This is a genomic window from Pseudomonas sp. SORT22 (genome assembly GCF_018417635.1).
Lineage (GTDB): Bacteria > Pseudomonadota > Gammaproteobacteria > Pseudomonadales > Pseudomonadaceae > Aquipseudomonas.
Genome location: NZ_CP071007.1, coordinates 3,835,002 through 3,948,824, shown reverse-complemented (window position 1 = coordinate 3,948,824; position 113,823 = coordinate 3,835,002). Strand labels below are relative to the sequence as shown.

99 protein-coding genes and 2 pseudogenes (2 of these 101 running past the window's edge) are annotated in these 113,823 nt (G+C 62.2%); 43 read left to right on the top strand and 58 right to left on the bottom strand.

Features of this window, described 5'->3' with window-relative positions; genetic code table 11:
• A protein-coding gene (locus JYG36_RS18055; RefSeq protein WP_045201345.1) for a Na+/H+ antiporter family protein crosses the window boundary here: on the top strand, positions 1-12 show its final stretch. Its footprint begins 1,308 nt before the window's first position; 12 of the gene's 1,320 nt are visible here — the last part of the coding sequence; its start codon lies beyond the left edge, outside the window; its stop codon occupies positions 10-12.
• A 26-nt stretch (positions 13-38) separates the two neighbouring features.
• Here JYG36_RS18055 and JYG36_RS18050 read toward each other — a convergent pair whose 3' ends face one another.
• The 3 genes from JYG36_RS18050 to JYG36_RS18040 all read right to left on the bottom strand — a co-directional run bounded on the left by JYG36_RS18050 (position 39) and on the right by JYG36_RS18040 (position 4,650).
• A complete protein-coding gene (locus tag JYG36_RS18050) occupies positions 39-1,043 on the bottom strand; it encodes a FecR family protein (protein ID WP_045201346.1) in 1,005 nt (334 codons plus the stop codon).
• Positions 1,044-1,233: 190 nt separating this feature from the next.
• The gene (locus JYG36_RS18045; protein ID WP_213601926.1) at positions 1,234-3,003 is read right to left on the bottom strand and encodes an acyl-CoA dehydrogenase C-terminal domain-containing protein; all 1,770 of its coding nucleotides are present in this window, start codon (positions 3,001-3,003) and stop codon (positions 1,234-1,236) included.
• A gap of 24 nt (positions 3,004-3,027) precedes the next feature.
• Positions 3,028-4,650: an acyl-CoA synthetase gene (locus JYG36_RS18040; RefSeq protein ID WP_045201348.1), complete on the bottom strand. Its 1,623-nt coding sequence runs from the start codon at positions 4,648-4,650 to the stop codon at positions 3,028-3,030.
• Positions 4,651-4,843: 193 nt separating this feature from the next.
• Between JYG36_RS18040 and JYG36_RS18035 the strand changes: the two genes are divergently transcribed.
• Complete coding sequence (locus JYG36_RS18035) at positions 4,844-6,643, top strand: PAS domain-containing sensor histidine kinase (RefSeq protein ID WP_283817137.1); 1,800 nt, start codon at positions 4,844-4,846, stop codon at positions 6,641-6,643.
• A 1-nt stretch (position 6,644) separates the two neighbouring features.
• Positions 6,645-7,259 (top strand): response regulator transcription factor, encoded by a 615-nt coding sequence (locus JYG36_RS18030; RefSeq protein ID WP_093385032.1) that lies wholly within the window; start codon positions 6,645-6,647, stop codon positions 7,257-7,259.
• A gap of 54 nt (positions 7,260-7,313) precedes the next feature.
• Here JYG36_RS18030 and JYG36_RS18025 read toward each other — a convergent pair whose 3' ends face one another.
• Positions 7,314-7,634, bottom strand: a complete 321-nt coding sequence (locus JYG36_RS18025) for an ElaB/YgaM/YqjD family protein (protein ID WP_045201351.1) — start codon at positions 7,632-7,634, stop codon at positions 7,314-7,316.
• Positions 7,635-7,765: 131 nt separating this feature from the next.
• Here JYG36_RS18025 and JYG36_RS18020 point away from each other — a divergent pair, with 131 nt between their 5' ends.
• Positions 7,766-8,020 (top strand): hypothetical protein, encoded by a 255-nt coding sequence (locus JYG36_RS18020; protein ID WP_213601922.1) that lies wholly within the window; start codon positions 7,766-7,768, stop codon positions 8,018-8,020.
• Positions 8,021-8,041: 21 nt separating this feature from the next.
• Here JYG36_RS18020 and JYG36_RS18015 read toward each other — a convergent pair whose 3' ends face one another.
• On the bottom strand, positions 8,042-8,518 hold the full coding sequence (locus JYG36_RS18015; RefSeq protein ID WP_195883486.1) for an LEA/WHy family protein: 477 nt from the start codon (positions 8,516-8,518) through the stop codon (positions 8,042-8,044).
• Positions 8,519-8,651: 133 nt separating this feature from the next.
• Here JYG36_RS18015 and JYG36_RS18010 point away from each other — a divergent pair.
• The 3 genes and pseudogenes from JYG36_RS18010 to JYG36_RS18000 all read left to right on the top strand — a co-directional run.
• Positions 8,652-9,155: pseudogene (locus JYG36_RS18010) on the top strand (RNA polymerase sigma factor); the annotation flags it as partial.
• A gap of 7 nt (positions 9,156-9,162) precedes the next feature.
• Positions 9,163-10,041, top strand: coding sequence for a FecR family protein (locus JYG36_RS18005; protein ID WP_230090831.1), 879 nt, complete (start codon positions 9,163-9,165; stop codon positions 10,039-10,041).
• 119 nt (positions 10,042-10,160) lie between these two features.
• Positions 10,161-12,596: a TonB-dependent receptor gene (locus JYG36_RS18000; RefSeq protein ID WP_213601920.1), complete on the top strand. Its 2,436-nt coding sequence runs from the start codon at positions 10,161-10,163 to the stop codon at positions 12,594-12,596.
• 1 nt (position 12,597) lies between these two features.
• Here JYG36_RS18000 and JYG36_RS17995 read toward each other — a convergent pair whose 3' ends face one another.
• Positions 12,598-13,488 carry a LysR family transcriptional regulator gene (locus JYG36_RS17995; RefSeq protein WP_213601918.1) on the bottom strand — a complete coding sequence of 297 codons (891 nt, stop codon included), beginning with the start codon at positions 13,486-13,488 and terminating at the stop codon, positions 12,598-12,600.
• A gap of 100 nt (positions 13,489-13,588) precedes the next feature.
• On the opposite strand from JYG36_RS17995, the gene JYG36_RS17990 reads away from it, so the two are divergent.
• The 6 genes from JYG36_RS17990 (at position 13,589) to JYG36_RS17965 (ending at position 19,165) form a co-directional block, all read left to right on the top strand.
• Positions 13,589-14,668, top strand: coding sequence for an extracellular solute-binding protein (locus tag JYG36_RS17990; RefSeq protein WP_213601916.1), 1,080 nt, complete (start codon positions 13,589-13,591; stop codon positions 14,666-14,668).
• 21 nt (positions 14,669-14,689) lie between these two features.
• On the top strand, positions 14,690-15,649 hold the full coding sequence (gene speB, locus JYG36_RS17985; RefSeq protein ID WP_195883489.1) for an agmatinase: 960 nt from the start codon (positions 14,690-14,692) through the stop codon (positions 15,647-15,649).
• Positions 15,650-15,801: 152 nt separating this feature from the next.
• Positions 15,802-16,089 carry a hypothetical protein gene (locus JYG36_RS17980; RefSeq protein WP_371128683.1) on the top strand — a complete coding sequence of 96 codons (288 nt, stop codon included), beginning with the start codon at positions 15,802-15,804 and terminating at the stop codon, positions 16,087-16,089.
• Positions 16,090-16,119: 30 nt separating this feature from the next.
• The gene (locus JYG36_RS17975; RefSeq protein WP_093384986.1) at positions 16,120-17,268 is read left to right on the top strand and encodes a PQQ-dependent sugar dehydrogenase; all 1,149 of its coding nucleotides are present in this window, start codon (positions 16,120-16,122) and stop codon (positions 17,266-17,268) included.
• Positions 17,269-17,451: 183 nt separating this feature from the next.
• On the top strand, positions 17,452-18,570 hold the full coding sequence (gene zapE / locus JYG36_RS17970; RefSeq protein WP_213601914.1) for a cell division protein ZapE: 1,119 nt from the start codon (positions 17,452-17,454) through the stop codon (positions 18,568-18,570).
• Between the two features lie 10 nt (positions 18,571-18,580).
• The gene (locus JYG36_RS17965; protein ID WP_213601912.1) at positions 18,581-19,165 is read left to right on the top strand and encodes a DinB family protein; all 585 of its coding nucleotides are present in this window, start codon (positions 18,581-18,583) and stop codon (positions 19,163-19,165) included.
• On the opposite strand, the gene JYG36_RS17960 is transcribed toward JYG36_RS17965, so the two are convergent.
• From JYG36_RS17960 to JYG36_RS17945, 4 genes are read right to left on the bottom strand one after another with little or no spacing between them, the layout of a single operon-like run.
• Positions 19,162-19,596, bottom strand: a complete 435-nt coding sequence (locus tag JYG36_RS17960; protein ID WP_093384974.1) for a YqaA family protein — start codon at positions 19,594-19,596, stop codon at positions 19,162-19,164. The two genes, JYG36_RS17965 and JYG36_RS17960, sit on opposite strands and share 4 nt — an antisense overlap.
• A gap of 10 nt (positions 19,597-19,606) precedes the next feature.
• Positions 19,607-20,035: a DUF411 domain-containing protein gene (locus tag JYG36_RS17955; RefSeq protein WP_045201363.1), complete on the bottom strand. Its 429-nt coding sequence runs from the start codon at positions 20,033-20,035 to the stop codon at positions 19,607-19,609.
• 14 nt (positions 20,036-20,049) lie between these two features.
• Complete coding sequence (locus JYG36_RS17950; protein WP_213601910.1) at positions 20,050-20,916, bottom strand: copper resistance protein B; 867 nt, start codon at positions 20,914-20,916, stop codon at positions 20,050-20,052.
• Positions 20,909-22,618, bottom strand: a complete 1,710-nt coding sequence (locus tag JYG36_RS17945; RefSeq protein ID WP_213601908.1) for a copper resistance system multicopper oxidase — start codon at positions 22,616-22,618, stop codon at positions 20,909-20,911. Before JYG36_RS17945 ends, JYG36_RS17950 begins: the two co-directional genes overlap by 8 nt.
• Positions 22,619-22,774: 156 nt before the next feature.
• Between JYG36_RS17945 and JYG36_RS17940 the strand changes: the two genes are divergently transcribed.
• Complete coding sequence (locus JYG36_RS17940; RefSeq protein ID WP_249744365.1) at positions 22,775-23,950, top strand: sterol desaturase family protein; 1,176 nt, start codon at positions 22,775-22,777, stop codon at positions 23,948-23,950.
• 71 nt (positions 23,951-24,021) lie between these two features.
• Entirely contained in the window at positions 24,022-24,768 is a 747-nt protein-coding gene (locus tag JYG36_RS17935) for an SDR family oxidoreductase (RefSeq protein WP_045201367.1), read from the top strand.
• Here the strand turns inward: JYG36_RS17935 and JYG36_RS17930 are convergent, their stop codons facing one another.
• The 5 genes from JYG36_RS17930 to JYG36_RS17910 form a co-directional block, all read right to left on the bottom strand.
• A complete protein-coding gene (locus JYG36_RS17930) occupies positions 24,769-26,862 on the bottom strand; it encodes an ATP-binding protein (RefSeq protein ID WP_213601906.1) in 2,094 nt (697 codons plus the stop codon).
• An 82-nt stretch (positions 26,863-26,944) separates the two neighbouring features.
• Positions 26,945-28,885 (bottom strand): PoNe immunity protein domain-containing protein, encoded by a 1,941-nt coding sequence (locus tag JYG36_RS17925; RefSeq protein ID WP_249744364.1) that lies wholly within the window; start codon positions 28,883-28,885, stop codon positions 26,945-26,947.
• Between the two features lie 66 nt (positions 28,886-28,951).
• Positions 28,952-30,361, bottom strand: coding sequence for a GntR family transcriptional regulator MpaR (gene mapR / locus JYG36_RS17920; RefSeq protein ID WP_045201498.1), 1,410 nt, complete (start codon positions 30,359-30,361; stop codon positions 28,952-28,954).
• A gap of 41 nt (positions 30,362-30,402) precedes the next feature.
• Positions 30,403-31,815: a cytochrome c oxidase accessory protein CcoG gene (ccoG, locus tag JYG36_RS17915; protein WP_045201369.1), complete on the bottom strand. Its 1,413-nt coding sequence runs from the start codon at positions 31,813-31,815 to the stop codon at positions 30,403-30,405.
• A gap of 121 nt (positions 31,816-31,936) precedes the next feature.
• Entirely contained in the window at positions 31,937-32,176 is a 240-nt protein-coding gene (locus JYG36_RS17910; protein WP_045201370.1) for a DUF3203 family protein, read from the bottom strand.
• Positions 32,177-32,318: 142 nt separating this feature from the next.
• Here JYG36_RS17910 and JYG36_RS17905 point away from each other — a divergent pair, with 142 nt between their 5' ends.
• The gene (locus JYG36_RS17905) at positions 32,319-32,843 is read left to right on the top strand and encodes an MgtC/SapB family protein (protein ID WP_093384956.1); all 525 of its coding nucleotides are present in this window, start codon (positions 32,319-32,321) and stop codon (positions 32,841-32,843) included.
• A 537-nt stretch (positions 32,844-33,380) separates the two neighbouring features.
• On the opposite strand, the gene JYG36_RS17900 is transcribed toward JYG36_RS17905, so the two are convergent.
• From JYG36_RS17900 to JYG36_RS17890, 3 genes are all read right to left on the bottom strand, one after another.
• The gene (locus tag JYG36_RS17900; protein WP_045201372.1) at positions 33,381-34,280 is read right to left on the bottom strand and encodes a hydroxymethylglutaryl-CoA lyase; all 900 of its coding nucleotides are present in this window, start codon (positions 34,278-34,280) and stop codon (positions 33,381-33,383) included.
• Between the two features lie 19 nt (positions 34,281-34,299).
• Positions 34,300-34,701, bottom strand: a complete 402-nt coding sequence (locus JYG36_RS17895) for a MerR family transcriptional regulator (protein WP_010226535.1) — start codon at positions 34,699-34,701, stop codon at positions 34,300-34,302.
• A gap of 94 nt (positions 34,702-34,795) precedes the next feature.
• Positions 34,796-35,725, bottom strand: a complete 930-nt coding sequence (locus JYG36_RS17890; RefSeq protein WP_213601902.1) for a LysR family transcriptional regulator — start codon at positions 35,723-35,725, stop codon at positions 34,796-34,798.
• Between the two features lie 138 nt (positions 35,726-35,863).
• Here JYG36_RS17890 and JYG36_RS17885 point away from each other — a divergent pair, with 138 nt between their 5' ends.
• Positions 35,864-37,093, top strand: a complete 1,230-nt coding sequence (locus JYG36_RS17885; RefSeq protein WP_093384950.1) for an acyl-CoA dehydrogenase — start codon at positions 35,864-35,866, stop codon at positions 37,091-37,093.
• On the opposite strand, the gene JYG36_RS17880 is transcribed toward JYG36_RS17885, so the two are convergent.
• The 3 genes from JYG36_RS17880 to xthA all read right to left on the bottom strand — a co-directional run bounded on the left by JYG36_RS17880 (position 37,087) and on the right by xthA (position 40,569).
• Positions 37,087-38,109 (bottom strand): TerC family protein, encoded by a 1,023-nt coding sequence (locus tag JYG36_RS17880; RefSeq protein ID WP_213601900.1) that lies wholly within the window; start codon positions 38,107-38,109, stop codon positions 37,087-37,089. The genes JYG36_RS17885 and JYG36_RS17880 overlap by 7 nt on opposite strands.
• A 165-nt stretch (positions 38,110-38,274) precedes the next feature.
• The gene (locus tag JYG36_RS17875) at positions 38,275-39,591 is read right to left on the bottom strand and encodes a substrate-binding domain-containing protein (RefSeq protein ID WP_093384943.1); all 1,317 of its coding nucleotides are present in this window, start codon (positions 39,589-39,591) and stop codon (positions 38,275-38,277) included.
• 165 nt (positions 39,592-39,756) lie between these two features.
• A complete protein-coding gene (gene xthA / locus JYG36_RS17870; protein ID WP_123567403.1) occupies positions 39,757-40,569 on the bottom strand; it encodes an exodeoxyribonuclease III in 813 nt (270 codons plus the stop codon).
• 162 nt (positions 40,570-40,731) lie between these two features.
• On the opposite strand from xthA, the gene JYG36_RS17865 reads away from it, so the two are divergent.
• The 3 genes from JYG36_RS17865 to JYG36_RS17855 all read left to right on the top strand — a co-directional run bounded on the left by JYG36_RS17865 (position 40,732) and on the right by JYG36_RS17855 (position 46,862).
• Positions 40,732-41,382 (top strand): GNAT family N-acetyltransferase, encoded by a 651-nt coding sequence (locus tag JYG36_RS17865; RefSeq protein ID WP_213601898.1) that lies wholly within the window; start codon positions 40,732-40,734, stop codon positions 41,380-41,382.
• Between the two features lie 66 nt (positions 41,383-41,448).
• A complete protein-coding gene (locus JYG36_RS17860; RefSeq protein ID WP_213601896.1) occupies positions 41,449-43,191 on the top strand; it encodes an autotransporter assembly complex protein TamA in 1,743 nt (580 codons plus the stop codon).
• Positions 43,188-46,862 (top strand): translocation/assembly module TamB family protein, encoded by a 3,675-nt coding sequence (locus JYG36_RS17855; protein WP_213601894.1) that lies wholly within the window; start codon positions 43,188-43,190, stop codon positions 46,860-46,862. The genes JYG36_RS17860 and JYG36_RS17855 overlap by 4 nt, the downstream gene beginning before the upstream one ends.
• 12 nt (positions 46,863-46,874) lie before the next feature.
• On the opposite strand, the gene JYG36_RS17850 is transcribed toward JYG36_RS17855, so the two are convergent.
• From JYG36_RS17850 to JYG36_RS17835, 4 genes are all read right to left on the bottom strand, one after another.
• Positions 46,875-47,408, bottom strand: a complete 534-nt coding sequence (locus tag JYG36_RS17850) for a DUF2589 domain-containing protein (protein WP_093387610.1) — start codon at positions 47,406-47,408, stop codon at positions 46,875-46,877.
• Between the two features lie 104 nt (positions 47,409-47,512).
• Entirely contained in the window at positions 47,513-48,166 is a 654-nt protein-coding gene (locus JYG36_RS17845; protein ID WP_045201381.1) for a DUF2589 domain-containing protein, read from the bottom strand.
• Positions 48,167-48,247: 81 nt separating this feature from the next.
• Complete coding sequence (locus tag JYG36_RS17840; RefSeq protein ID WP_045201382.1) at positions 48,248-48,628, bottom strand: Mor transcription activator family protein; 381 nt, start codon at positions 48,626-48,628, stop codon at positions 48,248-48,250.
• 299 nt (positions 48,629-48,927) lie between these two features.
• Positions 48,928-49,389 (bottom strand): hypothetical protein, encoded by a 462-nt coding sequence (locus tag JYG36_RS17835; protein ID WP_230090834.1) that lies wholly within the window; start codon positions 49,387-49,389, stop codon positions 48,928-48,930.
• A 158-nt stretch (positions 49,390-49,547) separates the two neighbouring features.
• Here JYG36_RS17835 and JYG36_RS17830 point away from each other — a divergent pair, with 158 nt between their 5' ends.
• The gene (locus JYG36_RS17830; RefSeq protein ID WP_213601892.1) at positions 49,548-49,736 is read left to right on the top strand and encodes a hypothetical protein; all 189 of its coding nucleotides are present in this window, start codon (positions 49,548-49,550) and stop codon (positions 49,734-49,736) included.
• A 37-nt stretch (positions 49,737-49,773) separates the two neighbouring features.
• On the opposite strand, the gene JYG36_RS17825 is transcribed toward JYG36_RS17830, so the two are convergent.
• Entirely contained in the window at positions 49,774-50,160 is a 387-nt protein-coding gene (locus JYG36_RS17825; protein ID WP_045201383.1) for a fe2+ zn2+ uptake regulation protein, read from the bottom strand.
• Positions 50,161-50,403: 243 nt separating this feature from the next.
• Here JYG36_RS17825 and pvdQ point away from each other — a divergent pair, with 243 nt between their 5' ends.
• Positions 50,404-52,695 carry a bifunctional acylase PvdQ gene (pvdQ, locus tag JYG36_RS17820; RefSeq protein ID WP_213601890.1) on the top strand — a complete coding sequence of 764 codons (2,292 nt, stop codon included), beginning with the start codon at positions 50,404-50,406 and terminating at the stop codon, positions 52,693-52,695.
• A 1-nt stretch (position 52,696) separates the two neighbouring features.
• Here pvdQ and trhP read toward each other — a convergent pair whose 3' ends face one another.
• Complete coding sequence (gene trhP / locus JYG36_RS17815) at positions 52,697-54,016, bottom strand: prephenate-dependent tRNA uridine(34) hydroxylase TrhP (RefSeq protein WP_213601888.1); 1,320 nt, start codon at positions 54,014-54,016, stop codon at positions 52,697-52,699.
• 122 nt (positions 54,017-54,138) lie between these two features.
• Here trhP and JYG36_RS17810 point away from each other — a divergent pair, with 122 nt between their 5' ends.
• A complete protein-coding gene (locus JYG36_RS17810) occupies positions 54,139-55,203 on the top strand; it encodes an AI-2E family transporter (RefSeq protein ID WP_093384922.1) in 1,065 nt (354 codons plus the stop codon).
• Here JYG36_RS17810 and JYG36_RS17805 read toward each other — a convergent pair.
• The 16 genes and pseudogenes from JYG36_RS17805 to JYG36_RS17730 all read right to left on the bottom strand — a co-directional run.
• The gene (locus JYG36_RS17805) at positions 55,200-57,254 is read right to left on the bottom strand and encodes a TonB-dependent receptor family protein (protein ID WP_213601886.1); all 2,055 of its coding nucleotides are present in this window, start codon (positions 57,252-57,254) and stop codon (positions 55,200-55,202) included. The genes JYG36_RS17810 and JYG36_RS17805 overlap by 4 nt on opposite strands.
• Before the next feature lie 203 nt (positions 57,255-57,457).
• Positions 57,458-58,927, bottom strand: coding sequence for an NADH-quinone oxidoreductase subunit NuoN (gene nuoN / locus JYG36_RS17800; RefSeq protein ID WP_045201388.1), 1,470 nt, complete (start codon positions 58,925-58,927; stop codon positions 57,458-57,460).
• Between the two features lie 7 nt (positions 58,928-58,934).
• Positions 58,935-60,467, bottom strand: coding sequence for an NADH-quinone oxidoreductase subunit M (gene nuoM, locus JYG36_RS17795; protein WP_045201389.1), 1,533 nt, complete (start codon positions 60,465-60,467; stop codon positions 58,935-58,937).
• A gap of 39 nt (positions 60,468-60,506) precedes the next feature.
• Positions 60,507-62,360 carry an NADH-quinone oxidoreductase subunit L gene (gene nuoL / locus JYG36_RS17790; protein WP_038996051.1) on the bottom strand — a complete coding sequence of 618 codons (1,854 nt, stop codon included), beginning with the start codon at positions 62,358-62,360 and terminating at the stop codon, positions 60,507-60,509.
• Entirely contained in the window at positions 62,357-62,665 is a 309-nt protein-coding gene (nuoK, locus tag JYG36_RS17785) for an NADH-quinone oxidoreductase subunit NuoK (RefSeq protein WP_028944232.1), read from the bottom strand. Before nuoK ends, nuoL begins: the two co-directional genes overlap by 4 nt.
• Before the next feature lie 4 nt (positions 62,666-62,669).
• Complete coding sequence (nuoJ, locus tag JYG36_RS17780) at positions 62,670-63,170, bottom strand: NADH-quinone oxidoreductase subunit J (protein ID WP_038996050.1); 501 nt, start codon at positions 63,168-63,170, stop codon at positions 62,670-62,672.
• A gap of 9 nt (positions 63,171-63,179) precedes the next feature.
• Positions 63,180-63,728, bottom strand: a complete 549-nt coding sequence (nuoI, locus tag JYG36_RS17775) for an NADH-quinone oxidoreductase subunit NuoI (protein ID WP_009400993.1) — start codon at positions 63,726-63,728, stop codon at positions 63,180-63,182.
• A gap of 11 nt (positions 63,729-63,739) precedes the next feature.
• Positions 63,740-64,747, bottom strand: coding sequence for an NADH-quinone oxidoreductase subunit NuoH (gene nuoH / locus JYG36_RS17770; RefSeq protein WP_038996049.1), 1,008 nt, complete (start codon positions 64,745-64,747; stop codon positions 63,740-63,742).
• The gene (nuoG, locus tag JYG36_RS17765; RefSeq protein ID WP_045201390.1) at positions 64,744-67,458 is read right to left on the bottom strand and encodes an NADH-quinone oxidoreductase subunit NuoG; all 2,715 of its coding nucleotides are present in this window, start codon (positions 67,456-67,458) and stop codon (positions 64,744-64,746) included. Before nuoG ends, nuoH begins: the two co-directional genes overlap by 4 nt.
• Before the next feature lie 133 nt (positions 67,459-67,591).
• On the bottom strand, positions 67,592-68,965 hold the full coding sequence (gene nuoF / locus JYG36_RS17760; protein ID WP_045201391.1) for an NADH-quinone oxidoreductase subunit NuoF: 1,374 nt from the start codon (positions 68,963-68,965) through the stop codon (positions 67,592-67,594).
• Positions 68,962-69,459: an NADH-quinone oxidoreductase subunit NuoE gene (gene nuoE, locus JYG36_RS17755; RefSeq protein ID WP_012313767.1), complete on the bottom strand. Its 498-nt coding sequence runs from the start codon at positions 69,457-69,459 to the stop codon at positions 68,962-68,964. The genes nuoF and nuoE overlap by 4 nt, the downstream gene beginning before the upstream one ends.
• Before the next feature lie 2 nt (positions 69,460-69,461).
• Positions 69,462-71,243 (bottom strand): NADH-quinone oxidoreductase subunit C/D, encoded by a 1,782-nt coding sequence (gene nuoC, locus JYG36_RS17750; protein ID WP_093384915.1) that lies wholly within the window; start codon positions 71,241-71,243, stop codon positions 69,462-69,464.
• 78 nt (positions 71,244-71,321) lie between these two features.
• Entirely contained in the window at positions 71,322-71,999 is a 678-nt protein-coding gene (locus tag JYG36_RS17745; RefSeq protein WP_010220398.1) for an NADH-quinone oxidoreductase subunit B, read from the bottom strand.
• 10 nt (positions 72,000-72,009) lie between these two features.
• A complete protein-coding gene (locus JYG36_RS17740; protein WP_010220397.1) occupies positions 72,010-72,423 on the bottom strand; it encodes an NADH-quinone oxidoreductase subunit A in 414 nt (137 codons plus the stop codon).
• A gap of 358 nt (positions 72,424-72,781) precedes the next feature.
• A complete protein-coding gene (locus JYG36_RS17735) occupies positions 72,782-73,444 on the bottom strand; it encodes a lysoplasmalogenase (protein ID WP_213601884.1) in 663 nt (220 codons plus the stop codon).
• A 184-nt stretch (positions 73,445-73,628) separates the two neighbouring features.
• Positions 73,629-74,165, bottom strand: a pseudogene (locus JYG36_RS17730) (beta/alpha barrel domain-containing protein); the annotation flags it as partial.
• 516 nt (positions 74,166-74,681) lie between these two features.
• On the opposite strand from JYG36_RS17730, the gene JYG36_RS17725 reads away from it, so the two are divergent.
• The 11 genes from JYG36_RS17725 (at position 74,682) to leuS (ending at position 86,729) form a co-directional block, all read left to right on the top strand.
• Positions 74,682-75,923, top strand: a complete 1,242-nt coding sequence (locus JYG36_RS17725) for an aminotransferase class I/II-fold pyridoxal phosphate-dependent enzyme (protein ID WP_213601882.1) — start codon at positions 74,682-74,684, stop codon at positions 75,921-75,923.
• On the top strand, positions 75,920-76,747 hold the full coding sequence (locus JYG36_RS17720) for an HpcH/HpaI aldolase/citrate lyase family protein (RefSeq protein ID WP_213601880.1): 828 nt from the start codon (positions 75,920-75,922) through the stop codon (positions 76,745-76,747). Before JYG36_RS17725 ends, JYG36_RS17720 begins: the two co-directional genes overlap by 4 nt.
• 10 nt (positions 76,748-76,757) lie before the next feature.
• Entirely contained in the window at positions 76,758-77,282 is a 525-nt protein-coding gene (locus tag JYG36_RS17715; RefSeq protein ID WP_213601878.1) for a MaoC family dehydratase, read from the top strand.
• A 49-nt stretch (positions 77,283-77,331) separates the two neighbouring features.
• Positions 77,332-78,072: an SDR family NAD(P)-dependent oxidoreductase gene (locus JYG36_RS17710; RefSeq protein WP_213601876.1), complete on the top strand. Its 741-nt coding sequence runs from the start codon at positions 77,332-77,334 to the stop codon at positions 78,070-78,072.
• 59 nt (positions 78,073-78,131) lie between these two features.
• Positions 78,132-79,121 carry an ornithine cyclodeaminase family protein gene (locus JYG36_RS17705; RefSeq protein ID WP_213601875.1) on the top strand — a complete coding sequence of 330 codons (990 nt, stop codon included), beginning with the start codon at positions 78,132-78,134 and terminating at the stop codon, positions 79,119-79,121.
• Positions 79,122-79,181: 60 nt separating this feature from the next.
• Positions 79,182-80,159, top strand: coding sequence for an NAD(P)-dependent oxidoreductase (locus tag JYG36_RS17700; RefSeq protein WP_213601874.1), 978 nt, complete (start codon positions 79,182-79,184; stop codon positions 80,157-80,159).
• Positions 80,152-80,895 (top strand): class II aldolase/adducin family protein, encoded by a 744-nt coding sequence (locus tag JYG36_RS17695; RefSeq protein ID WP_213601873.1) that lies wholly within the window; start codon positions 80,152-80,154, stop codon positions 80,893-80,895. Before JYG36_RS17700 ends, JYG36_RS17695 begins: the two co-directional genes overlap by 8 nt.
• Complete coding sequence (locus JYG36_RS17690) at positions 80,892-81,995, top strand: pyridoxal phosphate-dependent aminotransferase (RefSeq protein WP_213601872.1); 1,104 nt, start codon at positions 80,892-80,894, stop codon at positions 81,993-81,995. The genes JYG36_RS17695 and JYG36_RS17690 overlap by 4 nt, the downstream gene beginning before the upstream one ends.
• 200 nt (positions 81,996-82,195) lie before the next feature.
• Positions 82,196-82,351: a hypothetical protein gene (locus JYG36_RS17685; protein ID WP_213601871.1), complete on the top strand. Its 156-nt coding sequence runs from the start codon at positions 82,196-82,198 to the stop codon at positions 82,349-82,351.
• A complete protein-coding gene (locus JYG36_RS17680; protein WP_249744363.1) occupies positions 82,348-83,553 on the top strand; it encodes an MFS transporter in 1,206 nt (401 codons plus the stop codon). Before JYG36_RS17685 ends, JYG36_RS17680 begins: the two co-directional genes overlap by 4 nt.
• Before the next feature lie 584 nt (positions 83,554-84,137).
• A complete protein-coding gene (leuS, locus tag JYG36_RS17675; RefSeq protein ID WP_213601869.1) occupies positions 84,138-86,729 on the top strand; it encodes a leucine--tRNA ligase in 2,592 nt (863 codons plus the stop codon).
• 91 nt (positions 86,730-86,820) lie between these two features.
• Here leuS and aceA read toward each other — a convergent pair whose 3' ends face one another.
• The 9 genes from aceA to JYG36_RS17630 form a co-directional block, all read right to left on the bottom strand.
• Complete coding sequence (gene aceA / locus JYG36_RS17670) at positions 86,821-88,146, bottom strand: isocitrate lyase (protein ID WP_038996041.1); 1,326 nt, start codon at positions 88,144-88,146, stop codon at positions 86,821-86,823.
• Between the two features lie 488 nt (positions 88,147-88,634).
• Positions 88,635-89,369 carry a secretin N-terminal domain-containing protein gene (locus tag JYG36_RS17665; RefSeq protein WP_045201505.1) on the bottom strand — a complete coding sequence of 245 codons (735 nt, stop codon included), beginning with the start codon at positions 89,367-89,369 and terminating at the stop codon, positions 88,635-88,637.
• 115 nt (positions 89,370-89,484) lie between these two features.
• Positions 89,485-89,919: a GNAT family N-acetyltransferase gene (locus JYG36_RS17660; RefSeq protein ID WP_038996039.1), complete on the bottom strand. Its 435-nt coding sequence runs from the start codon at positions 89,917-89,919 to the stop codon at positions 89,485-89,487.
• Positions 89,912-91,078, bottom strand: a complete 1,167-nt coding sequence (locus tag JYG36_RS17655; protein WP_123567418.1) for a ribosomal protein uL16 3-hydroxylase — start codon at positions 91,076-91,078, stop codon at positions 89,912-89,914. The genes JYG36_RS17660 and JYG36_RS17655 overlap by 8 nt, the downstream gene beginning before the upstream one ends.
• An 82-nt stretch (positions 91,079-91,160) precedes the next feature.
• The gene (purB, locus tag JYG36_RS17650) at positions 91,161-92,531 is read right to left on the bottom strand and encodes an adenylosuccinate lyase (protein ID WP_010226761.1); all 1,371 of its coding nucleotides are present in this window, start codon (positions 92,529-92,531) and stop codon (positions 91,161-91,163) included.
• 179 nt (positions 92,532-92,710) lie between these two features.
• Complete coding sequence (gene hflD / locus JYG36_RS17645; RefSeq protein ID WP_045201395.1) at positions 92,711-93,331, bottom strand: high frequency lysogenization protein HflD; 621 nt, start codon at positions 93,329-93,331, stop codon at positions 92,711-92,713.
• Entirely contained in the window at positions 93,328-94,452 is a 1,125-nt protein-coding gene (gene mnmA, locus JYG36_RS17640; RefSeq protein WP_045201396.1) for a tRNA 2-thiouridine(34) synthase MnmA, read from the bottom strand. The genes hflD and mnmA overlap by 4 nt, the downstream gene beginning before the upstream one ends.
• 70 nt (positions 94,453-94,522) lie before the next feature.
• A complete protein-coding gene (locus JYG36_RS17635) occupies positions 94,523-94,903 on the bottom strand; it encodes an NUDIX hydrolase (protein WP_045201507.1) in 381 nt (126 codons plus the stop codon).
• A gap of 201 nt (positions 94,904-95,104) precedes the next feature.
• Positions 95,105-97,330: an NADP-dependent isocitrate dehydrogenase gene (locus JYG36_RS17630; RefSeq protein WP_213601867.1), complete on the bottom strand. Its 2,226-nt coding sequence runs from the start codon at positions 97,328-97,330 to the stop codon at positions 95,105-95,107.
• 414 nt (positions 97,331-97,744) lie between these two features.
• On the opposite strand from JYG36_RS17630, the gene icd reads away from it, so the two are divergent.
• Complete coding sequence (gene icd / locus JYG36_RS17625; RefSeq protein ID WP_045201398.1) at positions 97,745-99,001, top strand: NADP-dependent isocitrate dehydrogenase; 1,257 nt, start codon at positions 97,745-97,747, stop codon at positions 98,999-99,001.
• A gap of 63 nt (positions 99,002-99,064) precedes the next feature.
• Here icd and cspD read toward each other — a convergent pair whose 3' ends face one another.
• Positions 99,065-99,319 (bottom strand): cold shock domain-containing protein CspD, encoded by a 255-nt coding sequence (cspD, locus tag JYG36_RS17620; RefSeq protein WP_093384904.1) that lies wholly within the window; start codon positions 99,317-99,319, stop codon positions 99,065-99,067.
• A 225-nt stretch (positions 99,320-99,544) separates the two neighbouring features.
• Here cspD and clpS point away from each other — a divergent pair, with 225 nt between their 5' ends.
• Together clpS and clpA are read left to right on the top strand one after the other, a co-directional pair.
• Positions 99,545-99,907, top strand: coding sequence for an ATP-dependent Clp protease adapter ClpS (gene clpS, locus JYG36_RS17615; RefSeq protein ID WP_009400967.1), 363 nt, complete (start codon positions 99,545-99,547; stop codon positions 99,905-99,907).
• A gap of 30 nt (positions 99,908-99,937) precedes the next feature.
• Complete coding sequence (gene clpA, locus JYG36_RS17610) at positions 99,938-102,208, top strand: ATP-dependent Clp protease ATP-binding subunit ClpA (RefSeq protein ID WP_093384901.1); 2,271 nt, start codon at positions 99,938-99,940, stop codon at positions 102,206-102,208.
• Positions 102,209-102,353: 145 nt separating this feature from the next.
• Here clpA and infA read toward each other — a convergent pair whose 3' ends face one another.
• From infA to aat, 3 genes are all read right to left on the bottom strand, one after another.
• Entirely contained in the window at positions 102,354-102,572 is a 219-nt protein-coding gene (gene infA / locus JYG36_RS17605; protein ID WP_002553999.1) for a translation initiation factor IF-1, read from the bottom strand.
• A gap of 104 nt (positions 102,573-102,676) precedes the next feature.
• A complete protein-coding gene (locus JYG36_RS17600; protein ID WP_045201401.1) occupies positions 102,677-103,384 on the bottom strand; it encodes an arginyltransferase in 708 nt (235 codons plus the stop codon).
• Between the two features lie 57 nt (positions 103,385-103,441).
• Positions 103,442-104,122 (bottom strand): leucyl/phenylalanyl-tRNA--protein transferase, encoded by a 681-nt coding sequence (gene aat / locus JYG36_RS17595; RefSeq protein ID WP_093384897.1) that lies wholly within the window; start codon positions 104,120-104,122, stop codon positions 103,442-103,444.
• A 325-nt stretch (positions 104,123-104,447) separates the two neighbouring features.
• Here aat and ftsK point away from each other — a divergent pair, with 325 nt between their 5' ends.
• From ftsK to cysG, 6 genes are all read left to right on the top strand, one after another.
• The gene (ftsK, locus tag JYG36_RS17590; RefSeq protein ID WP_213601865.1) at positions 104,448-106,859 is read left to right on the top strand and encodes a DNA translocase FtsK; all 2,412 of its coding nucleotides are present in this window, start codon (positions 104,448-104,450) and stop codon (positions 106,857-106,859) included.
• Positions 106,860-106,922: 63 nt separating this feature from the next.
• Positions 106,923-107,546: an outer membrane lipoprotein periplasmic chaperone LolA gene (lolA, locus tag JYG36_RS17585; protein WP_045201404.1), complete on the top strand. Its 624-nt coding sequence runs from the start codon at positions 106,923-106,925 to the stop codon at positions 107,544-107,546.
• Positions 107,547-107,564: 18 nt separating this feature from the next.
• Positions 107,565-108,890, top strand: coding sequence for a replication-associated recombination protein A (locus JYG36_RS17580; protein ID WP_045201405.1), 1,326 nt, complete (start codon positions 107,565-107,567; stop codon positions 108,888-108,890).
• Positions 108,887-109,261 (top strand): fluoride efflux transporter CrcB, encoded by a 375-nt coding sequence (gene crcB / locus JYG36_RS17575; RefSeq protein ID WP_093384894.1) that lies wholly within the window; start codon positions 108,887-108,889, stop codon positions 109,259-109,261. The genes JYG36_RS17580 and crcB overlap by 4 nt, the downstream gene beginning before the upstream one ends.
• A gap of 17 nt (positions 109,262-109,278) precedes the next feature.
• Complete coding sequence (serS, locus tag JYG36_RS17570; protein ID WP_045201407.1) at positions 109,279-110,559, top strand: serine--tRNA ligase; 1,281 nt, start codon at positions 109,279-109,281, stop codon at positions 110,557-110,559.
• Positions 110,560-111,948 carry a siroheme synthase CysG gene (gene cysG / locus JYG36_RS17565; protein ID WP_093384891.1) on the top strand — a complete coding sequence of 463 codons (1,389 nt, stop codon included), beginning with the start codon at positions 110,560-110,562 and terminating at the stop codon, positions 111,946-111,948. It begins immediately after the preceding gene.
• 69 nt (positions 111,949-112,017) lie between these two features.
• Here the strand turns inward: cysG and JYG36_RS17560 are convergent, their stop codons facing one another.
• A complete protein-coding gene (locus JYG36_RS17560; RefSeq protein WP_213601863.1) occupies positions 112,018-112,986 on the bottom strand; it encodes a glutathione S-transferase family protein in 969 nt (322 codons plus the stop codon).
• A gap of 101 nt (positions 112,987-113,087) precedes the next feature.
• Positions 113,088-113,823, bottom strand: partial view of a glycosyl transferase family protein gene (locus JYG36_RS17555; protein WP_176794334.1) — the 3' portion only. 239 nt of this gene lie beyond the right edge of the window; 736 of the gene's 975 nt are visible here — the last part of the coding sequence; its start codon lies off the right edge, out of view — the gene reads right to left on this strand; the stop codon is at positions 113,088-113,090.

Here is a 113,823-nt window from a genome sequence, read left to right as displayed (position 1 = left end):
ATGATGCTCTAGGGCAGGGCGAGGGCTGAGCGCAAGGCTCAGCCTTTGGCGGGCGGCGGCGAGATGCGGTTGAGCACCATGTTGCCGTTCTTGTTCTGGGTCAGGTACACCGGCAGCACCTTGGGCAGGGTGCTGACCAGGCGCTTGATCTCGCTGGTGTTGTAGATGCCGCTGATGCGGATGCTGCCGGTACCGGTATCGGCCAGCAGCAGCGGTTTTTCCAGGTAGCGGTTGATCATCGGCAGGGCCTGGGCCAGGCTCTGGTTGTCGAGGATCAGCTTGCCCGTACGCCAGGCCAGGCTGTTGTCCTGGTTGGCGGTCTGGTCCAGACGTGGCTCATAGTCGCCGGCCTTGTAGCTGGCCTGCATGCCCGGGCCAAGACGATAGCTGCTGTCGCTGGCGTTGCCGTCACTGCTGACCAGCACCGAGCCTTCGACCAGGGTGACTTTGACCTGGTCATCATACTTCCACACGTTGAACTGGGTGCCGGTGACCCGCGTCCAGCCATTGGCCGCGTGCACCACGAACGGGTGCTGGCTGTCGTGACGGACCTTGAAGAACGCCTCGCCCCTGACCAGGGTTACCCGGCGCTCATCCTTGTAGTTGGTGAAGCGCAGTTCGGTATTGAGGTTGAGTTCGACTTCACTGCCATCACTGAGCACTACGCGATTGACCCGCTCGCCGGTCTCCAGGGACTGGTAGCTATTGGGCAGCCAGCCTTGTTCCCAACCGATCCAGGCGCCGGCTGGCAGGGCGACCAGGGCGATGGCTGCGGCGCTGGCCAACCGTTGCCATTGGCTGCGCTGCGGTCGAGGCAGCGCTACGACGTTGTCCGGGAAACTGCGTGGCAAGTGATCGGCGGTTTGCCAGATCTCGACCATCGCCTGATATTCCTGCAGGTGCAGCGGGTGGGCTTTCAGCCATTGCTCGAACGCGCGTCGCTCGGCGGCGGTACAGTCTTCAGCTTGCAGGCGCAGGCACCACTGTGCGGCGGCATCGGTGATGGCATCGTGTTCGGCGTCGCTGAGACTGGTGTGGTTCATTGAAACTCCCGGTTTTGTCCATTCTACCTTGCAGGGTAGGCGGGCGAGAACCGAGATAATGGCGAATGACTATCAGTTGTAAGATTTTTTACCGTCAAAACCCCGTAAAACCGCGGATCTGACAATGATTACCTACAAAATCACAGACGAAAGGTAGGCCTGCGCCACTGAGCAGCGGCGCAGGTTGTTTTCAGAACTGCGCGGCATCCAGCTCGAACAATGAAGCACTGCCGGCGCGAATGCTCGCGTGCAGCGACAGGGTGCGTGGCAGCAGGCGTTCGAAAAAGAACCCGGCGCTGGCCAACTTGGCACCGTAGAAGGCAGGGTCCTGAACCAGCGCATCGCGGGCGACCGCAGCCATGCGTGACCACATGTAGGCGTAGGCAACGTAGCCGAACAGCTGCAGGTACTCCACAGAGGCCGCGCCGATGGCATTCGGGTCGTGGCGCGCTTGCTCGCACAGCCACTGGCTGATGTTTTCAAGCCGGGCCAGGGCCTCGAGCAATGGTTGACGAAACGGCGGTTCGCTTTCGCTGAACTGGCGAATCTGCGCGGCAAAGGCCGCCAGCGCCTGGCCGCCATCGGCCACCACCTTGCGCCCGAGCAGGTCCAGGGCCTGGATACCGTTGGTGCCTTCGTAGATCTGCGCGATGCGCACATCCCGCACCAGTTGCTCCTGGCCCCATTCGCGAATGTAGCCGTGGCCGCCGAACACCTGCTGGCCGAGCACGCAGCTTTCCAGGCCGTTGTCGGTGAAAAAGGCCTTGGCCACCGGCGTCAGCAAGGCCACCTGGCGTTGCGCCGCGTTGCGTTCATCGGCGTCTTCGGCGTACTTGGCGATATCCAGTTGCTGGCCGACATAGGTGGCGAAGGCGCGCCCGCCTTCGGTGAGGGCGCGCATGGTCAGCAACATGCGCCGCACATCCGGGTGGACGATGATCGGGTCGGCAATCTGCTGCTTGTTCTGGGCGCCGCTGGCCGCGCGGCTTTGCAGGCGCTCACAGGCATAGCGGGCGGCGTTCTGGTACGAGGCCTCGGCGCAGCCAATGCCCTGGATGCCAATCGACAGGCGCTCGTAATTCATCATCGTGAACATCGCCGCCAGGCCGCGATTGGGTTCACCGATCAGGTAGCCGCTGGCGCCGTCGAAGTTCATCACGCAGGTGGCCGAGGCCTTGATGCCCATTTTGTGCTCGAGCGAACCGCAGCTCACCGCGTTGCTGGCGCCCAGGCTGCCGTCGGCATTGACCAGGCGCTTGGGCACCAGGAACAGCGAGATGCCCTTGGGCCCGGCCGGCGCATCCGGCAGCTTGGCCAGCACCAGGTGGATGATGTTCTCGGTCAGGTCCTGGTCGCCGCCGGTGATGAAAATTTTGGTGCCGCTGACCTTGTAGCTGCCATCGGCCTGGGGCTCGGCCTTGCTGCGAATGATCCCCAGGTCAGTGCCGGCATGGGGCTCGGTCAGGCACATGGTGCCGGCCCATTGGCCGCTGTACAGCGCCGGCAGGTAACTGGCCTTGAGTGCTTCACTGGCGTGGGCGTCGATCGCCAGGCAGCAGCCAGCGCTCAGGGCCGAGTACAGGCTGAAGCTGCAGTTGGCGGCATAGAGCATTTCTTCGAACTGCACCGCGAGCATCTTCGGCATGCCCAGGCCGCCAAACTCAGGATTACCGGCCAGGCCCACCCAGCCACCGTCGCGGTAGGTTTGCCAGGCCTGGCGAAAGCCGTCCGGGGTGCGCACGCCACCGGCCTCGAAGGCCACGCCCTGTTCATCGCCGCTGCGGTTGAGCGGGGCAATCAGCTGGCTGGTGATTTTTGCCGCCTCTTCGAGGATGGCATCGGCGGTGTCGGCATCGACCCGCTCGGCCAGGGTCGGCAGGCGCGCCCACAGCGCCGGGCCATGGAACACTTCATGAAGGACAAAGCGCATGTCGCGCAGGGGAGCATTGAATTCAGGCATGGCAGTTCTCGCTGTCAAAGGGGGTCAGAGCGCCTTGGCCCAGTCGCGCAACAGGTACTTCTGGATCTTGCCGGTGGAGGTCTTCGGCAACTCGCTGAATACCACGGTTTTCGGTAGCTTGAAGCCGGCCAGGTGCTCGCGGCAAAAGGCGATGATCTCGGCTTCGCGGGTGGCCTCGCAGCCGGCCTTGAGGGTGATGTAGGCGCAAGGGGTTTCACCCCACTTTTCATCCGGGCGGGCGACCACGGCGGCTTCGAGGACTGCCGGGTGTTTGTACAGGGTGTCTTCGACTTCAATGGTAGAGATGTTCTCGCCACCGGAAATGATGATGTCCTTGAGCCGGTCCTTGATCTCGACGTAACCGTCGGCATGCCAAACGGCCAGGTCGCCGGTGTGGAACCAGCCACCCCGGAAGGCCTCGCTGGTGGCTTCGGGGTTTTTCAGGTAGCCCTTCATTACCGTGTTGCCACGCATGAAGATCTCGCCCAGGGTGTTGCCGTCGCGTTGCACCGGCTCCAGGGTTTGCGGGTCGGCGACCATCAGGCCTTCGAGGGTCGGGTAACGCACGCCCTGGCGCGATTTGATCCGCGCCCGTTCAGCCAGCGGTTGCTCATCCCACTCGGCGTGCCAGGCGCAGACGGTCACCGGGCCATAGACTTCGGTCAGGCCATAGACGTGGGTGACTTTGATGCCCATTTCTTCCACCGCACCAATGACCTTGGCCGGTGGCGCCGCACCGGCAACCATGGCATTGACCGGGTGATCGATCGCTGCCTTGGCCGACTCGGGCATGTTGATCAGCGCATTGAGCACGATCGGCGCGCCGCACAGGTGGCTGACCTGGTGCTCGCGGATCAGGGTAAGAATCTTCTGCGGGTCGACCCGGCGCAGGAACACATGAGTGCCGGCCAGGGCGGTGACGGTCCAGGGGTAGCACCAGCCGTTGCAGTGGAACATCGGCAACGTCCACAGGTACACCGGATGGTTGCCCATGGCCCAGGTCATCTGGTTGCCCAAGGCATTGAGGTAAGCGCCTCGGTGGTGGTAGACCACGCCCTTGGGATTGCCGGTGGTACCGGAGGTGTAGTTCAGCGAGATCGCCTGCCATTCGTCCTCGGGCCAGTGCCAGGCGAACTCGGGGTCGCCTTCAGCCAGAAACGCCTCGTAGTCGAGGTCGCTGACCGCCTGGCCTTCGCCGTATTCCGGGTCATCGACATCGATCACCAGCGGCGGGTATTTCATCAGCGCCAGGGCCGCTTCGATGACCTTGTGAAATTCGCGATCAGTGATCAGCACCTTGGCTTCGCCATGCTCGAGCATGAAGGCAATCGCTTCGGCATCCAGGCGCACGTTGAGGGCGTTGAGCACGGCGCCGATCATCGGCACGCCAAAGTGCGCTTCAAGCATGGCCGGAATGTTCGGCAGCATCACCGCCACCGTATCGCCCTGGCCGATACCGCGCCCGGCCAGGGCGCTGGCCAGGCGGCGCGAACGTTCATAGGTCTGTTGCCAGTTACGGCGGATCGCGCCATGAATCACTGCCGGGTACTGGCCATAGACGGCGGCGGTACGCTCGATGAAACTCAAGGGGCTCAAGGCAACATGATTGACAGGGGCGGGCGCCAGGCCCTGGGAGAAAATCGACATGAGGTCGTCCTGTGCAGGAGGCAGCCGCCCATTGGCGAACTGAAACCCCCGATGGCTGATTGTTAGCTCTGTTCAGGTGTCGTGAAGGGCAGGCCCTTCCGCTGTCGCAAGTTTTACGCGAATGGCTATGGTAACTGGAAGATAGACTATAGCAATATGGTATAAATACTATAAAAGCCCAGAGGCACCGTTTTTGGATACGTCGTTTTCCCTGCTGCTGGCCAAGGACCCGCAACCGAGCCTGTTGCTGGATGCCGAGGCTCGTCTGCTGACCAGCAATCCAGCCTTGCAGGCCTTGATGGGCCCCGAGCGTGACGTCGAGCGCTGGCTACCGAGCAACTACCGGGCCCTGGTACGCGCTTGCCTGGAGCAGGGGCGGGCGATCAGCGAGGTCGAGGCGCAGGTGGCCGGGCAGATTCTGCTCTGGACCTTCATCCCCGATGACGCCGGCCAGCAAGTGCTGGCGCGTTGCCGCGACGCCACCCCGGAGCGCCAGGGCGAGCGCGACGCCAGCCAGGCCCGGCGCCTGTACCGGTTGATCACCGAGAACACCACCGACCTGATTTCCCGGCACACGCCCGATGGCCGCTTTATCGATGCTTCGCCTGCCGCCTTGCGCCTGCTCGGTTACTGGCCAGAGGAGCTGCGCGGGGTGCCGGTGCAGTCGCTGTTTCACCCGCAGGATCGCCGGCAAGCGCTGTTGCAGGCGTCCCAGGCGCTGGAGCAGGACGGCTACCAGACCATGACCTGGCGAGTGCGCCACCGTGATGGCCGTTACCTGTGGTTCGAGATCGCCAGCCGCGCCATCCGCGAAACCTACACTGGCGCGGTGGTGGAAATTGTCAGCGTCTCGCGCGACATCAGCGTGCGCATCGAGGCCCAGGAAAACCGCCGGCGCCTGGCCGAGGTGGTCGAAGCCAACACTGACCTGGTGCTGTTCAGCGACCGCGACGGCCGCCTCAGCTACCTCAACCGTTCGGCGCGCCGGGCCCTGGGGCTGCAGGAGGTCGAGCCGCTGCCCGGCTTGCAGGCCTTGCTCGACCCAGCGCTGCAGCAACGCCTGCACAGCGAAGGCTGGCAGCGCGCCGAGCAGCAGGGCGTGTGGCAGGCCGAGGCGCGGCTGGTGCCGCATCAGGGCGGCGCGGCGTTCCCGGTATCGCTGGTGCTGCTGGCCCATCGCGCTGCCGGTGGCGAGCGCTACTACTCGCTGGTGGCCCGCGACATGACCGAGCGGGAACTGCGCGAAAACCAGCAGCGCCGCCATCAGGACGAACTGGCCCACAGCGCCCGGTTGATCACCCTCGGTGAACTGGCCTCGGGGATCGCCCATGAAATCAACCAGCCGCTGGCGGCGGTGGTCAATTACGCCAGCGCCAGCCTGCGCTACCTGCAAGCTGTTGAGCGCGACCCACAGGCGGCGCAACGGGTCGCCCAGGGCTTGCAGCGCATCAACGAACAGGCGACCCATGCCGCCGAGGTGATCAAGCGCTTGCGCGCCTTCCTGCGCAAGGAACCGCGGCGCTTGCAGGCCCTGGCGATTGCCGATGTCGTGGCCGAAGCGGTGCGCCTGTGCGACTGGGAAGCCAGCCGCGACCAGGTGAGCATCGAGCAGCGCGTGGTCGCCGGGCTGCCCGCGGTGTACGCCGACCGGGTGCTGCTCGAACAGGTACTGCTCAACCTGTTGCGCAACGCCATCGATGCCAATCGCGAACAGCACAACGGCCGGGCCTCGGGTATCCTGCTCAGCGCCAAGCTTGAGGCCGGTTGGCTGGCGATCCGCGTCAGCGACCAGGGCCCGGGGGTGGCGGCCGAGCGCCTGGACGGTATCTTCACGCCGTTCAACACCAGCAAGGCGGACGGCCTGGGGCTGGGCTTGAGCATGAGCCGCAGTATCATCGAAGGTTTTGGTGGCACCTTGCAGGCCCAGCCTGGTGAGGCGGGCGGATTGATCTTGTGCTGCCGGCTGGCGCCGGTGGCCAACAGTGGGGAGTGATATGCAGGAACCGCGGGTGTATGTGGTCGACGATGACCAGGGCATGCTCGATTCGACCCTGTGGTTGCTCGAGTCGGTGGGCTTGCAGGCGCTGCCGTTCACCAGTGGCCAGGCCTTTCTTGACGCTTGCGACAGCCATCGGCCGGCGTGCGTGCTGCTGGATGTGCGCATGCCGGGCATGGGCGGTTTGAGCGTGCAGGAAGCGCTGCGCGCCCGCGGAATCGATTTGCCGGTAATCTTCGTCAGCGGCCATGCCGATGTGCCGATCGTGGTGCGCGCCTTCAAGGCCGGGGCCTGCGATTTCATCGAGAAACCCTACAACGACCAGCTACTGCTCGACAGCGTTCAGGCCGCCCTTGGCCAGGCGCGTCATGCCGGGCCGCTGGAAGCGGTGCAGGCGCGCATCGACAGCCTCACGCCCCGTGAGCGCGATGTGTTCCTGCCGTTGGTGCGGGGTTTTACCAATCGGGAAATTGCCGAGCAGTTGCAGGTCAGCGTGAAGACCGTCGACCTCTATCGCTCGCGGGTCATGAAGCGCATGCAGGCCGAGCATTTGCCGGCGCTGGTGGGCATGGCGATTGCTTGTGGGCTGGTGCAGCCGTTGAGTTTGCGTTGAGTTCATCGCAGGTCCTGCCTGCTCTTACAGGAGCGAGCAGGACCTGCGATGCGTTTATGGCCTGCGCCCCAGCAGCAAACCGACCACCAGGCCAAAGCCTGCCGAAATCGCCACCGTCTGCCACGGATGGCCGCCGATGTAGTCCTGGGTGGCCTCGACCACCGGCTGCGCCTTGCTGCGCACGCCAGTGACCGCGTCGCGGGCCTGTTTCAGTTTCAGTCCGACCTGGGCGCGCAGGGTTTCGGCTTCTTCGCCAACCAGCGCGGCGCTTTCGCTGAGCAGTTTTTCCGACTCCTCGATCAACGCCTGCAGCTCACTGAACGCCTGGTCCTTGATTTGCTCGGCATCGCTTTGCACGGTGGTTTTCCTGGCCATGGGTGCTTCCTCGTCAGTTGATGGGCATTGAACAGTGGATGCCGGCGGGCGCTGAAAGTTGCAGCGGTTTGCCGGGCATCGGCGGCTACAGTGTAAGATAGCGCCTATTTTCTAGCGGCAGGACACCCCTCATGAGTTTCAATCTGGCCAACAAGAGCTTCGCCGAACGGGCGCAGATCGAGGACGAGAAAGCACGCCTGTTCGAGCTCTGGCAGACCAACCTGGGCAAGGCCAAGGCCGATGCGGCGCGGATCATCGCCGAAAAGCCGCGGCGCAAGGGCAAGTGGGCCGAATGGGTGCGGACGGAGCTGGACGGCATGTCGCCGCCCGAGTACGCCAACATGGTCCGCAGTGAAGTCAACAAGTTGATGGCCGCAGCCAAGTAAGCCCCCGGGCCCATCACGCCATCACCAGGTGGCGTTGGCTGGCTGTGGCAGGTTGAGCCGGCCGCTGTCACTGAAGCGCCGGGTCCCGAAGGCGCCTCCAGCCAGTTTGCCGCGCACCGTGTACGGCAGGCCATCGAGGCTGCGCACCTGGCTCAGGCCCACGGCCTGGCGCAGCACCGAGAACGCGGTGATGCTCACCGGCACTACCAGTACCTGCTCGCTGAAACGCCCGATGCTGCCACTGCGATCGCTGACACCGGCCGCCAGCGGCTGGCCGTTGACCTCAAGGTTGAGGGCGATGCCGTTGTAGTCGATTGCGGTTTCGTTGGGGTTCTGCACACGGATCTTCACCGCCATGCGCAGTTCCAGGTCCTGGCCGGGCAGGGGCTCGATGCCGATCACGCTGATGTTCACCGGGTCGCGGGGCTGCAACAGGGCGCAGGCGTTCAAACCGCCGATCAACAGCAGGGCCAGGCACAGGCGTAAGTATCGGGTCACGGCATAGCTCCAGCGCAGGAAAACAGCCCCGAGTGTGGCAAATGCACAGCGGCGTTGAAAGTGCTGTACGTTATGAAAGATACTTGTTCTCATTAACGTCCGCTAATTCTTCCCACTGGCCATCGAATCCTTCATGTTGACGTCTCCCGTGTCCGGGCTGCTTGCAAGCTTCCAGGAACATTACGATGACCTGCTGCAGTTCCTGACCCGGCGCATGAGCGACCGCCAGCGGGCCGCCGACGTCGCCCAGGAAACCTACCTGAAACTGGTGAAGATCGAGCAGCAGGACCTGCCGGTGCTGCATGCACGCAGCTTCATCTTTCGCGTGGCCGGCAACCTGGCCATCGATACCTTGCGCCGCGAACAACGCATGAGCAGTAGCCTCGACGACAGCGAAGCGGCGCGTCAGGTGCCATGCCCGGCGCCGGCACCGGAAGCTGCGTTGCTCGCCAGTGAGCGCCTGGAGCTGCTCGATGAAGCCTTGCTGCAACTGTCGGCCAACGCCCGTCAGGCCTTGCTGCTCAACCGCGTCGAAGGCCTGACCCAGGCGCAGATTGCACAACGGCTGGGCGTTTCCGAGAGCATGGTGGCAAAATACATCGGCCAGGCCCTGCGCCATTGCCGCGACTGGCTCAAACACAACCATGACTGACGCCTACGCCATGCCTGCGCCGCAACCGATCAGCGATTTGTCCGATGATGCCCTCGACTGGCAGGTGCTGCTGCATTCGGGCAACGCCAGCGCCGCTGACCGCCAACGCTACCAGCGCTGGTGCGCGCTGAGCCCGGCGCATGCCGAGGCCGCGGGCGAAGCCGAGGCATTGTGGGCTGACCTGGGGCAGACCCGGGCGGCGGCAGAAGTAGCCGCGCCGGCGCCACGTTGGCGGCGCTGGGGCTCGGCCGTGGCCGCCTCGCTGGTGTTGGCGCTGGTCGGCTATGGCGGTGTGCAGCAGGCGCCGGCCCTGCTTGCCGACTACCACACCGGGGTGGGCCAGCAGCAGCGCATCACCCTTGCCGATGGCTCGCAGGTCACCCTCAACAGTGGCAGTGCGCTGTCGGTGGAATTCAGCAGTGGTGAGCGCCGCGTGCTGCTCAAGGCCGGCGAGGCCTTGTTCGAGCCTGCTGCCGACCCGCGGCCGTTCGTGGTCGATGCCGGCGCCGAACCGGTGCAGGGCAGCGCTGCGGTGTTCAGCGTGCGCCGTGATGGCGTGCGCAATCGCGTGGTGGTAGCCCAGGGCCAGGCGCAGGTAGGCGGGCAGGTGCTGGAAACCTCGCCCGACGCCCGCGCGCAAACCGCCTGGCAGCGCGGCAAGCTGATCTTCAACGGCAAGCCGCTGCGCGAAGTGCTGGCCGAGCTTGAGCGCTATCAGCACGGGCGCATCGTGCTGTCGGATCAGCAACTGGCGGCGCTGCAGGTCAGCGGGGTGTTTGACCTGAACGACCCTGAAGGCTTGTTGCGCACCCTTGAACAGCGCTATGCGCTGAAGGTTACCTACTTGCCGTGGCTGGCTGTGGTGTACTGACCTGCAGTACTGAAAAAATATTTTCGAATTCCCACTGCAAGTTCTTCTTCGCCCAATCGTCGTAGTGAGACTGATCAGCAATCCATTCTCATTTACAACCATTTGCCTGGAAGAAAACAGTGAAGGGTCCGCTCAAGCCAATCGCCCGTTCCACCGGTTATTTCAAACACGTCCTGCTGGCCTCGACCGCCGTCGCCGCGTTGCTCGGCACCCTGCAGGTGCACGCCGCCGACCCGGTAAAAGGCGCCAGCACCCAGCAGGAGCGTGAAGTATCCCTGGACTTGCCTGCGCAGAACCTCGACCAGGCACTGACCGCCTTCGCCGACCAGGCCGGCCTGCACCTGCTGTTCACCAGCCAGGATGTGGCGGGCCGGCAAAGCCCGGCGCTCCAGGGCCGCTACAGCATTGCCCAGGCCTTGCAGAGCCTGCTGGCCGGCAGCGGCATGAGCTGGCAGTTCAGCGCGCAGAATACGGTGATCCTGCGCAAGAGCGCGGCGGCGCAAAGCGTCAGCCTCAAGCCCATCGAAGTCAGCGTCGCCTCGCGTACCAGCACTTCGATCAGCGAAATCCCCGGTACTGTCTGGGTGGTCGACCAGCAGCAACTGCGTGAGCAGATCGACAGCGGCGTCAGCCTCAAGGAAGCTATCGGCAAGCTGGTCCCGGGTCTGGACCTGGCGCCGGAAGGGCGTACCAACTACGGGCAGAACATGCGCGGGCGCAATGTCCTGGTGATGATCGACGGCGTCAGCCAGAACAGCTCGCGGGGTTTGTCGCGCCAGTTTGACAGCATCTCGCCGTTCAACGTCGAGCGCGTCGAAGTGCTCTCCGGGGCCAGTGCCATCTACGGCGGCGGCGCCACCGGCGGCATCATCAATATCGTCACCAAGAAGGGCGAAGCAGGCCCGGCGCGCTTTGAAACCCAGCTGGGTGCCAGCAGCGGCTTCAACAACAGCGACGACCTGTCGACCCGCATCGCCCAGTCGATCAGCGGCGGCAACGAGCGCATCAATGCGCGCCTGGGTGTGTCTGCCGAGCAGAACGAAGCCTTCTACGACGGCGCCGGCGAGCAGATCTTCATCGACAACACCCAGACCGACCTGCAGTACAACCGCACCATCGACGTGCTTGGCAGCCTGGGCCTGAAGTTCAACGACGAGCAGAGCCTCGACCTGCTGGCCCAGTACTACGACTCGGGCAACCACGGCAGCACCGGTATCTACTTTCCCAACCTGAACTACAACGGCCCGTCGGATCTGGAAGACGCCGAACTGCGCGGCGGCTACTCCACCGATCTTGAGCCGCGCACCAAGCGCCTGTTGCTCAACGCCAACTACCACCACAGCGATGTGCTCGGCCAGGACTTCTACCTGCAGGCCTCGTACCGCAAGGAAGACGACAACTTCTACCCGTTCCCGTACTACAACACCGGCAAACCGGCGGGCTCCAAAGGCGTGTACTTTGCCGCCTCGCAGCAGAACTTCGAAGTCAGCAGCCTCAAGGCGCTGTTCGCCAAGCAGTGGGACAGCCTCAAGCTGACCTACGGTGTGGACCTGGACCGCGAGCGTTTCAACGCCGACCAGACCACCTTCAATGCCCTGACGTCGTCCGAAAGCGGTGGCCTGGACCTGGATGAAGCCAGCAAGGCAGCACGCTACCCCAGCTACCGGGTCGACGGCATCTCGGCCTACGCCCAGCTGGACTGGAAGGCCACCGATAACCTGACCTTTTCCGGTGGCGCCCGGCGCCAGCAGATGGACGTCGATGTCGGCGACTTCAAGAACGTGCCCGGCGGCAACAACGACTACCAGGTCAACCTGTTCAACTTCGGCGCCATCTACGACTTCAAGAACGGTCACCAGGTCTGGAGCAACTACGGCGAAGGCTTCGACCTGCCGGACCCGGCCAAGTACTACGGCAAGCCGGGCCTGAGCGTCGAGGACAACCCGCTGGCCGGGATCAAGAGCCGTCAGGTGGAGCTGGGCTGGCGCTACGCCGACCTCGACTGGGACGCCCAGGCCGCGGTGTACTACATCTGGTCGGACAAGATCATCACCACCGACATGGCCACTTTGACCATCAATGTCGAAGAGCAAAAAAGCCGCGATTTCGGCTTTGAAGGCGCGTTGACCCGTCACTTAGAAAGCGGCTGGGAAGCCGGTAGCACCCTGCACCTGGTGCGCTCGCAAGAGCAAGACAAGGACGGCGAATGGATCAAGCGCGATGCCCGCTATGCGTCGCTGTCCAAGTCCACCGCTTTCGTCGGCTGGAAGGGCGATGGCCGCAGCGCCCGTTTGCAGGCAAACCACGCCTTCACCCTCAAGGACGATGCCGATCACACGATCAGCGGCTACACCACCTTCGACCTGCTGGGTAGCCAGGACACCGGTTTCGGCACCGTCAGCGCCGGTATCCAGAACCTGCTCGACAAGCAGTACAGCACCGTCTGGGGCCAGCGCGCGACGCTGTTCTATTCGCCGACCTATGGCCCGGCCTATCTCTATGACTACCAGGGCCGTGGCCGCACCTACACCCTGACCTGGTCGCTGGCCTACTGAGTCAGGCGAAGGCGGCCAGCAGGTCGGCTGCGAAGGCCTGCTCGGCATCACTGGCCACCTGGGCGCGGTGGCGCACCAGCACGAACGGCACGGCAAAATCCAGCGCCGGGTCCAGAGCCTGCAACAGGCCGCGCGCGACCCAGGGCTCGGCGTAGTGGCAGGGCAGATAACCGATGTGCCGGCCGGAGAGGATGAAGGCCAGCGCGCCTTCGACCTGCTCGGAACGGGCCGCGCCGCTGGTGCCGTCAAAGGGTTCCTGGCGGCTCTGGAAGCGGTAGGGGTGTTCGACCTGGTCGGCCTGTTGCAAGGCCGCCAGGTTGACCTCGGTTTGCCCGGCCAGCGGATGATGGCTGGCGCAGTACAGGCGCTGGTTTTCTTCGAACAACGGCGTGTAATCGAACGCTGCCTGCTTGCCGGAAAAATAGCCGATGGCCAGGTCCAGACGCTGCTGCAACAGCTGGCGCTCAAGGTCGGCTGGCATGGCGCTGACCAACTCCAGGCGCACCGCCTCGTCACGCTGGCGAAAACGCTCGATGGCCCGCGCCAGGCGCAAGGTCACGGTACTTTCCTGGGCCTCGGAAATGCCGATGCGCACCTCGCCGAGCAAGCGTCCGGCGACGCCGTTGGCCTGATGCCGAAACGCCTCGATCTGCACCAGCAGTTCGCGGGTGGCCTTGAGCAGCACTTCACCCTTTGCGGTCAGGCCAAAGCCGCCCTTGCCGCGGCGGCACAGGCGATAGCCCAGGCGGGTTTCCAGGCGCGCCATCTGCTGGCTGATGCTCGGCTGGCTCAAACCCAGCACGCCCTGGGCGGCGCTGAAGCCGCCGGCCTCGACTACAGTGACGAACAGCCGCAGCAGGTGCAGGTCGAGGTCGTGCAGTTGTCCCAGCATCAAACATTGCTCCTGATGAATGTCAGGTTAACTGACTTGCCATTTTAGTAATGTAACCCGGCAGGCATGCTGGCGGCATCCACTGACAAAGGTGCCCGACATGCGTACATCCCTGTGGTTGTTGTCCCTGGCCCTGGCCTTGCCGGTGCAGGCCGAGGAAAAAGTCCTCAACCTGTACAGCTGGGCCGACTACGTCGCGCCCGAGACCTTGCAGCGCTTCGAGCAAGAAACCGGCTACAAGGTGCGCTACGACACCTTCGACACCACCGAAGTGCTGGAAACCAAGTTGCTCACCGGTGGCAGTGGCTATGACGTGGTGGTGCCATCTTCTAGCCTTTTGGCCCGCGCCCTGGCTGCCGGCGCCTTGCAACCGCTGCAGGCCCAGGCCATGCCCGGCTACGCCAACCTCGATCCGGACCTGCTGGCCAAGCTGGCCGAGGTCGACCCTGGCAACCAGTACGCCGTGCCCTACACCTGGGGCACCCTCGGCCTGGGCATGAACCTTGAGGCGGTGCGCCAACGCCTGGGTGATGTGCCGCTGGACAGCCTCGACCTGTTGTTCAAGCCCGAGTACGCCAGCAAGCTCAAGGATTGCGGGATTGCCATGTCCGACTCGCCTCAGGAGGTGATCGGCGTCGCCCTGCATTACCTTGGCAAGGATCCCTACAGCCGTGACAAGGACGACCTGGCGGCCGCCCAGGCGCTGCTCAAGCAACTGCAGCCGTCAATCAGCTATGTCGCCAACGGCCGGCAGATCAACGACCTGGCCAACGGCAGTGTGTGCCTGGCGCTGACCTACAACGGTGATGCAGCCATGGCCGCCGACCAGGCGCACAAGGCCGGCAAGCCGTACCAGGTGATCTACCGCATCCCCCGCGAAGGCACGCTGATCTGGCAGGACAACCTGGTCATGCCCAAGGACGCGCCGCACCCAGAAGCGGCCCGCGCCTTCATCGCCTTCATGTTGCGCCCGGACTCGGTGGCGCCACTGACCAACACGCTGTTCTTCGCCAATGCCAACCAGGCCGCCACGCCTCTGGTGGATGAAGCGGTGCGCGGCGACCCGGACATCTACCCCTCGGCCGAAATACGCGCGCGGCTGTTTGCCGACCGCAGCATGAGCCTCGCCGACATGCGCCAGCGCACCCGCCTGTGGACCACCTTCCGTAGCCGCCAATAACAACAAACCAGGAGCCCGACCATGGACCTCGCCCCCGACAACGACCAGGCCATTACCCGCGAAAGCCTCTACGGCACCATCGCCGAAAACACCTTTGCCGGTATCACCAGTTTTTCGCGCCGGCGCTACAGCCGCGATTTGCGCGGCGTCGATGTGGTGGTCAGCGGCGTGCCGTTCGACACCGCCACCAGTAACCGCCCGGGTGCGCGCTTCGGCCCGCGGGCGATTCGTGCCGCCTCGGTGCAGCAGGCCTGGGCCCGGCACTGGCCGTGGGAGTTCGACCCCTTCGAGCACCTGGCGGTAATCGACTACGGCGACTGCAACTTCGACTACGGCAGCCCGCACACCGTGCCCGAAAGCATCCAGGCCCATGCCGAGCAGATTCTCGAAGCCGGCTGCGCCATGCTCACCCTGGGCGGCGACCACTTCATCAGCTACCCGCTGCTCAAGGCCCATGCACGCAAACACGGTCCGCTGGCGCTGATTCATTTTGATGCCCACAGCGACACCTGGCCGGACGAGGAGGGCCAGCGTGTCGATCACGGCACCATGTTCTGGCACGCGGCCCGCGAAGGCCTGGTAGACCCGGCGCGCTCGGTGCAGATCGGCCTGCGCACCACCAATGACGATACCCAGGGCTTTGCTGTGCTCGATGCCCGCCAGGTGCATCAACGTGGTACCCAGGCAATCATCGAAGCGATTCGCCAGCGGGTTGGCGAGCAACCGGTGTACCTGACTTTCGACATCGACTGCCTGGACCCGGCCTACGCGCCCGGCACCGGCACCCCGGTGTGTGGCGGCCTGACCACGGTGCAGGCGCTGGAAATCCTCGGTGGGCTGCGCGGCATCAACCTGGTGGGCATGGACCTGGTGGAAGTCGCGCCGGCCTATGACCATGCCGATATCACCGCCCTGGCTGGGGCCACCCTGGCCATGGAGATGCTCTGCCTGTACGCCGCGAAGCATAAGGTCGATGGCTGATCCGGTAACAAAATGAATCACCTGCGGGGCAAATCGAGGTTTCCCGGCGAACCTGTCGCGCCTTAGGCTATCCAACGCTTGGGCGCGCTGGTTTTCGGCGCCGTGTGTTGCCGGAGGTGAATACCGTGAACCGATCACTGACGGGCCTGGCCATGGCCCTGCTCCTGAGCTCGCCGCTGCAGGCGGCGCCTGTTGCCGCGCCGTTGCAGCTGGCGGCCAGCAACAACAACCCCTACAACAGCCCGATCATGCGCGCCAACCCCAACAGCCGCCAGGGCAGCGTGCCGGCCACGCCGCCGGTGCGCGGCCCGTCGACCCAGCCCAACCCGCGCCCGCCGACCCTCGAGAACCGTGGTATCGGCAATGGCGAAAACATCCGCCGCGAACAGACCACCCCGCGCCTGGAACCCAGCCGGCCGCCGCGCGCGCCCGCACCCTGAATAACAGGCCCTCCCTGGAAGGAATCGCTGATGTCCCCACGCACCTGGCTACCCACCCTGATGACCGCGGCGCTGCTGCCGCTGCTGGCCCATGCCGCGCCCGAGCGTGACTTCAAGAGCGAGGAGGGCAGCGTCAAGGTCAGCACCCTCGCCGAAGGCCTGCGCAATCCCTGGGCCCTGGCGTTCTTGCCGGACGGCCAGGGCATCCTGGTGACCGAGCGCGCCGGCAACCTGCGCATTGTCAGCCCCGAAGGCAAGGTCGGGCCGCCGCTGGGCGGCGTCCCCGAAGTCTGGGCCAAGGGCCAGGGCGGTTTGCTCGACGTGGTGTTGTCACCGACCTTCAAGCAGGACCGGATGGTCTACCTGTCGTATGCCGAAGGCGGTGGGGAGGGCGGCACGGCCGGTACCGCGGTGGGCCGCGGGCGCTTGTCGGCCGACAGTGCCAAGCTTGAAGACTTCAATGTGATCTTCCGCCAGCAGCCCAAGCTCTCCAGCGGCAACCATTTTGGCTCGCGCCTGGTGTTCGACCGCGACGGCTACCTGTTCATCGCCCTGGGCGAGAACAACCAGCGCCCGACCGCCCAGGACCTCGACAAGCTGCAGGGCAAGGTGGTGCGCATCCTCCCGGATGGCACGGTGCCCAAGGACAACCCGTTCGTCGGCCAGGCCAACGTGCGCCCGGAAATCTGGTCGTTTGGCCACCGCAACCAGCAGGGCGCGGCGCTCAACCCCTGGACCGGCGAGTTGTGGACCAACGAGCATGGGCCCCGTGGTGGCGATGAGATCAATATCCCCAAACCCGGCAAGAACTATGGCTGGCCGATCGCTACCCACGGCATCAACTATTCGCTGATGCCGATCCCGGAGGCCAAGGGCGAGCATGTCGAGGGCATGCTCGACCCGCACCATGTCTGGGAGAAGTCCCCGGCCATCAGCGGCATGGCGTTCTACGACAACCCGCGCTTCAAACCCTGGGATCACAGCCTGTTCATCGGCGCCCTGGCGGCGCAGGAACTGATTCGCCTGGAGCTCAAGGGCGACAAGGTGGTGCATGAAGAGCGCCTGCTCGGCGAGCTCAAGGCGCGGATTCGCGACGTGCGGGTAGGGCCGGATGGGTATCTGTACGTGCTTACCGATGAGACGGATGGGGCGCTGCTCAAAGTCGGGCTGGATCTGTAGAGACCTTGTGGGAGCGGGCCTTGCCCCGCGATCGAGCGCGCAGCGGTGGAATCTCAGACAACATCCGATGTGCTGACTGTACTGGCCTCATCGCGGGGCAAGCTCGCTCCTACCAATGGCGGTACCACTTGCCCCGCGATGCCCCCCGCCGCAGAATGCCCCCTTTTGCGACGGACGCCGCGCATGTCCTGCTTCACCGAACAGTCCCCGCTGACCCGCTACCAGCAGGCCATTGCCAGCCAGGGGTTTGTCAGCGATCCGGCCCAGTTGCAGGCCGCCACCGCCCTGCAAACCTGCTTCGAGGCCCTGCAACGCGGCGAAACCCCGCAGGGCGTGTACCTCTGGGGGCCGGTTGGGCGCGGCAAGACCTGGCTCATGGACCAGTTCCACGCCTGCCTGCAGGTTCCGGCCCGGCGCCAGCATTTTCATCACTTCATGCGCTGGGTGCATCAGCGCCTGTTCCAGCTCAATGGCACCGCCGAGCCCTTGCAGGCCCTGGCCTTGTCCCTGGCCGAAGAAATCCGCGTGCTGTGCTTTGACGAGTTGTTCGTCAACGACATCGGCGATGCGATCATTCTCGGCGGGTTGTTCCAGGTGCTGTTCGAGGCCGGGGTGGTGATCGTGGCCACCTCCAACCAGCCGCCCGGGCAGCTCTACAGCGACGGTTTCAACCGCGAGCGCTTCCTGCCGGCGATTGCCGCCATCGAGCAGCATATGCAGGTGGTGGCAGTGGCGGGTGAGCAAGACCATCGCCTGCATCCGGGCGCGCGGATACAGCGTTACTGGATTACCGAGAAAGGCCAGCCCGCAGCCCTGGCGCAGGTCTTCGAGCAACTGCGCGGTGAGCAAGCGGCGACCGAACAACCCTTGCTGATCGGCTCACGCCAGCTCAGCGTGGTGCAACGCTGCGAGACGGTGCTCTGGTGCCGCTACGCCGACCTCTGTGAGCAACCCTTCGCCGCCATGGATTTCATGGCCCTGTGCGACCGCTTCCAGGCCATCCTGCTCGGCGAGGTACCGGCGCTCGGCGCCCGCCAGCGCCCGGCGAAGATTGCCCGCGGCACCGAGGACGGCGCCCGGCGGGTGGTCGCCGGCGACCGCGAGCTGCCGCAACTGTCGGTGCATGACGACAGCGTGCGGCGCTTCATCGCCCTGGTCGATGAATGCTACGACCGGCGGATCGCCCTGTACCTGGAAGCCGAGGTCGCCCTGGAAGCGCTCTACACTGAAGGGTATCTGGAGTTCCCGTTCCGGCGTACGCTCAGCCGCTTGCGGGAGATGCAACTGCAACGCTTCTGCTGAGGAATCGATCATGGCCGAGCCTCTTTCGCACCACCTGCTGACCATGGCCTACCAGAACGGCTGGGCCAACCACCGGGTGTACAAGGCCTGCAGGCAACTGAGCCAGGATGAGTTCGTCGCCCCGCGGGCGAGCTTTTTCCCGTCGATCAAGGCGACCCTCAACCACATCCTCACCGTCGACTGGTTCTACCTGCAGGCCCTTGAGTGTGAGCAGCGCGGCGAAGCGCCAGACCCGGACAGCGAGCGTTTTTTCCAGCCCGAGGAGCCTTTTGCCACCTGCCTGGAACTGCACGCCGAACAGTTGCAGGCCGATCACCGCCTGATCGCTTACTGCAGCCAGTTACGTGACGACCAGTTGCAGCGCTATGTGAACATCGTGCGCCCCGACTGGGTGCAGCGCGAACAACGCCTGCGCCTGCTCTCGCACCTGTTCGAGCACCAGATCCACCACCGTGGCCAGGTGCACGCGATGCTCAGCGACACCGCGGTGCGCCCACCGCAACTGGATGAATTCTTTTGTGAGGATGAAGCGCACCTGCGCGCCCAGGACTTTGCCGAACTGGGCTGGACCGAGGCGCAGATCTGGGGGCGCTAGTGCTGCATCCAGCCCAGCGTCAGCAGCGCCAGCACCAGGTAACGCCCGGCTTTGGCGAGGGTGACCAGCACTAAAAAGCGCCAGAACGGCTCGCGCATGATCCCGGCAATCAGCGTCAACGGGTCGCCGATCACCGGCATCCAGCTCAGCAGCAGCGACCACTGGCCATAGCGCTGGTAGCGTTGCTGGGCCTTTGCCAGTTGCTCGGGCTTGAACGGGAACCAGCGCTTGTCGCGCAGGTTCTCGATGCCGCGGCCCAGCAGCCAGTTGACGATCGAACCGAGCACGTTGCCGGCGGTGGCGATCAGCAACAGGCTGACCAGCGCCTCAGGTTCGCGCAGCAGCAGGCCGACCAGCACCGCTTCCGATTGCAGCGGCAGCAAGGTGGCTGCGCCGAAGGCGCTGAGAAACAGCGCCCAATAGCTGAGCATCAAGGCCTGATCAGTAGTTGGCGACCACTTCGTCCTTGCCCTCAAGGGTCAGGCCGATGACCTGGTAGGCGTCCTTGTGGTCGCCCATTTCCATGCCCGGCGAGCCCATGGGCATGCCCGGTACGGCCAGGCCCTTGAGGTCGGGACGCTTGCTCAGCAGCTTGATCTGCTCGGCCGGCACATGGCCTTCGACGAACTTGCCGTCGATCACCCCGGTATGGCACGAGGCCAGGCGCGGCTCGACGCCCAGGCGCTGCTTGAGCGCGCTCATGTTCGGCTCGACATGGTCGTTGACCGTGTAGCCGTTGTCGTGCAGGTGCTTGATCCAGTCCTTGCAGCAGCCGCAGTTGGGGTCACGGTAGACATCGATGGTCGGCCCGGCCTGGGCCAGGGTGCTCAGGGCCAGCAGGCCGAAGGCGACGATTTTCTTGCTCAGCATGTACTTCTCCACTTCTAGAAACGCAGGCGAACTCCAGCGACCAGGCGGGTCTGGCCGATGTCGCCGTGCTCATCACGGATTTGCTCGGCGTTGTTGCCGTAGGCCCGGTTGACGCTGATGCCCAGGTACGGGGCAAAGCCACGGGTGATTTCGTAGCGCAGGCGCAGGCCGATCTCGCTGTCGGCAAGGCCACTGCCCTGGTCCCGGGTGGCGTCGTTGCGGCCATAGAAATTGGCCTCCAGCGACGGTTCGAGGATCCAGCGATTGCTCAGCAGGATAGCGTAACTGCTCTCCAGGCGCAGCGCGGTTTGCTGACGTTCGCCGGCATACAGGGTGGCTTGCAGCTCCAGCCCGTACAGCGGCGTGCCCTGGATGCCGAAGGCGGCCCAGGTCTGGCCAGTGGCCGGCTTGAAGTCCTGGCGCAGGCCACCGACCAGCTCCCACCAGGGGCTGATGGCATGGCCCCAGAGCGCCTGCAGTTCGGCCTTATGGGTCACGCCCTGTTCGCGTTCGCCTTCGCTGCGCAGCCACAGGCGGTCGACATCGCCGCCGATCCAGGCGTTGGCGTCCCACTTCAGGGCGCTGCTGTTGTCGAAGTTCTGGTATTCCAGTTGCTCGACCGTCACGGCCCAGTTCATCTGCCGGTCATGGACCTGATGACCGGGCAGCGGCGGGAAGGCCGCCTGGCGCTCGGCGTCGGTGATCGGACGCAGTGGCGTGCGTGGAGTGCCCGGCGCCATGCTGTGGTTCATGCCTTGATGGTTCATGGCACCGTGGCCCATGGCGGCGTGATCCATCGCCTCGGCACGGGTCTCTTCACTGGCCAGCAGGGCGAGCAGGGCGAAGCCACCGAACAGCGGCCGAAAAATGGGCTTATTCATCGACGCGTACCTCGCGGAACATGCCCATCTCCATGTGGTAGAGCAGGTGGCAATGATAGGCCCAGCGGCCCAGGGCGTCGGCGCTGACCCGGTAGCTACGGCGGCTGCCCGGCGGGATGTCGAGGGTGTGCTTACGCACCTGGAAGCGCCCGTGTTCGTCTTCCAGGTCACTCCACAGGCCATGCAGGTGGATCGGGTGGGCCATCATCGTGTCGTTGACCAGGGTGATGCGCAGGCGCTCGCCGTAGGTCAGGCGCAGCGGCTCGGCGTCGGAGAACTTGATGCCGTTGAACGACCAGGCGAAGCGCTCCATGTGTCCGGTCAGGTGCAGTTCGATTTCCCGGGACGGCTCGCGGCCATCGGGGTCGGCGAAGGTGCTTTTCAGGTCGGCGTAGGTCAGCACCCGGCGGCCGTTGTTGCGCAGGCCAATCCCTGGGTCGGCGAGGTTGGGCCTGGGGTTCATGGTCTGCATGTCCACCAGCGGGTTGCCGCTTTCGCTGGCTGGGTGTTGCTGCATGCCGGTCATTTTCGAATGGTCCATGCCGGCCATCTGGCTGTGGTCCATGGCGCCCATCCCGGCCATGGCGCCGTGGCCCATATCGGCCATGGTCAGGATGGGACGTGGGTCCGGCTCTGGCACCTCGGCGCTCAGCCCGTTGCTGCGCGCCAGGGTACCGCGGGCGTAGCCGCTGCGGTCCATGCTCTGCGCGTACAGGGTATAGGCGGGCAGGTCGCCGACCCGCACCAGCACGTCATAGGTTTCGGCCACGGCGATGCGCAGTTCATCGACCTCGACTGGCTCCACCGGCTGGCCATCGGCGGCGATCACCGTCAGCTTAAGGCCCGGAATGCGAAAGTCGAAATAGCTCATCGCCGAGCCGTTGATCAGGCGCAGGCGCACAGTGTCGCCGGGCTGGAACAGGCAGGTGAAGTTGCCATTCGGCGGCTGGCCGTTGAGCAGGTAGGTGTAGGTAGCGGCGCTGATGTCGGCAAGGTCGGTGGGGCTCATGCGCATGGCCGCCCAGGCCTTGCGTTCGGCGACGGTTTGCTGCCAGCCATCTCTGGCGACATCGTCGATGAAGTCGCCAACGGTGCGCTTGTGGTAGTTGAAGGCGTCGGACTGCTTTTTCAGGGTCGCCATCAGCGCCTCGGGGGCCTGGTCACTCCAGTCGCTGAGCAGCAGCACGTAGTCGCGCTGGTAGCGATGGGCTTCGGGCTGCCTGGGTTCGATGACGATCGCGCCGTAGACCCCGGCCTGTTCCTGCAGGCCGCAATGGCTGTGGTACCAGTAGGTGCCGCTCTGCTGCAGGGTGAATCGGTAAAGGTATTCGCCACCGGGCTCGATGCCGGCAAAGCTCAGGCCCGGCACACCATCCATGTTGGCCGGGAGGATGATCCCGTGCCAGTGCAGCGAGGTCGGCTCGTTCAGGCGGTTGCGCACCCGCAGGGTCACGCTGTCGCCCTCCCGCCAGCGCAGGGTCGGGCCGGGCAGGCTGTTGTTGATGGTCAGCGCCGTACGCGGGCGGCCGGTAACGTTGACCGGGGTCTGACCGATGAACAGCTCGAAGTGCTCGCCGCTCAGCTCATTGGCAAACACAGGGGGCGCAGCAAATGCCGGCAAGCGCCAGAGGCCGAGGCCGGCCAGGGCGCTGCCGGCGGCGAAGCCCTTGACGAAGGTGCGGCGGGTCGGGTGTCGAAGCATGGCTGCCATTCCAGGGGCGGGGATGGCACGACCTTAGCCAGTGCTGACTGTCAGCAAACTGAGCAGCGCATTACAGATTTGTCAGCTGGCCAGGCAGGTACGCGTTCACTTGTGGCCGCAGGTCGGTATACTCCGCGCCGCACGGAGCCCACCACTATGAAGGATCAGCGATTCATGCAGGCAATCAAGGCCTATTTCAAACGCCACGGCCACGACCCGTTCAAGCTCGGCCAGGGGCGTATCAGCGGTTACATTTCGGCGGCCCTGGGGCTGCTCAGCCTGCTGGCGGTGCTGTGCTTCCTGTTTCCGCAGTGGCTGACCTTTGCCGAGTTTCGCAAGGTCTACAGCGTGCACTTTGCCCGTACCGCGCTGCTGATCGGGTTGATCCTGGCCTTCGCCCTGGGCACCCTGAACATTCTCCTCAACAAGCGCAAGCGCCTGGGCTTTACCGGCATCAGTGCGGCAGGCCTGGCGATGTTTCTCGGCGGCACCAACATCCAGACCGAAACCATCGGCCAGACCCCGTACTCGCTGGGCCTGGACTGGTTTGTACTCGCTCTGCTGGTATCGGCGGTGATCTTCATCCCGCTGGAAAAACTCTACGCCAAGGACCCGAAGCAAAACATCCTGCGCCCGCACTGGCGCACCGACCTCAGCTACTTCTTCGTCAGCCATATGCTGGTGCAATTCATCCTCATCTTTGTCACCGCCTCGTCCAGCTGGCTGGCCGGCTGGGTGCTGTCCGATACCTTGCAGGCCAAGGTGCAAAGCCTGCCGATCGTGGTGCAGTTCTTGCTCGCGGTGTTCGTCGCCGACCTCGGCCAGTACTGGCTGCACCGCTTGTATCACGTGGTGCCGTGGATGTGGCGCTTTCATGCCGTGCATCATTCGAGCACGCACATGGACTGGCTGGCCGGTTCGCGCATTCATTTCTGCGAGATCCTTCTGACCCGCACCGGGGTGTTGGCGCCGCTGATCCTGCTGGGCTTTTCGCCCCAGGCGATGAACGCTTACGTGATCCTGGTCGGTGTGCAGGCGGTGCTGGCCCATGCCAACGTGCGTATCGACGGCGGCTGGCTCAACTACCTGCTGGTGCTGCCGCGCTATCACCACTGGCACCACGCCCGGCACAAGGATTACATCTACAAGAACTACGCGATCCATACGCCGCTGGTGGACATGCTGTTCGGCACCTTCAAGCTGCCGCCCAAGGAATGGCCGGCGCGATACGGCGTGTTCGGCAAGGACCTGCCTGAAGGTATCGTGCGCCAGCACCTGTACCCGCTGCGCAAGGCCGAACCCAAGGCACCGGTACCGCCACCGGCTGCCTGAAGCGGCTTTGTGCCCGGCCCCTGACTGCGTTAGCCTTGAGGGGTCAACGCCATTGGGGGCAAGGAGTATCCATGGACAAGGTTATCGTGATCACCGGCGCCAGCCGCGGCATTGGCGCTGCCACCGCACGCCTGGCCGCGCGCGCCGGTTACCGTATTTGCATCAATTACCTGCGTGACGACGAAGCCGCCCAGCGGGTGCTGGCCGAGGTGCGTGAACTGGGTGCCGAGGCCATTGCGGTGAAGGCCGACGTCAGTGTCGAGGACGAGATCGTCCAGCTGTTCCAGCGCGTCGATGCCGAGCTGGGCCCGGTCACTGCATTGGTCAACAACGCTGGCACCATCGGCCATCAGAGCCGGGTCGAAGAAGTGTCGGAGTTTCGCCTGCTCAAGCTGATGAAGACCAACGTGGTCGGGCCGATGCTGTGCGCCAAGCACGCGCTGCAGCGTATGTCGACCCGCCATGGCGGGCAGGGCGGCAGCATCGTCAACGTCTCGTCGGTGGCCGCGCGCCTGGGCTCGCCTAACGAATACGTCGACTATGCCGCCTCCAAGGGCGCGCTGGATACCTTCACCGTCGGCCTGGCCAAGGAAGTGGCCGGCGAAGGGGTACGGGTCAATGCCGTGCGCCCGGGTTACATCTTTACCGACTTCCACGCCCTCAGCGGCGACCCGCAGCGGGTCAGCAAGCTTGCGCCGGGCATCCCCATGGGCCGCGGCGGGCAGGCCGAGGAAGTCGCCGAGGCGATCCTCTGGCTGCTGTCAGACCAGGCCTCGTATTCCACCGGCAGCTTTCTGGACCTGGGCGGCGGGCGCTGATCAGCCGATCATTTCCTCGATACGCTGGGCCAGGGTGTCGAGGCTGAACGGCTTGGTCAGCACCCGGGTAGTGGGCTCGAACACGCCGCTGCCGAGCACCGCCTGCTCGGCGTAGCCGGTGATGAACAACACTTTCAATCCGGGCCGCAATTGGCGGGCGGCGGCCACCAGTTGCTGGCCGTTCATGCCGCCGGGCATGCCGACATCGCTGATCAACAAGTCGACGCCGGCGCCATTTTGCAATGCCGCCAGGGCGCTGTGGCCGTCGGCGAATTCTATCCTGGCGCAACCCAGTTCCTCGAGCACTTCGCCGACCAGCATGCGAATGGTTGCTTCGTCATCGACCAGCATCACCGTCATGTCGCGCAGTTCACGTTGAGGGCGGGCCGTTGGTTTCACTTCGCTAAGCGGCAGGCTGGCGCTGTCCAGGCGCGGCAGGTACAGGTGCACGCTGGTGCCCTGGCCAGGTTCCGAATACACCCGCACCTGGCCACCGGACTGACGGACGAAACCATAAACCATCGACAGCCCCAGACCCGTGCCGTGACCCACCGGCTTGGTGGTGAAGAACGGGTCGAAGGCGCGCGCCAGTACCTGGGGCGGCATGCCGCTGCCGTTATCGCTGACGCTTAAGGCCAGGTAGTCACCGGGCTTGAGGTCCAGGTGCGCGGCGACTTGCTCATCGGCTGGCAGATGACGGGTTTCGATGCTGATCCTGCCCCCGCCCGGCATGGCGTCGCGGGCGTTGATGCACAGGTTGAGCAGGGCGTTTTCCAGTTGCGAGGCGTCGATGTTGGCTCGGCAGGATGCGCTGCTGGTAAACACCTCGATGTCGATGTGCGGGCCGACGCTGCGGCGGATCAGCTCAAGCATGCCGCCGACCAGGCGATTGACGTCGATGGTGCGCGGTTCCAGGGTCTGGCGCCGGGAAAAGGCCAGCAGCCGGTGAACCAGGGATGCGGCGCGGTTGCACACATCCTGAGCGGTGCGCAGGTAGGGGGCGATCTGTTCATGGCGCCCGCGCCCGAGCAGGTTGCGCGACAGTTCGAGCGAGCCGCTGATGCCGGTCAGCAGGTTGTTGAAGTCATGGGCGATGCCGCCGGTGAGCTGGCCGACCGCTTCCATTTTCTGCGCCTGGCGCAGGGCTTCTTCAGTCTTGCGCAGGCGTTTTTGCTCGCCGATCCGCTCGCTGATGTCGTAGGCGAACAGGTAAGCGCCGATCAGTTGCCCGTTGCTGTCATGCAGCGGGCTGAACCGCAGTTCGTAGTGGCGATGCTGCTCGCCCTCGCCAAACTCGGCAACCTCGACGAATGCCTCACCCTTGAGTGCCCGATTCCATAGTTGCAGGCCCTGGGCGCAGTCTTCGGCACGGCTGGCCATGAGCGTCGGCAGGCTGTCGCCGACGCTGGGTACTTGCTCGAAAATTCGCTGGAATTCGTCACGCGCGGCGCGGTTGATAGCCAGCCAGCGCATGTCCAGATCGACCACCTGGATTTGCGCCAGGGTCGCCTCGACCACATCGGTGAGAATCTTGCGCTCTGCCAGCGCCTGGGCCACCCGCTGTTCAAGCTCCTGGTTGAGGCGCTTGAGCCCGGATTCGGCACGTTTGCGCGCGGTGACATCCTGGAAAAGTACGGCGACCTGCTTGCGGCTGGCCGGCTCCAGGCGAAAGGCGCAGATGTCCAGGTGGCGGCCGGTGGCTACCAGCTCCTGCTCGAAGCGGATCGGATTGCCGCTGTGCAGCACCGGTCCATAGCGGGCAATCCATCCATCGGCCTCATCGGGCACCATCTCTCGCAGCTTCTGCCCGACCACATTGTCGATACCGGCATGCTTGGCGTAGGCAGCGTTGGCTTCGACATGAACGTAGTCGCTGAGCGGGCCGTGGGGGCCGTCGAAGAATTCGATGATGCAAAAGCCTTCGTCCATGGCCTCGAACAGAAAGCGATAACGCTGCTGGGTATCGGCCAGGGCCTGCTGGTCAGGTGCAGGCCGGGCGCGGCTGCGCTCGGCGAGCTGGGCTGTGAGCAGATTGTTCTGCTGCTGCAACTGCTCAAGTTGCTGGCGCAGGGACTGCAGTTCGCTCGACGGCATGCGCGTGTTCCGGCCTGGGGATAGTGGCAAATGTAGCGTCCCGCGCAGCACTCAACAACTGCGCGGCCCCAGGTCAAGCGCTTCAGTGGCCGTGATAGCGCGCGCTGGCCCATTCCCACCAGAGGGCGTTGAGTTCGCAGTAGGGGGCAATGCGCCCGGTGGTTTCGGCGTACAGGTCGTCGCGGTCGAGTTTCGCCGGGATGAAGCCCAGGCTGCGCAGGTCGCGGTCGATCAGCGCCGCGCTGCTGGCCAGGGCCTTGATCGGCTGGCGCGGGTAGGGGCGCGGGTCTTCACCGTAATACACCTTGGCCGGGCCGAAAGGTACGCCCTCCAGGCGAGTATGGCCGAGGTTGTTCAAAAAGCCTTCGGCAATGCTGCCGTCGGCGAAGATCACCTTGTAGGCCGCGCCGGGTACACCGCCGAGCTTGCCGTCGTCCAGGCTCAGCTCCAGCCAGTTGCTGGTGGCTGCCGGGTTGATCTGCTCGCGGCTGAGTTTGCCGCCATCACTGGCCGCTGGATGGGTACTGAACGTTCCGTGCTCGCGCAGGTTATCGACACGCCGCGACTGCGGTTTGCTGGTTTGTGCCGGCACGCGAGCACTGCTGCCCGAGGCTTGCGCCGAGCTGTTGCGCTGCACGGCAAGCCAGGGCATCAGGCGCTCGTCGATGCGTTCGATCAGGTCGTCAAGGTGTTCACCAGCCTGTTCCAGGTCGCTCAGCACCAGGGCCTGGCGCTGCGCGTCGAGGGCCAGGAAGGTCGCACTGGCGCTGACCGCAGCGATGATTTGCGCAAGCTCGCTGCGTAGCAGCTCGGCGTCCAGGCTCTCTTCGAGCAGGGCATCCGGGCTGGTCTTCAGTTTGCAGTTGAGCAGTACGTGGCGCAGCAGGTCATAAAGCTGCTCGGCATGCTTTTGCGGGTCGCGATTGACCAGGCGCAATACCCGTTTGAGCCCGTGGCCAGGGCCTGGGACCCAGCCGAGCAGGGCCAGGGCGAGGTCGAAGAAGGCCTCGTCTTCCTCCTGCTGGTTGGCCGCCAGGTTCAGGGCCAGGATCGCTTCGACGGTGTCGTAGGCACTCAGGGCCTGGGCCAGGTGCGGGATGCTGCCGGCATCGATGGCGTCGGACAAGGTGACGCCGGCGGCCTTGATGTCGTAGGCGAAGTCTTCGTCGCTGTCGTCTTCGTCGTCTTCGTCGATCAGCTCTTCTTCGTCCTCCTCCTGTTCGTCTTCAGCGTCGCCCAGGCACTCCCAGCGGATGCCCTGGTAGGCGGGCAGGCTGCGCGCGTGCGCGAGCAGATCATGGGGGAAGATCACGTGCAGCAGTTCGCGGGTATCGATGCCGTAGAGCAGGGCCACTGCCGCGGCCTCGAATGACCAGTAGCCGACGTAGCCGCTGATATCGTCGCCATGGGTGTCGTACCAGCTGGCGTGCTCAAAGTGCTCGTACCACTGCTCGCAGTAGCCCTGCAGGCGGCTGGCCGCTTGCTCGGGGCTGGTGGCATAGATGGTTTGCACCAACGGCGTGGCGTAGTCCTGGTACCACGTATCGACGTCGTAGCGGTCGGGCAGGACCCGGCTCAGCAGGTCTTCATAGAGGGTGTCTTCTTCGGCATAGCCGCCGTTGTCCATCAGCGTGACGAAGCGTTCGAGCAGGTCCTGGCGACCGAGCAGAATGCACAGGCTGATGACCTGCATGCATTCGTGGTGTTCTTCACTATCGCCCAGATTCAGCGGAGCGACGTTGGCTTGCTCGGTGTACACGGCCATCTTGCGTTGCAGTTGCTCGTACTCGGCGACCAGCGCTTCGAGCAAGGCGGGCAGGGCGTCGATGTCAACGCCGGCGGTATAGCTGATCAGCAGTTTGTCCAGCGCCAGGCCCTTGAGGCTCTTGCCGCTGAACACTGCCTCTTGCTCGTCGGAGTCGGCTTGCAGGCGATTGTCGCGCAGGAATGCACGGCTCTCTTCGTCGTGTTCGAGGAAGCGCTCGTAACGCTGCGGCGTAAGAAAGTGCTGTCGCTTGTGCATGCCATCCATCCCTGGGAAATTCGAGCGCGCAGGGTGCCGCAAGCGCGCTCGAAGTACAACCGCCGATCAGAACGAGCGGACGATCTTGCCCAGGGTTTCCATGGCCTTTTCCGACTGCTCGGTCCAGGGGCTGCCGTAGTTGAGGCGGATGCAGTTGCGAAAGCGCCGGGTCGGCGAAAAGATCGGCCCGGGGGCGATGCTGATGCCTTGCGCCAACGCCATCTGGAACAGCTTGAGCGAGTCCATCTGTTCAGGCAGCTCCAGCCACAGGAAGTAGCCACCGGCCGGATGGCTGACCCGGGTTTGCGCCGGAAAATACCGGGCAATGGCCGCGAGCATCGCCGCCTGTTGCTCTTCCAGGGCATAGCGCAGCCTGCGCAGGTGCCGGTCGTAGCCGCCGTGCTGCAGGTAGTCGGCAATCGCCGCCTGGGCCGGCATCGAGGCGCACAGCGAGGTCATCAGTTTCAGCCGTTCGATCTTCTGCGCGTAACGCCCGGCCGCCACCCAGCCGATGCGGTAGCCGGGGGCCAGGCTCTTGGCGAACGAGCCGCAGTGCATCACCAGGCCGTCGGTGTCGAAGGCCTTGGCCGGTTTCGGCGCTTGCTGGGCGTAATACAGCTCGGCATAGACGTCGTCCTCGATCAGCGGCACTTGATGTTCGCGCAAGAGCTCCACAAGCTGCTGCTTCTTCTCTTCCGGCATGCTCGCGCCCACCGGGTTCTGGAAGTTGGTCATGCACCACACGGCCTTGACCGGGTGCTTGGCCAGGGTTTGCGCCAGCACCCCGAGGTCGATGCCTTCGCGCGGGTGCACGGGGATTTCCACCGCCTTGAGCTTGAGCCGCTCGAGGATCTGCAGGCAGGCATAGAACGCCGGCGCCTCGATGGCCACCAGGTCGCCGGGCTCGGTCACCGCCTGCAGGCACAGGTTCAGGGCCTCCAGCGCGCCGTTGGTGATCAGCAGCTCCTCCATGGGCAGCATCAGGCCGCCGACCATGTAGCGCAGGGCAATTTGCCGGCGTAGCTGCGGGTTGCCCGGCGACAGGTCGGTGACCACCATGCGCGGGTCCATCTCGCGGCTGGCGCTGGCCATGGAGCGGGCCAGGCGCGGCAGCGGGAACAGATGAGGGCTGGGAAAAGCCGAGCCGAAGGCCACGGTTTGCGGGTCCTTGATCGAGTCGAGGATCGAGAACACCAGCTCGCTGACATCCACCTCGGTGGACTCGCTGGCTTGCTCGATGATCTGCGGCTCGCTGAACTGGCGCGGCGCGTGGGCGTTGACGAAGTACCCCGAGCGCGGCCGGGCGCGGATCAGCCCGCGGCGCTCCAGCAGGTAGTAGGCCTGGAATACCGTGGACGGGCTGACGCCGTGGGTCTGGCTGGCATAACGCACCGACGGCACGCGCTGGCCGGGGCCGAGGACCCCGGAGCGGATCAGTTCGGCAATGTCGTCGGCGAATTTCTCGTAGCGTTTCATCATGGCTCGAAAGGTTTCGGATGCTCGGGCAGTGTATGGGATCAGCGGTTCAAAGGCGCAACAAAACGGCTGTGGGCGACGCTGCGCACACCGGGTTCGTCCGTATCGATCAGTTCGAAGCTGATGTCCTGGGAGCTGCTTTGCGGGCGATCGGCCAACATCGCCACCGACACCGGCAAGTCGCTCATTTCCCCGGCCGCCAGGCTGAATTCGGTCCTGCCGTGCAGTTCGAAGCCTTCGGCATCGAGCAGGCGCAGGCGGTAGTGCTGGGATTGCTGGGTCTTGTTGATGACCTTGAGGGTGTAGATGTTCTCGATCTGCCCGGCGTTGTTCTCACGGAACAGGCCACGGTCCTTGATCACGTCCATCGACACCATCGGCCGCTGCTGCAGGGCGATCACCAGGGCGCCGATCATCACCACCAGGGCGGTGACGTAGCCGAGCAGGCGCGGACGCAGCCAGTTGGTAGTGCCGCCTTGCAGGGTGTGTTCGGACTTGTAGCCGACCAGGCCGCGGGCGTAGCCCATTTTGTCCATGATCGAGTCACAGGCGTCGATACAGGCGGCGCAACCGATGCACTCCATCTGCAGGCCGTCGCGGATGTCGATGCCGGTCGGGCACACCTGCACGCACATATGGCAGTCGATGCAGTCGCCCAGGCCCTTGGCCTTGTGGTCGACTTCCTTCTTGCGCGGGCCGCGGGATTCACCACGGGCCGGGTCGTAGGCGACGGTCAGGGTGTCCTTGTCGAACATTACGCTCTGGAACCGGGCGTACGGGCACATGTGCATGCACACCGCTTCACGCAGCCAGCCGGCGTTGATGTAGGTGGCGCCGGTGAAGAACAGAATCCAGAACAGACTGACACCGCCCAGTTGCAGGGTGAACAGTTCTTCGGCCAGCGGCCGGATCGGCGTGAAGTAGCCGACGAAGGTCAGCCCGGTCAGCAGGCTGATGGCCAGCCACAGGGTGTGCTTGGCCGAACGCCGGGCCAGTTTGTTCAGGCTCCAGGGCGCGGCATCGAGCTTGATGCGCTGGTTGCGCTCACCTTCGGTGACCTTCTCGCACCACATGAAAATCCAGGTCCAGGAACTTTGCGGGCAGGTGTAACCGCACCAGACCCGGCCGGCGAGCACGGTGATGGCAAACAGGCCGAAGGCGCAGATGATCAACAACGCCGAGAGCAGGATGAAGTCCTGCGGCCAGAAGGTGGCGCCGAAGATATGGAACTTGCTGTCGGCCAGGTCCCAAAGCACGGCCTGGCGACCGCCCCAGTTCAGCCAGACGGTGCCAAAGAACAGCAAAAACAGAAAGCCCGCGCCAGCCAGGCGCAGGTTACGAAACAAGCCGGTGAAACTACGGGTGTGGATCTGTCGGTCACTGCTGGCAGGCTTCTTCTTGAAGGTGGAAGGCTCAGCAATTTCAACGATCTGGACGGGGATTCTATCGCTCATGGTTCGTCGCTCATCAGGCCTCGATCAGGCCAGAGCACTATGGCGCCCCATCTGTTTGCATAACAGTCTCAGGTATCTGGATAAAAACCATATCAGATTTCCCTTGGAAACTCCGCAGGCCTCAGATTATCGAGCCTTGCTCGGTCTCCTTGAGGTGCCTGCGACCATCCACCGCACCCGCTACAGTGAGGGCATCGGCTTCCTGTTCGGTGATTGGCACGCGCTTGCCTTCGAGCTCGGCAACCGACATGCGCAAGGCCTCGTCGGTGACGATTCGCACCTGCGTGGCCTCGCCCTGGATGTGCATGTCATCGCTGATCAGGGTGCAGCGCTGGTTAGTGGTGTCGATTTCAATAGGCATGGCTTTGTCCTCTTTACTCGGGTCCTATATTTGGGACCGCACGGGTGCAGGGGATGCTGGCAGCAACCGATCAGCGGTCGGCGGCGCACTTGCCGCCAGTGGCGTTGTCCATCGATTAATCCCTACTGCATGGACACAGCCCATGGACGCCTGGTGGCATCAAGTCTGGATCACCCTGGTGGCGGAATTTGCCGACATCACCGATGCCAAGCAGCTTACCCAGGTGACCGTGCGCCTGGTCATGGCGGCGCTGCTGGGCGCCATTCTCGGTTTTGAGCGCGAACTCAAGGGCAAGGCCGCCGGGGTGCGCACCCATATGCTGGTGGCCCTCGGCGCGGCGCTGTTCGTGCTGGTGCCGCGCATGGCCGGGGCCGACGATGCAGCGCTGAGCCGGGTGGTGCAGGGCATCGTCGCCGGTATCGGCTTTTTGGGTGCTGGCACCATTCTCAAGGGCCACGACCAGGATGCCGGGCACGTCAAGGGCCTGACCACGGCTGCGGGCTTGTGGATGACCGCGGCGATCGGTGTGGCGGCGGGCATGGGCCGGGAGGCCACGGCGGTGGTCAGCACGGTGCTGGCGTTGCTGGTATTGGGGGTGATGCCGCTGGTGGTCAATCGCTTCGAGAAGGACGACGAGGACGAAGCCGAGGAGGGCAGGAAGCACTGAGGGGAGCCTAGGCTCCCCTCAAAGATTGTTGCGTGCTCTTTTTTTGTTATTGGAGGGCGGCCTGTTGTTGTTTTTGGCGACCGTTGCCTCTGTATCTTTGGCGATCCCCATCCGGGATCAAGAGCAAACGTATTTTTTTGAGCGCTGATCTACCTTCATCATTGCTGATCCAACCGTGACCTGCGCTACCTTGGGGTAGTTTTATTGTTCTGTGTCCGGTTGCGGGGCAAGCCCCTGGAAAGCACATCCTCTCCAAAAAAATCTGTTAGCTGCGCCTCTGTCGTGTTGTTCTTGTTATGTCAGAGTCGTTTCGTCTTATTTTTATTGGGTGTGTCGCACTTTTTATTGTTCTTGTACCTGAGATATAGCAGGTGCCGTGCCAACTTTTTAAAACCCAATAAAATCAATGGCTTGAAGATTTTGCGGAAAAATATCCTCGGGAAATTCTGTCGATTTGTTTCCGTGTTACCCGGAATTTCCCTGAAAAGTGCGGGGGCGGTAACACCCGCACGCAGATCAGCCTGTTACCGCTTGTGATTATTGTGCCTGACGGGCGCGAGCCACCCGCGAGCCGCTGGCGCGGCCCAGCACTTCACTGATACGCAAGCCCGCGGCAATCAAGCGCTGCAGGTCGATACCGGTGTCGATACCGAGGCCCTGGAGCATGTACAGCACGTCTTCGCTGGCAACGTTACCGCTGGCGCCCTTGGCATAGGGACAGCCGCCGAGGCCCGCAACAGAGCTGTCGAACACACTGATGCCTTCAAGCAGGCTGGCATAGACGTTGGCCAGGGCCTGGCCGTAGGTGTCATGAAAGTGTCCGGCCAGCTGGGCGCGTGGCACCTGGGCGCCGACCACTTCGAACAGGCGCCGGGTTGCCCCGGGGGTGCCGGTGCCGATGGTGTCGCCCAGCGACACTTCATAGCAGCCCATGTCGAACAGCTCGCGGGCCACCGGGGCCACTTGCTCGGCGCTGACCTTGCCTTCATAGGGGCAACCCAGCACGCACGAGACATAACCGCGCACCCGCACCCCGTGCTGACGCGCCGCTTCGATGATCGGCACGAAGCGCTGCAGGCTGTCGCTGATCGAGCAGTTGATGTTGCGCTGGGAGAACGCCTCGGAGGCGGCGGCAAAGACGGCCACTTCCTTGACCCCGGCCGCCAGGGCATCTTCAAAACCGCGCAGGTTCGGCGCCAGCGCGGCGTAGGTCACCCCGTTGCGCTGCTGGATATTGGCAAACACCTCGGCGGAGCCGGCCATCTGTGGTACCCACTTGGGGGAAACGAAGCTGCCCACTTCTATATAAGAAAGGCCTGCCGCACTCAGGTCATCGACCAGGCGAACCTTGTCGGCCACGCTGATGGGTTGGGCTTCGTTTTGCAGGCCGTCGCGCGGGCCGACTTCGACCAGGCGGACTTTTTCAGGCAATGACATGGGCAGGATTCCTCAGGGCTCAATGGCTGTTTTTCTGGTTGTTCAAGGTCGCGGCCAGGGCTTGCTCGCAGCGCTCTTCGGCAGTGTCCAGCTCCAGTTGCATCTGCTGGATGTCGAGCAGTTGCTGTTCAAGCTGGGCGCGGCGTTCGGCGATCTTCGCCAGCATGCTGTGCAATTGCTTGAGGTTGCCGCTGGACGGGTCATACAGCTCGATCAGTTCACGGCACTCGGCCAGGGAAAAACCAATGCGCTTGCCGCGCAGGATCAGCTTCAGGCTGACCTTGTCGCGAGCCGAATAGACCCGCTCCAGGCCGCGACGCTCCGGGCTGAGCAGGCCCTGTTCTTCATAGAAGCGAATGGCCCGGGTGGTGATGTCCAGCTCGCGGGACAGGTCGGAGATGCTGTAGGTCTGGCTGCTCATTGCTTGGCTCGGGAAAAGGGCATGGAGCTAAGCTAATTGCAGGTTGACGTATACGTCAAGCAAGGATTGGTGGGGCTTGCCCCGCCATAGCTCCCTACACCTCAGCCATGGCCGCCCGCTCATCCTGCGCCACCACACCCTGACACAGCTCGATGATCTGTTCGCGCATCCAGCGGTTGGCCGGGTCCTGGTCGGTGCTTTCGTGCCAGTACAGGTGGGTTTCCAGCGGCGGCACGTCCACCGGCAGGCTGACATGGTTGAGCTGGTGGCGGCGGGCGAAGCGCTCCGGCACGGTCATGACCATGTCGGTCTGCTGCAGTACTTGCGAGGCCATCAGGTAATGCTGGGAGCGCAGGGCGATCTTGCGCTGCACGCCCATCTTGCCCAGGGCCAGGTCGACATAGCCCAGGCCGTTGCGGCGGCTGGAGATATGGATGTGGGTCATGCCCAGGTAGTCGTCGAGGCTGAGCTTGTCCTTGAACAGCGGGTGGCCCTGGCGCATGGCGCACACATAGCGGTCTTGCATCAGCTTGACGTGGCGCACTTGCGGGTCGGTGTTGAGCGGCGCATCGACGGCAAAGTCCAGGCGCCCGGCGGCCAGTTCCTTGGTGGTTTCCCGGCGCTTGCACAAGAAGCTTTCGATCACCACCGCCGGCGCCAGGCGTCGCAGGCGCTGGAACAGCAGCGGCAGGATCACCGCCTCGGTGAGGTCGGTCATGCTGATACGAAAGGTCTTGCTGGCCTGCAGCGGGTTGAAGATGCGGCTCTCTTGCACCGACACGCGCAGCAGCGACAGGGCATTGCGCACCGGGCCGATGATGTTCTGCGCCATAGGCGTGGGCACCATGCCCTGGGCGGTGCGCACGAACAGCGGGTCGTTGAAGGTTTCGCGCAGGCGCGCCAGGGCGTTGGACACCGCCGGCTGGGTAATGCCGACGATCTGCCCGGCCCGGGTCAGGTTGGCTTCGGTGTAGATGGCATCGAAGACGATGAACAGATTCAGGTCGACCTTGCTCAGGTTCATGGGCGCTGCTCTTGTTGGTGTTATCCGTGGATCATATATCGGTTATGAATGTTTATACACGCCGAGAATAGGCTAGGTGGATTTTACCGGCTGATCTAGGATCGATAACAGATCCCTTTTCCACTGAAGGTACTGCCCATGGATTTCGCCTATTCACCCAAGGTCCAGGCGCTGCGTGAACGTGTCACGGCGTTCATGGATGCCTATGTCTATCCCGCCGAAGCGGTGTTCGAGCGCCAGGTTGCCGAAGGCGATCGCTGGCAGCCGACCGCGATCATGGAAGAGCTCAAGGCCAAGGCCAAGGCCGAGGGTTTGTGGAACCTGTTTCTGCCGGAGTCGGAGCTGGGCGCGGGCCTGACCAACCTCGAATATGCCCCCCTGGCCGAGATCATGGGCCGCTCGTTGCTCGGCCCCGAGCCGTTCAACTGCTCGGCGCCGGACACCGGCAACATGGAAGTGCTGGTGCGCTACGCCAACGAAGAGCAGAAGCGCCAGTGGCTCGAACCGCTGCTGCGCGGCGACATCCGCTCGGCATTCGCCATGACCGAGCCGGACGTGGCCTCGTCCGACGCCACCAACATGGCCGCCCGCGCCGTGCGTGACGGTGACGAGTGGGTGATCAACGGCCGCAAGTGGTGGACCTCCGGCGCCTGCGACCCGCGCTGCAAGATCATGATCTTCATGGGCCTGAGCAACCCGGAAGGCCCGCGGCACCAGCAGCACTCGATGATCCTCGTGCCTACCGATACCCCCGGGGTAAAGATCGTCCGGCCGCTGCCGGTGTTCGGCTACGACGACGCGCCCCATGGCCACGCCGAAGTGCTGTTCGAGAACGTGCGCGTGCCTTACGAGAACGTGCTGCTCGGCGAGGGCCGCGGTTTCGAGATCGCCCAGGGGCGCCTGGGCCCGGGGCGCATCCACCACTGCATGCGTTCGATCGGCATGGCCGAGCGGGCCCTTGAGCTGATGTGCAAGCGCTCGGTGGAACGTACCGCCTTCGGCCGGCCTCTGGCGCGCCTGGGGGGCAACGTCGACAAGATTGCCGATTCGCGGATGGAAATCGACATGGCCCGGCTGCTGACCCTCAAGGCTGCCTACATGATGGACACCGTCGGTAACAAGGTCGCCCGCAGCGAAATCGCCCAGATCAAGGTGGTGGCGCCGAACGTGGCGCTAAAGGTTATCGACCGGGCGATCCAGATCCACGGCGGCGCCGGTGTCTCGGGCGACTTCCCGCTGGCCTACATGTACGCCATGCAGCGCACCCTGCGCCTGGCCGACGGCCCGGACGAAGTGCACCGTGCGGCGATCGGCAAGTACGAGATCGGCAAGTACGTGCCCAAGGAAATGCTCCGTAGCAGTCATTGATGCTTGCCGTGCAAGTCCGCCTCCTTGTCGGCGGCGGGCTTGCCCTGTGCACGGGTCGAGAACAGCGAAACCAGCACGCCACCGCTGAGCAGGGCAATGGTCACCGCCAGTGACAGCATCGGCGGCACGGCGCCAATCAGGCCGTGGTAGAAGATCTTGCCGCCAATGAACACCAGCACCAGCGCCAGCGCGTACTTGAGGTAGATGAAGCGGTGCATCAGCGCCGCCAGGGCAAAGTACAGCGCCCTTAACCCGAGAATCGCGAAGATGTTCGAGGTGTAGACAATGAACGGGTCCTGGGTGATGGCAAAGATCGCCGGCACGCTGTCGACGGCGAACACCAGGTCGGCCAGCTCGATCAGCACCAGGGCCAGGAACAACGGCGTGGCATAGCGCAGTGCCTTGCTCTGCCCGGGCGGGGTGATGTGCACGAAAAAGCGCGGGCCGTGGATCTCGTCGGTTACCCGCATATGACGCCGGACGAACTTCAGCACCGGGTTGTTGGCCAGGTCCGGGTGGGAATCTTCGCTGGAGAACAGCATCTTTACCCCGGTGAACAGCAGGAAGGCGCCGAACACGTAGAGGATCCACTCGAACTCCTGCACCAGCGCACTGCCCAGGCCGATCATGATCGCCCGCAGCACCACCACGCCGAGAATCCCCCAGAACAGCACCCGGTGCTGATAGCGACGAGGGATGGCGAAGAAGCTGAAGATCATCGCCATGACGAACACGTTGTCCATCGACAACGACTGCTCGATGAGAAAGCCGGTGTAGAACTCCAGGGCCTTCTGCGCGCCCAGCTCGAACCACACCCACACGCCGAACAGCACCCCGACGCTGAAATAGCCGCCATACAGCAGCAGGCTCTCGCGCATTTCGATTGCGTGCAGCTTGCGGTGCAGCACGCCCAGGTCCAGTACCAGCAGGGTCAGGACGATGCCGAGAAAGGCCAGCCAGAACCACAGGCTGGTGCCAAGGAAGTCGTTGTCGAGAAATACCTGTAGAGCTGCCATGAGCCCCTCCTTAATGTCGACGTTGCTGAGCAACAGTGACTCCGACATGGCGGCTTGGCAGCCGTCAGAGGGGCCCGGCGTCACTAGGGACAAGCCTAGACCCGGAGAACCAGGGCGCCCAATCGAGGCTGTAACAATTGATTGCCCCGCCTGGCAGGCAGTGGCTCAGTAGACCCACACCTCGACCCGCCGATTGCGGATCCGCCCTTGTTCGGCGGTGTTCGCCGCCACTGGCAGTTCGTCACCCAGGCCGATTATTTCGCGCAACTCGACACCACTACGAGCCAGTTCCCGGCGCACTGCCATGGCCCGCAGCCGCGAGAGCAGGGCGGCGCGCTGCGGGTCATCCTTGGCATCACCAAAGCCCACCAGCACCACCCTGTTACTCAGCTTGTGCTGCGCCTGCAGGTACTGGACTACCCGCTGCACATCGCGCAGGGCCTTGTTGTCGAGGCTGGCGTTACCCTCCTGGAAGCGGAAGTTGACCGACAGGCGCCGGGCATCATTGGCAAGGCCCAGGTAGCGGCGCGGCATGTCGGTACGGGGCTGAACCTTGATGCTCTGCACCTGCTGGCCGACGAAGCCGCTGCCGGTGACGATGGCCTGGCCCTGGGGGCTTTGGGCGAACTCGACCAAGGCGCGGGCCAGGGGGTTGGCCTGGCCGGGGGGCAAGTAAAAGAACAACCGGCGCGACAGCGGATAGTCTTCGCTGGCCACCAGCGCCGCTGTCGGCAACATGGCCCGGGACTCACCGTCGGCAATCGCCACGACCTTGGCGCCGTGCACCGTGGCCAGGCTGCTGAAGCCGATGGCCTGGCGATCGCCGAGCACCTGGCTGGCCAGTTGCTCCGCCGATTCGAAACGTTTGGTGTGGTCGGCCAGGGCTTGCCGTGCCGGGTCGAGGACCAGCGCTTTGAAGGTCTCGAAGGTGCCGGAGCGGTCATCGCGGGCGTACAGGTTGATCGGGCCGCTGCCGATGCCCAGTTGCTCCCAGCGGTCGATCTGCCCGCAGAAGATCTGCGCCAGCTGGGTGGTGGTCAATTGCGGCAGCGGGTTGTCGGGGTGGACGATCACCGCGACGCCGTCCAGGGCAATGATCTGCTCGGCGGCGGCACTATTAAGGTCGCCCAGCGCTTGCAGCTCGTTCAGTTCGGCTGGCTTGATCGGACGTGAGGAAGCCGCCAGCTCCGCTTGGCCGGATTTGAGTGCAGTGAAGCCAGTACTGGAACCGTGGGCGGCGATGTCGATGCGCAAGGCCTGGCCGTTGCTGTCCAGGGCACGGACCTGAAGCTCGTTGGCGGCGTCGCTGCTGACGATGCTGATGGCGCTGGCGCCTTGCTGCGCGAGCAAACCTGAGACCAGCGCCGGTGCCAGCGCGGCGCCGATGGTGTTGGAACCCTGAATACGCAATTGCGCCTGCGGGTCAGCGGCGCCAATCAGCGGGAGCAGGCAAAGCACAAGCAGGGAGAGGTGTCGCAACATGCCGTCTGGCACTCATGGGCAAAGGGTGTGCCGGGAGATTAAGACAGCCATGTGACCGGGGGATGACAGGCTGTGGCAGGAGCGGGCTTGCCCCGCGATAGCATGCTGCCTGCCAGATCGCATCGCGGGGCAAGCCCGCTCCTACAAAGCCTGTGGGAGCGTTTATCAGTTCAATTCAAGCCAGATCGGCGCATGGTCCGAAGGCTTTTCCATGCCGCGCAGGTCATAGTCGACGCCGGCGTCCTTGATCCGCGGCAGCAGCGCCTGGGAGGCCATGATCAGGTCGATGCGCAGGCCGCGCTTGGGCTCGTCTTCAAAGCCGCGGCTGCGGTAGTCGAACCAGCTGAAACGGTCGGCGACTTCCGGGTGCAGGTGGCGGAAGCTGTCGACCAGGCCCCAGTTTTTCAGGCGTGCCATCCACTCGCGCTCTTCCGGCAGGAAGCTGCATTTGCCGGTCTTCAGCCAGCGCTTGGCGTTGTCGGCGCCGATGCCGATGTCGCAGTCTTCTGGCGAAATGTTTACATCACCCATCACCAGCAATGGCTGGTCGTTCTGGAACTGGGTTTCCAGCAGTGCCTGCAGATCGCTGTAGAAACGCTGCTTGGCCGGGAACTTGGTCGGGTGGTCGCGGCTTTCGCCCTGTGGGAAGTAGCCGTTCATGATGGTGATCGGTGTGCCATCGGTATCGGCGAAGGTGCCCCAGATGAAGCGCCGTTGGGCGTCTTCTTCATCGCTGCTGAAGCCCTTGTGCAGGCTCAGTGGCGCCTGGCGCGAGAGCAGGGCGACGCCGTAGTGGCCCTTCTGGCCATGAAAATGCACGTGATAACCCAGGGCCTGGACGTCGGCGAGCGGGAACTGCTCGTCGCTGACTTTGGTTTCCTGCAGGCCGATGACGTCGGGCTGGTGCTTTTCGATCAACGCCGCCAACTGGTGGGGCCGGGCGCGCAGGCCATTGATGTTGAACGAGACGATCTTCATGGGCAGCACAATCCTGGTAAAACCCAGGATGCTAGCCGACATCGGCGGCGCCGGCCAGCGTGGCGAGCCACTCGATAGGTTGCTAACCTGTGCCACGAGGTGAACGTTGGCACCGCGAACACCTCAAAGGCAATGAATGCCCATTTCCGGAGGTTTGCCAGCATGCCCGAATCGACTGCCGCACCGGCTGAAGTCCGTCTGCTCGATAGCGGCTACAGCCGCGAGGCGCGCTCCCTGCTGTATCACGCCTATCGCCACGAACCGACCTTTGCCTTTCTGTTCGAGGCCCGGCGTCCGGGGTTCGACCAGCGCATACGCGCCACGGTGCGCGAGCTGGTCAACCAGCATTTTCTCCAGGACCTGCCCGCCATCGGCCTGCTGGTCGAAGACCGGCTGGTCGGCATCGCCCTGATCGCCCCGCCGCAGCGACGCCTGGGCATCACCGAAAGCTGGGCCTGGCGCATGCGCATGGTGCTCAGCACCGGCTTTCGCTGCACCCGCCGCTATTTGGACTACCAGGCCGCACTGATGGCCTGTCTGCCCAGTGATGCGGTGCATGTGTTGCCACTGTTGGGGATCCATCCGCAGTTTCAGGGCAAGCACTACGGCGAACAATTGTTACAGGCTGTGCACGATTGGTGTGCCGTGGATGAGCATTCCGAGGGGGTGGTGCTGGACACCGGCAACGAGCACTACCTGGCGTTCTATCATCGACAGGGCTATCAGGAAATTGGTGAGATCGCTGTAGGACCGGTTCACGAACACGTGTTCTTTCACCCCAATCCGCAGTCTTCGCAACAGGCTTCGGCCTGAATTGCGTAACAGCGAGGAAAACCTCGGGCTCCATGCTGCCGCCAAGCTCTGGTAGCATCCGCGCCTATGACGTATTCAGGACGATTCACCTGCGGTTTGATTCTATGGGTTGCCAGCATCGGCGCGTATGCGCAAAGCGAGCTGGTGGTCCGGGTCAAACCTGCCAATAACGAACTCAAGGCCAATGTCGAAGGCTATATCGGCAGCCTTGGTAAACGCGATGAAGAGGCGCTGCTGCGCTTCAGCCGCGGCGCAGTCGAGCAGGCGCGCAAGGCCTCCCAGGCCCTGGGCTATTACCAGGCGCAGATCGATAGCGAGGTCAAGCCAGCGGCCAAGGCCGACAAGGGCCCGCAACTGGTATTGAGCATCGATCCCGGCGAGCCGGTGCACTTGCGTGATGTGACCATCCGTATCGACGGCCCGGCCAGCGAGCTCAAGGCCTTTCGCATTCCCGACAGCAAGGCGCTGCGCTCAGGCGCGGTGCTCAACCATGGCCATTACGAAGACGCCAAGCGCCTGATCCAGAACCAGGCCTCGCGCTATGGCTTTTTCAGCGGCCATTTCGTTCGCCAGCGCCTGGCGGTCGATCCCCAGGCCGGTGTCGCCGACATCGAGCTGATCTACGCCAGCGGCCCGCGCTACCGCCTGGGCAAGGTCAGCTTCGCCGGCGATACACCGCTCGATGAAGACCTGCTGCAACGCATGGTGCCGTTCAAGGCCGACACCCCCTACGATTCCGAGCTGATCGCCGAGCTCAACAACGCCCTGCAATCGAGCGGCTACTTCGAAGGCGTACGGGTCGATGCCGCGCCCACTGCCGCGGTCGAGCAGAGCATCCCGGTGGCTGTCCAACTCGACACCCGCAAGCCACGGACCATGGGCCTGGGCCTGGGTTTTTCGACCGACGTCGGGCCGCGCGGCAAGGCCAACTGGACCCGCCACTGGGTCAACCCGCAAGGCCATAGTTATGGCTGGGAGACCGAGCTGTCGGCGCCGCGGCAGAACGTCGGCCTGTGGTACGACATTCCGCTCGACCCGCCGCTGACCGACAAACTGCGTTTTGCCGGCGGCTACCAGAATGAAGAAATCGCCGGCACCGACACCGTGAGCAAGCTGCTCACGGTCGGCCCGGAATGGCACAGCAAACTGCCCAGCGGCTGGCAGCGGGTCATTTCGCTCAAGTACCAGCGCGAAGAGTACAAACTCGGTGACGACTCGGGCCTGAGCAACCTGTTGATGCCCGGCATCAGCTATTCCTACCTGCGCAGTGACAACCGTATCGACCCGAATAACGGGTACCGCTTGCAGTTCGATGTACAGGCAGCCAAGGAGGGGCTGGTGTCCGACACCAACCTGCTGCACGCCAATGTGTTGCTCAAGGGCCTGACCACCCTCGGCCAGAACCATCGCTTCCTCGGCCGTGTGCAGTTCGGCGGTAGCGCCACCAACAGCTACAAGAATTCCGTTCCGCCGTCGCTGCGCTTCTTCGCAGGTGGTGACCAGAGCGTGCGGGGCTACGATTATCAGACCCTGTCGCCAAAGAACTCCGATGGCGATCGCATCGGCGGCCGTTACCTGGTGGCCGCCAGCGCCGAGTACCAGTATTCGGTTGCCGAGAAATGGCGGGTGGCGACCTTCGTCGACCAGGGCAACTCATTCAACAATCTGGAGCTTCCCAGCCTCAAGACCGGTGTCGGTATCGGTGTGCGCTGGGTGTCTCCGGTCGGGCCGCTGCGTCTGGATCTGGCCCGCGCGCTGGACGACGACGGCGGTTTGCGTTTGCACTTCTCCATGGGGCCGGAACTGTGAGTCGGGTTATCAAATTCATCGTTCTTGGCCTGCTGGCCTTGCTGCTGTTGCTGGTGCTGGGTGTCGGCCTGGTGCTCGGTACTCAGGCCGGCAGCCGCTGGGCACTGGGGCTGGTGCCGGGGCTGCAACTGGATAACTTTCAGGGCCGCCTGGCCGGGCAGTGGCAGGCCGAGCGCTTGCTGTGGGAACAAGGCGGCGATCGCGTCGAGCTGGTCGCGCCTGCATTGGCCTGGTCGCCGGCCTGCCTGCTGCGTATGACCCTGTGCATCGAGCAGCTGCAAGCCGATCAGGTCAACCTGGCCTTCGCCCCTGGCGAGCCGAAGCCCGACAGCGGGCCGTTGCAACTGCCGCAACTCAAGCTGCCGCTGGCCATTGAGCTTGGCAGTGTGCGCATCGGCCAGCTACGCCTGGATGGCAACGAACAGCTCAGCCAGTTGCAACTGGCCGCGCACTGGACCACCGGCGGGCTGCAGATCGACAGCCTGCAACTGCAACGCGATGATCTCAAGCTGAACCTGCAGGGCCTGCTCAAGCCCGAAGCCGATTGGCCGCTGCAGGCCCAGGGGCAGCTGCAGTTGCCCAGTGTCGACGGGCAACCCTGGCAACTGGCGTTGCAGGTCGACGGCGACCTGCAGAAAACCCTCAAGCTCACGGCTGACAGCAGCGGTTATCTGCAAGCGCGCCTGAGCGGCGAGCTGCAGGCACTGGCGCAGAATCTGCCAGCGCAACTGCAGATCAGCAGCGAGGCGTTCAAACCTTCGGCCGCGCTGCCCGACACCTTGCAACTGAACCAGTTGCAACTGAGCGCCAAGGGCAACCTGCAAAACGGCTATCAACTGCTCGGTTCAGCCAGCCTGCCTGCCGAACAGGGCCCGGTGGCGCTCAAGCTGCAAGGCCGGGTTGATGCCAAGGGTGCAGAAGTCAGCGCCCTGGACCTCAGTGCCAGCGCCGAGCAGGCGCTCAAGCTCAAGGCCAAGGCCGACTGGCAGCAAGGCCTGAGCGCAGACGCCAGCATCGACTGGCTGGATTTTCCCTGGCTGCGCCTCTATCCAATGGACCCGGCACCGGAAGTTTCCCTGCGCCGCTTCACCGGCCAGGTGCAATACCGCGATGGCAACTACCAGGGCGAATTCAACGGCGACCTGGACGGCCCGGCAGGCACCTTCAGCCTCAGTAGCCCGTTCAAGGGCGACCTCAAGCAAGTCAGCCTGGCGCAGCTTCAGCTGAGCGCGGGCCAAGGCAAGGCCACCGGCAGTGTCGGCGTGCAGTTTGCCGATGGCGTGGCCTGGGATGCCGCGCTGGAGCTGTCGGCGTTGAACCCTGCGTACTGGCTGGCCGAGTTGCCCGGCACCCTGGCTGGCCCCTTGCGCAGCAAGGGCGAGATGAAAAACGGCGAGTTGCGTCTGGATGCCGAGCTTGACCTCAAGGGTCGACTGCGTGGCCAGCCCGCTGTGTTCAAAGCGCTGGCGCAAGGGGCAGGGCAGCAATGGACCCTGGGCACCCTGGACATCCGCCTGGGCGACAACCACATCAATGGCAGCGGCAGCCTGCAACAGCGTCTGGCCGGTCAGATCGATATCAACCTGCCACGCCTGGGCCAGCTCTGGCCGCAGCTGCAAGGCCAGGTCAAGGGCCGCCTGGAGGTTGCCGGTACCTTGCAGGCCCCCCAAGGCAGCTTCGTTCTGCAGGGCCAGCAACTGGCCCAGGCTGACAATCGCGTGCAGCGCCTGAGCCTGGATGCACGCCTGGACAACGCCCAACGTGCACTCATCGACCTTGAGGCCGGCAGTATTCGCCTGGGCGATACCAGCCTGGGGATGCTCACGGCCAAGGGCAGCGGTGATGTTCGTCAACAAAAGTTGCAACTGGCCCTGGACGGGCCGCAGCTCAAGCTTGACCTGGGCCTGGATGGGCAACTGGACAAGGGCAACTGGCGCGGGCGCCTGGCAAGCGGCGAAATCCAGGCCGGTGGCCAGGACTGGCGCCTGCAGGCGCCGGCAAAACTGCAGCGCCTGGCCAGCGGCCAGGTGGAGTTCGGCGCCCATTGCTGGCGTTCCGGCCAGGCCAGCCTGTGCGGCGAAGACCAGCGCCTGGCGCCCGAGCCTCGCCTGCGCTATCACCTCAAGCAGTTCCCGCTGCAGAGCCTGGCGCAGTGGCTGCCCAAGGATTTTGCCTGGCAGGGCCTGCTCAATGCCGACATCAACCTCGATGTGCCGGCCAGCGGGCCCAAGGGCACCATCCTCATCGATGCCAGCGGCGGCACCTTGCGCGTGCGTGAAAAGGACCAATGGCTGGACTTCCCCTACCAGACCCTGCGCCTGCAAAGCACCCTGGGCCCGAGGCGCATCGATACCCGCCTGGACTTTCACGGTGACAAGCTCGGCGAGCTGGCGGTCAATACCCGGCTTGACCCGTTGGCAAAGAACAAACCGTTGAGCGGTGACTTCCGCCTCAGCGGCCTGGACCTGGCCATCGGCCGTCCGTTTGCGCCGATGGTCGAGCGTTTGAATGGCCAGCTCAATGGCAGCGGGCGCCTGTCTGGCACTTTGCTGGCGCCTCAGGTCAATGGCAGCCTGAACCTTGTACATGGCGAAATCAGCGGTGCCGAGCTGCCGATCAGCCTTCAGGACCTGCAACTGCAAGCGTTGATCGCCGGCGAACAGGTCCAGCTCAACGGCAGCTGGAAAAGCGGCGAAAGCGGCCAGGGCAGCCTGAACGGGCAGATCGGCTGGGGCCAGGCCCTGGCTGTAAACCTGGCGCTGCAGGGCCAGCGCCTGCCGGTCAACGTCGAACCCTATGCGGCCCTCGAAGTGGCCCCGGACCTGAAAATCAGCCTGATTGACGACAAGCTTGCGGTGACTGGCAAGGTGCTGGTGCCCAAGGGCAAGATCACCGTGCGTGAACTGCCGCCGTCGACGGTCAAGGTCTCCGATGACACGGTGATCCTCGGTCACCAGACCGAGGAGGGCAAAGCACCGATGGCCATGGCCATGGATATCGACGTGCAGGTGGGCCAGGACAAGCTCTCGTTCAGCGGCTTTGGCCTTACCGCCAACCTGCTCGGGCACGTGCATATCGGCGACAACCTCGATACCCGCGGTGAACTGAGCCTGGCCGATGGTCGCTACCGTGCCTATGGCCAGCGCCTGACCATCCGCCGTGCGCGCTTGCTGTTTGCCGGCCCTATCGATCAGCCGTACCTGGACATCGAGGCAATTCGCAAGACCGATGACGTGATTGCCGGCATCCGCTTGAGCGGCAGCGCCGAGCAGCCCACCACCCAGGTGTTCTCGGAGCCGGCCATGAGCCAGGAGCAGGCCTTGTCCTACCTGGTGCTCGGCCGGCCGCTGGGCACCACTGGCGAAGATAACAACATGCTCGCCGAAGCGGCGCTCGGCCTGGGCCTGGCGGGCAGTGCCGGGATCACCGGCAGCCTGGCCTCGAGCCTGGGCATCGATGACTTCCAGCTCGACACCCAGGGCAGCGGCAACAACACGGCGGTGGTCGCCAGCGGTAACCTGACCGAGCGCTTGAGCCTGCGTTACGGGGTGGGTGTGTTCGAGCCGGCCAACACCATCGCCTTGCGCTACAAGCTCAGCAAGAAGGTTTACCTGGAGGCGGCCAGTGGCCTGGCCAGTTCCCTGGATATCTTTTACAAACGTGATTTCTAGAGGTGCCAATGATCAGCGCACGGTCGCCGCTGCGATGAACTCGTTGCTGTCGATCGTGGGTTGGGCCGGCGTGGACACCCGCTGCGGAGTGATCAGGCTGGTGTACTCCTCGATCAGCCGGTTCAACGCTTCCGGTGGCTCACAGGCCTGGAACTGCATGCGGATCTGTACTTCATCGGGGTCGCGTGCGGCATCGCCGTTGCGTTTGCCCTGGCTGCCGACCGTCACATAGAAGCGTTCGCGCTGCAGGTTTTCACTGGCATCGGTGGTCTCGGTGTTTTGAATCCGTACCGACAGGTCGACCTGCATGCGCTCCAGTGCCAGCCCGCGCGGCGACACCAGCGCGATCAGCGGGATCTGCATAGTGTGCTGGTCATCCATTGCCACTTCGACCATCTTGGCTTTCATCGGCGCGCCAAGCGTCTCGGCGTCGTAGTCGAAAAACTGGTCGAACAGCTTGATGTACTGCTGGGCAATCAGGTGGTTGGTGGCCGCAGCGGCTTCCTGCAGGCCGCGGGTAATATCACAGAGGTCGCTGGCGGTAATGGGGGCGTTCACTGCCGAGGTTTGGTCCAATCGTTCCCACTCCTTGTGCTCGTCAGCAGGCCTCTCGAGCATGAGAGGCCTGGGTTTTTATTTATGCTGCACGATCAGATGGCTGTTTCTTTGCGGCTTTCCTGTTCGTCAGGCATCGGCAGTGCCGAAACCGGCATCGCATCGAGGTTTTGCGCGGTGGCATCGGCCATGACCACAGGCTTGGTCGCCGCGTCGGTGAGAAAGTCGATGACCCGCATCAGCGCCTCGGGTGGGTCCTGGCGGCGTACCTTGGTGTTGAAGGCGTAACGTGCGCGGGTATCGGTTTTGCGAGTTTGAGTGGATTTGTGGCTGACCTGGCCTTTGACATTGAGCCTGAATTTGCCCCAGCCCAGCGACGCGCCGAAACTTGCCTCTTTGCCGCTCTCTTCGGTGCTTTCGGCTTGCTGGCTGATGGTCAGTTCGAATTCGATGTTGCCTTCTTCGATGACGATGTTGGGGTGAGTGACCGCTGCCAGCAGCGGGATCTGCATCTTCTTCGAGACAGTTCCCTTGTACACCCCTTGTTCATCGGTGATGGTTTCGTCGTAGTCGAATTGAATGGCGACGGCTTTGCCATTCTGGATGCACACGCCCATAAGAAAGTCGGCGTACGACTTGCTTGCCGAAATCTGTGCCTGGATCATCGCCTGCAGAGGTCCCGAGATCATCCGGTCCAGTGGCAAGGCGTTCATTACCGAGCCGATCAGGCCATTGTCGATTGTTGCCATCAGAGATTTCCTTGTCTTGATTGCACATCATTGTGCGGGGTTGCCTTGAATGCCGGAGTTATCGGCTCAAGTCGATGACGCTTAGCGCGGGCAGGGTTCCTGGCGACGGATATTGCCGATCTGGCGCAGGCTCAAGCCGTACTTGTTGGCGAGCATGCTGCGTGACAGACCGTCGGCGCTTTCCTGCTGGATTTGCTGGTTGCGCAGCTGGCGCAGAAAATGGTCAACCTTGGGGATCTCCAGGGCCATGCCGGCGAAGCGCTTGATCAGCGCATCCAGCGCCGGCGCCGGGAGAATTTCCGCCAGTGCGGTGCGTTCGCGGTGCTTGGGAATGTACTTGGGGCGCCCGCCAAAGGCGCAGGTCAGGTTGTAGGCATTCTCGATGCCCAGGCATTCGATCAGCATCTGCAGCGAGTGGGGCAGTTGTTCGATATCGATACGGTTCAGGTCGCTCAGTTCCATGGTGACTTCCTTGTAGGCGATAGTTCGGCACCTTGATGATCCGTGCCAGGCAGCTAGGGCCATTGCAGGCAGCGTCAATGCGACAAATCGCATCTGTCTGTCGTGGCTTGAGCTGGATTCTCGGCTACTGGACGGAAGGCGGGCTAGGCAGCAAGTGGGGCGGCAAGGGAGGGCTTTATGTACGCTTTCTGTAGGACGAACCATGCCGATGGGTGGGAAATGAATTGTGACGTAAGCGCAACGCCTTGATTACCGGGTGCCATGGCGATGGTGACCTTCCCAGGTTGAGCCACCCATGCTTACTCGCAAGGGCGTGCCAGCAACAGGCTGACCTGGCCCAGGTAGGGGGTTGGATGGCTGACGCCCTGTTCGGGGAAACTGCGCCAGTCGACCCACACGCACAGGGCGGTCAACGCCTGCGTGCCAGCCTTGCCGATGACCCTGGGGTGAAAGTCGCGGCGATAGCGCACCTGCGTCTGCTTCAACGGTCGTGCCTGATCGGCGCTGGCCAGGGTGCTGGCTACCAGTGCCGGAATTTGTGCCTGGGGCACATCGAAATGCTCGGTGTGCGGGTTGCTGTGCAGATGCCCGGCCTGTCGGCTGCGTTGCCAGAGTTGTTGCCACTGGCTACTGCCGGCGCTGTGCGCCAATTGTGCAGCCAGTTCCAGCAGCAAAGCCTGAGGTTGGGATTCGGTGGGCAGGGCATGGGCATTGAGGGGGCCGAGCAGCGCCAGGCTGAGCAGCAGGGTTCGCATCGACATGGTGATCCTTGCGTTGGTCTGGGCAGTCGTCCGGGAAGCCATGTTGGCAATGCTGCGGGGCGGGCAGAAGCGGGAAATAGTCCGCTGCCTGCGGGTGACGTTGTATCATGCGCTCGGCCCGCTTCGGGGCTTTTCGCCGATGTCGCAAGGAACTATCCATGACTCAAGGTCAACGCATGAAATACTCCATCCTGATCTCCCTGCTGGTGCTGGGGATCATGCTCGGACTGTCCTACCTGCAAAAGCAGGGCACCATCAGCGAGCAAGTGTTCCAGTACATCGCCATTGCCGTGGCGGTGGTTGTGGTGGTGGTCAACGGCATCATGCGCCGCAAGGTCAAGCCCTGAGGCGGTAAGCGCGGCCGGCTGCGCGCCGGCCGGTCGCTCAACGGCAGGTGGCTTGCTCCAGTACCGCGCGGGCCTGGGGGTTGAGGCTGTAGCACTTGTCGTTGCCCAGGCTGATCACGCCTTCGGCGCACAAACGCTTGAGCACTTCGCGAACGCTGAGGAACGACAGCGGAATATCCAGCTGTTCGAGCTGGCTGTGGACCCCGCGCACGCCGATACTGCGGCCATCGCGATCGGCCATGTGCAGGGCATCGATGACCTTCAGGCGGATCAGGCTGGTACGCAGGCCAAAGGCCTTGAGCAGCTCGCGGATGTGTTCATTGCCAGGGCGCTCGTGCTCGCCGGCTTCGGTTCTTGCAGTCACCGGTTGGCTCTTTGTGCGTCCAGGGCCAGCGGTTAGCGCTGGCTGTGGCTGGTTGTACATGTGAATGCTCCATTTCTTGGCCTGTCCAGGTAAGCAAAAGTGTTTGCCTACACCTATAAGACGAATGAGCGCGGCAAAACTGCAGTACCTGATGAAAAAAATCTTCAGCCTCACCCTCTAAAGACGTATTGAGCGGCGCAAACCGGTAAATTTATTTGGCGTATTTCGTTCAGTCAGGACGACCTTTCCCCTGATTGAGCTGGAGTGCGCGTGATCAAGCCCTTTCCCTTAGCGACCCTTTGTATGGCCGGGCTGCTTGCCGGCCTGAGCCTGTCCGTCCAGGCGCGCGTGGCGCCGGGTGATGCCAGCGCTGAAATCCGCCGCAGCAGTTACGGCGTGCCGCACATCCTGGCCAGGGACGAGCAGGGCTTGGGGTACGGTATCGGCTATGCCTATGCACAAGACAACCTGTGCCTGCTGGCTAACGAGGTGGTCACCGTCAATGGCGAGCGTTCGCGTTACTTCGGGCCAGAACAGCGCACCTTCGAGCAGCGCGAAAACCTGCCCAGCGACCTGTTTTTCAATTGGCTGAATACGCCAACGGCGGTGTTCGGCTTCTGGCAGGCACAACCGCCGGCCATGCGTGCACGGCTCGAAGGCTATGCCAAGGGCTACAACCGCGCGCTGGCCGAGTTCAAGGCCCAGGGGCAGGGCGTGCAGTGCCTGCAGGCCGAATGGCTACGGCCGATCACCACCCTCGACCTGGTCAAGCTGACTCGCCGCTTGCTGGTCGAAGGCGGTGTCGGCCAGTTCGCCGAAGCACTGGCCGGGGCCACACCGCCGAATGTCGTCGCCCAGTTGCGCCCCGACCTGCGCATCGCCCAGTTGCGCCAGGAGCAGTTTGCTGTCGAGCGCGGCAGCAATGCCGTGGCCATCGGTGCCGAGCGCTCATTCAACGGTCGCGGCATGCTCCTGGCCAACCCGCACTTTCCCTGGGCCGGCGGCATGCGCTTTTATCAGATGCAGCTGACCCTGCCGGGCCAGCTCGATGCCATGGGCGCGGCCCTGCCGGGCTTGCCGCTGATCAACATCGGCTTCAACCAGCACCTGGCCTGGACCCACACGGTCGACACCTCCAAGCACTTCACCCTGTACCGGCTGGAGCTCGACCCCAAGGACCCGACCCGCTACCTGCTCGACGGCAAGTCGCAGGCCTTGACCCAGCAGCGCCTGAACGTGACGGTCAAGGGCGCGGACGGCCAGCTCAAGCCGGTGACCCGTGAGGTCTACAGCTCGGTATTCGGCCCGATCGTGCAATGGCCGGGGCGTCTGGACTGGAACAAGCAGTACGCCTTCAGCCTGCGTGATGCCAACCTCGAAAACACCCGGGTGCTGGCGCAGTGGGATGCGATGAACCGCGCCGACAGCCTGAAAAGCCTGCAAGCTTCGGTGCAGCGCCTGCAGGGCATTCCCTGGGTCAATACCCTGGCGGTGGACGCCAAGGGTCAGGCGCTGTACTTGAATCAGTCGGTGGTGCCGTACGTCGATGCCGCCTTGCTGGCCAGCTGCAGCGACCCGGCCGCCGGGCAGGAGATGATCGTGCTCGACGGTTCGCGCAGTGCCTGCAACTGGAAGGTCGACCCCCGGGCCGCCCAGGCAGGCATCTTCCCCGCGCAACTGCTGCCGAGCCTGAGCCGCAAGGACTTCGTCCAGCATTCCAACGACTCGGCCTGGATGGTCAACCCGGCCACACCGTTGCAGGGCTATTCGCCGCTGGTCAGCCGCGAAGACCAACCCTTGGGCCCGCGCAGCCGCTTTGCCCTGCAGCGCCTGGCGAGCCTGAGCGAGAAGGGCAAGATCAGCCCGGCGGACCTGCAGCAGATGGTCATGGACAACCAGGTGTATGTCGCCGAGCTGGTCATGCCCGACCTGCTCAACTGGTGCGCCGCGCAAGCGGCAGATGCCAAGCTCGGCGCGCTGTGTACCAGCCTCAAGGCCTGGGACCTGCGCGCCAACCTCGACAGTGGCCTTGGCCTGGTGCATTTCCAGAACATCTTGCAGGCTTTGCAGGGGCGCAAGGACATCTGGCGTGTTGGTTTCGACGCCGCCGATCCGCAACACACGCCGCGCGGGCTGGCCGTTGATCGCGCCGAGGTGGCCAGCGCCTTGCGTGAGGCAGCCCTGGCTTCAGTTGCGCAGGTAAGCAAGGCCGGTTTCGCCGAGGACGCGCGCTGGGGGCAGATCCAGCAGGCTGCCGATGGCACGCCGATCCACGGTGGGCCGGCAAGCCTTGGCGTGTACAACGCAATCCAGAGCGTACCGGTCGCCGCCGACAAGCGCCTGGTAGTCAGCGGTACCAGCTACCTGCAACTGGTGACCTTCGATGACCAGGGCCCGCATGCGCTGGGGATGCTGGCGTTCTCCGAGTCCAGCGAAGCGGGTTCGGCCCATGCCAGTGACCAGACCCGCGCGTTCTCGGCCAAGCAGTGGCAGGTGATTCCGTTCACCGAGGCGCAGATCAAGGCCGATCCGCAGTACCGCTTGCAAGTGATTCGCGAGGTTGAAAGCGCGACGGTGGCCACGTCCGCGCCTTGATTCAGTCAACCAGATCCCTGAGCAGCAAACCGAAGGCCAGGTCTACCTGCTCGGGGATCGGTAAATACACCGTGTGCCCATCCCCCGGTGCTACCTCGATTTCGTCACCCTGGCGATTGCGCAACTGATGCAAGTCGAAGTGGTAATTGCCCTTGGGTGTCATCAGTTCCAGGTGATCACCCACAGCAAAACGGTTCTTCACCCGCACTTCAGCCAGGCCATTGACCCGCTCGCCGCTCAGTTCGCCGACAAACTGCTGGCGTTCGGACACCGAGTTGCCGCGCTGGTAGTTCTGATATTCGTCATGCACGTGCCGGCGCAGGAAACCTTCGGTATAGCCGCGCTGGGCCAGTGACTCGAGGTTGAGCATCAGGTTGCGATCGAACTCACGCCCGGCTGCCGCGTCATCGATGGCCTGGCGATACACCTGGGCAGTGCGCGCGCAGTAGAAGTGCGACTTGGTCCGGCCCTCGATCTTCAGCGAATGCACGCCCATGCGCGTCAGCCGCTCGACATGTTGCACCGCGCGCAGGTCCTTGGCGTTCATGATGTAGGTGCCGTGCTCGTCTTCGAACGCCGGCATGTCTTCGCCCGGGCGGTTGCTTTCCTGCAGCACGAACACCTGCTCGGTCGGCGCGCCGAGGCCCAGAGTCGGCTGCACTTCGCGAACGATTTCACCGGTGACATTCTCGCTGGCCGCGGTGGCTGTGTATTGCCAGCGGCAGGCGTTGGTGCAACTGCCCTGGTTGGCATCGCGGCGGTTCAGATAACCCGACAGCAGGCAGCGACCGGAGTAGGCCATGCACAGCGCGCCGTGGACGAACACTTCCAGCTCCATCTGCGGCACCTGCTGGCGAATCTCCTCGATCTCTTCCAGCGACAGCTCGCGCGACAGGATTACCCGGGTCAGACCCTGGCTGCGCCAGAACTCGACGCTGGCCCAGTTCACCGTGTTGGCCTGCACCGAGAGGTGAATCGGCATCTGCGGGAAGTGCTGGCGCACCAGCATGATCAGCCCCGGGTCGGACATGATCAGTGCATCCGGGGCCATTTCGATCACTGGCGCCAGGTCCTTGAGGAAGGTCTTGAGCTTGGCGTTGTGCGGGGCAATGTTGACCACCACGTAGAAGCGCTTGCCCTGGGCCTGGGCTTCCTTGATGCCCAAGGCAAGGTTGGCGTGGTCGAATTCGTTGTTGCGCACACGCAGGCTGTAGCGCGGCTGCCCGGCATACACGGCATCGGCGCCGTAGGCGAAGGCATAGCGCATGTTCTTCAGTGAGCCGGCGGGGGCGAGCAGTTCGGGTTTGGCGAGAAGGGTCATGATCGGGTCGCGGCAAAAGGCGCGGATGCTACGCCGGCTGCAGCTAGTGTTTATTGATCTGCATCAACGGCACTTTTGGCAATGCCCGGCGCACTAATGAATAGAACGCACAAGGAGCGCACATGAACGAAACCGTCATGCAACACAAGGCGTTACTGGCACTGCTGGTGCTGGTGACCATCGCTTTCATCTGGATTCTCCTGCCGTTCTATGGCGCGGTGTTCTGGGCGGTGATCCTCGGTATCGTCTTCGCTCCGCTGCAGCGCCGCCTGCTGGCGCGCCTCGGCTGGCGGCGCAACCTGGCGGCCGGGCTGACCTTGTTCATCTGCCTGGTGATTGCAATTTTACCGGTGATCATCATCAGTACCCTGCTGGTGCAGGAGGGCGCGGCGCTGTACAAGAACATCGAAAGCGGCGAGCTGGACCTGGCCGGCTACATCGAGCGCTTCAAGAACATCCTCCCGGCCTTTGTGCAGAACTTCCTCGAGCGCATGGGCATGGGCGACCTGGCCGGCCTGCGCGATAAAATCACCAAGGGCGCCATGCAAGGCAGCCAGTTCTTCGCCACCCAGGCTTTCAGCTTCGGCCAGGGTACTTTCGATTTTCTGGTGAGCTTCGGCATCATGCTTTACCTGCTGTATTTCTTCCTGCGTGACGGCGCCGAGCTGGTGCGCAAGATCCGCACCGCGGTGCCGCTGGCCGAACAGCAAAAGCGCCGTCTGCAACTGAAGTTCAACCGCGTGGTACGCGCCACGGTCAAGGGCAACCTGCTGGTAGCGGTGACCCAGGGCGCCCTGGGCGGGATCATCTTCTGGATTCTCGACATCCCCAGCGCCTTGGTCTGGGGCGTGCTGATGGCTTTTCTGTCACTGTTGCCGGCAGTGGGTGCAGGGATCGTCTGGGCGCCGGTGGCGGTGTACTTCGTCGCCACCGGCGCCTTCTGGCAAGGCGCGGTGCTGGCCGCCTTCGGCGTGTTCGTCATCGGCCTGGTGGACAACGTGCTGCGCCCGATCCTGGTGGGCAAGGACACCAAGATGCCCGATTACCTGATCCTGGTCTCGACCCTTGGTGGCCTGGCGGTATTCGGCCTCAACGGTTTTGTCATCGGCCCGCTGATCGCCGCGCTGTTCATGTCCAGCTGGGCGATCTTCGTCTCGACCAAACCGCAGGTGCAACTGCCCAGTTAACGGAAGCTGTAGGACACCCCGGTATAGACCCCGAAGCCTTCGCCCGGTGTCGAGCGGGCAATGTCGGTACCGTTGTCGTTGTAGCCGGGGGTGACGGTGGCGGCATAGCGTTTGTTGGTCAGGTTGCGCAGGTCGAGCCAGGCTTGCCAGTCCTGTTTCGGCGAGTTGTAGCCCAGGGTGGCGCCGAGAATGGCATAGGCGTCGGTCGGGTAGCTGTTGGCGTAGTCGACCTGGACCTTGGAGGCCATCTGCGTGTTGATCCCTGCAAACAGGCCGCTGGGCAGGTCGAAGCGCAGTTCGGCCTGGTAGTAGTGCATGGGGATGCCCGGCAGGCGGTTGTCGCCGAAGCTGTCGTCGTCGCGGTAGTGGAAGTCGCTGAAGGTGTAGGCCTGGCGCAGGCTCAGCTTGCCGACCCCGGCGCGCTGCCACAGCAGGCTGTCGAGGCCGGCCTCGATGCCCTGGTGCACGGTCGGGCTGGCGTTGAACTCCTTGGCGGGCTGGCCTGGCACGATCTCCACCGCCAGCAGCTCATGGCGTACGTCCGAGTAATACCAGGCCAGGTCCCAGCGGCCGATGGCCGACTCGCCGCGGGCCCCCAGCTCCAGGGTAGTGGCGGTCTGGTTGTGCATTTCAATCGGTTGCGTGTTGCTGGTCGAGCTCCAGATCAGCGACCACGGGTGCGGCGGCTCCACCGAACGGCTGAGGTTGCCATAGACCTGCAACTGCGGGCTGATGTCGTAGCGCAGGCCCAGGCGCGGGGCGTAGTCCCAGTCGCTCTGGCTGACCTTGCCGCCATTGTCGGGGTAGGTCACCGCGCTCTCGCGGCGGGTGTAGATCGCCGCCAGGCCACTGGTCAGCCACAGGTCGGGGATCAGTTCCAGTTCGTTGCCGACATGCAGGACAGTGTCCGAGCCCTGGTAGGTGAAGTCCCGGGTTTTCGCCCCGAATACGCCATTGACCCGCGAGTATTGCGAAGCGCCGCTGTTGGGCAAGTGCTTGGTGGTGCGCCAGCCGACGGTGGTTTTACTTTCGTGGCCGAACAGCGTGTGGCGGCGCTGATAATTCAGGGTGCCGCTGACGTCGGTGTAGGCGACCTTCAGGCGCATCGGACCTTCGCGCAGGTCCATCGGATAATCGTGATAGACCAGGCCTGCTTCGAGCTGCGAATCGTCATCGAGATAGAAGGTGGTCTTGTTGCCCAGCCAGGTGCTGCCCGGCTGCGGACGGCTGTCGTCGCGGCTCAGGTAGGCCGGGTTGGCCCCGCGCGGATCATGCTTGATCTGCTCCTGGGTCAAGCGCCCGGCCAGGTCATTCTCGGTCTCTCGATAACGCAGGTAGAAGCGGGTCTCCAGGTTCGGATTGAAGCGGTAGCCGACATTGGCGGCGATGCCCTTGCTGCTGCCGCTGCTGTGCCGCTGGTAGCCGTCGTATTCCGAGTCGGTCAGCGCCACGTAGTAGTCCAGGTCGCCCAGGACCTGGCCGGAGCTGATCTGGCGTTTGGCATAGCCGCGACTGCCGAGCTCGTAGCGCAGTTGCAGCGGTGCGGCGTCGCGGCCGGTGTGGGTGATGTAGTCGATAGCGCCGCCCAGCGCCAACGCGCCGCGGTCGAAGCCGTTGGCACCGCGCAGCACTTCGGCGCGGCTCAGCCACAGTGGTTCGAACAGTTCATAGGGCGTGCCACCCGGGCCGGTCAGCGGCAGGCCGTCGAACATCGTGTACACACCCGAGCCGTGAGCGCCGGGGGCGCGGTTGATACCCGAACCCCGGATCGACAGCTTGATGCCGTCGTTGCCAGCCGACTGGGCGAACACCCCGGGCTGGTAGGCGAGCACATCCTGGTTGCTGGCGACCCGGCCTTGCTCCACCCGTTGCATGTCGATCAGGTTGCTGGCGCCAGGCACCTGCTGCAGGCGTTCGCGAGCATCTTGCAACTCGCTCTGCTCCTGTTCCTGGATCAGCACCTGGCCGAGTTCGATGCTATCGCTGGCCTGCACCGACGCGGCACAGGAGATCAGCAAGGCGAGGGAGGAGCGGGGTAGGGTGGGGTGCATCGATGGGGTTCCAGGACTGAGAGCGGGTATCTGACGTCGCAACTATCAGACGAAGCACAGTCACCGATAGGCAGTCGCATCATCGCGGGGCAGCCCATCCAGTGGGAGCGGCGGTGCGGCGACCCGACTTGCCCCGCGATGAGGGTTTCGGCCTGAAAACAAAACACCCCGCCGAAGCGGGGTGTTTATCAGTGCCTGATCGATCAACCGATCAGTTGCAGGCCTGCATGCTGGACCATGTCCAGCAACGGCTGCGGGTACACGCCCAGGACGAAGGCGAGGATGGCGATGGCCAGCAGCATCACGCCGCCGGTGCGCTGTTCCCAGTTCAGCGGGGCGTCGTGGCGACGCAGGTTTGGCTCGATCAGGTACAGGGTGACCATCACGCGCAGGTAGTAGAACACGCCGATGGCACTACCGATCACCAGGGCACCGACCAGCCACCACAGCTGCGACTCCACGCCGGTAGCGATGATGTAGAACTTGCCGATGAAGCCTGCGGTCAGCGGGATACCGGCCAGCGACAGCATCATCACGGTCAGCACCGCGGTCAGGTACGGACGGCGCCAGAACAGGCCGCGGTACTCGTACAGGGCGTCGGCGTCACGACCGTTGTATGGCGAGGACATCAGGGTGATGACGCCGAAGGCACCGAGGCTGGTGATCACGTAGGTGACCAGGTACACGCCGATGGCTTCGACCGCCAGGCCCTTGCTCGCCACCAGGGCGATCAGCAGGTAACCGAAGTGGGCGATCGAGGAGTAGCCGAGCAGGCGCTTGAGGTTGCTCTGGGTCAGCGCCAGCAGGTTACCGATCAGGATCGAGGCCACGGCGATCACCGACAGCACGGTGGTCAATACGCCGCTGCTGGCCGCAGGGGAGATCATGAACAGGCGTACGACGACGGCGAACACCGCGACCTTGCTGGCGGTGGCCAGGAAGGCGGCGACCGGTGCCGGAGCACCTTCGTAGACGTCCGGGGTCCACAGGTGGAACGGCACCAGCGACAGTTTGAACGCCAGGCCGACCAGCATCATGCCCAGGCCCAGCTGGGCGATCATGCTTGGCATGCTGGTGGCCGCCAGGGCCTTGCCAATGCCGTCGAAGCTCAGGCTGCCAGCGTCGGCATACAACAGCGCCATGCCGAACAGCAAGAAGGCGGAACCAGCAGCCGAGAGCACCATGTACTTGATGCCGGCTTCCAGCGAACGCTTGTTGAAGAAGGCATAGGCGACCAGGCCATAGACCGGTACCGAGAGCAGCTCAAGGCCGATGAACAGGCCAGCCAGGTGCTGCGCGCTGACCAGTACCAGACCGCCCAGGGCGGACATCAGGATCAGCAGGTACAGCTCTTCGCGGTTGCCCGGGTAGCCTTTGCCGCCATCACCCAGGTAGGCGTGGGCGAGGGTGACGCAAGCCAGGGTGGCAACCAGGATCAGCGCCATGTACAGGCAGGCGAAGTTGTCGATGGTCAGCAGCGGGGTGACTGCCAGGGGCGCAACCTTCAGCGCCGGGATGATCGACAGCAGGGCCAGGTTCAGGCCCACGGTCGACAGCAGGAAGGTTTGCGAGTGGTTGCGCCGCCAGGCGATCGCCAGCATCACCACGACCGTGGTGATGGTGGTGATCAGCAGCGGCGCAAGCGCGATAAAGTGTTGAATCGTCAGGTCCATAGCGCTCTTACCGGGCCGAAGCGAGTTGAGTGAAAGCGGAACCCAGCCACTGCTGTACACCACTCATGGTGGCGGCAGAAGTGTCCAGGAACGGCTGTGGGTAGACGCCCAGCAGGATCAGCAGGCCAGCCAGGCCCAGCACCATGATCAGTTCGCGGGTGTCCATGCCAGCCAGGACTTCATCGGATTTGGCCGGGCCGAAGTAGGCGCGGTGAATCATGATCAGCGAGTACACCGAACCGAACACCAGGCCGGAAGTAGCGATCACGGTGACCCACGGCGAAGCGACGAAGCTGCCGATCAGGATCAGGAATTCGCCAACGAAGTTACCGGTGCCTGGCAGGCCCAGGGAGGCGGCGGCGAAGAACAGGCTGATGGCCGGCAGGTAGGCGATGCGGTGCCACAGGCCGCCCATCTGACGCATGTCACGGGTATGCAGGCGCTCGTACAGCTGGCCGCTGAGAATAAACAGTGCCGCTGCCGACAGGCCGTGAGCCAGCATCTGGATCACCGCGCCTTGCAGGGCCTGCTGGCTGCCGGAGTAGATCCCGATCAGCACGAAGCCCATGTGCGAAACGCTGGAGAAGGCGATCAGGCGCTTGATGTCGGTCTGTGCGAAGGCCAGGAAAGCACCGTAGAAAATCCCGATCAGACCCAGGGTCATGGCGATCGGCGCAAACTCGGCCGAAGCGTTCGGGAACAACGGCAGGGCGAAACGCAGCAGGCCGTAGGCCGCAGTCTTCAGCAAGATACCGGCGAGGTCGACGGAACCTGCGGTCGGTGCCTGGGCGTGAGCGTCAGGCAGCCAGGAGTGGAACGGCACAACCGGCAGCTTGACCGCGAAGGCGATGAAGAAGCCGAGCATCAGCAGGTACTCGGTGCCCGCCGGCAGGTCGGCCTTGAGCAACTGGGTGTAGTCGAAGGTGATCACACCGGTGTTGCTGTAGTTGACCAGTACCAGACCAAGGATCGCCACCAGCATGATCAGGCCGCTGGCCTGGGTGAAGATGAAGAACTTGGTGGCGGCGTAGATCCGGGTCTTCTTGCCATCCGAGGAGCTGTGACCCCAGAGCGCGATGAGGAAATACATCGGCACCAGCATCATTTCCCAGAAGAAGAAGAACAGGAACAGGTCCAGGGCCAGGAACACACCGACCACGCCGCCCAGGATCCACATCAGGTTGAGGTGGAAGAAGCCGACGTGGCGAGTGATCTCTTTCCACGAGCACAGTACCGAGAGCACACCGAGCAGGCCGGTGAGCAGGATCATCAGCAGCGACAGGCCATCGAGGGCCAGGTGCAGGCTGATGCCGAAGCGTTCGATCCACAGCACTTTGAATTCGAACGCCCACTCGGGCGCGGCGCCCGGTGCAGGGGCCAGGGTGTAGTCCCCGTTGGCCCACAGCCAGAGGCCGATACCAAGCAGCAGGGACATGGTCAGCAGCGCAATCCAGCGCGGCAGGGTGGCGCCGAAGCGCTCACCCAGCCAGCACAGCAGGCCGCCGATGAAGGGGATCAGGATCAGCCAAGGCAAAATCATGACGGGCTCAATTCCTTTCGCAAAGTCGCAAGGTTCATATCAGACCGCAGCCATAACAACGGCACCGAGCACAAGCACGGCACCTACGGCGATCGAAGCGGTGTACCAGCGCAGCTGACCGGTTTCGGTTTTGCTCATGGCGGCATGACCGCCCTTCGCCATACGCGGAATCAGGCCAATGCTGCGGTCAACCGGATCCTTGCGCAGGATGTGGCTGATCAGCAGGTAAGGTTTGACGAACAGCTTGTCGTAGATCCAGTCGAAGCCCCAGGCGGCGAACCACCAGGCCGACAGCACACGACCGATGCCGCTGTTGGCAATCGCGGTAACCAGGCGACGCTTGCCCAGGAACAGCATCGCCGCCAGCAGGATACCGGCGATGGCGATGGCGCCCGAGGCGATTTCCAGGCTGTGCTTGGCTTCGCCGCCGGCATGGCCGACGCTCTGCGGCAGCACGCCCGCCAGCGGTGGATGAATCCAGGCACCGACGAAGGTCGACAGCACGATCAGCACGCCCAGCGGCAGCCAGTGGGAAATCCCGTGGCCGGCGTGAGCTTCGGTCTTGGCTTCGCCGTGGAAGGCGATGAAGATCAGGCGGAAGGTGTACAGCGAGGTCATGAAGGCACCGACCAGGCCGGCGTACAGCAGACCGTTGTTGCCGCTGGCGAAGGCTTCCCAGAGGATCTCGTCTTTCGAGTAGAAGCCGGCGGTCAGCAGCGGCAGGGCAGCCAGGGCGGCACCACCGACGATGAAGCTGGCGTAGGCCAGTGGCAGTTTCTTCCACAGGCCGCCCATCTTGAAGATGTTCTGCTCGTGGTGGCAGGCAACGATCACCGCACCGGAAGCAAGGAACAGCAGGGCCTTGAAGAAGGCGTGGGTCATCAGGTGGAAGATCGCGCCTTCCCAGGCACCAACGCCCAGGGCCAGGAACATGTAGCCGATCTGGCTCATGGTCGAGTAGGCGAGGATGCGCTTGATGTCGGTCTGCACCAGGGCGGCAAAGCCGGCCAGCACCAGGGTCACGCCGCCGACCACACCGACCAGGTGCAGCACGTCAGGGGCCAGGGCGAACAGGCCGTGGGTACGGGCAATCAGGTAAACGCCCGCGGTCACCATGGTTGCCGCGTGGATCAGTGCCGAAACCGGGGTAGGGCCGGCCATCGCGTCGGCAAGCCAGGTCTGCAGCGGCAGCTGGGCCGATTTACCGACCGCGCCACCGAGCAGCATCAGGGTTGCCAGGACCATCCAGAAATCACCCGCCTGGAATTTCTGCGGGGCCAGCACCAGCAGTTCCTGAACGTTCAGGGTGCCCAGTTGCTGGAACAGGATGAACAGGCCGATGGCCATGAACACGTCGCCGATTCGGGTGACGATGAAGGCTTTGAGTGCGGCGTTACCGTTGTTGCGGTTGCTGTAGTAGAAACCGATCAACAGGTACGAACACAGGCCCACGCCTTCCCAACCGAAGTAGATGAACAGCAGGTTGTCGCCCAGGATCAGGAACAGCATGCTGGCAATGAACAGGTTGGTGTAGGCGAAGAAGCGCGAGTAACCGGCTTCACCGCGCATGTACCAGGAGGCGAACAGGTGGATCAGGAAGCCGACGCCGACCACCACGCCAAGCATGGTCACCGACAGGCCGTCCAGGTACAGGGTGAAGTTCGGCGCAAAGCCGTCCACCGACATCCACTGCCACAGCAGCTGGCTGTACGCGCCGCCTGCAGGCGGGGCGACATTGAACTGCCAGATCACGTAGGCGGCGACGATGGCCGAGAGGCCCACCGAACCGACGCCAACCAGCGCCGACAGGTTCTCGGACCAGCGGCCGCGCGAGAACGACAGCAGCAGGAAGCCGATCAGGGGGAATACGAACGTCAGAAAGAGAAGGTTCATCCGCGCATCTCACTGGCAGCATCGATATCGAGAGTGTGGAAGCGGCGATACAGCTGCAACAGGATCGCCAGGCCGATACTGGCCTCGGCCGCTGCCAGGCTGATCACCAGGATGAACATGATCTGTCCATCCGGTTGCGCCCAGCGGCTGCCGGCGACGATGAAAGCCAGTGCCGAGGCGTTCATCATGATTTCCAGGCTCATCAACACGAAAAGAATATTGCGGCGCACCATCAGGCCGACAAGGCCGAGGCAGAACAGGATGCCGGCGACGGCCAGGCCATGTTCGAGAGGAATTGCTGGCATGTGATTACTCCTTCGCCTCGTTGCGGCCGAGGTGGAAAGCCGTCACCGCTGCGGCGAGCAGCAGCATCGAGGCCAGTTCCACCACCAGCAGGTAAGGGCCGAACAGGCTGATGCCGACGGCCTTGGCGTCAACCGTGGTGTGGCCGATGCCGGCGCCGCTTTCGCTGGCGAACAGCACGTACAGCAGTTCGACCAGCAGCAGTGCGCCAAGCACCACCGGGCCGAGCCAGATGCCCGGCTTGAGCCAGCCGCGTTCCTGGGCGACCGAAGCCGGCCCGAGGTTGAGCATCATCACCACGAAGACGAACAGCACCATGATGGCGCCAGCGTAGGCGATCACTTCCAGGACACCGGCGAACGGAGCGCCGAGGGCGAAGAAGGTCATCGCCACGGAGATCAGCGAAATGATCAGGTAGAGCAGGGCGTGCACGGGGTTGGTGTTGGTGATCACCCGAAGGGTGGACACCACAGCGACACCGGATGCGAAATAGAAAGCGAATTCCATCTTTCTTCCTTAAGGGAGCAAGCTCTTCACGTTGATCGGCTCGGCTTCGTTCTGCGCGGCGCCTTTCGGCTTGCCGGCAACAGCCATACCTGCAACACGGTAGAAGTTGTAGTCAGGGTTCTTGCCGGGGCCGGAGATCAGCAGATCTTCTTTCTCGTACACCAGGTCCTGACGTTTGAACTCGGCCATCTCGAAATCCGGGGTGAGCTGGATCGCGGTGGTCGGGCAGGCTTCCTCGCAGAGGCCGCAGAAAATGCAACGGGAGAAGTTGATGCGGAAGAACTCCGGGTACCAACGACCGTCTTCTGTTTCGGCTTTCTGCAGCGAGATGCAACCGACCGGGCAAGCCACGGCACACAGGTTGCACGCTACACAGCGCTCTTCGCCATCCGGGTCGCGGGTCAGGACGATGCGGCCACGGTAGCGTGGCGGCAGGTAAACCGGCTCTTCGGGGTACTGCAGGGTGTCACGTTTGCGAAAACCGTGAGAGAACACCATCACCAGGCTGCGCAGCTGGGTGCCAGTGCCCTTAACGATGTCGCCAATATATTTGAACATGGGTCAAATCCTCACTGGGCCGCAACAGCTGGCGTGTTGAGCAACACGAGCGCAGCGGTCACCAGCAAATTGATCAGGGTCAGCGGCAGGCAGAACTTCCAGCTGAAGTCCATCACCTGGTCATAGCGCGGGCGCGGAATAGAGGCGCGCAGCAGGATGAACAGCATGATGAAGAACGCGGTCTTCAGGGCGAACCAGACGAACGACAGTTGCGGCAGGATGCCGAACGGTCCGTGCCAGCCACCGAAGAACAGGGTTACCAGCAGCGCCGAGATCAGGATGATGCCGATGTACTCACCGACGAAGAACATGCCCCATTTCATGCCGGCATATTCAATGTGGTAACCGTCGGCCAGTTCCTGTTCCGCTTCCGGCTGGTCGAACGGGTGACGGTGAGTCACGGCGACGCCAGCGATGAAGAAGGTGCAGAAGCCGAAGAACTGCGGAATGATGAACCACAGGTTCTGGGCCTGGTAGTCAACGATATCGCGCATGTTGAACGAGCCGACCTGGGCAACGATGCCCATCAGCGCCAGGCCCATGAACACTTCGTACGACACGGTCTGGGCCGAGGCCCGCAGGCTGCCAAGCAGGGCGTACTTGTTGTTCGACGACCAGCCGGCGAACAGTACCGCGTATACCGAAAGGCCGGCCATGGCGAAGAAGAACAGCAGGCCGATGTTCAGGTCCGCAACACCCCAGGTCGGGGTGATCGGGATGATCGCGAAGGCGATCAGCAAGGCGCTCATGGCCACCACCGGCGCCAGGGTGAAGATCACCTTGTCGACGAAGGGCGGGTTCCAGTCTTCCTTGAAGAACATCTTGAGCATGTCGGCAGCGATCTGGAACATGCCGAACGGGCCGACGCGGTTCGGACCGTAGCGGTCCTGCCACCAGCCCAGCAGGCGCCGCTCGACGAAGCTGAGCAGCGCACCGCAGACCACCACGGCCAGCAAGACCACGATGGCCTTGATGACGGTGATGATCACATCGATCACTTCAGGGGTGAACCAGGTCATTGTGCTGCCTCCTGCAGGCCTTCGACGGATGCACCGAAGATGGCTGGTGGAATGCCGGCCAGGCCTTTCGGCAGGGCAACCAGGCCTGCGCCCAGTTCTTCATTGATGCGCAGCGGCAGACGCAGGGTAACGCCGGCGACGTTGAGGCTGAGCAGGGCGCCGTCGTTGACACCCAGGCGGTCGGCTTCGGACTTGGCCAGGGCCACGTAGGCTTCTGGGATGCGCTCTTGCACCGGGGCGGCGCGCGAGGAGTTCTCTTCGCTGCCGAACAGGTGGTAGAACGGCACCGCTTGCCAGGTGCCACGGGCCGGAGCGAAAGCTGCCGGAACGCTGGCGAACCAGTTGAGCTTGTCGCCCTGGGTTTCGATCAGGCGGGTGCCCGGGTCGCCTGCGCGCAGGTGACCACCGACCTCGTCCTGGAACTTGTTCCAGGCTTGCGGCGAGTTCCAGCCCGGCGACCAGGCGAACGGCACTTGCGAGCGCGGTTCGGCCGAACCCGAGTAACCTTCCATGGAGAAGGCGAACGCGGTGTCCTTGTCTTGCGGGGTACGCGGCTCGTGCACGCTGATGTTGGCGCGCATGGCGGTACGGCCGGAGTAGCGCAGCGGCTCACGCGCAAGCTTCATGCCCTTGATGCGGAACGACGCGGACGGTGCGGCGTTGACGATGCCGGACAGTTGCGGCGCGACCGCGGCGCAGGCGCTGGTGACGTGGTCCAGCTGGGTCCAGTCGACCGGCTTGTTGAGCAGGGTGGCACGCAGGGCGTGCATCCAGCGCCAGCCTTCGTGAACCAGGATGCTGCTGTCCAGGTAGGTTGGGTCGAACACCTGGAAGAAGCGCTGGGCGCGGCCTTCCAGGCTGACCAGGGTGCCGTCGCCTTCGGCGAAGGTCGCCGCCGGCAGCACCAGGTGGGCGCGGTCGGTGGTGGCGGTCTTCTGGTGATCGGCAACGATGACCACCTTGGCGGCGGCCAGGGCAGCGTCGACCTTGGCCGCGGCAACGCGGCTGTACAGGTCGTTTTCGAGCACGACAATGGCGTCGGCCTTGCCTTCGATCACCGCATCCAGCGCGGCATCGATCGACTCGCCACCGAGCATGGCCAGGCCGAGGCTGTTGGCCTCGGGCACCACCAGGCTCAGCGAACCGTTCTTCTCGCGCAGCTTCAGGGCCTTGGCGATGTTGGCCGCGGCTTCGATCAGGGCGTTGGAGGCCAGCGAGGTACCGGCAACCACCAGCGGACGGTTGGCGGCCACCAGGGCGTCGGCGATGCGCTTGGCCAGGGCCAGGGCTTCGGCGTCCAGGCCGTCAACGGCTGGCGCGCTCGGGTCGATGGCGTGAGCCACGGCGAAACCGATGCGGGCGAGGTCGTCTGGCGCTGCGTGCACGCACTCTTCGGCGACGTCATCGAGCTTGGTTTCGGCCAGGCTTGCGATAAACAGCGGGTACATGGCGTGCTGGCCGATGTTCTTCACCGCGGCATCGAGCCACGGCTGAACGCGCATGGCATCGGCCATGGCTTCGGCCTTGCCCTTGACCGACTGGCGCAGGGCCAGGGCCACGCGGGCAGCGGTCTGGGTCAGGTCTTCGCCGAGGACGAACACCGCGTCATGGTCTTCCATGTCGCGCAGGGTCGGCACTGGCAGCGGGCTGTCGTTGAGCACTTGCAGGGCCAGGCGTACGCGGGCCAGCTCAGCGGCTTCCATGCCCGAGTAGAAGTGCTCGGCGCCGACCAGCTCACGCAGGCCGTAGTTGCTTTCAAGGCTGGCACGCGGCGAACCGATACCGACGATATTGCGCCCGCGCAGCATGTCCGCGGCCTTGTCCAGGGCGGCATCCAGGCTCAGCTTGGTGCCGTCGGCCAGCAGTGGCTGACGTGGACGGTCTTCACGGTTGACGTAGCCATAGCCGAAACGGCCACGGTCGCACAGGAAGTACTGGTTGACCGAACCGTTGAAGCGGTTTTCGATCCGGCGCAGTTCGCCGTAGCGCTCACCCGGGCTGATGTTGCAACCGCTGGAGCAGCCATGGCAGATGCTCGGGGCGAACTGCATGTCCCATTTGCGGTTGTAGCGCTCGGAGTGGGTCTTGTCGGTGAACACACCGGTCGGGCAGACCTCGGTGAGGTTGCCGGAGAACTCGCTCTCGAGGGTGCCATCTTCAACGCGACCGAAGTAGACGTTGTCGTGGGCACCGAATACGCCCAGGTCGGTACCGCCGGCGTAGTCCTTGTAGTAACGCACGCAACGGTAGCAGGCGATGCAGCGGTTCATCTCGTGGGCGATGAACGGGCCGAGCTCCTGGTTCTGGTGGGTACGCTTGGTGAAACGGTAGCGGCGCTCGTTGTGGCCGGTCATTACCGTCATGTCTTGCAGGTGGCAGTGACCGCCTTCCTCACAGACCGGGCAGTCGTGCGGGTGGTTGGTCATCAGCCATTCGACGACGCTGGCACGGAATACCTTGGCTTCTTCGTCTTCGATGGAAATCCAGCTGCCATCGGTGGCAGGGGTCATGCAGGACATGACGATGCGACCACGGGTGTCGTTCTCGTCGGTGTACTGCTTGACCGCGCACTGGCGGCAGGCACCGACGCTACCGAGCGCCGGGTGCCAGCAGAAATAGGGGATGTCGAGGCCGAGCGACAGACACGCCTGTAACAGGTTGTCTGCGCCGTTGACTTCGAGCTCTTTGCCGTCTACGTGGATAGTGGCCATGGTTCAAAGTTCTTCGTTGGCCCGCGTCTGCGGGCGTGGCTAATGGAAATCTGTGTGCCTGCAGCCCGCGACAGGTGTCCCCGGGCGAGCTGGGCAGGCAGCGGGCGGCACGGACCGCCCGCGTTGTTATTCGTTATGCGCCGACGACGATCGGCTTCGCCAGGTCCGGGCGCAGGCCGGCAGCGGCAGCAGCCGGTGCCTGGGCGGCAATGCCAGCCTCGAACTCAGGGCGGAAGTACTTGATCGCGCTACCCAGCGGCTCAACGGCGCCCGGTGCGTGGGCACAGAAGGTCTTGCCTGGGCCGAGGAAACCGACCAGACCCAGCAGGGTCTCGATGTCGCCCTGCTGGCCCTGGCCTTTCTCGAGGGCGCGCAGGAGCTTGACGCTCCACGGCAGGCCGTCGCGGCACGGGGTGCAGAAGCCACAGGATTCACGGGCGAAGAACTCTTCCATGTTGCGCAGCAGCGAGACCATGTTGACGCTGTCGTCCACGGCCATGGCCAGGCCGGTACCCATGCGGGTGCCGACCTTGGCAATACCACCGGCGTACATTTGCGCATCCAGGTGCTCGGGCAGCAGGAAACCGGTACCGGCGCCGCCTGGCTGCCAGCACTTGAGCTTGAAGCCATCGCGCATGCCGCCGGCGTAGTCTTCGAACAGCTCGCGGGCCGGGACGCCGAACGGCAGCTCCCACAGGCCCGGGTTCTTGACCTTGCCGGAGAATCCCATCAGCTTGGTGCCGTGGTCTTCGCTGCCTTCGCGGGCCAGCGACTTGTACCAGTCGATGCCGTTGCCGACGATGGCCGGCACGTTGCACAGGGTCTCGACGTTGTTCACGCAGGTCGGCTTGCCCCACACGCCAACGGCGGCAGGGAAGGGCGGCTTGGAGCGCGGGTTGGCGCGGCGGCCTTCGAGGGAGTTGATCAGAGCGGTTTCTTCACCGCAGATGTAGCGCCCGGCACCGGTGTGGACGAACAGCTCGAAGTCGAAGCCGCTGCCAAGGATGTTCTTGCCCAAAAGGCCGGCAGCCTTGGCTTCCTCGACCGCACGGGTGAGGTTGCGCGCTGCGGTGGTGTATTCGCCACGCAGGAAGATGTAGCCGCGGTAGGCCTTCAGCGCGCGGGCGCTGATCAGCATGCCTTCGATCAGCAGATGGGGCTGTTGCTCCATCAGCATGCGGTCTTTCCAGGTGTTGGGCTCCATTTCGTCCGCGTTGCACAGCAGGTAGCGGATGTTCATGGATTCGTCTTTGGGCATCAGGCCCCATTTGACGCCGGTGGGGAAGCCCGCACCGCCACGGCCCTTGAGGCCGGAATCTTTTACGGTCTGGACGATATCGTCCTGGGACATTTGCGCCAGGGCCTTGCGGGCGGCGGCGTAGCCGTCCTTGGCCTGGTACTCGTCGAGCCACAGCGGCTCGCCGTCGTCACGCAGGCGCCAGGTCAGCGGATGGGTTTCAGCCGAACGCGCAATGCGGTTGGCCGGGCCGAAGGAAGTGATGGTCATACGTAACCCTCCAGCAGTTTGGAGACGCCAGCAGGCTGCACGTCGCCAAAGGTGTCGTCGTCGATCATCAGCGCCGGGGCCTTGTCGCAGTTACCCAGGCAGCATACCGGCAGCAGGGTGAAGCGCCCGTCTGCGGTGGTCTGGCCGAGGCCAATGCCCAGCTCGCTCTGGATCTGGCTGACCACCGACTCGTGACCGCCGATGTAGCAGACCATGCTGTCGCAGACGCGGATGATGTGCCGGCCAACCGGTTGACGGAAGATCTGGCTATAGAAAGTGGCCACACCTTCGACGTCGCTGGCAGGAATGCCGAGCACTTCGCCGATGGCGTAGATGGCGCCGTCCGGCACCCAGCCGCGTTCCTTCTGGACGATCTTCAGGGCTTCGATGGACGCCGCGCGCGGGTCCTCGTAGTGATGCATCTCGTGCTCGATGGCCGAGCGCTCGGTTTCGCTCAGGGCGAAACGGTCGGTTTGGATAAGCGTGCTGTTCATGCTTAGCGGTCCACGTCAGCCATAACGAAGTCGATACTGCCCAGGTACGCAATGAGGTCCGCGACCATGCTGCCGCGGATCACCGAAGGGATCTGCTGCAGGTGCGGGTAGCTCGGGGTACGGATCCGGGTGCGGTAGCTCATGGTGCCGCCGTCGCTCGTCAGGTAGTAACTGTTGATGCCCTTGGTCGCCTCGATCATCTGGAAGGACTCGTTGGCCGGCATCACCGGGCCCCACGAAACCTGCAGGAAGTGAGTGATCAGGGTTTCGATGTGCTGCAGGGTGCGCTCTTTCGGCGGCGGCGTGGTCAGCGGGTGATCCGCCTTGTACGGGCCTTCCGGCATGTTGCGCAGGCACTGGTCGATGATGCGGATACTCTGGCGCATCTCCTCGACACGGACCATGCAGCGATCGTAGGCATCGCCGTTGTGGGCCAGCGGCACTTCGAACTCGAAGTTCTCATAGCCGGAGTAAGGGCGGGCCTTGCGCAGGTCGAAGTCCAGACCGGTGGAGCGCAGGCCGGCACCGGTGACGCCCCATTCCAGGGCCTCTTTGGTGTTGTACTGGGCAACGCCGATGGTCCGGCCCTTGAGGATGCTGTTCTGCAGGGCGGCCTTGGTGTATTCGTCGAGGCGCTTGGGCAGCCAGTCGACGAAGTCTTTCACCAGTTTTTCCCAGCCGCGCGGCAGGTCGTGGGCAACGCCGCCGATGCGGTACCAGGCCGGGTGCAGACGGAAGCCGGTGATGGCTTCGATCACGGTGTAGGCGCGCTGACGGTCGGTGAAGGTGAAGAACACCGGGGTCATGGCGCCGACGTCCTGGATGTAGGTACCCAGGAACAGCAGGTGGCTGGTGATGCGGAAGAACTCGGCGAGCATGATGCGGATCACGTCGACCTTCTGCGGCACCTGGATACCGGCCAGCTTCTCTACCGCCAGCACGTACGGCAGGTTGTTCATCACCCCGCCGAGGTAGTCGATACGGTCGGTGTAGGGGATGAAGCTGTGCCAGGACTGGCGCTCGGCCATCTTCTCGGCGCCACGGTGGTGGTAGCCGATGTCCGGGACGCAGTCGACGATCTCTTCGCCGTCCAGCTGCAGGACGATACGGAAGGCACCGTGGGCCGAAGGGTGGTTCGGGCCGAGGTTGAGGAACATGTAGTCCTCGTTGGCGCCGGAACGCTTCATGCCCCAGGCCTCAGGGTTGAAGCGCGCGGCTTCTTCCTCGAGCTGCTGCTTGGCCAGGGTCAGGCTGTACGGATCGAACTCGGTGGCGCGCGCAGGATAGTCCTTGCGCAGCGGGTGACCTTCCCAGGTCGGCGGCATCATGATCCGGGTCAGGTGCGGGTGGCCGGCAAAGTCGATGCCGAACATGTCCCAGACTTCACGCTCGTACCAGTTGGCATTGGGCCAGATACCGGTGACGGTGGGCAGGTTGAGGTCGCCTTCGCGCAAGGCCACCTTGATCATCACGTCGCTGTTCCGCTCCACCGACAGCAGGTGGTAGAACACACTGAAGTCGGCGCCCGGCAGGCCGCGGCGCTGGGTGCGCAGGCGCTCGTCGACGCCGTGCAGGTCGTAGAGCATGCTGTACGGCTTGGCGACGTGGCGCAGGAAACTCAGCACGTCCTTGAGTTTTTCGCGGGTAACCCAAAGCACCGGCATGCCGGTGCGGGTTTCCTGGGCGACGAACGCTTCGGGGCCGAATTTGTTGTTCAGTTCGACGACCACATCCTGGTCGTCAGCCTTGTAAGGCGGGATATAAATAGCGGTGTCCGCTGTCATGGTCTCGGTCGCTTTCGGTCAACGTAGAGAATGAAGCCAGGCTGCCTGTCGCGCATGCGCAGGCAACAGGTCGCTGGATCAGACTTCGTCGGGGCTGCGCAGGTTGGTGACCTGGATGCGCTGTTCACGGCGTTGCTCTTTCTGCGACGGCATCTCGGCACGGTAAATGCCTTGATCACCGACAACCCAGGAAAGAGGACGACGCTCCTGGCCAATCGACTCCTGCAACAGCATCAGGCCTTGCAGGAAGGCTTCAGGGCGAGGCGGGCAGCCAGGCACGTAGACATCCACGGGGAGGAACTTGTCGACCCCCTGAACGACCGAGTAAATGTCGTACATGCCACCGGAGTTGGCGCACGAACCCATGGAGATGACCCACTTGGGTTCGAGCATCTGCTCGTACAGGCGCTGAATGATCGGCGCCATCTTGATGAAGCAGGTGCCGGCGATGACCATGAAGTCGGCCTGACGCGGCGATGCCCGGATGACTTCGGCGCCGAAGCGGGCGATGTCGTGGGGTGCCGTGAAGGCCGTGGTCATTTCCACGTAGCAGCAGGAGAGGCCGAAGTTGTACGGCCACAGGGAGTTCTTACGCCCCCAGTTGACCGCGCCACTGAGCACATCTTCAAGTTTGCCCATGAAGATGTTCTTGTGGACCTGGTCCTCTAGCAGCGAATCGGAGACGGTTTCCCGCTCTCCGATTGGATATTGCTCGTTGGGAGCATCCGGGTCGATTCTGGTGAGATTGTATTGCATTGCCAAAGCCTCATTGTTTCAGCTTCGCTTGCCGCTTGCGACGACCTTCGGGAGCCCAATCAAGTGCCCCGACGCGCCATAGGTAGACAAGACCTGCCAACAGAATTGCTATGAAAACGAGTGCTTCGACGAATCCGGTCCAGCCGCTTTCGCGGACGGACACAGACCATGCAAAGAGAAAGAGGGCTTCGATATCGAAGATCACGAACAGCATCGCGACCAGATAGAATTTGGCTGACAGGCGCAAGCGGGCGCCGCCAGTGGGCAGCATGCCGGACTCGAAGGGTTCGTTCTTGCTGCGGCCCCAGGCCTTGCTGCCGAGCAGGGCGGACAGACCGAGCATGAAGGCACACAGGCCTACGACACCCAAAAGGAAAATGGCAAAGCCCCAGTTGTGGGCGATGAGTCCTGTCGAATCGGGCATGCTGAAAATCCTTATACAGAGACCAGTCTCTGCGGCTTGAAAAGAAGTAGAGCAGTGACGATATGTCGCAGCGGAATCTATCGCGCTGATTTTATGGGTAAACCCGGTGCAAGTAAAATTTCTGCAGCAAATTTATTCGTAAGATTAAGAACAAAAATCTTTCGTAACAGGCTGCAGGCCACGCAGGCCGGGCATTGCCCCGGGTTCTGTTAATTATGTTTCTTGTAAAACGTAATGAACCAGCAACTTCGTAATGATAATTAATATCATTTGAGGTGGTGCGATTAGTCCTACTGTTCGAGTCAACTACAAAGTTGTGCAACATGGTCGTCACCCGCAAGTTTCCACACCCTGTGTTTTAACCTGTTTTTTCTTGCCCCGCCGCGCTCTGGGTCAAGGCTTTTGCCGGTTGCCTGGTGTAGGCCGAGGCGGCAATCGCCCATTGCCCCAGCCAGTAGGCAATGATGATCAGGTACTGGGCGGCGCCGAACGGGCTGACGAAGCGGTCGATGCCGATCAGGCTGTCGGAAAACACGAAAGACACCGCGCCCAGCGCTGCCAGGCCGCCACAGGCCAGGGCGCGCCAGAGCATGGCGCTGATGGCCAGGGCGTACACGGTGACCGGTATCAGCAGTTCACCCAGGCCGGAGCTGATCAGCAGCCCCAGCAGTAACGCGCCGACAATCGCCGAACCGAGCAGGGCCGCGGGCGCCAGCTGGCGGTTCTCACCCAGGTAGCCGCGCAGGTAGGCCAGGTGCGCGCAGAGAAAGGCCGCCAGGCCAAACACGAACAGGTCGCCCGGTACGGCCAGGAGGATGTCGCCGAGCAAGGAGAAGCCCAGGCCAATGATGATCCAGCGCCGGTAGGGGGTTGGCTCTGCGGTGCTAAGCCAGTAGATCAGCGCCAGCACCGGGATCGGCTTGACCGCCAGCCCCAGCAGTGCATTGGCGCTGGCCAGTGCATATATATAGAAGGCTGCGCCCAGCAGGGCCAGGCAGAGCAGGGTGACAGGGCGGGACATGGCCGATCCTTGGTGTTGTTGTGCACCTAGCATAGCCTGTAGGAGCGGGCTTGACCCGCGATAGCGGTCAATCAGCAACATCGCTATCGCGGGGCAAGCCCGCTCCCACAAAAAACAAAACCCGGGGCCCCATCACAGGCCCCGGGTCTTGCGTGTTACCCGAATGTCAGCAACCGATCAGCGATCAGTGGAACTGTTCTTCTTCAGTCGAACCGGTCAGTGCGGTTACCGAAGACTTGCCACCCTGGATCACGGTGGTCATGTCGTCGAAGTAGCCGGTGCCGACTTCCTGCTGGTGGGCGACGAAGGTGTAGCCTTTCGAGGCGTCAGCGAACTCTTGCTCTTGCAGCTTGACGTAGGCGGTCATGTCGTTGCGGGCGTAGTCGTGCGCCAGGTTGAACATGCCGTGCCACATGTTGTGGATGCCGGCCAGGGTGATGAACTGGTGCTTGTAGCCCATGGCCGACAGTTCGCGCTGGAACTTGGCGATGGTGGCGTCGTCCAGGTTCTTCTTCCAGTTGAAGGAAGGCGAGCAGTTGTACGACAGGATCTGGTCCGGGTATTCCTTCTTGATCGCTTCGGCGAAGCGACGGGCTTCGTCCAGGTCGGCACGAACCTTGTAGAAACCTTCCTGAGTGCGTTCGTCGACCACGAATGGCTGATCGTACGGGTCGCAGTCGCTGGTAAGCAAGTCAGCGGCATTGGCGTCGGTACGGGTCATGCTGTGGTGGTAAGCCAGCACCATTACTTCGTCGGTATGGCCTGACTGATGTTTGTTGTCGATGGGGCGGGGTTGAATAGGCCGTTGGAGTCAGTCTCTAAGACTTGCTGATGATGGTCATTCAGCCTGGGTTCGCCATACGTGTCACTCCTTTTTCAGGCAGGCAATGTCTTGTAAAGAGGGAAGGTCAACTGTAGGGGGTGAAAGATACATCCCTTTGCATGGGAGCGTAAATCTTGGCCATTGATTAGGGCTGGAGTTTGGCTTGTTTGAAGCTTGGTGTCGTGTTGGTATTAGCGTGATGTTACAGGCGGTTTTTACATTGGTTGTGTTGGTTCGTCACTTGAGGCGGGTTGACGGGAGTGTGTATTGGGTTGATTTATGTGTAAGGGTTTTCACTCAAACGCTTAGGATGTTTCTTTATTGTCAATTTGGTTTGGATGTGAAAGGCTGGTGTTGTTCGATTGCTGTGGTGGGGCTTATTTATTTTCCATATGCGATTTTCAAGGGGCGTGTATGTCAGGGCAGAAAAATAAGTATATAAATACTGCTAGAACCGTTGAAATTGGAAATCCCTCGTGGGCGCTTGCGCAGGGCTCGGGGTTGACCGATTTGAGTGTTAAGCATGTGCGAGAAGTTCGCATGGAAGATCAGAATGGTCATGTATTCATGAATATGTGTTCCTGTTCATATCTAGGGCTTGAGCTTGATGAGCGCTTGGCGCGGCGCGCTGCGGATTATGTGCTGAGTTGCGGTACTATCAATCTACCTACGTCGCGTATCAGAATAAGGTTGCGAGAGCTTGATGAGCTGGAGGAGGCCTTGTCGACGCATTTCAATTGTTGCGCATTCACAGCGACTTCCTGCAGTGCAGGTATCGTGGCGTCTTTGCCATTGCTCGCTGCAGGCATGTTCACTGAGGGGCAGCGTCCTTTTTTGATTTTTGATAAGCATGCTCATTTTTCGCTTAATCAGGTTAAAGCTATTTGTGGTGACGAAACACAAGTGGTTACCTGTAATCACAATGATGTCGAGTTCATTGAGGATATGTGCAAGCGCTATCCTCTGGTTGCCTATGTTGCTGATGGTGCTTACAGTATGGGTGGAAGTGCACCGGTTGAGCAATTGTTGGCTCTGCAGGATAGATATGGGTTGTTCCTCTATTTTGATGACTCTCATTCATTGAGTGCTTGTGGGTCGAGGGGTGAAGGTTATATTCGTACTTTCATGCCTGAACTCCATCCTCGGTCGATATTAGTCTATTCTTTGGCGAAAGCATTTGGCGCCAATGGCGGTGGCATATTTATGTCACAAAAGGCTGGTTATCAGGATGTCTTTCGTCGATTTGGCGGACCAATGTCCTACTCGCAATATGTAAATCCAGCCACTATCGGCGCAGCAATGGCTTCGTTAGATATCCACAAGACCAATGAGTTGGGCGCTTTACAGGAAAAACTCAATTCCAATATTTGCCTGTTCGACAGCCTGATCGCAACTGAGTATGCAGGGTCTGAGTTGCCGATTCGGGTGATTCCCCTGGACAGCCCGGATATGGCTGTCGGCGTATCGGAAGGGGTATTCAAACGTGGCTATTACACCTCTGCGGTCTTTTTTCCTATCGTCGCCAGGAACAAGTCGGGGTTGCGCGTAATGATGCGTGCCGATATGTCCCATGACGATATCCGGGAGTTCTGCGCGGTCGTTCGCGCTGAAGTCGAGCTGGCCCGGCAGTACCTGCAGCCGGAGAGAGCACGATGACCCAGCCTGCACCGAGAAGTCTGTTGTATTGCTCTGCACTGCACCCTGAACAATATGCTAAGAGTGCCTTGACGGATGTCATGGTGATCGATCTGGAGGACGGCGTCCCCCACGGTCAAAAAGTTGGGGCTCGGGCGTGTGTCGAGCAGTTCTATCGCTCGCAGGTCTCACAACGCACGGCACTGCGCATCAATCCGCTACGTGACAACGAAGGATTGCTCGACTTGTTGCTAGTCCAATCGCTTGAGCAGCGCCCTGAATTCATCATTATGGCAATGACTGAAGCCGCGGCTGAAATAGACGTGGTGCGCGCCAATTTAATGCGGGATGGAGAAAGCCCGAAAATACTGGTTACGGTCGAAACGCCGGCGTGTCTAAAGGATATCTACGCCATGGCATCCGGTGCTGACGGTTTGATCTTTGGTTCGGCAGACTACGCTGCCAGCCTAGGGGTGCAGATTGGTGGGTGGGCCAACATCCTGCATGCACGTGTCAGTATCATCGCTGCGGCCAGTGTTGCAGGCATTCCTGCCTTCGACACCGCTTACTTCAACCTCGAAGACGATGTTGGCCTGATGAAGGAATGTCAGGACACGCGGGAGTTGGGTTTCAGTGGCAAGACCTCCATTCATCCACGGCAAATACCCATTATCAATGAAGCGTTCACCCCGTCTCAGGCTGAGTACGAGCACGCCTTGGCGGTGGTGCAGGCTGCGGACAACAGCGGTGAAAAAATCACCCGGTTAAAGAACCTCATGGTGGGGCCGCCGTTTGTAAAGCAAGCCAGAAAACTGATCCAGCGTGCTCGGGATCTGGGGCTTTGAGGAGAGAAATATGGAACCGATGATTCCGGCTCATGAGCGGATCGGTGCAAATCGCTACCGTGAGTCTTTTGGTCTGCATTACGAAGAATTTGTGGTGGGCGACGTGTTCGAGCATCGGCCCGGTCGCACAGTGACAGAGCTTGATAACATCTGGCAGTCGCTGATGAACATGAATAGCCATCCTGCTCATATCGATCTCGCATATGCACAGCGCACCGAGTTCGAGAGGTTGCTGGTCAATAGTTCGGTAACGTTGTCGATTGTCAGTGGGATGACCGTTGCGACAATGAGTGCCCGTGCGATAGCCAATCTGGGCTGGGATGAGGTTCGTCTCCCCAACCCTGTCTTTGTCGGCGATACGTTGTACGCCGAGAGCGAGGTTGTCTCCAAGCGAGAGTCCCGATCGCGTCCTGGTCAGGGCATAGTCACCATCAAGGTTGTTGGGCGCAAGCAGGATGGCAGTTGCGTGATTACTTACCTGCGCACCTTTCTGGTTCCCAGGCAAGGGCAGTCTCAGGACTACCCCATCGGCTAGCTTTCCGTCTTCGACGGTGTTTCGATCATAGCGCTTAACGGGGGATGTCATGAGCAAGCTGGCCGTGATCACCGGTGGTAATTCGGGTATTGGTGAAGCCTGTGCCTGGCGCTTTGTCAGGGAAGGGTATGAGGTCGTTATCTGTGGGCGCCGGAAGGCACACAACCATGATCTGTGCGAGCGCATTCGGGTCGCTGGAGGACGGGCTCTTGGATATGCCGTGGACCTGCGAGACGCTCGTGCACTCGCAGATGTTTTTCAGCAGATTGCGCTGAATCATTCACCGGTTACGTGCCTGGTAAACAGTATTGGTATAGAAGGTACGCCGTTTACGTTGACCGAGGATTACTGTGACACGGTTTTCGATGATGTCATAGCAACCAATGTCAAGGCGCCGTGGCAATGCATGAAGGCCGTTTTACCGGCGATGCGGTCTGCTGGCTCGGGCAGTATTGTCAATGTGGCGTCATTAGCGGGGATTCGGGCCAGCGCCACCGGTGGTTCGGTGTACTCCGCAAGCAAGCATGCACTTGTGGGTATGACTCGCTCTGCAGCTCGGGAGTATGCGCCTTTCGGCATTCGGATAAACGCGGTGTGTCCTGCCTTTGTCCGCACGCCGTTATCGGAAAGTATTTTGGGGGACAGCCTGGAAGTGGTGGGCAGCTCACCCCCTCTCAATCGTATCTGCGAGGCAGAGGAGGTAGCCAACGCAGTGTATTGGTTGAGCTCTCCGGATGCGTCGTTTATCACCGGGATTGCAATGCCGGTGGATGGGGGCACTCGAGCATAAGTGCTGCTGGTTGAGGATGGCCAGTCATTTCGAAAAGCATGATGAAATAGGGATAAAGCATGCTGCTTCTTAATCGCGAAGACATCACGAGATGTGTCGAACTGCCAAAGCTTGTACGCGCACTTGAAGACGCTCACAGAGGGTTTGCACGTTCGGCTCCCGTGGTGCCGCAGCGCTCGATCATTACCCACGAGCGACAAAAGGCATTCTCTTTGTTCATGCCGGCCTATCTGCCTGGGAACCAGACACTGGGAGTAAAAGTGTCGTCGTTTCACCCCGGCAACGTTATGCACGGACTGTCGACCGTCAACGGTGCAGTCTTGTTGATTGATGTTGAAACCGGGAGGTTGCTGGCGATGTTGGACAGTGGGCTTCTGACCGCCCTCCGAACCAGTGCCATGAGTGCGCTGGCGACGGACAAGCTTTGTCCGCAGCGGCGAATCAGGCTGGCGGTGGTGGGTGCCGGTGTTCAGGCCGAGGCACATATCAAGGCAATGGCCGCTATCAGGGAGGTGGGACAGGTGAAAATATTTTCCCGTCGCCCGGCCCACAGTGCCGCTTTGGCCGAGCGTCTGAGCATCGAGCTAATGCTGCCTATCGAAGCGACCCACAGCATGCAGGAAGCGCTGTTCGACGCGGACGTAGTCTGCACTACCACCTCCCATGAAAGTCCGCAGCCCTTGATCAAGGCACATCAACTCAACCCCCGTGCCCATATCAATGCCATTGGTGGCAGTACGGTGCATGCGTGTGAGATTGATCCTCGCTTACTCGGCAATGCACAGGTTTATGTCGATCATTTGAGGGCCGCCTGTCGCGAGTCGGGGGAAATCACTCAGGCATTGGCATGGTCGGTGATTGATGTGAAAGACATTCGGGAGATCGGTGATTTGGTCATCGATCAGCCATCGCCGGTTATGCATAAAGACGGTCTGAGTTATTTCCGCAGTGTCGGACATGCCAGCCAGGACATGGTGGTCGCTGCCTGCATATATTACATGGCCAGAGCAGAACAGATTGGTAAGCAATGCGACTACCTCAGCACCTGAGCGTTTCCGGCAAGAAATCTGGAACCAATAGTGCTCCTGACACATAAGGAAGAGATGTCCATGAACATTCTGATAATCGATTCACAGCGAGTGAACTATGTCGGCCCTGGAGAGTATGTGTCGGGAGCTGAGCAGCAGAGTTACAGTCTTGAAGTCACATCCCAAGCTTCTGATGAGCAACTGTCCCGGGCCGACGGGATCATCGCCTTCCATTCGGTTGTCATTGATGCATCGCTGGTTGCGAGGATGCACCGTTGTCGCGCGTTGGTGAAGGCGACCATTGGCCTTGATGAGGTGGATGTCGAGGCTCTGAGCGCGAAAGGCATTCTTTGCTCCAATATCGGCTCTGTGGGTGCGGAGGAGGTCGCGGAGCACGCCATGGCATTGATTCTATTCGCCCAGCGCAAGCTTTTCGACTACGCCAGGCATACCCGCCAGGGAGGCTGGAGCTGGCGAGCGCATACCGGCGAGATCAAAGCCTGCGGCGACACGGTTCTGGGGTTGGTCGGTTATGGGGCAACGGCACGCGCTTTGGCACGTAGAGCTGCGGCAATGGGCTACCGAATCTGTTTCTACGATCCTTGGGTCGAACGCTGTGCCGAGGACATTGCACAATGCGGCACACTTGAGTCGTTGCTCGAAGTGGCCGACGTCATATCGCTGCATCTGCCTCTTACGAATGATACAGAGAACTTGTTGAGCGACGCGTGCTTTTCGCGAATGAAGCGCGGTATGACCTTCGTCAATACCGCACGCGGGGGAATCGTCGATACCAAGGCTTTGCTCCGCGCTCTGCAGTCCGGGGTGGTGTCCATGGCGCTGCTTGATGTCGTGCAAGAGGAACCAGCACCTCCTCAAGCCCTATTAGAGCATGAACGTGTGCTATTGACGCCACATGCCGCATTTTACAGCGAGCGTTCGTTGGCTCAGTTGAAGGCCGATGCCCTGGAAACGATGCTGAGTCTGTTAAATGGAGAGCATGTCAAAAGCGTGGTCAATACCGATTGCGTATCGGTGGAGGCAAAGGGATATGCCTGAATTGCAACTAACGGGGCTTGAATCTTCCTTGGTCGGATTGCCAGCCTGGTTCGACCTTGAGGTTGGTATGAGTATTCTCCGATACGGCCAGCGTTTGGCGGCGCGACAACTCTTGGTCAATACCTTGGGCAATATCGCGGTACGCAGTCACTGTCCGCACTGGCAACGTGAAGTGGTCTACACCAAGCACCGTGGCGTCTCGCTGGAGGAGTGCGGCTTAGAGCATTTGGCTGTGCTGGATATGCAATCCGATGAGCTTCTGCACGGTCGATTCAGGCCTAGTCTTGGGCATCAGATGCACCGCGAAATCATGCGTTGTCGACCTGATGTCAATGCTACGGTACATATTCATCCTAATGATGTTATCGCCTTCTTTTCAGTTATGCAGTGGAGCAAGATGGAATACGTGTCGAACGACACAGCATTGGTGATGGGCAAACCACCCTACATTCTCGGCGAGGGTGTTAATGTCGAGTTGGATGTCAGCATTATCAGCCGCTGTGCAGATGACACGAACTGTATTGTGATGCCCAGTCACGGCATTACCTGCTTTGGTCGTGACCTTTCCGAAGCGTTTCATCGTGCTGTGGCGTTCACTGCGGAGATTAGTCGGTTGATCACCAGCCAGTGTTTGTCGGCGGCCACAGGGCGGTCGGTGGTGTATGCCAGCGGCGAAGAGGTCAGGCATATGTATGAGCTAGGCGAGCAGGTGATCTACGGCGGGATGCACACATGAAAATTCACGAGCATATATCGCGTTCCGGATTATGGAAGGCGCCAGAACGCGATCTTTCATCGATGCTGCTGGATTTGAACGAAAACCAGTTTTTGCACGAGTTCTTGGCACGATTCATCTCCACGGAATTGAAACCGGGAGATCTGTTCACTTATCCTAATTATCGGCCATTATTGGATGAGCTGGCGGCATATTGCAGAGTATCAAGTGACAGTTTGCTGCTCACGAACGGGGCGGATCAGGCCATCGACTTAGTGATACGGTTGCTGTTTTCTCCAGGGGATCGGGTAGTGGTGCCTTCTCCGGTCTTTTCCTTCTATTACCAGATGCTCGACATCAATGGCGTGGAGCCGGTGATTGTGGGCTTTGAGAAGCAGGAACAAGGCTTTGCGCTGTCAACCGACGCGGTACTCGAAGCCTTACAGGCGAGCCAAGGCCTTGTACTGTGCAACCCCAACAATCCCCTGGGAGTGCGACTCGATCCTGAGCAATTGTCATCACTGCTCGAGGTGTGCGTCAGCCAAGACAAGCCGATGATCGTTGATGAGTGTTACTTTGAGTACCTGCAGCAATCGTGTCTCACCTCCTTCAGCGAGGTCAGACAGCTATTCATCATTCGCTCGTTCTCGAAGTATTTCGGTCTTGCCGGGTTGCGCCTGGGGTATGTGGTTACGCGACCGGTGTCAATTCGCGAGCTGATGAAAGTGCGCGGGCCCTGGGATGTAAACCATGTTGCGGTAAAGGCTGCACTGTTCTGTTTGCAAAACCGGGACGCATTGCAAATGGCTCACAATAAGCTCGCCAAGATAAAGAGTGACATTATTGAAGTCTGCCGGGCTAATGCGATTACTGTGTATGACAGCGATACAAACTTTCTGTTGATGCAGGATCAACAAGACGGTCGTTTGGCCAAATCATTCGCTCAAGCCAATATTCGCGTAAGTGACTGTTCGCAGTACCCTCATAGCTTCGGACTACTTTGCAATATGTTGCGTGTTGCCATTCCTGTGTCATCGGACCTGAAGGCCTTTCTGATCGCAATACTTCGTGGCAGTGAAAGTTCTACTTGTTTGGATAGCGTGAAAATAGTTGATCGGTAAAGCTTGCTGGTGCGGGTTTCACTGAGTGAACACTGAAGCTCATGGTATTTTCAAATGGGCGCATCAGAGCGATTTGATCAATGTAGATGAGGTGCTCATTTAGCACTTAAATCCGATGGGTAGGAGCAGCTGTTGAGCACTCATCTTCAGGGCGGAGCCTTTTTATCTTTGAAACCCTATGGATAGGGAGAGGAGGCAAGATGAAATATATTTTTGTTGCTGGAAGCAAGGAATCAGCATTGCCGAGAGTTCGCCTTGGTTTCACTGGCAAGGCAGGCTCCAATCACTTTGGTTGGCAAGAGTTTGTCCGAGTGGGCATTGCACACCTGTGCGGCGTCAAGGTGACCTTCACGTGAAACGATGGCTGAAAGGATCCGGTTTGGCGGCTGGGATGCGCAACATCATTTTGCTTCGAGTGCTGTTCGTCATGGCGAACGCCTTGGGGCCTTTTGCTGCCTTGTTTTTTCAGCGTAATTATCAGCTCGACAGTTCAGCAGTTGCATTAGTAGTCACGCTGATGTCAGCCTCCTATCTTGTTGGAAACCTGCTGGGCGGAGTCTTGGTCGGGCGTTGCTCCTTTCGCGGGTTGCTGATCGGCACATCATTCTGCTCGTCTGTTTGTTTGTTGTTCGCAGCCGTGCTCAGCTCATCAACCGCTTCCATTGTGATGGTGCTGTTGTTCATGCTGTGCGCGGGATTAATCACGCCGGTATTCAGTGTTCTGACCTCCTTGGTAGTCGACGAAAGCAACCGTATCTCTTCCTTTGGCTATTTGCACCTGGCCAGCAACCTGGGAGCTGCGCTGTTGTTTGTGGTGGGGGGGTATCTGCTCGGCCTGGACAGTCACTACCTGATGAGTTTCTCGATGGTCGTGAGTGTGTTGTGCTTTTTGGCGAGCCTTTTTCTGACTCTGCCCAAGCGCTCGGAAGGTATGCGCCAAGCCGGGAGGGCTTCTTTCGGCGCAATTGCCGATGTGCCTCGGATTGTGATTGCCGCAGGGGCTATGTTCTTTGCATTGTCGGTGCTGGATGCACAGCGTGAGTACCAATTGCCTTTATGGCTTGATGTGGTGACGGTAGGTCAGGCTGCCACCGTGTTCAGTGCAGTAGGCATCGTCAATGCGTTGTTGGTAATCCTGTTGACGCAACCACTGATTGTATTGACCTCACGTTTCGGGGTGCTCACCAATTTGTCCATGGCTGCGTTCTTTTATGGCATCGGCTTTGGAGCCTATGCGTTTTTCGAACAGACAGCGCTAATACTGTCGTTTGTCTTTTCGTGGACGCTGGGTGAGATTCTGGGCATTACCTACATCACTGCGTTGATTTCACAGAAAGCGCCGCTGCAAATCCAGGCCAGCCTCTTCTCTCTTATTCCGATCCTGTTGGCGAGTGCGAAGGTGGTCTCTGTCGGGCTGGGTGCCTCTTTGATCTCGTGGGGAGGATTTCAGCTGAGCTGGAGTCTTTATGGGCTGTTGGGCCTCTTGTTCGGGGGAGGCTGTCTTGTAGTTCTTGCCTCGGTCGGCAAGGGGCCTTGCGTTTCTTCGGGTGACCGTTGACGCAGGCGTACGAAGTCAACCGGCGCGCTGTAAAGACCAGCAGAAGGAGGTGTGCTCAGGATCAATGCGACGATGCAGGGCTCATATGAACGGCTACACACGAATTACCCGTCCTTGGTTAAAACCCGTGACTTCGAGGAGGTCGACGTAACAGTCAGGCTGACTTGTTCTTTCCGGTACTGGTCAACGGTTATCAGTTTCTTGTTGCGTCGCTACTTATCGCGACAAGCCCATGTTTAATTTTGACCTTGCTGTTTTCTTCAACCCGAGGTCACGGTGCATGAGGCCAAGCATAGTCTGCTACGTCTCGAACTATGAAAAATAATATATAGGGTAAGTCCGGGCAGTGTTTGTGGGTATTTCCTGCGATCTGCAACGACTCGATCACCTGCATCAATCTATTTAACCGAGATATAAACTTCATCGGATGCCCAGAGTCTGACCGACTGGCTGGGCACGCAGAGGGCGCTGCGAGGAGAGGAATGGCTAAAGATTCAAAATCTATTTCCAATAAGATCTTAATCAGTTGCTAACTTTGGGGCGAGCGACTTATTGTCGTTAGCCCCTGCATATAGGGGTAGTCTATGCGACCGCAATATGATCCAGTCTGGGTTGAAAGTACGGCGCAAGCCAAATGGCTTCAAGGTGAGGTGTTCAAGGCGACCGAGGATCAAGGGCGTCCTAAGTTTCATGCTTGCTCGATGTTGCCCTATCCGTCGGGAAAGTTGCATATGGGGCATGTTCGCAACTATACGATCAATGACATGTTGGCGCGTCATTTGCGAATGAAGGGTTTCAATGTGCTGATGCCGATGGGGTGGGATGCGTTCGGCTTGCCGGCAGAGAACGCGGCCATGCAGTCGGGTGTTTCTCCCGCTCAATGGACACGGCTGAACATTGCCGAGATGAAGTCACAGATGCAGCCCCTCGGGCTGGCGTTTGACTGGTCACGGGAAATCGCAACTTGCGATCCGCACTATTACAAGTGGAACCAGTGGTTTTTCCTCAAACTACTTGAAAAGGGCGTGGCCTACAAGAAAACTCAGATAGTCAACTGGGATCCTGTCGATCAGACGGTGTTGGCCAACGAGCAGGTCATCGAGGGGCGAGGCTGGCGTTCGGGAGCGCTGGTCGAGAAGCGGGAAATTCCTGGGTACTACCTGCGTATCACTCAATATGCCAAGGAGTTGCTGTCCGCAATCGACACGCTCGAAGACTGGCCCGACAAGGTTCGCGCGATGCAACGCAACTGGATTGGCAAGATCAGTGGTGTTCGCCTCGCATTCGCCCACCAGATCCGGGATGCCTGCGGGCAACTAATCGATGCAGGCAAGCTCTGGGTTTTCACCGTGCGTGTGGATACGCTGATGGGCGTAACGTTTTGTGCTGTGTCTCCCGAGCATGCAATTGCCAAACGTGCTCTGGAGCTCAATCCAGATCTTGAATCGCAGGTCCGGGCGTGTCGGCAAGTGGCCGGGGCGGACGCGGTAAACAGTGGTCAAGCCAGAATCGGTGTTGCAAGCGGTTTGCAGGTCGAGCACCCGTTGACCGGTGAGTCCGTCGCTCTGTGGATTACCAATTATGTGCTCAGCGAATATGGCGAGGCTGCCTTGATGGCAGTACCTGCCCACGATGAGCGTGACTTTGACTTTGCCAGGCAATATGGTTTGCCTATTCGTCAGGTTATCGCCTGTCCCAATCAGGCCTATGACCCTCACATCTGGTCAGACAGCTACGCCTGTCGTGATGGCCTTCTCATCAGGTCCGGTGTGTACGATGGGTTGACCGTCGTAGATGCTGCCCAGATCATCGTTGCTGCACTAGTCGAGCGTGGGATGGGCGAGGAAATTACCACTTGGCGTCTACGCGACTGGGGGATTTCCCGGCAGCGCTACTGGGGTACCCCAATTCCGATTATCCGTTGTGAGCAATGTGGCGACGTTCCGGTTCCTTATGGGGATCTCCCCGTGGTGCTGCCGACTGAATGCGTTCCCGACGGTAGTTCCAACCCCTTGCTCCAGCATGATGAGTTTCGTCAGGTGGCATGCCCTCGCTGCACGGCGCCGGCGCTACGGGAAACGGACACCATGGATACGTTCGTCGACTCGAGTTGGTATTTCATGCGCTATTGTGATCCTGCCTGTGACAACTCGATGGTGGGGCCTGGCAGTCGATATTGGATGCCAATAGACCAGTACATTGGTGGTATCGAGCATGCGGTGCTGCATTTGCTCTACGCCAGGTTCTGGACTCGTGCGATGCGTGATGAGGGGTTGGTGGAGTTCAGTGAGCCCTTCAAGAGCCTATTCACGCAAGGTATGTTGTTGCATGAAAGTTATTACCGGGAAGATGATGATGGAAGTCGGCGTTGGTTTTACCCTGCGCAGGTGACGGTCTCATACGATGAGAAAGGCCGCCCGGTGCAGGCTACGGCGCTTGAGGATGGCTTACCTGTCACTATTGGTGGCGTGGAAAAAATGTCCAAGTCAAAGAACAACGTCGTTGAGCCGAAGGACATCATCAACAAGTTTGGTGCCGACACGGCCCGTTTGTTCACTATCTTTGCGGGGCCGCCTGACCAGAGTACGATCTGGAGCGACAGTGGTGTGGAAGGCGCTTACCGCTTTCTGCGTCGGCTATGGACTTTTGCCAGCGAAAACCTGTACGGCAGCAGTGCCGAAGACTTTGCTGTGGACGTCGTTGAGTCCAGACGCGTGCGCTTTGAGATGCATCGTTTACTGCAACAGATCAACAACGATTACGAGCGCCTGCGGTACAACACCGTTGTGTCAGGAGCAATGAAAATGCTCAAAGTGTTGGAGGAGGGCAGGTCGGTCGACCCGCAGGTGGCCCGAGAGGGAATGGCGATTCTGTTGCAGGTTTTGCACCCTGTGACGCCACATATCTCCCAGATTCTCTGGGAGGAGTTAGGCTTCAAAGGTAACATTTACGACACTTCGTGGCCTGCTCCTGACAGTGAAGCCTTGAAACAGGATGAAGTGAAAATGATGGTGCAAGTCAACGGCAAGTTGCGCGGAGAAATCATGATCCAGGTCGATGCCGGTGATGAAGCGATACGAAATCGCGCATCATCCGACCCTGCTTTGCGCAGTCACTTGGAAGGCGCCGGAAGGATGATCGTTGTTGCAAACCGCTTGGTGAACTTCATCGTCTAAAAGCCCAGGCTGAAATTTGGTAAAAAAAAACCGGCGCTTTGTGGAAGCGCCGGTTTTTGTTCAGGCCACTAGGCCTGCCCAAATGGGCTAATCAGTGGAACTGCTCTTCTTCAGTCGAACCGGTCAGTGCGGTTACCGAAGACTTGCCACCCTGGATCACGGTGGTCATGTCGTCGAAGTAGCCGGTGCCGACTTCCTGCTGGTGGGCGACGAAGGTGTAGCCTTTCGAGGCGTCAGCGAACTCTTGCTCTTGCAGCTTGACGTAGGCGGTCATGTCGTTGCGGGCGTAGTCGTGCGCCAGGTTGAACATGCCGTGCCACATGTTGTGGATACCGGCCAGGGTGATGAACTGGTGCTTGTAGCCCATGGCCGACAGTTCGCGCTGGAACTTGGCGATGGTGGCGTCGTCCAGGTTCTTCTTCCAGTTGAAGGAAGGCGAGCAGTTGTACGACAGGATCTGGTCCGGGTATTCCTTCTTGATCGCTTCGGCGAAGCGACGGGCTTCGTCCAGGTCCGGCTTGGCGGTTTCACACCAGATCAGGTCGGCGTATGGCGCGTAGGCCAGGCCGCGGGCGATGGCTTGATCGAGGCCGGCGCGAACCTTGTAGAAGCCTTCCTGGGTACGCTCGCCAACCACGAACGGCTGGTCGTACGGGTCGCAGTCGCTGGTCAAGAGGTCAGCGGCGTTGGCGTCGGTACGGGCCAGGATGATGGTCGGTACGCCGGCAACGTCAGCCGCCAGACGGGCAGCGCTCAGCTTCTGTACGGCTTCCTGGGTAGGAACCAGTACCTTGCCGCCCATGTGGCCGCATTTTTTCACCGAGGCCAGCTGGTCTTCGAAGTGCACGCCGGCGGCGCCTGCTTCGATCATGTTCTTCATCAGCTCGTAGGCGTTCAGTACGCCACCGAAACCGGCTTCGGCGTCAGCCACGATCGGCGCGAAGTAGTCGATGTAGCCTTCGTCGCCCGGGTTCTTGCCGGCTTTCCACTGGATCTGGTCAGCGCGACGGAACGAGTTGTTGATGCGCTTGACCACGGTTGGCACCGAGTCCACCGGGTACAGCGACTGGTCCGGGTACATGGATTCGGCCGAGTTGTTGTCGGCAGCCACTTGCCAGCCGGACAGGTAGATGGCCTGGATACCGGCTTTGACCTGTTGTACAGCCTGGCCGCCGGTCAGGGCGCCCATGCAGTTGACGAAATCTTTTTCTGGACGGAAGGACGGGTGTGCGCCCTGGGTGACCAGCTTCCACAGCTTCTCGGCACCCAGACGGGCCAGGGTGTGCTCAGGCTGGATCGAGCCACGCAGACGAACGACATCAGCGGCGGTGTAGGTACGGGTCACGCCTTTCCAGCGCGGGTTCTCGGCCCAGTCTTTTTCGAGGGCTGCAATTTGCTGTTCGCGTGTCAGTGCCATGGAAATAAACCTCGTCGCATCGGTCTTGGGTAAAAATTCTCGCTCTCTACTGCGCAGATCAGAAGCCTGGCAAAGGTCAGTATGGGCGAAATATGCGACGGTCGAACGATGGGGCTCGAAGGGGGAAGTGAGCAGGTGGGCGAGGTTTTCGCTGCAGGGTGGCTCGTGGTTGCCGAACTGCAGTGAACAGTGCTGCCGGGTACCTTTTGATGCGCTTCCGTCCCTCGGGACAACTTCGTTCCAGTCGCAATCTCGTCAAACTGCCTTGTGGGCGGTACAGACACGAGTCGGCTCAGGTGGGTAGGTTAGAGCGCGGCTCGAAAGCCCTTGCCAGGGCCTCTGATTAGCGGGAGCGGGGCCATCATGCCTCGGCGGTTCGGGGTCGTCAAATGTTTTGTAGTGGTTTTTTATCACCACTACATCTTTCGTCTAATGCGACTCCTCAGTCAGTTTCGAGGCCTTTGGTCGAGGCCTTGATTTGTCTGGGTTCAGTCCAAAGCGTCGACTTTTACCCGCAATGTCATGTTTTCACCGCGCTGGGTGCTGTAACTGAGCGCTGAAGCACTGCGTTCGGACTGACTCTGCTGGTTGACCCCGGCCAAGGTGATCCACTCACCGAGCTTGCCGCTGACTTTTGTGTCGGTACTTTGCACCTTCACTACATCAGGACGTTCCTGGCTCATCCGGTCATTGTTGGTACTGATGTTCAGGTGCACGGTGTCGCCAGTAACGCTGGCGGTGACGTAGAAGCCCTGGGTGACGTTGCGGTATTCGGTGTCGCTCTGCACCCGGCCGTAGCCATCGGTACTGGTGCTGGTGATCGGGATGCTCTGGCCGACCTGGATCAGCGCCGGGCTGCCTTCGCTGGCTTGCACCTGTTGCAGGCCGCCTTCGCGGTTGGCGGTGCCGTAGCGGATGACCCGGGCATTGCCGCGGTTGTCCTGGAAGTTGCTGTCGTTGTTGTCGACGCTGATCAGAAGCCTGCGCGGCGCGGTGTCCAGTTGCTGCAGCAGGGTGCGCAGGTCGTCGATGCGTTCGGGTTCGGCGTTGACGATCAGTTTGTTTTCAAAGGCGCTGACGCTGCCGTCCTTGCCGATGAAGGCTTGCGCGGTGGGGAGGATTTCAGCGCTGGTGCGGTGACTCAGCGGCAGGACTTCGGTGGCGGCCAGCGCACTCAGGCTGAACGACAGAAGCAGGGAGGCGAGAAGGGGGCGTAGCGGCATGTCCATGATCTCCGCGGGTGGAACGGACATGATGGCAAATTTGTAGGGGTTTTGCCGCCCTCATCGCGGGTCAAGCCCGCTCCCACTGTGGGAGCGGGCTTGACCCGCGATGCTTTTAGGCCAGCTCGCGCGACTCGCGCACCATGTCCACGTGCGGAATGCCCGCCTCGAGGAACTCTTCGCTGACCACCTTGAAGCCAAGGCGCTCGTAGAACGGCGTGGCATGCACCTGGGCGCTGAGCATCTGCTGTTTGAGGTCGCGGTTCTGTGCTTCGACGATGACCGCCTGCATCAGCGCGTCACCGACCTTCAGCCCGCGCCAGTCCTTGAGCACCGAAACCCGGCCGATCTGGCCGTCAGGCAGCAGGCGCGCGGTGCCGATGGCGTAGTCACCTTCCATGGCGAGGAAATGCACGGCGGTGTTGTCGTCGGCATCCCACTCCAGCTCCGGCGGCACGTTCTGTTCGGCGATGAACACGGCTTCACGAATACGGCGGATGTCAGCGTTGTCTTTTTGCCAGTCGGCGAGACGGACGCGAATCTTATTCATTGGCGAACCCCAGGCTTCCTTGTTTGACCAGTTCGCAGATCAAGGTAATGCCTTGATCGTTTTCAAGCCACTGCTCAAGGTTTTCAATGTGCAACGCGTCGGCGGCGCAGATCAGCTTCAGCAGCTCGCGCAGCTCGCCCGGCAGCAGGCGGCTCTGGCCGCTGGCGAACAGCAGCAGGTTGTCATCGACTTCCGACCAGGCCAGGCGCGCGCTCGGGTTACGGATCAGGATCGCGCCTTCGGCCAGGCTCTCGATCAGGTCGGCTTCGTCCAGCGGCTCGCCGCTGACCAGCTCCGGATAACGCGGCTCGGTCATGAACTGGCCGAACCAGGTCAGCAGCAGGCGCTCGTCGCCCATGTGTTCGGTGAGCAGCTTCTTCAGGCGGTCGAGGGCATCGTGCTGGATCTGGTGCGGGTCGCTGACCGGCTCGGCATCGGCGTCGGTGTAGCGCTCTTCGTCAGGCAGGAACTGGCTGAGGAAGTCGGTGAAGTGGGTCAGCACTTCAGCGGCGCCCGGGGCGCGGAAGCCTACCGAGTAAGTCAGGCAGTCATCTTCGGCAATGCCGTAGTGGGCCAGGCGCGGCGGCAGGTAGAGCATGTCGCCGGGCTCCAGGGTCCACTCCTCGCTCTGCTCGAATTCAGCCAGGATGCGCAGGTCGGCGTGCTCCAGCAGCGGGCTGTCGCTGTCGCACATCTGGCCGATCTTCCAGTTGCGCTTGCCCTGGCCTTGCAGCAGGAACACGTCGTAGTTGTCGAAGTGCGGGCCGACGCTGCCACCGGGCGCGGCGTAGCTGATCATCACATCGTCGATGCGCCAGCTTGGCAGGAAGCGAAAGTGCTCGAGCAGCTCGCCGACTTCCGGCACGAACTGATCGACCGCTTGCACCAGCAGGGTCCAGTCGCGCTCGGGCAGGGTGCTGAAGGCGTCTTCTTCGAACGGGCCGCGGCGCAGCTCCCAAGGGCGCTCGCCATGTTCGATGACCAGGCGCGATTCGACTTCTTCTTCCAGGGCCAGGCCGGCCAGTTCGTCGGCATCGATCGGGCTTTCGAAGTCGGGGAAGGCCTGGCGCACCAGCAGGGGTTTCTTCTGCCAGTAGTCGCGCATGAATTCGCGGGCAGTGAGGCCGCCCAGAAGCTGCAGAGGAGTATCAGGATTCATGTGTAACCTATTGAAAAAAAGTAATTTTCTTTCGGTAATAAAAACGCCCGGCTGAGCCGGGCGTTTACGCGCAGGGCGCAGATCAGACGCGTTTGGCTTGAGCCGCGGCATTACCGATGTAGGAGGCTGGCGTCAGCTTCTTCAGCTCGCTGCGAGCCTCTGCAGGCATGTCCAGGCCATCGATGAAGGTCAGCAGCGCTTCGGGGCTGATGCCTTTGCCACGGGTCAGCTCCTTGAGCTTCTCGTAGGGGTTCTCGATGTTGTAGCGGCGCATGACGGTCTGGATCGGCTCGGCGAGCACTTCCCAGCAGGCGTCGAGGTCTTCGGCGATACGCGCTTGGTTGATTTCCAGCTTGCTGATGCCTTTGAGGCTGGCCTCGTAGGCGATCACGCTGTGGGCGAAACCGACGCCCAGGTTGCGCAGCACGGTGGAGTCGGTCAGGTCACGCTGCCAGCGCGACACCGGCAGCTTGCTGGCCAGGTGCTGGAACAGGGCGTTGGCGATACCCAGGTTGCCTTCGGAGTTCTCGAAGTCGATCGGGTTGACCTTGTGCGGCATGGTCGAGGAGCCGATTTCGCCAGCGATGGTGCGCTGCTTGAAGTAGCCCAGGGAGATGTAGCCCCAGACGTCGCGGTCGAAGTCGATCAGGATGGTGTTGAAGCGGGCGATCGCGTCGAACAGCTCGGCGATGTAGTCGTGCGGCTCGATCTGCGTGGTGTAGGGGTTGAACACCAGGCCCAGCTCGTCTTCGATGAAAGCGCGGGCGTTGGCTTCCCAGTCGATTTGCGGGTAGGCCGACAGGTGGGCGTTGTAGTTGCCCACGGCGCCGTTGATTTTGCCCAGCAGCGGCACGGCGGCAACCTGAGCGATCTGGCGCTCCAGACGGTAGACGACGTTGGCCAGCTCTTTACCCAGGGTGGTCGGCGAAGCCGGTTGGCCGTGGGTGCGCGACAGCATCGGCACGTCGGCGAAGCGGTGGGCCAGCTCGCGGATGGCCTGGGCGATCTGGCGCATCAGCGGCAGCAGCACGCTGTCGCGGCCTTCGCGCAGCATCAGGGCGTGGGACAGGTTGTTGATGTCCTCGCTGGTGCAGGCGAAGTGGATGAATTCACTGACCTTGGCCAGCTCCGGCAGCTTGGCAGCCTGCTCCTTGAGCAGGTACTCGATGGCCTTGACGTCGTGGTTGGTGGTGCGCTCGATCTCTTTGACGCGCTCGGCGTGCTCGAGGGCGAACTCATCGGCCAGGCCGTTGAGCAGGGCGTTGGCTTCGGCGGAAAAAGCCGGAACCTCGGCGATTTGCGGGTGGGCGGCCAGGCGCTGGAGCCAGCGAACCTCGACCAGGGCGCGGAAACGGATCAGGCCGTATTCGCTGAAAATAGGGCGCAGGGCCTGGGTTTTGCCGGCGTAGCGGCCGTCAACAGGGGAAACCGCAGTGAGCGAGGAAAGCTGCATGGGGTGTTCTCGGACAGTCAGGCTTTGAAAAGGGCGCATATCATACATGAAAAACGCGCCCGGGTCGGGTGGCTGACAAATGGTCTGCCGGTAATTCTTTGGCTTTTTCGCGGGTCAAGCCCGCTCCCACAGCAACCTTCGTTCAACTGTGGGAGCGGGCTTGACCCGCGATGGCTTTATCAGCCACGCAACATCGGATACAGCTCTTTGAGCAGTTTGCGCCGGCTGATCACCAGCTGCCAGCGATGCCCGCCGAGCTGCCGCCACAGGCGCGCGGCGCGGATGCCGGCAAGCAGCAGGGCGCGAATCTTCGAGGCGTTGCTGGGCTGCTGCAGGTGGCGCATGTCGCCGTGCACCTGGATGCGCTGGCGCAGGGTGCTCAGGGTGTCCTGGTACAGGGCGCCGCTGGAAGCGATGACATTTTCATGCACCAGGCCGAAATGCTCGGCCTGGGACTGGATTTGCGGCAGGCGGTTGCCAATCACGTCAAGCATGTCGCCGCGCTTGGCCAGCTGGCGCTCAAGGCCCAGCATCGACAGGGCATAGCGCAGCGGCTCGCGCTGCAGGCTGCCGGGGTCGCGCTCCAGGGCGCTGGCCAGAGCGCGGTAGCCGTCGCGCAGGTTCAGGTCGTCACCGCCGAATACCTCCAGGGTGTCCTTGGGGTCGCGTACCAGCAGGCTGCCGAGCATGCAGCCAAGGTTGGCCTCGCTGGCCTGGCCGGTGCGGGCGATACGGTCGACCAGCACCGCAGCCTGGAACACGCCGCCCAGGGCGATCAACTGCTCTTGCATGGCATTCATGCGCGCGCGCTCCACGGCTCGGCGGTTTCGATCACGCCGCCGCCGAGGCAGATTTCGCCGTCATAGAACACCACCGACTGGCCTGGGGTCACGGCCCGCTGCGGCTCGTCGAACACCGCGCGGTAGCCGCCCGGGGTTTGCTCCAGGGTGCAGTGCTGGTCGCTCTGGCGGTAGCGCACCTTGGCGGTCAGGCGCCGTGGGCTGGAAAGGTCAATCGGGTTGACCCAGAAAATTTCTGAAGCGAGCAGGGCGCGGGAGAACAGCCATGGGTGTTCGTTGCCCTGGCCGACCACCAGCACGTTGCGGGTCAGGTCTTTTTCCAGTACGTACCACGGCTCGTCGCCGGCGTCTTTCAGGCCGCCGATGCCCAGGCCCTGGCGCTGGCCAATGGTGTGGTACATCAGGCCATGGTGACGACCGATGACTTCGCCGTCGGTGGTCTGGATCTCGCCCGGCTGCGCGGGCAGGTACTGCTTGAGGAAGTCGCTGAAGCGCCGCTCACCAATAAAGCAGATGCCGGTGGAGTCTTTCTTCTTGGCAGTGGCCAGGCCGTGTTTCTCGGCGATGGCACGGACTTCGGGTTTTTCCAGCTCGCCGACCGGGAACAGCGTGCGGGCGATTTCCTTGCCGCCGACGGCGTGCAGGAAGTAGCTCTGGTCCTTGTTCGGGTCCAGGCCCTTGAGCAGTTCGGTACGGCCATCGGTGTCGCGGCGGCGCACGTAGTGACCGGTGGCGATCAGGTCGGCACCGAGCATCAGCGCGTAGTCGAGGAAGGCCTTGAACTTGATTTCGCGGTTGCAGAGGATGTCCGGGTTTGGCGTGCGTCCGGCCTTGTATTCGGCCAGGAAGTGCTCGAAGACGTTATCCCAGTATTCGGCGGCGAAGTTGGCGGTATGCAGCTTGATGCCGATGCGGTCGCACACGGCCTGGGCATCGGCCAGGTCTTCGCGGGCGGTGCAGTATTCGGTGCCGTCGTCCTCTTCCCAGTTCTTCATGAACAGGCCTTCCACCTGGTAGCCCTGCTCCATCAGCAGGAGGGCGGAGACGGAAGAGTCCACGCCGCCGGACATGCCGACGATAACGCGTGTCTTTTCGGGTTCGTAAAGTGCTGGACTGGTCATAGGTACCGGCTGTGTATCTGGAAAAAGACAACGATTCTATCAGGCTGCGGCCTTCAAGGCATCGTTGCTGTCAGTCGCGAATCAACGCCAGGCTGTGCAGCGGGCCGGCCAGGTAATCGTCGATGCAACGGGGCACCAGTTCGCTGCGCCAGCGCTCGGGGTCGGCCAGCAGCTCCTCGCGGCTCAGCCACACGGCGCGCACGATGTCGCTGTCCAGGGCCCGCTCGGGGTGGTGCTTGAGCGCCCGGGCGGCGAAGCAGATGCGCTGATAGGTCACGCCGTTGCTGGGGGCGGTGTACAGGTAGATGCCGACCACGCCGGTCAGCTCGACCTCCCACGCGGTTTCTTCGAGGGTTTCGCGGCGGGCGGCGTCGAGCAGGCTCTCGTTGGCCTCCAGGTGGCCGGCGGGTTGGTTGAAGACGTGCTTGCCGGCCTTGAATTCCTCGACCATGAGGAAGCGGCCCTGGTCTTCGATAATGGTGGCGACGGTGATGTGGGGGCGCACGGTCGATTCTCTCCCTAAGTTGGAAGTTTCAAGCTGCAAGCTACAAGTAAAAGCCGAGTGCGCAAGGCTCTTTCTTGTAGCTTGTAGCTTGATACTTAAAGCTAAAAAACCCCGGTGCGTGGCCGGGGTTTTTTCATTCCTTCAAGCTTACAGTGCGGCAATCGCGCTGTTGAAGGTCTGGCTCGGGCGCATCACCTTGCTGGTCAGCTCGGCATCCGGGTAGTAGTAACCACCGATGTCAGCCGGCTTGCCCTGAACGGCGTTGAGCTCGGCGACGATGGTCGCTTCGTTCTCGGCCAGGGCTTTTGCCAGTGGGGCGAAGCGCGCTTGCAGGGCGGCGTCGTCGCTCTGGGCGGCCAGGGCCTGGGCCCAGTACAGGGTCAGGTAGAAGTGGCTGCCGCGGTTGTCGATACCACCAACCTTGCGCGCCGGGGACTTGTTGGTGTCCAGGAACTGGCCGGTGGCCTGGTCCAGGGTCGCCGCCAGTACCTTGGCTTTCGGGTTGGCGTAGGCGTTGCCCAGGTGCTCCAGGGAGGCGGCCAGGGCCAGGAACTCACCCAGCGAATCCCAGCGCAGGAAGTTTTCTTCAACCAGTTGCTGTACGTGCTTGGGAGCCGAACCGCCGGCGCCGGTTTCGAACAGGCCGCCGTTGTTCATCAGCGGTACGATCGACAGCATCTTGGCGCTGGTGCCCAGCTCCATGATCGGGAACAGGTCGGTCAGGTAGTCGCGCAGCACGTTGCCGGTGACCGAGATAGTGTCCTGGCCAGCACGGATGCGCTGCAGGGAAACCTTCATGGCCTCGACAGGCGACAGGACGCGGATGTCCAGGCCAGCGGTGTCGTGGTCTTTCAGGTACTGCTGGACCTTCTCGATCAGCACGCCGTCGTGGGCACGCTGCGGGTCGAGCCAGAACAGCGCCGGGGTATTGCTGGCGCGGGCACGGTTGACGGCCAGTTTGACCCAGTCCTGGATCGGTGCGTCTTTGGTCTGGCACATGCGGAAGATGTCGCCGGCTTCGACGTCCTGGGACAGCAGCAGGTTGCCCTTGCCGTCAACCACGCGGATCACGCCGTCGGCCTTGGCCTGGAAGGTCTTGTCGTGGGAGCCGTACTCTTCGGCTTTCTGCGCCATCAGGCCAACGTTCGGCACGCTGCCCATGGTGGTCGGATCGAATGCGCCGTGTTGCTTGCAGTCTTCGATAACGGCCTGGTAGATGGTGGCGTAGCAACGGTCCGGAATCACCGCCTTGGTGTCTTGCAGCTGGCCTTCGGTGTTCCACATCTTGCCCGAGTCACGGATCATCGCCGGCATCGAGGCGTCGACGATAACGTCGCTCGGCACGTGCAGGTTGGTGATGCCCTTGTCGGAGTTGACCATGGCCAGGGCCGGGCGAACGTCGTAGACGGCTTTGACGTCAGCTTCGATCTGCGCCTGCTGCTCGGCTGGCAGGGCCTTGATACGGGCGTACAGGTCGCCGATACCGTTGTTCAGGTTGAAGCCGATCTGCGCCAGTACGTCGGCGTGCTTGTTCAGCGCGTCCTGGTAGTACTCGGCAACGATCTGGCCGAACATGATCGGGTCGGAGACCTTCATCATGGTCGCTTTCAAGTGGACCGACAGCAGGACGCCCTTGGCTTTGGCGTCGTCGATCTCGGCGGCGATGAATTTACGCAGCGCCTTGGTGCTCATGACCGCGCAGTCGACGATTTCGCCGGCCTTGACCGCGGTTTTTTCTTTCAGAACGGTGGTGTTGCCATTCTTGTCCAGCAGTTCGATGCGCAGGCTGTCATCGGCTTCGATCAGCGCGGCTTTCTCGCTGCCGTAGAAGTCGCCCTGGCTCATGTGCGCCACGTGGGACTTGGAGTCGGCTGCCCAGGCGCCCATCTTGTGTGGGTGCTTGCGTGCGTAGTTCTTGACCGACAGCGGTGCGCGGCGGTCGGAGTTGCCTTCACGCAGGACCGGGTTGACGGCACTGCCCTTGATGCGGTCGTAGCGCGCCTTGGCTTCTTTCTCGGCATCGCTGGCGGCGGCTTCAGGGTATTCAGGAATGTTGAAGCCCTTGGCTTGCAGTTCCTTGATCGCGGCCTTCAGTTGCGGAACCGAGGCGCTGATGTTCGGCAGCTTGATGATGTTGGCTTCTGGCGTGGTTGCCAGTTGGCCCAGTTCTGCCAGGTGGTCGGCCACTTGCTTGTCGGCGCCGAGCTGTTCAGGGAAGGCAGAAAGGATGCGGCCGGCCAGAGAGATGTCCCGGGTTTCTACGGCGATGTCGGCAGAAGCTGTGAAGGCTTCGATGACGGGGAGCAGTGAATAGGTGGCGAGGGCGGGGGCTTCGTCGGTGAAGGTGTAGATGATCTTGGATCGGGTGGGCATATTCGGGTTAACTCTCTGTTTTGCTGAGCGTGCGCAGAATCTCGAGGTGCGCAGGGTAGGCGCTTCGCTCAGACACATCCATGAGCAGAAGGTCGAAGATTCTGGGCGGTGATGGTGGATTGCATCAGTCGAGTGTCAAACGGCTGAACTGCGGTAACAGCCCAGTCTTGTCGGGGCCGCGGGTCTCGTTTCAGACGGTTCGCCCCCAGTGACCCTTTGGTCACCGGGCGAGTATACCAAAGCCTTGGTCGTATTGATCAAGATCAACCCGTCGCAGGGGCTTTTTTAGACCAAAGATGTAGGCGTTGCTGCCCCATCGCAGGGCATTTGCGCACGAGGTTCCCGTTGCCGTTCAACTGGGGTACGCTCAGGGGATCCAGATGACGAACCACACCAAAAAAAACGGAGTGCAGCATGGGATACCAGAAAATCAAGGTTCCGGCAGTCGGCGACAAAATCACCGTCAATGCGGACCATTCTCTCAATGTTCCTGATAATCCGATCATCCCGTTCATCGAAGGCGACGGCATTGGCGTAGATGTAAGCCCCGTCATGATCAAAGTGGTTGATGCTGCTGTAGAGAAAGCCTATGGGGGCAAGCGCAAGATTTCCTGGATGGAAGTCTACGCCGGTGAAAAAGCCACCCAGGTATACGACCAGGACACCTGGCTGCCCCAGGAAACCCTCGATGCGGTCAAGGACTACGTCGTCTCCATCAAGGGCCCGCTGACCACCCCGGTCGGTGGCGGTATCCGCTCCCTCAACGTGGCCCTGCGCCAGCAACTGGACCTGTATGTCTGCCTGCGCCCGGTGGTGTGGTTCCAGGGCGTGCCCAGCCCGGTGAAAAAGCCGGGTGACGTCGACATGGTGATCTTTCGCGAAAACTCCGAAGACATCTATGCCGGTATCGAATGGAAGGCCGGTTCGCCCGAGGCGACCAAGGTCATCAAGTTCCTCAAAGAAGAAATGGGCGTCACCAAGATCCGTTTCGACCAGGATTGCGGCATCGGCATCAAGCCGGTCTCCAAGGAAGGCACCCAGCGCCTGGTGCGCAAGGCCCTGCAATACGTGGTGGACAACGACCGCAAGTCGCTGACCATTGTGCACAAGGGCAACATCATGAAGTTCACCGAAGGTGCCTTCAAGGACTGGGGCTACGAAGTGGCCAAGAACGAATTCGGCGCCGAGCTGCTCGATGGCGGCCCGTGGATGAAGTTCAAAAACCCGAAAACCGGCCGTGAAGTCATCGTCAAGGACGCCATCGCCGACGCCATGCTCCAGCAGATCCTGCTGCGCCCGGCCGAATACGACGTGATCGCCACCCTCAACCTCAACGGTGACTACCTGTCCGACGCCCTGGCGGCGGAAGTCGGCGGCATCGGTATCGCTCCGGGCGCCAACCTGTCCGACACCGTGGCAATGTTCGAGGCTACCCACGGCACCGCGCCGAAATACGCCGGCAAGGACCAGGTCAACCCCGGTTCGGTGATTCTCTCGGCCGAGATGATGCTGCGCCACCTGGGCTGGACCGAGGCGGCCGACCTGATCATCAAGGGCACCAACGGCGCCATCGCCGCCAAGACTGTGACCTACGACTTCGAGCGCCTGATGGACGGCGCAACCCTGGTCAGCAGCTCAGGTTTCGGTGAGGCCTTGATCAAGCACATGTAAGCGGCACGAGAAAACCGGCCAGTCCTTGCGGGCTGGCCGGTTTTCTTTTGTCTGATCGCCGGGTCAGGCTTCAGTCGTTTGCGGGCTGGGGGTGGGGGAGGCAGTGGTTGGTGCGGTCGCACTCTCGATTTTGACCGCATGCAAGCCTTTGGGGCCCTGGGTGATCTCGAAGCTGACGGATTGTCCGGCTTTCAGGGTTTTATAACCTTCCATCTGGATAGCCGAGTAATGTGCAAACAGATCCTCTGTTTTCCCGTCTTCATTGATGAAGCCATAGCCCTTGGCGTTGTTGAACCACTTGACTTTACCGCTTGCCATCCTCATATCCCTCTGCAAAGGACTCCATCACTGGAGTATCATCCACTCCATCCGCATATGAACCTGCGAAAATTCTGGTTGACTGCGCGGATCTTTATCGACCACGGTGGGTTCTTATTGGTTGTAACACCGTTTTGCCGATAGTCAAGGTGAGGTGACGGCTGTCCCGCGTCGCCTGTGCGGTCAACCCATAAACCAACCTGTCGAAATGATGAAATTCTTTCCATGCATGCACATAGCCAGATTCGACTAACATTCAATCAGGATCGCCCGCAATCGCATGAGGACGATGGTTCTGGCCTGGCGGTACAGGAGGCCAAACCGGCCCTGCAGGCGCCACCCATGTACAAGGTGGTTTTGTTTAACGATGACTACACACCGATGGATTTCGTCGTCGAAGTGCTCGAGGTGTTTTTTAACCTGAATCGCGAGCTGGCGACCAAGGTCATGCTGGCCGTCCACACAGAAGGACGGGCAGTGTGCGGATTGTTTACCCGTGACATCGCCGAGACCAAGGCCATGCAGGTCAACCAATACGCAAGGGAAAGCCAGCATCCGCTACTCTGTGAAATCGAGAAGGACGGTTAATCGCCGGCCACTTGGGTATGAGGTGAAGCTATGTTAAACCGCGAGCTCGAAGTCACCCTCAATCTGGCCTTCAAGGAGGCACGCTCGAAACGTCATGAGTTCATGACCGTCGAGCACCTGCTGCTGGCACTATTGGATAATGAGGCCGCCGCGACCGTTCTGCGCGCCTGCGGCGCAAACCTCGACAAACTCAAACACGACCTGCAGGAGTTCATTGACTCCACCACGCCGTTGATCCCCGTGCACGACGAGGACCGCGAGACCCAGCCAACCCTGGGCTTCCAGCGTGTATTGCAGCGCGCAGTCTTCCATGTCCAGAGCTCGGGCAAGCGTGAAGTCACCGGTGCCAACGTGCTGGTGGCAATTTTCAGCGAACAGGAAAGCCAGGCCGTGTTCCTGCTTAAACAGCAGAGCGTGGCCCGTATCGACGTGGTCAACTACATCGCCCACGGCATCTCCAAGGTGCCGGGCCATGGTGAACACTCCGAGGGCGAACAGGAAATGCAGGACGAGGACGGCGGCGAAACTTCATCGTCGGGCAATCCCCTGGATGCCTATGCCAGCAACCTCAACGAACAGGCCCGCCAAGGGCGCATCGACCCGCTGGTCGGCCGTGAGCTTGAAGTCGAGCGCGTCGCGCAGATCCTCGCCCGTCGGCGCAAGAACAACCCGCTGCTGGTTGGCGAGGCCGGTGTCGGTAAAACCGCCATCGCCGAAGGCCTGGCCAAGCGCATCGTCGACGGCCAGGTGCCGGACCTGCTGGCACAAAGCGTGGTCTACTCGCTGGACCTGGGCGCGTTGCTGGCCGGGACCAAGTACCGTGGCGACTTCGAAAAGCGCTTCAAGGCGCTGCTCAATGAGCTGCGCAAACGCCCGCAGGCGATCCTGTTCATCGACGAGATCCACACCATCATCGGGGCCGGTGCGGCCTCCGGTGGGGTAATGGACGCCTCCAACCTGCTCAAGCCGCTGCTGTCTTCGGGTGATATACGTTGCATCGGCTCGACCACCTTCCAGGAATTTCGCGGCATCTTCGAAAAAGACCGGGCCCTGGCGCGGCGCTTCCAGAAGGTTGATGTCAGCGAGCCATCGGTGGAAGACACCGTGGGCATCCTGCGTGGGCTCAAGGGGCGGTTCGAGAGCCACCACAACATCGAGTACAGCGATGAGGCCCTGCGCGCCGCTGCCGAGCTTGCAGCGCGCTACATCAACGACCGGCACATGCCCGACAAGGCCATCGATGTGATCGACGAGGCTGGCGCCTACCAGCGCCTGCAGCCGGTGGAGATGCGCGTCAAGCGTATCGACGTGCCGCAAGTCGAAGACATCGTCGCCAAGATTGCGCGGATTCCGCCAAAGCACGTCACCAGTTCCGACAAGGAGCTGCTGCGTAACCTGGAGCGCGACCTCAAGCTGACCGTGTTTGGCCAGGATGCGGCGATCGATTCGCTGGCCACCGCCATCAAGCTGTCACGCGCCGGTCTCAAGGCGCCAGACAAGCCGGTCGGTTCGTTCCTGTTTGCCGGCCCTACCGGTGTCGGTAAAACCGAAGCGGCGCGCCAGTTGGCCAAGGCCCTGGGTGTCGAGCTGGTACGCTTTGACATGTCCGAGTACATGGAGCGTCATACCGTCTCGCGTCTGATCGGTGCGCCTCCGGGCTACGTCGGTTTCGACCAGGGCGGCCTGCTCACCGAAGCCATCACCAAGCAGCCGCACTGCGTGCTGCTGCTCGATGAGATCGAGAAGGCCCACCCGGAAGTCTTCAACCTGCTGCTGCAGGTGATGGACCACGGTACCCTGACCGACAACAACGGGCGCAAGGCGGACTTCCGTAACGTCATCGTCATCATGACCACCAACGCCGGTGCTGAAACCGCTGCGCGAGCTTCGATCGGCTTCACTCATCAAGATCACTCATCCGACGCCATGGAAGTGATCAAGAAGAGCTTCACGCCGGAGTTCCGCAATCGCCTGGACACCATCATCCAGTTTGGCCGCCTCAGCCATGAGACGATCAAGAGCGTGGTGGACAAGTTCCTCATCGAGCTGCAGGCGCAACTGGAAGACAAGCGCGTGTTGCTCGAGGTGAGCGATGCGGCGCGCGGCTGGCTGGCGGCCGGTGGCTACGATGTGCAGATGGGCGCGCGGCCAATGGCGCGGCTGATCCAGGACAAGATCAAACGGCCGCTGGCCGAAGAGATCCTGTTTGGCGAACTGGCCGAGCATGGCGGTGTGGTGCACATCGACATCCGCGATGGCGAACTGGTGTTCGACTTCGAAACCACGGCTGAGATGGCGTAGCGGCCGATTGCGGGGCAAGTCGGGTCGCCGCACCGCCGCTCCCACATGTAGGGGCGGCGGTGCGGCGACCCGACTTGACCCGCGATGCTTTTCAAAGGCCAACAAAAACGCCCGGCATTTAGCCGGGCGTTTTTGTTGGTGTCGCTTAGCGGGCGCGGTAGGTGATGCGCCCCTTGCTCAGGTCGTAAGGCGTCAGTTCGACGCGGACCTTGTCACCGGTCAGAATACGAATGTAGTTCTTGCGCATCTTTCCGGAGATGTGCGCGGTAACGACGTGCCCATTTTCCAACTCCACACGGAACATGGTGTTGGGCAGGGTGTCGACGACAGTGCCTTCCATTTCGAAGCTGTCTTCTTTCGACATGCAGTAAAGCCCTCGGTGTCCAGTTAATGGCCCGGTGCACAGCTGCGCCAGGCAAAAAAAGTGGCGTGCATTGTGCCCGAAAAATGGCCTTCAAGCCAATGATTTCAGTTCAACGTCACCCAACGTTGATTGATCAGCAGCTCGATGGGGCGGTACTGGGTCTTGTAGTTCATCTTTTTGCAGTTCTTGATCCAGTAACCGAGGTAGACCGCGTCCAGGCCCAGGCGCAGGGCTTCGGTGATCTGCCAGAGGATGGCAAAGCGCCCCAGGCTGCGCCGCTCTTCGTCCGGCTCGTAGAAGGTGTACACCGCCGACAGGCCGTTGGGCAGCAGGTCGGTGACCGCCACGGCCAGCAGGCGGCCGTCCAGGCGAAACTCGTAAAAGCGTGAAAACGGCAGATCGCGGACCAGGAAGGTGGAAAACTGGTCGCGGCTTGGCGGGTACATGTCGCCATCGGCGTGGCGCTGCTCGATGTAGCGCCGGTACAGCTCGAAGTATTCCTCCTTGAACGCCGGACGGGCGGGCGTCACGGTGATGTCGGCGTTGCGCTTGAGGATGCGTTTTTGCTGGCGGTTGGGCAAAAAGCGCGCAGCCGGGATCCGCGCCGGCACGCAGGCGTTGCAGTTCTGGCAGTGCGGGCGATACAGGTGGTCGCCGCTGCGCCGGAAGCCCATTTCCGACAGGTCTGCGTAGACGTTGACATCCATCGGCTGGCTCGGGTCGAGGAACAGCGTGGTGGCTTGCTCGTCTGGCAGGTAGCTGCAGGAATGGGGTTGAGTGGCATAAAACTTCAACCGCGCCAGCTCTGTCATGATCAACCCCTCGGGAGGTGCTTTTGTTTTAAGTGTAAGCCAGCTGGAAAAACTCGCCTAGCAAACCCAGCTGGCGCTGTTGGGCTGGTCGAGATAGCGCTGCAGGTAGTCGGCAAACGTGGCCCGGGCGATGGCGCGGGCGCCGAGGCTGTGCAGGTGGTCGGTAGGCATCTGACAGTCAATCAGGACGAATCCTGCCTGTTGCAGGTGCTCGACCAGCGCCACGAAGCCGACTTTGGAGGCGTTGTCGGCGCGGCTGAACATCGATTCGCCGAAAAACAGCCGGCCCATGGCCAGGCCGTACAGGCCGCCCACCAGCTCGCCATCGCGGCGCACCTCGACCGAATGGGCAAAGCCCTGCCGGTGCAACTGCAGGTAGGCCGCCTGCATGCTGTCGGTGATCCAGGTGCCGTCGGCGTAGGCGCGCGGTGCGGCGCAGGCGTCGATTACCGCGGCAAAGTCCTGGTCGAAGCTGACCTGGTAGTGGCCCTGGCGGATGAACTTGCGCAGCGAGCGCGACACGTGCAGCTCGTCGGGGAACAGCACGGTACGCGGGTCGGGCGACCACCAGAGGATCGGCTGGCCGTCCTGGTACCAGGGGAAGCAACCATGGCGATAGGCCTGCACCAGGCGCTCGGCGCTGAGGTCGCCGCCGGCGGCGAGCAGGCCGTTAGGGTCGCGCAGGGCTTTGTCCAGCGGCGGGAAGGTCAGGGTGTCGCGGCTCAGCCAGGTCAGCATCGTGGTCCAATGATGGAGGAGGGGAGGGCGCCCAGCATGGCCTGAAAAAGCCTCCCGGGACAAGCCTGCTCCTGCAGCGGTGATGCCGTCTGGCAACTTGCTTGGACGTTTGTTGTCACACTTGCACAAAAACACCGCATAAGCCTTTGTCACAAAAGAAAATGCGTGCTCAAATTGCTGTATAGGAAATTGGCCCCCGTTTACGCGTGTTCTGGCGTGCCGCCATGGCGGTAGGCGGGCAGTAATGTTAAAAGTAGTGGTTTGTTGACTGTTCTGTTGGGTCAATCACTGTTGGACGCGCAATGAGCGCAGGAATAGACGCGTTTTGAAGAAATCCACCGCAACACCCAGTCCCTTGCCCGTGCCGCTCTGGCGCCAGCAGCTGCACTATCGGCTCAAGGAAGGTGCGCTGATCGCCGTGGGCGCGCTGTGCCTGTACCTGTGGATGGCCTTGCTGACCTACGACCAGGCCGACCCGGGCTTCAGCCACACCAGCAACGTCGAGCAGGTGCAGAACGCCGCCGGCCGTGCCGGTGCCTACTTCGCCGACATCCTGTTCATGGTCCTGGGCTATTTCGCCTACATCTTCCCCTTGCTGCTGGCGATCAAGACCTGGCAGATCTTCCGCGAACGCCACCAGCCATGGCAGTGGAGCGGCTGGCTGTTCTCCTGGCGCCTGATCGGCCTGGTGTTCCTGGTGCTTTCGGGTGCGGCGCTGGCGCATATCCATTTCCATTCCGCCGCCAGCCTGCCGGCATCGGCCGGTGGCGCGCTGGGCGAAAGCCTTGGCGACCTGGCCAAGAACGCCCTGAACGTGCAGGGCAGCACGCTGATGTTCATCGCCTTGTTCCTGTTCGGCCTGACCGTGTTCACCGACCTGTCGTGGTTCAAGGTCATGGACATCACCGGCAAGATCACCCTCGACCTGTTCGAGCTGTTCCAGGGCGCCGCCAACCGCTGGTGGGAAGCCCGCAACGAGCGCAAGCGCCTGGTGGCGCAGCTGCGTGAGGTCGACGACCAGGTTCATGATGTGGTCGCCCCGGTAGCCCCTGACCGCCGCGAGCAGGCCAAGGCCAAGGAGCGCATCCTCGAGCGCGACCAGGCCCTGAGCAAGCATGTTGCCGAGCGCGTGCAGCAACCGGCGCCGGTGATCATGCCGGCCCCGGCCAAGGCGCCGGAGCCGAGCAAGCGCGTGCAGAAAGAAAAGCAGGCGCCGCTGTTCGTCGACAGCGCCATCGAAGGCACCTTGCCGCCGATCTCGATCCTCGATCCTGCCGAGAAGAAGCAGGTCAACTACTCGCCAGAGTCCCTGGCCGGGGTTGGCCACCTGCTGGAAATCAAGCTCAAGGAATTCGGCGTCGAAGTCTCGGTAGACTCGATCCACCCAGGCCCGGTGATTACCCGGTACGAAATCCAGCCGGCCGCTGGCGTCAAGGTCAGCCGCATCGCCAACCTGGCCAAGGACCTGGCCCGTTCCCTGGCCGTGACCAGCGTGCGCGTGGTTGAAGTGATCCCTGGCAAGACCACCGTCGGTATCGAGATTCCCAACGAAGACCGGCAGATCGTGCGCTTCTCCGAAGTGCTGTCGTCGCCGCAATACGACGAAGCCAAGTCGCCGGTGACCATGGCCCTGGGCCACGACATCGGCGGCAAGCCGGTGATCACCGACCTTGCGAAGATGCCGCACCTGCTGGTGGCCGGTACCACCGGTTCCGGTAAGTCGGTGGGCGTCAACGCCATGATCCTGTCGATCCTGTTCAAGTCGGGCCCGGAAGACGCCAAACTGATCATGATCGACCCGAAAATGCTCGAGCTGTCGATCTACGAAGGCATTCCGCACCTGCTCTGCCCGGTGGTCACCGACATGAAGGACGCCGCCAACGCCCTGCGCTGGAGCGTCGCCGAGATGGAACGGCGCTACAAGCTGATGGCGGCCATGGGCGTGCGTAACCTGGCCGGCTTCAACCGCAAGGTCAAGGATGCCGAAGAGGCCGGCGAGCCGATCTACGACCCGATGTTCAAGCGCGAAAGCATGGACGACGTGCCGCCGCTGCTGAAAACCCTGCCGACCATCGTTGTAGTGGTCGACGAGTTTGCCGACATGATGATGATCGTCGGCAAGAAGGTTGAAGAGCTGATCGCGCGTATCGCCCAGAAGGCCCGTGCCGCCGGTATCCACCTGATTCTCGCCACCCAGCGGCCATCGGTGGACGTGATTACCGGCCTGATCAAGGCCAACATCCCGACGCGGATGGCCTTCCAGGTATCGAGCAAGATCGACTCGCGGACCATCATCGACCAGGGCGGCGCCGAGCAGTTGCTGGGCCACGGTGACATGCTCTACATGCCGCCGGGCACCAGCCTGCCGATTCGTGTGCATGGCGCCTTCGTCTCCGATGACGAGGTGCATCGCGTGGTCGAGGCCTGGAAGCTGCGAGGCGCCCCGGACTACAACGACGACATCCTCAGCGGCGTCGAAGAGGCCGGCAGCGGCTTCGACGGCGGCAGTGGCGGTGGTGACGGCGACGATGCCGAAACCGACGCGCTGTACGATGAAGCCGTGCAGTTCGTGCTGGAAAGCCGCCGGGCCTCCATCTCCGCCGTACAGCGCAAGCTGAAGATCGGCTACAACCGCGCCGCGCGGATGATCGAGGCGATGGAGATGGCCGGTGTGGTCACCGCCATGAACACCAACGGTTCGCGCGAAGTGATTGCCCCCGGGCCGTCCCGCGACTGATGATCCAACCTGCTGGCGGCCAGTGACGGCCGTCGGCCCCTTCATACTGCAACGAGGATTTCCATGCGCCTGATTCGCATGCTGTTGGTTTCCGCTATGGCCCTGTCCAGCGCTTCGGCAATTGCCGCCGAGGCCGATGCGGCGCGCCTGACCCAGTTGCTGGACAAGTCCAAAACCATTAGCGCCAATTTCTCCCAGCTGACCCTCGATGGCACCGGCACCCAGCTGCAGGAAACCACCGGGCAGATGGCCGTGCAGCGCCCGGGCCTGTTCTACTGGCACACCGACGCGCCACAGGAGCAGGTGGTAGTCTCGGACGGCAAGAACGTCACATTGTGGGACCCTGACCTGGAACAGGCTACCATCAAGAAACTTGACCAGCGTTTGACCGAAACCCCGGCACTGCTGCTGTCCGGTGACGTCTCGAAGATCAGCCAGAGCTTCGACATCACCTCCAAGGAGCAGGGCGAGGTCATGGATTTCGTACTCAAGCCGAAAACCAAGGACACCCTGTTCGACTCGCTGCGCCTGTCGTTCCGTCGTGGCCTGGTCAATGACATGCAACTGATCGACAGCGTCGGCCAGCGCACCAACATCCTGTTCACCGGGGTGAAGGCCAACGAGCAGATCCCGGCCAGCAAGTTCAAGTTCGACGTGCCCAAGGGCGCTGATGTGATCAAAGAGTAAGAGGTCAAGCCGCCGTTCATGGACCTGTTTCGTAGCGACCCCGTAGCCCAGCCCCTGGCCGCGCGCCTGCGCCCGGCCAACCTGGACGAGTACGTTGGCCAGGAGCACCTGCTGGCCCGCGGCAAGCCGCTGCGCGAGGCACTGGAAGCGGGCGCGCTGCACTCGATGATCTTCTGGGGCCCGCCCGGGGTCGGCAAGACTACCCTGGCGCGGCTGCTGGCGCAGTTCTGCGACGCCCACTTCGAGACCGTTTCGGCGGTGTTGGCCGGGGTCAAGGAAATCCGCCACGCGGTGGACATCGCCAAGCAGCAGGCGGGGCAGTACGGGCGCCGGACGATTCTGTTCGTCGATGAAGTGCACCGCTTCAACAAGTCCCAGCAAGATGCCTTTCTGCCCTATGTGGAAGACGGCACGCTGATCTTCATCGGCGCCACCACCGAGAACCCCTCGTTCGAGCTCAACAACGCGCTGCTGTCGCGGGCGCGGGTGTATGTGCTCAAAAGCCTCGATGAAGCGGCGCTGCGCAAGTTGGTCAACCGCGCCCTGACTGAAGAGCGCGGCCTGGGCAAGCGCCAGTTGCGGGTCGGCGACGAAGCCTTCCAGATGCTCATGGCCGCCGCCGATGGCGATGGCCGGCGCATGCTCAACTTTCTTGAAAACGCCTCGGACCTGGCCGAAGACGGCGGCGAAATCGGCGTCGAGCTGCTGCAGAGCCTGCTCGGCGACAGCCGCCGGCGTTTCGACAAGGGCGGCGAAGCCTTCTATGACCAGATCTCGGCGCTGCACAAATCAGTGCGCGGCTCCAACCCCGACGGCGCCCTGTACTGGTTCGCGCGCATGCTCGATGGCGGCTGCGACCCGCTGTACATCGCCCGCCGCGTGGTGCGCATGGCCAGCGAAGACATCGGCAACGCCGACCCCCGCGCCCTGAGCCTGTGCCTGGCGGCCTGGGACGTGCAGGAGCGCCTGGGCAGCCCCGAAGGCGAGCTGGCGGTGGCCCAGGCCATTACCTACCTTGCCTGCGCACCGAAGAGCAACGCGGTGTACATGGGCTTCAAGACCGCCCTGCGCGAAGCCGGCGAGCACGGCTCGCTGGAAGTGCCGCTGCACCTGCGCAACGCGCCCACAAAACTGATGAAGCAACTGGGCTATGGCGATGAATACCGCTACGCCCACGACGAGCCGGATGCCTACGCTGCCGGTGAGGACTACTTCCCCGACAACCTCGCGCCGCGCCACTATTACCAACCGGTGCCGCGCGGCCTGGAACTGAAGATCGGCGAGAAGCTCAGGCACCTGGCCGAACTCGACCGCAACAGCCCGCGGCAGCGGAGAAAACCATGATTGCGCTGATCGCTGCGGTCAGCGCCGGCGGCATCGCCGGTACCTTGCTGCGCTTTGCCACGGCCAATTGGGTCAACGCACACTGGCCACGCCACTTCTATCTCGGTACGCTGGCGGTCAATCTGCTCGGCTGCCTGCTGATCGGCTTGCTCTACGGGCTGTTTGTGCATCGCCCGCTGGTGCCGGTCGAGCTGCGCGCGGGCCTGATCGTCGGCTTTCTCGGCGGTCTGACAACCTTTTCATCCTTTTCACTGGACACCGTGCGCCTGCTCGAAAGCGGGCAGGCGCCGCTGGCCTTCGGGTATGCCGGAGCCAGCGTATTGGGCGGGCTGCTCGCTACCTGGGCCGGCCTGTCTTTGACCAAATTCTGAACCAACGAGAGAACGATATGCTCGATTCCAAACTGTTACGCGGCCAACTTCAGGAAGTGGCGGACCGCCTGGCCTCCCGTGGCTTCAGCCTGGATGTCGCGCGCATCGAGGCCCTGGAAGAACGCCGCAAGGTGGTGCAGACCCGTACCGAACAACTGCAAGCCGAGCGTAACGCCCGTTCCAAATCCATCGGCCAGGCCAAGGCCAAGGGCGAAGACATCGCCCCGCTGATGGCGGACGTCGAGCGCATGGCGGGTGAACTTGCCAGCGGCAAGGTCGAGCTGGACGGCATCCAGGCCGAACTGGATGGCATCCTGCTGGGTATTCCCAACCTGCCGGATGACAGCGTGCCGGTCGGCGCCGATGAAGACCACAACGTCGAAGTGCGTCGTTGGGGCACCCCGCGCGCCTTCGACTTCGAGATCAAGGACCACGTGGCGCTCGGCGAGCTGACCGGCGGCCTGGACTTCGAAACCGCGGCCAAGCTGTCGGGCGCCCGTTTTGCCCTGCTGCGCGGCCCGATCGCGCGCCTGCACCGCGCCCTGGCGCAGTTCATGATCAACCTGCACACCAGCGAGCACGGCTACGAAGAAGCCTACACTCCGTACCTGGTCCAGGCTCCGGCACTGCAAGGCACCGGCCAGTTGCCCAAGTTCGAGGAAGACCTGTTCAAGATCAGCCGTGATGGCGAAGCCGACTTCTACCTGATCCCGACTGCCGAGGTGTCGCTGACCAACATCGTGGCCGGCGAGATCCTCGACGCCAAGCAACTGCCGATCAAGTTCGTCGCCCATACCCCGTGCTTCCGTAGCGAAGCCGGTGCTTCGGGCCGCGACACCCGCGGCATGATCCGCCAGCACCAGTTCGACAAGGTCGAAATGGTACAGATCGTCGAGCCGGGCAAATCCATGGAAGCCCTCGAAGGCCTGACCGCCAACGCCGAACGCGTCCTGCAGGCCCTGGAGCTGCCATACCGGGTACTGGCGCTGTGCACTGGCGACATGGGCTTCAGCGCGGTGAAAACCTACGACCTGGAAGTCTGGGTGCCAAGCCAGGACAAGTACCGCGAAATCTCCTCGTGCTCCAACTGTGGCGATTTCCAGGCCCGGCGCATGCAGGCGCGCTGGCGCAACCCGGAAACCGGCAAGCCGGAACTGGTGCACACCCTCAACGGTTCGGGCCTGGCAGTTGGCCGGACCCTGGTGGCGGTGCTCGAGAACTACCAGCAGGCCGACGGTTCGATCCGCGTGCCAGAAGTGCTCAAGCCGTACATGGGTGGCCTGGAGGTCATCGGTTAAATGGAATTCCTGCCGCTGTTCCACAAACTGCGCGGCAGCCGTGTGCTGATCGTCGGCGCAGGCGAGATTGCCCTGCGCAAATCGCGTCTGCTGGCCGACGCCGGGGCTGTGCTGCGGGTCGTGGCGCCCGAGATCGAAGCGCAACTGGCCGAGCTTGCCCGGCACAGCGGTGGTGAAATCCTCAGCCGTGGTTACCAGCCTGGCGACCTCGACGGTTGCCAGCTGATCATTGCCGCCACCGACGACCAGGCGCTCAACGCCCAGGTCTCGGCCGATGCCCAGCAGCGCTGCGTACCGGTCAACGTGGTCGATGCACCGGCGCTGTGTTCGGTGATCTTCCCGGCTATTGTCGACCGTTCGCCATTGGTAGTGGCGGTGTCCAGCGGCGGCGATGCGCCGGTGCTGGCGCGGCTGATCCGGGCCAAGCTGGAAACCTGGATTCCCGCCGCCTATGGCGAGCTGGCCGGCCTTGGCGCGCGCTTTCGGCACAAGGTCAAGGCGCTGTACCCGGACGTCAATCAGCGTCGCGGTTTCTGGGAAGATGTCTTCCAGGGCCCGATCGCCGAGCGGCAACTGGCCGGGCAGGGCGCTGAAGCCGAGCGCCTGCTGCAAGCCAAGATCGACGGTGCCACTTACCAGGCGCCGGGCGAGGTGTACCTGGTCGGCGCTGGCCCCGGTGACCCGGACCTGCTGACCTTCCGCGCCTTGCGCCTGATGCAGCAAGCCGACGTGGTGCTCTACGATCGCCTGGTCGCCCCGGCGATCATCGAGCTGTGCCGCCGTGATGCCGAGCGTATCTACGTCGGCAAGCGCCGCGCCGACCACGCCGTGCCGCAAGCGCAGATCAACCAGCAACTGGTCGACCTGGCGCGTCAGGGCAAGCGGGTGCTGCGTCTGAAGGGCGGCGATCCGTTCATCTTCGGCCGTGGCGGCGAAGAGATCGAGGAGCTGGCGGCCCAGGGCATTCCGTTCCAGGTGGTGCCGGGGATTACCGCGGCCAGCGGCTGCTCGGCCTATGCCGGCATCCCGCTGACCCACCGCGACTATGCGCAGTCGGTGCGTTTCGTCACCGGTCACCTCAAGGACGGTACCAGCGACCTGCCCTGGCACGACCTGGTGGCACCGGCGCAGACCCTGGTGTTCTACATGGGCCTGGTGGGCCTGCCGACCATCTGTGCCGAGCTGATTCGTCACGGGCGGGCGGCCGATACCCCGGCGGCCCTGGTGCAGCAGGGCACCACGCCGAACCAGCGGGTGTTCACCGGCACCCTGGCCGACTTGCCCAAGCTTGTGGCAGAGCATGAAGTGCATGCACCGACCCTGGTGATCGTCGGCGAAGTCGTACAGCTGCGCGAGAAACTGGCCTGGTTCGAAGGCGCCCAGCCTTGAAATCATCGCGGGTCAAGCCCGCTCCCACAAAACCTGTGGGAGCGGGCTTGACCCGCGATGAATCCACCCCTATTCCCCAGCCTTGCGCCAAATCCCTCGCCCCACCAACCGCTGCCGATCATGCCCCAGCTCAAAATCCTGCAACGGCCCCTTGGGCACAATCCCGTTCGGATTGATGGTCTTGTGGCTCATGTAGTAATGCTTCTGGATATGCTCGAAATTCACCGTCTCGGCGATCCCCGGCCACTGGTACAGCTCCCGTAGCCAGTTCGACAGGTTCGGGTAATCGGCAATGCGCCGCAGGTTGCACTTGAAGTGTCCGTGGTACACCGCGTCAAAGCGGATCAGCGTGGTGAACAGCCGCCAGTCGGCCTCGGTCAGGTATTCCCCGGCCAGATAGCGCTGGGTGCCCAGCAGCCGCTCCAGATGATCCAGCTCGGCAAACACCTCGTCAAAGGCCTGCTCGTAGGCCGCCTGCGACGTGGCAAAGCCCGCCCGGTACACGCCGTTGTTGACCGCTGGGTAGATCCGTTCGTTGAGTGCGTCGATCTGCTCGCGCAAGGGTTCGGGATACAGGTCCAGGCGATTGCCGGTCAGTTCGTCGAAGGCCGAGTTGAAGATGCGAATGATCTCTGCCGATTCGTTGTTGACGATGCGCTGCTCGTGTTTGTCCCACAGCACCGGCACCGTGACCCGGCCGCTGTAGTGTGGGTCGTCGCGGGTGTAGCGCTGGTGCAGGAAGTCCAGGTGCTCAAGCTTGTCACCGGTCGAGCCCTTGTTCTGGTCGAAAGTCCAGCCATGCTCGGCCATCAGCCAACTGACCACCGACACATCGATCAGGCTCTCAAGGCCCTTGAGCTTGCGAAAGATCAGGGTGCGGTGGGCCCAGGGGCAAGCCAGCGACACGTACAGGTGATAACGGCCGGCTTCGGCGCCGGGCAGGGCGTTGCGCCGCTGCGCGCTTTCGCGCTGGAAGGCGCCGTCTTTGCTGCTTTCATACCACTGGTCGTGCCAGCGTCCGTCGATCAACAGGCCCATGCTGAGCTCCTTGGCGATTCGTTCTGATATAGAACCCAGTGTACGGAGCTGGGTTCGAACGAATAGCGCAAAGTCCGGGCCTGTTTGATCGGCTCAGTCGATCAGTTGCGCTGATCCCAATAGCGTTGGGCCTGGGCGAAGGCTTCCTCGCGGCAATGACCCAGGCCGCGCAAGGCCAGGGCCATGGTTGCGACCACGGCCAGTTCGCCATAGCTATTCTGCTCATCACCGCGCCACACGGCCAGCAACTGCTCGGGCTCCAGGCTCGCCGGTTTGACATGACGCTGGGCGGCCAGGGCCGGCCATTCCTCATCCCAGTCGATGCCATTGGCGGTGCCATACAGGTGGCTGCTGGTGTCCGGGTTGATCTCGATCTCACCGCCATCGCCCTTGACCACGATTGCCGTATCGCCGAGCAGGCGGCTGGCTTCGCGGTGAACCGCCTGGTAGCCGGGGTGGAAGATGCTCTGCAGGCCGCAGCGGGCGTTCAACGGGTTGAGCACCCGGGCCAGGGAGTGAATCGGCGAACGCAGGCCCAGGGTGTTGCGCAGGTCGATCATCCGTTGCAGGCGCGGGGCCCAGTCTTGCAGCGGGATGAACGCCAGCATGTGGCTTTCCAGCGCTTCAGACACTGCATTCCAGTCCCGGCACAGCGGAATCTGCAGCAGCGCCAGCACTTGCTCGGTGTACAGCCGCCCGGCGGTGTGCGCGCCGCCGCCGTGCAGGAGGATGCGCACGCCATTGGCCGCCAGGCACTTGGCAGCCAGCAGGTACCAGGGCAGGTGGCGTTTTTTGCCGGCGTAACTTGGCCAGTCGAGATCAACCTCAATCGGCGGT

What these genes read in the sequence shown, in the direction of transcription:
- JYG36_RS18050 (WP_045201346.1), bottom strand. Translation starts at nt 1,043, where the DNA reads ATGAACCACACCAGTCTCAGCGACGCCGAACACGATGCCATCACCGAT.
- JYG36_RS18045 (WP_213601926.1), bottom strand. Translation starts at nt 3,003, where the DNA reads ATGCCTGAATTCAATGCTCCCCTGCGCGACATGCGCTTTGTCCTTCAT.
- JYG36_RS18040 (WP_045201348.1), bottom strand. Translation starts at nt 4,650, where the DNA reads ATGTCGATTTTCTCCCAGGGCCTGGCGCCCGCCCCTGTCAATCATGTT.
- JYG36_RS18030 (WP_093385032.1), top strand. Translation starts at nt 6,645, where the DNA reads ATGCAGGAACCGCGGGTGTATGTGGTCGACGATGACCAGGGCATGCTC.
- JYG36_RS18025 (WP_045201351.1), bottom strand. Translation starts at nt 7,634, where the DNA reads ATGGCCAGGAAAACCACCGTGCAAAGCGATGCCGAGCAAATCAAGGAC.
- JYG36_RS18020 (WP_213601922.1), top strand. Translation starts at nt 7,766, where the DNA reads ATGAGTTTCAATCTGGCCAACAAGAGCTTCGCCGAACGGGCGCAGATC.
- JYG36_RS18005 (WP_230090831.1), top strand. Translation starts at nt 9,163, where the DNA reads ATGACTGACGCCTACGCCATGCCTGCGCCGCAACCGATCAGCGATTTG.
- JYG36_RS17995 (WP_213601918.1), bottom strand. Translation starts at nt 13,488, where the DNA reads ATGCTGGGACAACTGCACGACCTCGACCTGCACCTGCTGCGGCTGTTC.
- JYG36_RS17990 (WP_213601916.1), top strand. Translation starts at nt 13,589, where the DNA reads ATGCGTACATCCCTGTGGTTGTTGTCCCTGGCCCTGGCCTTGCCGGTG.
- speB (WP_195883489.1), top strand. Translation starts at nt 14,690, where the DNA reads ATGGACCTCGCCCCCGACAACGACCAGGCCATTACCCGCGAAAGCCTC.
- JYG36_RS17980 (WP_371128683.1), top strand. Translation starts at nt 15,802, where the DNA reads ATGGCCCTGCTCCTGAGCTCGCCGCTGCAGGCGGCGCCTGTTGCCGCG.
- JYG36_RS17975 (WP_093384986.1), top strand. Translation starts at nt 16,120, where the DNA reads ATGTCCCCACGCACCTGGCTACCCACCCTGATGACCGCGGCGCTGCTG.
- zapE (WP_213601914.1), top strand. Translation starts at nt 17,452, where the DNA reads ATGTCCTGCTTCACCGAACAGTCCCCGCTGACCCGCTACCAGCAGGCC.
- JYG36_RS17965 (WP_213601912.1), top strand. Translation starts at nt 18,581, where the DNA reads ATGGCCGAGCCTCTTTCGCACCACCTGCTGACCATGGCCTACCAGAAC.
- JYG36_RS17960 (WP_093384974.1), bottom strand. Translation starts at nt 19,596, where the DNA reads ATGCTCAGCTATTGGGCGCTGTTTCTCAGCGCCTTCGGCGCAGCCACC.
- JYG36_RS17955 (WP_045201363.1), bottom strand. Translation starts at nt 20,035, where the DNA reads ATGCTGAGCAAGAAAATCGTCGCCTTCGGCCTGCTGGCCCTGAGCACC.
- JYG36_RS17950 (WP_213601910.1), bottom strand. Translation starts at nt 20,916, where the DNA reads ATGAATAAGCCCATTTTTCGGCCGCTGTTCGGTGGCTTCGCCCTGCTC.
- JYG36_RS17945 (WP_213601908.1), bottom strand. Translation starts at nt 22,618, where the DNA reads ATGCTTCGACACCCGACCCGCCGCACCTTCGTCAAGGGCTTCGCCGCC.
- JYG36_RS17940 (WP_249744365.1), top strand. Translation starts at nt 22,775, where the DNA reads ATGAAGGATCAGCGATTCATGCAGGCAATCAAGGCCTATTTCAAACGC.
- JYG36_RS17935 (WP_045201367.1), top strand. Translation starts at nt 24,022, where the DNA reads ATGGACAAGGTTATCGTGATCACCGGCGCCAGCCGCGGCATTGGCGCT.
- JYG36_RS17930 (WP_213601906.1), bottom strand. Translation starts at nt 26,862, where the DNA reads ATGCCGTCGAGCGAACTGCAGTCCCTGCGCCAGCAACTTGAGCAGTTG.
- JYG36_RS17925 (WP_249744364.1), bottom strand. Translation starts at nt 28,885, where the DNA reads ATGCACAAGCGACAGCACTTTCTTACGCCGCAGCGTTACGAGCGCTTC.
- mapR (WP_045201498.1), bottom strand. Translation starts at nt 30,361, where the DNA reads ATGAAACGCTACGAGAAATTCGCCGACGACATTGCCGAACTGATCCGC.
- ccoG (WP_045201369.1), bottom strand. Translation starts at nt 31,815, where the DNA reads ATGAGCGATAGAATCCCCGTCCAGATCGTTGAAATTGCTGAGCCTTCC.
- JYG36_RS17910 (WP_045201370.1), bottom strand. Translation starts at nt 32,176, where the DNA reads ATGCCTATTGAAATCGACACCACTAACCAGCGCTGCACCCTGATCAGC.
- JYG36_RS17905 (WP_093384956.1), top strand. Translation starts at nt 32,319, where the DNA reads ATGGACGCCTGGTGGCATCAAGTCTGGATCACCCTGGTGGCGGAATTT.
- JYG36_RS17900 (WP_045201372.1), bottom strand. Translation starts at nt 34,280, where the DNA reads ATGTCATTGCCTGAAAAAGTCCGCCTGGTCGAAGTCGGCCCGCGCGAC.
- JYG36_RS17895 (WP_010226535.1), bottom strand. Translation starts at nt 34,701, where the DNA reads ATGAGCAGCCAGACCTACAGCATCTCCGACCTGTCCCGCGAGCTGGAC.
- JYG36_RS17890 (WP_213601902.1), bottom strand. Translation starts at nt 35,725, where the DNA reads ATGAACCTGAGCAAGGTCGACCTGAATCTGTTCATCGTCTTCGATGCC.
- JYG36_RS17885 (WP_093384950.1), top strand. Translation starts at nt 35,864, where the DNA reads ATGGATTTCGCCTATTCACCCAAGGTCCAGGCGCTGCGTGAACGTGTC.
- JYG36_RS17880 (WP_213601900.1), bottom strand. Translation starts at nt 38,109, where the DNA reads ATGGCAGCTCTACAGGTATTTCTCGACAACGACTTCCTTGGCACCAGC.
- JYG36_RS17875 (WP_093384943.1), bottom strand. Translation starts at nt 39,591, where the DNA reads ATGTTGCGACACCTCTCCCTGCTTGTGCTTTGCCTGCTCCCGCTGATT.
- xthA (WP_123567403.1), bottom strand. Translation starts at nt 40,569, where the DNA reads ATGAAGATCGTCTCGTTCAACATCAATGGCCTGCGCGCCCGGCCCCAC.
- JYG36_RS17865 (WP_213601898.1), top strand. Translation starts at nt 40,732, where the DNA reads ATGCCCGAATCGACTGCCGCACCGGCTGAAGTCCGTCTGCTCGATAGC.
- JYG36_RS17860 (WP_213601896.1), top strand. Translation starts at nt 41,449, where the DNA reads ATGACGTATTCAGGACGATTCACCTGCGGTTTGATTCTATGGGTTGCC.
- JYG36_RS17845 (WP_045201381.1), bottom strand. Translation starts at nt 48,166, where the DNA reads ATGGCAACAATCGACAATGGCCTGATCGGCTCGGTAATGAACGCCTTG.
- JYG36_RS17840 (WP_045201382.1), bottom strand. Translation starts at nt 48,628, where the DNA reads ATGGAACTGAGCGACCTGAACCGTATCGATATCGAACAACTGCCCCAC.
- JYG36_RS17835 (WP_230090834.1), bottom strand. Translation starts at nt 49,389, where the DNA reads ATGTCGATGCGAACCCTGCTGCTCAGCCTGGCGCTGCTCGGCCCCCTC.
- JYG36_RS17830 (WP_213601892.1), top strand. Translation starts at nt 49,548, where the DNA reads ATGACTCAAGGTCAACGCATGAAATACTCCATCCTGATCTCCCTGCTG.
- JYG36_RS17825 (WP_045201383.1), bottom strand. Translation starts at nt 50,160, where the DNA reads ATGTACAACCAGCCACAGCCAGCGCTAACCGCTGGCCCTGGACGCACA.
- pvdQ (WP_213601890.1), top strand. Translation starts at nt 50,404, where the DNA reads ATGGCCGGGCTGCTTGCCGGCCTGAGCCTGTCCGTCCAGGCGCGCGTG.
- trhP (WP_213601888.1), bottom strand. Translation starts at nt 54,016, where the DNA reads ATGACCCTTCTCGCCAAACCCGAACTGCTCGCCCCCGCCGGCTCACTG.
- JYG36_RS17810 (WP_093384922.1), top strand. Translation starts at nt 54,139, where the DNA reads ATGAACGAAACCGTCATGCAACACAAGGCGTTACTGGCACTGCTGGTG.
- JYG36_RS17805 (WP_213601886.1), bottom strand. Translation starts at nt 57,254, where the DNA reads ATGCACCCCACCCTACCCCGCTCCTCCCTCGCCTTGCTGATCTCCTGT.
- nuoN (WP_045201388.1), bottom strand. Translation starts at nt 58,927, where the DNA reads ATGGACCTGACGATTCAACACTTTATCGCGCTTGCGCCGCTGCTGATC.
- nuoM (WP_045201389.1), bottom strand. Translation starts at nt 60,467, where the DNA reads ATGATTTTGCCTTGGCTGATCCTGATCCCCTTCATCGGCGGCCTGCTG.
- nuoL (WP_038996051.1), bottom strand. Translation starts at nt 62,360, where the DNA reads ATGAACCTTCTCTTTCTGACGTTCGTATTCCCCCTGATCGGCTTCCTG.
- nuoK (WP_028944232.1), bottom strand. Translation starts at nt 62,665, where the DNA reads ATGCCAGCAATTCCTCTCGAACATGGCCTGGCCGTCGCCGGCATCCTG.
- nuoJ (WP_038996050.1), bottom strand. Translation starts at nt 63,170, where the DNA reads ATGGAATTCGCTTTCTATTTCGCATCCGGTGTCGCTGTGGTGTCCACC.
- nuoI (WP_009400993.1), bottom strand. Translation starts at nt 63,728, where the DNA reads ATGTTCAAATATATTGGCGACATCGTTAAGGGCACTGGCACCCAGCTG.
- nuoH (WP_038996049.1), bottom strand. Translation starts at nt 64,747, where the DNA reads ATGACCTGGTTCACCCCTGAAGTGATCGATGTGATCATCACCGTCATC.
- nuoG (WP_045201390.1), bottom strand. Translation starts at nt 67,458, where the DNA reads ATGGCCACTATCCACGTAGACGGCAAAGAGCTCGAAGTCAACGGCGCA.
- nuoF (WP_045201391.1), bottom strand. Translation starts at nt 68,965, where the DNA reads ATGACCATCACTTCCTTCGGCCCGGCCAACCGCATTGCGCGTTCGGCT.
- nuoE (WP_012313767.1), bottom strand. Translation starts at nt 69,459, where the DNA reads ATGAACAGCACGCTTATCCAAACCGACCGTTTCGCCCTGAGCGAAACC.
- nuoC (WP_093384915.1), bottom strand. Translation starts at nt 71,243, where the DNA reads ATGACAGCGGACACCGCTATTTATATCCCGCCTTACAAGGCTGACGAC.
- JYG36_RS17745 (WP_010220398.1), bottom strand. Translation starts at nt 71,999, where the DNA reads ATGCAATACAATCTCACCAGAATCGACCCGGATGCTCCCAACGAGCAA.
- JYG36_RS17740 (WP_010220397.1), bottom strand. Translation starts at nt 72,423, where the DNA reads ATGCCCGATTCGACAGGACTCATCGCCCACAACTGGGGCTTTGCCATT.
- JYG36_RS17735 (WP_213601884.1), bottom strand. Translation starts at nt 73,444, where the DNA reads ATGTCCCGCCCTGTCACCCTGCTCTGCCTGGCCCTGCTGGGCGCAGCC.
- JYG36_RS17725 (WP_213601882.1), top strand. Translation starts at nt 74,682, where the DNA reads ATGTCAGGGCAGAAAAATAAGTATATAAATACTGCTAGAACCGTTGAA.
- JYG36_RS17720 (WP_213601880.1), top strand. Translation starts at nt 75,920, where the DNA reads ATGACCCAGCCTGCACCGAGAAGTCTGTTGTATTGCTCTGCACTGCAC.
- JYG36_RS17715 (WP_213601878.1), top strand. Translation starts at nt 76,758, where the DNA reads ATGGAACCGATGATTCCGGCTCATGAGCGGATCGGTGCAAATCGCTAC.
- JYG36_RS17710 (WP_213601876.1), top strand. Translation starts at nt 77,332, where the DNA reads ATGAGCAAGCTGGCCGTGATCACCGGTGGTAATTCGGGTATTGGTGAA.
- JYG36_RS17705 (WP_213601875.1), top strand. Translation starts at nt 78,132, where the DNA reads ATGCTGCTTCTTAATCGCGAAGACATCACGAGATGTGTCGAACTGCCA.
- JYG36_RS17700 (WP_213601874.1), top strand. Translation starts at nt 79,182, where the DNA reads ATGAACATTCTGATAATCGATTCACAGCGAGTGAACTATGTCGGCCCT.
- JYG36_RS17695 (WP_213601873.1), top strand. Translation starts at nt 80,152, where the DNA reads ATGCCTGAATTGCAACTAACGGGGCTTGAATCTTCCTTGGTCGGATTG.
- JYG36_RS17690 (WP_213601872.1), top strand. Translation starts at nt 80,892, where the DNA reads ATGAAAATTCACGAGCATATATCGCGTTCCGGATTATGGAAGGCGCCA.
- JYG36_RS17685 (WP_213601871.1), top strand. Translation starts at nt 82,196, where the DNA reads ATGAAATATATTTTTGTTGCTGGAAGCAAGGAATCAGCATTGCCGAGA.
- leuS (WP_213601869.1), top strand. Translation starts at nt 84,138, where the DNA reads ATGCGACCGCAATATGATCCAGTCTGGGTTGAAAGTACGGCGCAAGCC.
- aceA (WP_038996041.1), bottom strand. Translation starts at nt 88,146, where the DNA reads ATGGCACTGACACGCGAACAGCAAATTGCAGCCCTCGAAAAAGACTGG.
- JYG36_RS17665 (WP_045201505.1), bottom strand. Translation starts at nt 89,369, where the DNA reads ATGCCGCTACGCCCCCTTCTCGCCTCCCTGCTTCTGTCGTTCAGCCTG.
- JYG36_RS17660 (WP_038996039.1), bottom strand. Translation starts at nt 89,919, where the DNA reads ATGAATAAGATTCGCGTCCGTCTCGCCGACTGGCAAAAAGACAACGCT.
- JYG36_RS17655 (WP_123567418.1), bottom strand. Translation starts at nt 91,078, where the DNA reads ATGAATCCTGATACTCCTCTGCAGCTTCTGGGCGGCCTCACTGCCCGC.
- purB (WP_010226761.1), bottom strand. Translation starts at nt 92,531, where the DNA reads ATGCAGCTTTCCTCGCTCACTGCGGTTTCCCCTGTTGACGGCCGCTAC.
- hflD (WP_045201395.1), bottom strand. Translation starts at nt 93,331, where the DNA reads ATGAATGCCATGCAAGAGCAGTTGATCGCCCTGGGCGGCGTGTTCCAG.
- mnmA (WP_045201396.1), bottom strand. Translation starts at nt 94,452, where the DNA reads ATGACCAGTCCAGCACTTTACGAACCCGAAAAGACACGCGTTATCGTC.
- JYG36_RS17635 (WP_045201507.1), bottom strand. Translation starts at nt 94,903, where the DNA reads ATGGTCGAGGAATTCAAGGCCGGCAAGCACGTCTTCAACCAACCCGCC.
- JYG36_RS17630 (WP_213601867.1), bottom strand. Translation starts at nt 97,330, where the DNA reads ATGCCCACCCGATCCAAGATCATCTACACCTTCACCGACGAAGCCCCC.
- icd (WP_045201398.1), top strand. Translation starts at nt 97,745, where the DNA reads ATGGGATACCAGAAAATCAAGGTTCCGGCAGTCGGCGACAAAATCACC.
- cspD (WP_093384904.1), bottom strand. Translation starts at nt 99,319, where the DNA reads ATGGCAAGCGGTAAAGTCAAGTGGTTCAACAACGCCAAGGGCTATGGC.
- clpS (WP_009400967.1), top strand. Translation starts at nt 99,545, where the DNA reads ATGCATGCACATAGCCAGATTCGACTAACATTCAATCAGGATCGCCCG.
- clpA (WP_093384901.1), top strand. Translation starts at nt 99,938, where the DNA reads ATGTTAAACCGCGAGCTCGAAGTCACCCTCAATCTGGCCTTCAAGGAG.
- infA (WP_002553999.1), bottom strand. Translation starts at nt 102,572, where the DNA reads ATGTCGAAAGAAGACAGCTTCGAAATGGAAGGCACTGTCGTCGACACC.
- JYG36_RS17600 (WP_045201401.1), bottom strand. Translation starts at nt 103,384, where the DNA reads ATGACAGAGCTGGCGCGGTTGAAGTTTTATGCCACTCAACCCCATTCC.
- aat (WP_093384897.1), bottom strand. Translation starts at nt 104,122, where the DNA reads ATGCTGACCTGGCTGAGCCGCGACACCCTGACCTTCCCGCCGCTGGAC.
- lolA (WP_045201404.1), top strand. Translation starts at nt 106,923, where the DNA reads ATGCGCCTGATTCGCATGCTGTTGGTTTCCGCTATGGCCCTGTCCAGC.
- JYG36_RS17580 (WP_045201405.1), top strand. Translation starts at nt 107,565, where the DNA reads ATGGACCTGTTTCGTAGCGACCCCGTAGCCCAGCCCCTGGCCGCGCGC.
- crcB (WP_093384894.1), top strand. Translation starts at nt 108,887, where the DNA reads ATGATTGCGCTGATCGCTGCGGTCAGCGCCGGCGGCATCGCCGGTACC.
- serS (WP_045201407.1), top strand. Translation starts at nt 109,279, where the DNA reads ATGCTCGATTCCAAACTGTTACGCGGCCAACTTCAGGAAGTGGCGGAC.
- cysG (WP_093384891.1), top strand. Translation starts at nt 110,560, where the DNA reads ATGGAATTCCTGCCGCTGTTCCACAAACTGCGCGGCAGCCGTGTGCTG.
- JYG36_RS17560 (WP_213601863.1), bottom strand. Translation starts at nt 112,986, where the DNA reads ATGGGCCTGTTGATCGACGGACGCTGGCACGACCAGTGGTATGAAAGC.